Annotated in this window: 98 protein-coding genes, 4 pseudogenes and 1 riboswitch (1 of these 103 only partly in view); of the genes and pseudogenes, 37 read left to right on the top strand and 65 right to left on the bottom strand. The window is 72.2% G+C overall.

Going from position 1 to position 115,343, the window contains the following annotated elements:
- Positions 1-98: the 5' portion of a family 20 glycosylhydrolase gene (locus ASC60_RS04630; RefSeq protein ID WP_055546834.1), read on the bottom strand. 1,564 nt of this gene lie to the left of the window's left edge; 98 of the gene's 1,662 nt are visible here — the first part of the coding sequence; its start codon is at positions 96-98; the stop codon falls past the left edge of the window.
- Between the two features lie 206 nt (positions 99-304).
- On the opposite strand from ASC60_RS04630, the gene ASC60_RS04625 reads away from it, so the two are divergent.
- The 6 genes from ASC60_RS04625 (at position 305) to ASC60_RS04600 (ending at position 6,116) form a co-directional block, all read left to right on the top strand.
- Positions 305-913 (top strand): 2-oxo-4-hydroxy-4-carboxy-5-ureidoimidazoline decarboxylase, encoded by a 609-nt coding sequence (locus ASC60_RS04625; RefSeq protein ID WP_107096979.1) that lies wholly within the window; start codon positions 305-307, stop codon positions 911-913.
- Between the two features lie 157 nt (positions 914-1,070).
- Positions 1,071-1,451, top strand: coding sequence for a succinate dehydrogenase, cytochrome b556 subunit (sdhC, locus tag ASC60_RS04620; protein ID WP_079038149.1), 381 nt, complete (start codon positions 1,071-1,073; stop codon positions 1,449-1,451).
- 5 nt (positions 1,452-1,456) lie between these two features.
- Positions 1,457-1,927, top strand: a complete 471-nt coding sequence (locus tag ASC60_RS04615) for a succinate dehydrogenase hydrophobic membrane anchor subunit (RefSeq protein WP_055546828.1) — start codon at positions 1,457-1,459, stop codon at positions 1,925-1,927.
- 24 nt (positions 1,928-1,951) lie between these two features.
- Positions 1,952-3,706 carry a succinate dehydrogenase flavoprotein subunit gene (gene sdhA, locus ASC60_RS04610; RefSeq protein WP_055546826.1) on the top strand — a complete coding sequence of 585 codons (1,755 nt, stop codon included), beginning with the start codon at positions 1,952-1,954 and terminating at the stop codon, positions 3,704-3,706.
- The gene (locus ASC60_RS04605) at positions 3,706-4,479 is read left to right on the top strand and encodes a succinate dehydrogenase iron-sulfur subunit (protein ID WP_055546824.1); all 774 of its coding nucleotides are present in this window, start codon (positions 3,706-3,708) and stop codon (positions 4,477-4,479) included. Before sdhA ends, ASC60_RS04605 begins: the two co-directional genes overlap by 1 nt.
- Before the next feature lie 149 nt (positions 4,480-4,628).
- Positions 4,629-6,116, top strand: coding sequence for a protein kinase (locus ASC60_RS04600; protein ID WP_159043201.1), 1,488 nt, complete (start codon positions 4,629-4,631; stop codon positions 6,114-6,116).
- Between the two features lie 20 nt (positions 6,117-6,136).
- Here ASC60_RS04600 and ASC60_RS04595 read toward each other — a convergent pair whose 3' ends face one another.
- A complete protein-coding gene (locus tag ASC60_RS04595; protein WP_055546820.1) occupies positions 6,137-7,441 on the bottom strand; it encodes a metallophosphoesterase in 1,305 nt (434 codons plus the stop codon).
- 104 nt (positions 7,442-7,545) lie between these two features.
- Entirely contained in the window at positions 7,546-7,797 is a 252-nt protein-coding gene (locus ASC60_RS42615) for an SCO4848 family membrane protein (protein ID WP_055547269.1), read from the bottom strand.
- Here ASC60_RS42615 and ASC60_RS04585 point away from each other — a divergent pair.
- Positions 7,796-9,172, top strand: a complete 1,377-nt coding sequence (locus ASC60_RS04585; RefSeq protein ID WP_370592874.1) for a D-alanyl-D-alanine carboxypeptidase family protein — start codon at positions 7,796-7,798, stop codon at positions 9,170-9,172. The two genes, ASC60_RS42615 and ASC60_RS04585, sit on opposite strands and share 2 nt — an antisense overlap.
- A gap of 44 nt (positions 9,173-9,216) precedes the next feature.
- On the opposite strand, the gene ASC60_RS04580 is transcribed toward ASC60_RS04585, so the two are convergent.
- The 3 genes from ASC60_RS04580 to trpS form a co-directional block, all read right to left on the bottom strand.
- Positions 9,217-10,254 (bottom strand): YihY/virulence factor BrkB family protein, encoded by a 1,038-nt coding sequence (locus ASC60_RS04580; protein ID WP_079038147.1) that lies wholly within the window; start codon positions 10,252-10,254, stop codon positions 9,217-9,219.
- Positions 10,255-10,387: 133 nt separating this feature from the next.
- Positions 10,388-10,990, bottom strand: coding sequence for a 2'-5' RNA ligase family protein (locus tag ASC60_RS04575; protein WP_055546816.1), 603 nt, complete (start codon positions 10,988-10,990; stop codon positions 10,388-10,390).
- Positions 10,991-11,230: 240 nt separating this feature from the next.
- Entirely contained in the window at positions 11,231-12,244 is a 1,014-nt protein-coding gene (gene trpS / locus ASC60_RS04570) for a tryptophan--tRNA ligase (RefSeq protein ID WP_055546814.1), read from the bottom strand.
- 172 nt (positions 12,245-12,416) lie between these two features.
- Here trpS and ASC60_RS04565 point away from each other — a divergent pair.
- Positions 12,417-12,965: pseudogene (locus ASC60_RS04565) on the top strand (RNA polymerase sigma factor); the annotation flags it as partial.
- A 547-nt stretch (positions 12,966-13,512) separates the two neighbouring features.
- Complete coding sequence (rocD, locus tag ASC60_RS04560) at positions 13,513-14,739, top strand: ornithine--oxo-acid transaminase (protein WP_055546812.1); 1,227 nt, start codon at positions 13,513-13,515, stop codon at positions 14,737-14,739.
- 111 nt (positions 14,740-14,850) lie between these two features.
- On the opposite strand, the gene ASC60_RS04555 is transcribed toward rocD, so the two are convergent.
- From ASC60_RS04555 to ASC60_RS04545, 3 genes are all read right to left on the bottom strand, one after another.
- Entirely contained in the window at positions 14,851-16,038 is a 1,188-nt protein-coding gene (locus tag ASC60_RS04555) for a glutathionylspermidine synthase family protein (RefSeq protein ID WP_055546810.1), read from the bottom strand.
- A 15-nt stretch (positions 16,039-16,053) separates the two neighbouring features.
- Positions 16,054-16,407, bottom strand: coding sequence for a hypothetical protein (locus ASC60_RS04550; RefSeq protein WP_055546808.1), 354 nt, complete (start codon positions 16,405-16,407; stop codon positions 16,054-16,056).
- 84 nt (positions 16,408-16,491) lie between these two features.
- Positions 16,492-17,964 (bottom strand): PLP-dependent aminotransferase family protein, encoded by a 1,473-nt coding sequence (locus ASC60_RS04545; RefSeq protein ID WP_055546806.1) that lies wholly within the window; start codon positions 17,962-17,964, stop codon positions 16,492-16,494.
- A 47-nt stretch (positions 17,965-18,011) separates the two neighbouring features.
- Between ASC60_RS04545 and ASC60_RS04540 the strand changes: the two genes are divergently transcribed.
- Together ASC60_RS04540 and ASC60_RS04535 are read left to right on the top strand one after the other, a co-directional pair.
- Positions 18,012-18,497 carry a carboxymuconolactone decarboxylase family protein gene (locus ASC60_RS04540; RefSeq protein ID WP_055547265.1) on the top strand — a complete coding sequence of 162 codons (486 nt, stop codon included), beginning with the start codon at positions 18,012-18,014 and terminating at the stop codon, positions 18,495-18,497.
- Between the two features lie 15 nt (positions 18,498-18,512).
- Positions 18,513-19,313: an isocitrate lyase/phosphoenolpyruvate mutase family protein gene (locus tag ASC60_RS04535; protein ID WP_079038145.1), complete on the top strand. Its 801-nt coding sequence runs from the start codon at positions 18,513-18,515 to the stop codon at positions 19,311-19,313.
- 51 nt (positions 19,314-19,364) lie between these two features.
- Here ASC60_RS04535 and ASC60_RS04530 read toward each other — a convergent pair whose 3' ends face one another.
- The 15 genes and pseudogenes from ASC60_RS04530 to purN form a co-directional block, all read right to left on the bottom strand.
- Positions 19,365-20,354 carry an ABC transporter substrate-binding protein gene (locus ASC60_RS04530; protein ID WP_055546804.1) on the bottom strand — a complete coding sequence of 330 codons (990 nt, stop codon included), beginning with the start codon at positions 20,352-20,354 and terminating at the stop codon, positions 19,365-19,367.
- A gap of 1 nt (position 20,355) precedes the next feature.
- Positions 20,356-22,377, bottom strand: a complete 2,022-nt coding sequence (locus tag ASC60_RS04525) for an ABC transporter permease subunit (RefSeq protein WP_107096978.1) — start codon at positions 22,375-22,377, stop codon at positions 20,356-20,358.
- Positions 22,378-22,423: 46 nt separating this feature from the next.
- A complete protein-coding gene (locus tag ASC60_RS04520) occupies positions 22,424-23,524 on the bottom strand; it encodes a glycine betaine/L-proline ABC transporter ATP-binding protein (RefSeq protein WP_107096977.1) in 1,101 nt (366 codons plus the stop codon).
- Positions 23,524-25,110, bottom strand: a complete 1,587-nt coding sequence (locus ASC60_RS04515; protein ID WP_055546802.1) for a GMC family oxidoreductase — start codon at positions 25,108-25,110, stop codon at positions 23,524-23,526. Before ASC60_RS04515 ends, ASC60_RS04520 begins: the two co-directional genes overlap by 1 nt.
- Positions 25,111-25,313: 203 nt before the next feature.
- Positions 25,314-26,816, bottom strand: coding sequence for an aldehyde dehydrogenase family protein (locus tag ASC60_RS04510; protein WP_055546800.1), 1,503 nt, complete (start codon positions 26,814-26,816; stop codon positions 25,314-25,316).
- 136 nt (positions 26,817-26,952) lie between these two features.
- Positions 26,953-27,936, bottom strand: coding sequence for a serine/arginine repetitive matrix protein 2 (locus ASC60_RS04505; protein ID WP_234356776.1), 984 nt, complete (start codon positions 27,934-27,936; stop codon positions 26,953-26,955).
- A gap of 93 nt (positions 27,937-28,029) precedes the next feature.
- Positions 28,030-28,821 (bottom strand): hypothetical protein, encoded by a 792-nt coding sequence (locus ASC60_RS04500; RefSeq protein WP_234356775.1) that lies wholly within the window; start codon positions 28,819-28,821, stop codon positions 28,030-28,032.
- A 1-nt stretch (position 28,822) separates the two neighbouring features.
- Positions 28,823-29,266 (bottom strand): hypothetical protein, encoded by a 444-nt coding sequence (locus tag ASC60_RS04495; protein WP_055546798.1) that lies wholly within the window; start codon positions 29,264-29,266, stop codon positions 28,823-28,825.
- Positions 29,253-30,917, bottom strand: coding sequence for a hypothetical protein (locus tag ASC60_RS04490; RefSeq protein WP_234356774.1), 1,665 nt, complete (start codon positions 30,915-30,917; stop codon positions 29,253-29,255). The genes ASC60_RS04495 and ASC60_RS04490 overlap by 14 nt, the downstream gene beginning before the upstream one ends.
- 192 nt (positions 30,918-31,109) lie before the next feature.
- A complete protein-coding gene (locus tag ASC60_RS04485; protein WP_055546794.1) occupies positions 31,110-32,099 on the bottom strand; it encodes a malate dehydrogenase in 990 nt (329 codons plus the stop codon).
- 350 nt (positions 32,100-32,449) lie between these two features.
- A pseudogene (locus ASC60_RS04480) lies at positions 32,450-32,734 on the bottom strand (helix-turn-helix domain-containing protein); the annotation flags it as partial.
- Between the two features lie 436 nt (positions 32,735-33,170).
- Positions 33,171-33,752: a DUF3017 domain-containing protein gene (locus tag ASC60_RS04475; protein ID WP_234356773.1), complete on the bottom strand. Its 582-nt coding sequence runs from the start codon at positions 33,750-33,752 to the stop codon at positions 33,171-33,173.
- A complete protein-coding gene (locus ASC60_RS04470; protein ID WP_055546791.1) occupies positions 33,742-34,629 on the bottom strand; it encodes a bifunctional methylenetetrahydrofolate dehydrogenase/methenyltetrahydrofolate cyclohydrolase in 888 nt (295 codons plus the stop codon). Before ASC60_RS04470 ends, ASC60_RS04475 begins: the two co-directional genes overlap by 11 nt.
- Positions 34,630-34,766: 137 nt before the next feature.
- Complete coding sequence (gene purH, locus ASC60_RS04465; RefSeq protein ID WP_055546789.1) at positions 34,767-36,329, bottom strand: bifunctional phosphoribosylaminoimidazolecarboxamide formyltransferase/IMP cyclohydrolase; 1,563 nt, start codon at positions 36,327-36,329, stop codon at positions 34,767-34,769.
- Positions 36,326-36,973 (bottom strand): phosphoribosylglycinamide formyltransferase, encoded by a 648-nt coding sequence (gene purN, locus ASC60_RS04460; protein WP_055546787.1) that lies wholly within the window; start codon positions 36,971-36,973, stop codon positions 36,326-36,328. Before purN ends, purH begins: the two co-directional genes overlap by 4 nt.
- Positions 36,974-37,326: 353 nt before the next feature.
- Here purN and ASC60_RS04455 point away from each other — a divergent pair, with 353 nt between their 5' ends.
- Positions 37,327-38,244 (top strand): hypothetical protein, encoded by a 918-nt coding sequence (locus tag ASC60_RS04455; RefSeq protein ID WP_055546785.1) that lies wholly within the window; start codon positions 37,327-37,329, stop codon positions 38,242-38,244.
- A 92-nt stretch (positions 38,245-38,336) separates the two neighbouring features.
- Here the strand turns inward: ASC60_RS04455 and ASC60_RS04450 are convergent, their stop codons facing one another.
- The 8 genes from ASC60_RS04450 to ASC60_RS04415 all read right to left on the bottom strand — a co-directional run bounded on the left by ASC60_RS04450 (position 38,337) and on the right by ASC60_RS04415 (position 50,352).
- Positions 38,337-40,130 carry a DUF6350 family protein gene (locus tag ASC60_RS04450; protein WP_159043200.1) on the bottom strand — a complete coding sequence of 598 codons (1,794 nt, stop codon included), beginning with the start codon at positions 40,128-40,130 and terminating at the stop codon, positions 38,337-38,339.
- Positions 40,131-40,321: 191 nt separating this feature from the next.
- Positions 40,322-41,206, bottom strand: coding sequence for a succinate--CoA ligase subunit alpha (gene sucD / locus ASC60_RS04445; RefSeq protein ID WP_055546781.1), 885 nt, complete (start codon positions 41,204-41,206; stop codon positions 40,322-40,324).
- A gap of 21 nt (positions 41,207-41,227) precedes the next feature.
- A complete protein-coding gene (sucC, locus tag ASC60_RS04440) occupies positions 41,228-42,400 on the bottom strand; it encodes an ADP-forming succinate--CoA ligase subunit beta (RefSeq protein ID WP_055546779.1) in 1,173 nt (390 codons plus the stop codon).
- 334 nt (positions 42,401-42,734) lie between these two features.
- Complete coding sequence (locus ASC60_RS04435; protein WP_055546777.1) at positions 42,735-44,216, bottom strand: hypothetical protein; 1,482 nt, start codon at positions 44,214-44,216, stop codon at positions 42,735-42,737.
- A 96-nt stretch (positions 44,217-44,312) separates the two neighbouring features.
- Entirely contained in the window at positions 44,313-45,233 is a 921-nt protein-coding gene (locus tag ASC60_RS04430) for a hypothetical protein (protein WP_159043199.1), read from the bottom strand.
- A 144-nt stretch (positions 45,234-45,377) separates the two neighbouring features.
- On the bottom strand, positions 45,378-46,625 hold the full coding sequence (locus ASC60_RS04425) for a VWA domain-containing protein (protein WP_055546773.1): 1,248 nt from the start codon (positions 46,623-46,625) through the stop codon (positions 45,378-45,380).
- On the bottom strand, positions 46,622-49,204 hold the full coding sequence (locus tag ASC60_RS04420; protein ID WP_370592885.1) for a DUF5682 family protein: 2,583 nt from the start codon (positions 49,202-49,204) through the stop codon (positions 46,622-46,624). The genes ASC60_RS04425 and ASC60_RS04420 overlap by 4 nt, the downstream gene beginning before the upstream one ends.
- Positions 49,205-49,215: 11 nt before the next feature.
- Positions 49,216-50,352 carry an AAA family ATPase gene (locus tag ASC60_RS04415; RefSeq protein WP_055546770.1) on the bottom strand — a complete coding sequence of 379 codons (1,137 nt, stop codon included), beginning with the start codon at positions 50,350-50,352 and terminating at the stop codon, positions 49,216-49,218.
- A gap of 173 nt (positions 50,353-50,525) precedes the next feature.
- Here ASC60_RS04415 and ASC60_RS04410 point away from each other — a divergent pair, with 173 nt between their 5' ends.
- Together ASC60_RS04410 and ASC60_RS04405 are read left to right on the top strand one after the other, a co-directional pair.
- On the top strand, positions 50,526-51,731 hold the full coding sequence (locus ASC60_RS04410; RefSeq protein WP_234356772.1) for a hypothetical protein: 1,206 nt from the start codon (positions 50,526-50,528) through the stop codon (positions 51,729-51,731).
- Positions 51,728-53,347, top strand: coding sequence for a DUF5691 domain-containing protein (locus ASC60_RS04405; protein ID WP_107096975.1), 1,620 nt, complete (start codon positions 51,728-51,730; stop codon positions 53,345-53,347). The genes ASC60_RS04410 and ASC60_RS04405 overlap by 4 nt, the downstream gene beginning before the upstream one ends.
- 91 nt (positions 53,348-53,438) lie before the next feature.
- Here ASC60_RS04405 and ASC60_RS04400 read toward each other — a convergent pair whose 3' ends face one another.
- Complete coding sequence (locus ASC60_RS04400; protein ID WP_055546766.1) at positions 53,439-53,849, bottom strand: cobalamin B12-binding domain-containing protein; 411 nt, start codon at positions 53,847-53,849, stop codon at positions 53,439-53,441.
- A gap of 220 nt (positions 53,850-54,069) precedes the next feature.
- Between ASC60_RS04400 and ASC60_RS04395 the strand changes: the two genes are divergently transcribed.
- Positions 54,070-54,933, top strand: coding sequence for a triacylglycerol lipase (locus ASC60_RS04395; protein WP_079038189.1), 864 nt, complete (start codon positions 54,070-54,072; stop codon positions 54,931-54,933).
- 184 nt (positions 54,934-55,117) lie between these two features.
- Complete coding sequence (locus ASC60_RS04390) at positions 55,118-56,788, top strand: M23 family metallopeptidase (protein ID WP_063787073.1); 1,671 nt, start codon at positions 55,118-55,120, stop codon at positions 56,786-56,788.
- Between the two features lie 39 nt (positions 56,789-56,827).
- On the opposite strand, the gene pcrA is transcribed toward ASC60_RS04390, so the two are convergent.
- Complete coding sequence (gene pcrA, locus ASC60_RS04385) at positions 56,828-59,335, bottom strand: DNA helicase PcrA (protein WP_055546763.1); 2,508 nt, start codon at positions 59,333-59,335, stop codon at positions 56,828-56,830.
- A gap of 157 nt (positions 59,336-59,492) precedes the next feature.
- A riboswitch (cyclic di-AMP (ydaO/yuaA leader) is annotated at positions 59,493-59,686 on the top strand.
- A gap of 7 nt (positions 59,687-59,693) precedes the next feature.
- On the opposite strand from pcrA, the gene ASC60_RS04380 reads away from it, so the two are divergent.
- Positions 59,694-60,881, top strand: a complete 1,188-nt coding sequence (locus ASC60_RS04380; RefSeq protein WP_055546761.1) for a C40 family peptidase — start codon at positions 59,694-59,696, stop codon at positions 60,879-60,881.
- 108 nt (positions 60,882-60,989) lie between these two features.
- Here ASC60_RS04380 and ASC60_RS04375 read toward each other — a convergent pair whose 3' ends face one another.
- Positions 60,990-61,715 carry a L,D-transpeptidase gene (locus ASC60_RS04375; protein ID WP_055546759.1) on the bottom strand — a complete coding sequence of 242 codons (726 nt, stop codon included), beginning with the start codon at positions 61,713-61,715 and terminating at the stop codon, positions 60,990-60,992.
- 176 nt (positions 61,716-61,891) lie between these two features.
- A complete protein-coding gene (locus ASC60_RS04370) occupies positions 61,892-62,245 on the bottom strand; it encodes a hypothetical protein (protein ID WP_055546757.1) in 354 nt (117 codons plus the stop codon).
- A 225-nt stretch (positions 62,246-62,470) separates the two neighbouring features.
- Here ASC60_RS04370 and ASC60_RS04365 point away from each other — a divergent pair, with 225 nt between their 5' ends.
- The gene (locus tag ASC60_RS04365) at positions 62,471-63,535 is read left to right on the top strand and encodes a C40 family peptidase (RefSeq protein ID WP_370592884.1); all 1,065 of its coding nucleotides are present in this window, start codon (positions 62,471-62,473) and stop codon (positions 63,533-63,535) included.
- Positions 63,536-63,614: 79 nt separating this feature from the next.
- On the opposite strand, the gene ASC60_RS04360 is transcribed toward ASC60_RS04365, so the two are convergent.
- Complete coding sequence (locus ASC60_RS04360) at positions 63,615-64,427, bottom strand: MerR family transcriptional regulator (protein ID WP_055546753.1); 813 nt, start codon at positions 64,425-64,427, stop codon at positions 63,615-63,617.
- 116 nt (positions 64,428-64,543) lie between these two features.
- Here ASC60_RS04360 and ASC60_RS04355 point away from each other — a divergent pair, with 116 nt between their 5' ends.
- A complete protein-coding gene (locus tag ASC60_RS04355) occupies positions 64,544-65,548 on the top strand; it encodes a MerR family transcriptional regulator (RefSeq protein WP_055546749.1) in 1,005 nt (334 codons plus the stop codon).
- 179 nt (positions 65,549-65,727) lie between these two features.
- Here ASC60_RS04355 and ASC60_RS04350 read toward each other — a convergent pair whose 3' ends face one another.
- The 3 genes from ASC60_RS04350 to ASC60_RS04340 all read right to left on the bottom strand — a co-directional run bounded on the left by ASC60_RS04350 (position 65,728) and on the right by ASC60_RS04340 (position 67,802).
- On the bottom strand, positions 65,728-66,321 hold the full coding sequence (locus tag ASC60_RS04350; protein WP_055546747.1) for a DinB family protein: 594 nt from the start codon (positions 66,319-66,321) through the stop codon (positions 65,728-65,730).
- 280 nt (positions 66,322-66,601) lie between these two features.
- Entirely contained in the window at positions 66,602-67,180 is a 579-nt protein-coding gene (locus tag ASC60_RS04345) for a Uma2 family endonuclease (protein WP_055546745.1), read from the bottom strand.
- Positions 67,181-67,244: 64 nt separating this feature from the next.
- Positions 67,245-67,802, bottom strand: coding sequence for a hypothetical protein (locus ASC60_RS04340; protein WP_199830856.1), 558 nt, complete (start codon positions 67,800-67,802; stop codon positions 67,245-67,247).
- A gap of 226 nt (positions 67,803-68,028) precedes the next feature.
- Here ASC60_RS04340 and ASC60_RS04335 point away from each other — a divergent pair, with 226 nt between their 5' ends.
- A complete protein-coding gene (locus tag ASC60_RS04335) occupies positions 68,029-68,853 on the top strand; it encodes an SAM-dependent methyltransferase (RefSeq protein WP_234356771.1) in 825 nt (274 codons plus the stop codon).
- Here the strand turns inward: ASC60_RS04335 and ASC60_RS04330 are convergent.
- Genes ASC60_RS04330 through ASC60_RS43955 form a run of 3 tightly spaced genes read right to left on the bottom strand, consistent with a single transcriptional unit; the run spans position 68,840 to position 69,907 of the window.
- Positions 68,840-69,097: a DUF397 domain-containing protein gene (locus ASC60_RS04330; protein WP_055546741.1), complete on the bottom strand. Its 258-nt coding sequence runs from the start codon at positions 69,095-69,097 to the stop codon at positions 68,840-68,842. The two genes, ASC60_RS04335 and ASC60_RS04330, sit on opposite strands and share 14 nt — an antisense overlap.
- Positions 69,094-69,459, bottom strand: coding sequence for a Scr1 family TA system antitoxin-like transcriptional regulator (locus ASC60_RS43960; RefSeq protein WP_370592873.1), 366 nt, complete (start codon positions 69,457-69,459; stop codon positions 69,094-69,096). Before ASC60_RS43960 ends, ASC60_RS04330 begins: the two co-directional genes overlap by 4 nt.
- Positions 69,416-69,907, bottom strand: coding sequence for a Scr1 family TA system antitoxin-like transcriptional regulator (locus tag ASC60_RS43955; protein WP_370592872.1), 492 nt, complete (start codon positions 69,905-69,907; stop codon positions 69,416-69,418). The genes ASC60_RS43960 and ASC60_RS43955 overlap by 44 nt, the downstream gene beginning before the upstream one ends.
- 134 nt (positions 69,908-70,041) lie before the next feature.
- On the opposite strand from ASC60_RS43955, the gene ASC60_RS04320 reads away from it, so the two are divergent.
- Positions 70,042-70,341 (top strand): ATP-binding protein, encoded by a 300-nt coding sequence (locus ASC60_RS04320; protein ID WP_055546739.1) that lies wholly within the window; start codon positions 70,042-70,044, stop codon positions 70,339-70,341.
- On the opposite strand, the gene ASC60_RS04315 is transcribed toward ASC60_RS04320, so the two are convergent.
- Positions 70,334-70,972, bottom strand: coding sequence for a TetR/AcrR family transcriptional regulator (locus ASC60_RS04315; protein WP_370592871.1), 639 nt, complete (start codon positions 70,970-70,972; stop codon positions 70,334-70,336). The genes ASC60_RS04320 and ASC60_RS04315 overlap by 8 nt on opposite strands.
- 93 nt (positions 70,973-71,065) lie before the next feature.
- Here ASC60_RS04315 and ASC60_RS04310 point away from each other — a divergent pair, with 93 nt between their 5' ends.
- Entirely contained in the window at positions 71,066-72,565 is a 1,500-nt protein-coding gene (locus ASC60_RS04310; RefSeq protein WP_055546735.1) for an FAD-dependent oxidoreductase, read from the top strand.
- A 140-nt stretch (positions 72,566-72,705) separates the two neighbouring features.
- Here ASC60_RS04310 and ASC60_RS04305 read toward each other — a convergent pair whose 3' ends face one another.
- From ASC60_RS04305 to ASC60_RS04295, 3 genes are all read right to left on the bottom strand, one after another.
- A complete protein-coding gene (locus tag ASC60_RS04305) occupies positions 72,706-73,452 on the bottom strand; it encodes a response regulator transcription factor (RefSeq protein ID WP_055546733.1) in 747 nt (248 codons plus the stop codon).
- Entirely contained in the window at positions 73,449-74,729 is a 1,281-nt protein-coding gene (locus tag ASC60_RS04300) for an ATP-binding protein (RefSeq protein WP_055546731.1), read from the bottom strand. Before ASC60_RS04300 ends, ASC60_RS04305 begins: the two co-directional genes overlap by 4 nt.
- Before the next feature lie 95 nt (positions 74,730-74,824).
- On the bottom strand, positions 74,825-76,429 hold the full coding sequence (locus ASC60_RS04295) for a serine/threonine-protein kinase (RefSeq protein ID WP_055546729.1): 1,605 nt from the start codon (positions 76,427-76,429) through the stop codon (positions 74,825-74,827).
- A 156-nt stretch (positions 76,430-76,585) separates the two neighbouring features.
- On the opposite strand from ASC60_RS04295, the gene ASC60_RS04290 reads away from it, so the two are divergent.
- From ASC60_RS04290 to ASC60_RS04280, 3 genes are read left to right on the top strand one after another with little or no spacing between them, the layout of a single operon-like run.
- Positions 76,586-77,908 carry a PspC domain-containing protein gene (locus ASC60_RS04290; protein ID WP_234356770.1) on the top strand — a complete coding sequence of 441 codons (1,323 nt, stop codon included), beginning with the start codon at positions 76,586-76,588 and terminating at the stop codon, positions 77,906-77,908.
- The gene (locus tag ASC60_RS04285; RefSeq protein ID WP_055546725.1) at positions 77,905-78,126 is read left to right on the top strand and encodes a hypothetical protein; all 222 of its coding nucleotides are present in this window, start codon (positions 77,905-77,907) and stop codon (positions 78,124-78,126) included. The genes ASC60_RS04290 and ASC60_RS04285 overlap by 4 nt, the downstream gene beginning before the upstream one ends.
- Positions 78,127-78,159: 33 nt before the next feature.
- The gene (locus ASC60_RS04280) at positions 78,160-78,756 is read left to right on the top strand and encodes an HD domain-containing protein (RefSeq protein ID WP_055546723.1); all 597 of its coding nucleotides are present in this window, start codon (positions 78,160-78,162) and stop codon (positions 78,754-78,756) included.
- A 24-nt stretch (positions 78,757-78,780) separates the two neighbouring features.
- Here ASC60_RS04280 and ASC60_RS04275 read toward each other — a convergent pair whose 3' ends face one another.
- The 5 genes from ASC60_RS04275 to guaA all read right to left on the bottom strand — a co-directional run bounded on the left by ASC60_RS04275 (position 78,781) and on the right by guaA (position 84,049).
- Positions 78,781-79,248 (bottom strand): DoxX family protein, encoded by a 468-nt coding sequence (locus tag ASC60_RS04275; RefSeq protein ID WP_055546722.1) that lies wholly within the window; start codon positions 79,246-79,248, stop codon positions 78,781-78,783.
- 199 nt (positions 79,249-79,447) lie between these two features.
- Positions 79,448-80,752, bottom strand: coding sequence for a hypothetical protein (locus tag ASC60_RS04270; protein ID WP_055546720.1), 1,305 nt, complete (start codon positions 80,750-80,752; stop codon positions 79,448-79,450).
- A gap of 116 nt (positions 80,753-80,868) precedes the next feature.
- Positions 80,869-81,672 carry a class II aldolase/adducin family protein gene (locus ASC60_RS04265; RefSeq protein WP_370592870.1) on the bottom strand — a complete coding sequence of 268 codons (804 nt, stop codon included), beginning with the start codon at positions 81,670-81,672 and terminating at the stop codon, positions 80,869-80,871.
- Positions 81,673-81,738: 66 nt separating this feature from the next.
- Entirely contained in the window at positions 81,739-82,332 is a 594-nt protein-coding gene (locus tag ASC60_RS04260) for a Uma2 family endonuclease (RefSeq protein WP_055546717.1), read from the bottom strand.
- A 130-nt stretch (positions 82,333-82,462) separates the two neighbouring features.
- Positions 82,463-84,049: a glutamine-hydrolyzing GMP synthase gene (gene guaA / locus ASC60_RS04255; protein ID WP_055546716.1), complete on the bottom strand. Its 1,587-nt coding sequence runs from the start codon at positions 84,047-84,049 to the stop codon at positions 82,463-82,465.
- A gap of 267 nt (positions 84,050-84,316) precedes the next feature.
- Between guaA and ASC60_RS04250 the strand changes: the two genes are divergently transcribed.
- The gene (locus ASC60_RS04250; RefSeq protein WP_063787061.1) at positions 84,317-84,631 is read left to right on the top strand and encodes a chorismate mutase; all 315 of its coding nucleotides are present in this window, start codon (positions 84,317-84,319) and stop codon (positions 84,629-84,631) included.
- Between the two features lie 646 nt (positions 84,632-85,277).
- Positions 85,278-86,288, top strand: a complete 1,011-nt coding sequence (locus ASC60_RS04245; RefSeq protein ID WP_063787072.1) for a PT domain-containing protein — start codon at positions 85,278-85,280, stop codon at positions 86,286-86,288.
- A gap of 36 nt (positions 86,289-86,324) precedes the next feature.
- On the opposite strand, the gene ASC60_RS04240 is transcribed toward ASC60_RS04245, so the two are convergent.
- The 6 genes and pseudogenes from ASC60_RS04240 to ASC60_RS43950 all read right to left on the bottom strand — a co-directional run.
- The gene (locus tag ASC60_RS04240; protein WP_055546712.1) at positions 86,325-88,139 is read right to left on the bottom strand and encodes a GMC oxidoreductase; all 1,815 of its coding nucleotides are present in this window, start codon (positions 88,137-88,139) and stop codon (positions 86,325-86,327) included.
- A 28-nt stretch (positions 88,140-88,167) separates the two neighbouring features.
- On the bottom strand, positions 88,168-89,808 hold the full coding sequence (locus ASC60_RS04235; protein WP_055546710.1) for a succinic semialdehyde dehydrogenase: 1,641 nt from the start codon (positions 89,806-89,808) through the stop codon (positions 88,168-88,170).
- 88 nt (positions 89,809-89,896) lie between these two features.
- Positions 89,897-91,795 carry a serine/threonine-protein kinase gene (locus ASC60_RS04230; protein WP_055546708.1) on the bottom strand — a complete coding sequence of 633 codons (1,899 nt, stop codon included), beginning with the start codon at positions 91,793-91,795 and terminating at the stop codon, positions 89,897-89,899.
- 87 nt (positions 91,796-91,882) lie between these two features.
- A pseudogene (locus ASC60_RS04225) lies at positions 91,883-93,584 on the bottom strand (protein kinase).
- Positions 93,585-93,897: 313 nt separating this feature from the next.
- Entirely contained in the window at positions 93,898-95,259 is a 1,362-nt protein-coding gene (locus ASC60_RS04220) for a M64 family metallopeptidase (protein WP_079038142.1), read from the bottom strand.
- A gap of 187 nt (positions 95,260-95,446) precedes the next feature.
- Positions 95,447-95,595: pseudogene (locus ASC60_RS43950) on the bottom strand (alpha/beta hydrolase); the annotation flags it as partial.
- Between the two features lie 24 nt (positions 95,596-95,619).
- Between ASC60_RS43950 and ASC60_RS04215 the strand changes: the two are divergent.
- From ASC60_RS04215 to ASC60_RS04205, 3 genes are all read left to right on the top strand, one after another.
- The gene (locus tag ASC60_RS04215; protein ID WP_370592883.1) at positions 95,620-97,137 is read left to right on the top strand and encodes a tetratricopeptide repeat protein; all 1,518 of its coding nucleotides are present in this window, start codon (positions 95,620-95,622) and stop codon (positions 97,135-97,137) included.
- A gap of 481 nt (positions 97,138-97,618) precedes the next feature.
- A complete protein-coding gene (locus ASC60_RS04210) occupies positions 97,619-98,287 on the top strand; it encodes a response regulator transcription factor (protein ID WP_055546704.1) in 669 nt (222 codons plus the stop codon).
- Positions 98,284-99,459 carry a histidine kinase gene (locus tag ASC60_RS04205; RefSeq protein ID WP_107096972.1) on the top strand — a complete coding sequence of 392 codons (1,176 nt, stop codon included), beginning with the start codon at positions 98,284-98,286 and terminating at the stop codon, positions 99,457-99,459. The genes ASC60_RS04210 and ASC60_RS04205 overlap by 4 nt, the downstream gene beginning before the upstream one ends.
- Before the next feature lie 107 nt (positions 99,460-99,566).
- On the opposite strand, the gene ASC60_RS04200 is transcribed toward ASC60_RS04205, so the two are convergent.
- On the bottom strand, positions 99,567-99,944 hold the full coding sequence (locus ASC60_RS04200) for an STAS domain-containing protein (RefSeq protein ID WP_055546701.1): 378 nt from the start codon (positions 99,942-99,944) through the stop codon (positions 99,567-99,569).
- A 308-nt stretch (positions 99,945-100,252) separates the two neighbouring features.
- Between ASC60_RS04200 and ASC60_RS04195 the strand changes: the two genes are divergently transcribed.
- Together ASC60_RS04195 and ASC60_RS04190 are read left to right on the top strand one after the other, a co-directional pair.
- Positions 100,253-100,852 carry a sigma-70 family RNA polymerase sigma factor gene (locus ASC60_RS04195; RefSeq protein WP_055546699.1) on the top strand — a complete coding sequence of 200 codons (600 nt, stop codon included), beginning with the start codon at positions 100,253-100,255 and terminating at the stop codon, positions 100,850-100,852.
- Positions 100,849-102,315, top strand: a complete 1,467-nt coding sequence (locus tag ASC60_RS04190) for a maleylpyruvate isomerase N-terminal domain-containing protein (protein ID WP_107096971.1) — start codon at positions 100,849-100,851, stop codon at positions 102,313-102,315. Before ASC60_RS04195 ends, ASC60_RS04190 begins: the two co-directional genes overlap by 4 nt.
- Positions 102,316-102,353: 38 nt before the next feature.
- Here ASC60_RS04190 and purU read toward each other — a convergent pair whose 3' ends face one another.
- Positions 102,354-103,223, bottom strand: coding sequence for a formyltetrahydrofolate deformylase (purU, locus tag ASC60_RS04185; protein ID WP_055546697.1), 870 nt, complete (start codon positions 103,221-103,223; stop codon positions 102,354-102,356).
- A 44-nt stretch (positions 103,224-103,267) separates the two neighbouring features.
- Positions 103,268-103,714, bottom strand: a complete 447-nt coding sequence (locus ASC60_RS04180) for a hypothetical protein (protein ID WP_055546696.1) — start codon at positions 103,712-103,714, stop codon at positions 103,268-103,270.
- 172 nt (positions 103,715-103,886) lie between these two features.
- On the opposite strand from ASC60_RS04180, the gene ASC60_RS04175 reads away from it, so the two are divergent.
- Positions 103,887-105,206: an ABC transporter substrate-binding protein gene (locus ASC60_RS04175; RefSeq protein ID WP_055546694.1), complete on the top strand. Its 1,320-nt coding sequence runs from the start codon at positions 103,887-103,889 to the stop codon at positions 105,204-105,206.
- Between the two features lie 68 nt (positions 105,207-105,274).
- On the opposite strand, the gene ASC60_RS04170 is transcribed toward ASC60_RS04175, so the two are convergent.
- Both ASC60_RS04170 and ASC60_RS04165 read right to left on the bottom strand, forming a co-directional pair.
- Entirely contained in the window at positions 105,275-107,077 is a 1,803-nt protein-coding gene (locus tag ASC60_RS04170) for a hypothetical protein (protein ID WP_055546692.1), read from the bottom strand.
- A gap of 172 nt (positions 107,078-107,249) precedes the next feature.
- Positions 107,250-108,641 (bottom strand): hypothetical protein, encoded by a 1,392-nt coding sequence (locus tag ASC60_RS04165; RefSeq protein WP_055546690.1) that lies wholly within the window; start codon positions 108,639-108,641, stop codon positions 107,250-107,252.
- Positions 108,642-108,966: 325 nt separating this feature from the next.
- Here ASC60_RS04165 and ASC60_RS04160 point away from each other — a divergent pair, with 325 nt between their 5' ends.
- The 3 genes from ASC60_RS04160 to ASC60_RS04150 all read left to right on the top strand — a co-directional run bounded on the left by ASC60_RS04160 (position 108,967) and on the right by ASC60_RS04150 (position 112,332).
- Positions 108,967-109,659, top strand: a complete 693-nt coding sequence (locus tag ASC60_RS04160; protein ID WP_107096995.1) for a bifunctional DNA primase/polymerase — start codon at positions 108,967-108,969, stop codon at positions 109,657-109,659.
- Between the two features lie 238 nt (positions 109,660-109,897).
- Positions 109,898-110,656: an ABC transporter ATP-binding protein gene (locus ASC60_RS04155; protein WP_055546688.1), complete on the top strand. Its 759-nt coding sequence runs from the start codon at positions 109,898-109,900 to the stop codon at positions 110,654-110,656.
- A complete protein-coding gene (locus ASC60_RS04150) occupies positions 110,653-112,332 on the top strand; it encodes a hypothetical protein (protein ID WP_055546685.1) in 1,680 nt (559 codons plus the stop codon). The genes ASC60_RS04155 and ASC60_RS04150 overlap by 4 nt, the downstream gene beginning before the upstream one ends.
- Positions 112,333-112,483: 151 nt before the next feature.
- Here the strand turns inward: ASC60_RS04150 and ASC60_RS04145 are convergent, their stop codons facing one another.
- The gene (locus ASC60_RS04145; protein WP_055546683.1) at positions 112,484-112,837 is read right to left on the bottom strand and encodes an SH3 domain-containing protein; all 354 of its coding nucleotides are present in this window, start codon (positions 112,835-112,837) and stop codon (positions 112,484-112,486) included.
- Between the two features lie 356 nt (positions 112,838-113,193).
- Here ASC60_RS04145 and ASC60_RS04140 point away from each other — a divergent pair, with 356 nt between their 5' ends.
- The gene (locus tag ASC60_RS04140; RefSeq protein ID WP_055546681.1) at positions 113,194-113,826 is read left to right on the top strand and encodes a hypothetical protein; all 633 of its coding nucleotides are present in this window, start codon (positions 113,194-113,196) and stop codon (positions 113,824-113,826) included.
- A 13-nt stretch (positions 113,827-113,839) separates the two neighbouring features.
- Here the strand turns inward: ASC60_RS04140 and ASC60_RS04135 are convergent, their stop codons facing one another.
- A complete protein-coding gene (locus tag ASC60_RS04135; protein ID WP_055547235.1) occupies positions 113,840-114,730 on the bottom strand; it encodes an alpha/beta fold hydrolase in 891 nt (296 codons plus the stop codon).
- Positions 114,731-115,343: the final 613 nt, after the last annotated feature.

The following is a 115,343-nucleotide window of genomic DNA, read 5'->3' as shown; positions in this document are numbered from 1 at the left end:
TGCTGGCAGCCGAGGCCGATCAGGACGACGGTCGCGGCGGCACCGGCGACGCCGCCGCGGAGGATGGCCGCCTTGGCGGCTCTGACGGGCAACCCCATGGCGCGCACCTCCTGGGTCGGGGCGGCACTGCTGTCTCCGTCACACTCCTGCCTGTCACGCTCCTGTCTACTTCACGCCACAAAACGACCCCCTACGAGTGAATTTACGCTCTCTCCGCCACACTGGCCTCTCCACGTCGTTACCGTGTACTGCTCGTAATCCCCAGCACACCTCCCCCACGCGCCCTGTGCGTCCCGTACGCCCCGTGTGTCCCCGCGCGCCCAAGGAGTCCACGCTGTCCAGGTCCAGCCCACGGTCCAGCCCCGGGCCCAGCCCCGGATCCAGCCCCCGGTCCGGTCCCGGACCCCGTTCCAGGCCCAGCGGCACCGACGGCCTCGACCGGCTCAACCGCATGACCGCCGGCGCCGCCGAGACGGCGCTGCTCTCCTGCTGCGGCAGCCGCCGCTGGGCCCGGCTGATCGCGGACCACCGCCCGTATCCCGATCTCGGCGCGCTGCTGGCCGCCGGGGACGAGGCGAGCTACGACCTCACCCCGGCCGATCTCGCCGAGGCGCTGGCCGACGAGTCCATGACCGGCCATCCGCTGCCCGCCGAGCCCGGCGTCGGCTCACTGGCCGCGCACACCGCGTTACGCGCCGCGCACGCCGCATACGAGCAGCGCTTCGGTCACGCCTTCGTGATCTGCCTGGACGGGCTGGCCCCCGACGAGACGCTGGACCGGCTGCTGACCGGAATCCGGGACCGGCTGGGGAACGAGCCCGAGGAGCTGCGCCGCATCGCCCGCGGGCGGCTCTCCCGGCTGGCGGCACCGGGCAGCCCCATGCCGGATATCGCCCGATTCCGCCCGGCGTGAGCTGCCCACTCGTGCTTCTTTGATCACACCTGAGCCCCCGGCGCGAACCCTCCGACAGCACGTCGCTACGATGGCCAGGGCCGGTGGACCGTACCCGGCCGGGCCCGACCGACAGTCAAGCCGGCAGGCCCCAGTCCCCGCTTCCGGAGGGTTTTCCGTGCCGGCTGGAACGCTGTACCGCGGCCGGGAAGGAATGTGGTCCTGGGTGGCTCATCGAGTCACCGGCGTCCTCATCTTCTTCTTCCTGTTCGTGCATGTCCTGGACACCTCGCTCGTCCGTGTGTCCCCCGAGGCCTACGACGACGTGGTCGCGACGTACAAGACGCCCATCGTGAACGTGATGGAGTACGGCCTGGTGGCCGCCATCCTGTTCCACGCCCTCAACGGCCTGCGCGTCATCGCCGTGGACTTCTGGTCGAAGGGCCCGAAGTACCAGCGCCAGATGCTGTGGTCCGTCGTCGGTATCTGGGTCGTGCTCATGGCCGGCGCCTTCTACCCGGTCCTGCAGCACACGCTGCGCACACTGTTCGGGAGCTGACGCACATGTCCGCCGAGACCACCAACCCGTCGACCGACGCGGTCAGCGCGTACGACGTGGACCACCCGGCCCCGGTCATCGAGCCGCCGCGGGCCCGTACCCGTAAGACGCCCAAGACGACCCGTACCAACTTCGAGATGTACGGCTGGCTCTTCATGCGCCTGTCCGGCATCGTGCTGGTCGTCCTCGTCCTGGGCCATCTGCTGATCCAGCTGGTGCTGGACGGCGGCGTCACCAAGATCGGCTTCGCCTTCGTGGCCGGCCGGTGGGCCTCGCCGTTCTGGCAGGCATGGGATCTGATCATGCTGTGGCTCGCCACGCTGCACGGCGCGAACGGCCTGCGCACGATCATCAACGACTACGCGGAGCGGGACAACACCCGCCTGTGGCTGAAGGGGCTGCTCTACACGGCGGCCGGATTCACCATCGTGCTCGGCACCCTGGTGATCTTCACCTTCGACCCGAACATCCGCTAGGCCCCGGGGCTGAGGTATCCACTCATGAAGATCCACAAGTACGACACCGTCATCGTGGGCGCCGGCGGCGCCGGCATGCGCGCGGCCATCGAGTCGACCAAGCGCAGCCGTACGGCGGTGCTCACCAAGCTGTACCCCACCCGCTCCCACACCGGCGCCGCCCAGGGCGGCATGGCCGCCGCCCTCGCGAACGTCGAGGAGGACAACTGGGAGTGGCACACCTTCGACACGATCAAGGGCGGCGACTACCTGGTCGACCAGGACGCCGCCGAGATCCTGGCGAAGGAGGCCATCGACTCGGTCCTCGACCTGGAGAAGATGGGCCTGCCGTTCAACCGGACCCCGGACGGCACGATCGACCAGCGCCGCTTCGGCGGCCACAGCCGTAACCACGGCGAGGCCCCGGTCCGCCGGTCCTGCTACGCCTCGGACCGCACCGGCCACATGATCCTCCAGACGCTGTACCAGAACTGCGTCAAGGAGGGCGTGGAGTTCTACAACGAGTTCTACGTCCTGGACCTCCTGATGACCGAGGTCGACGGGGTCAAGCGCACCGCGGGTGTCGTGGCGTACGAGCTGGCCACCGGCGAACTGCACGTCTTCCAGGCGAAGGCCGTCGTCTTCGCCTCCGGCGGCTGCGGCAAGTTCTTCAAGGTGACCTCCAACGCCCACACCCTCACCGGTGACGGCCAGGCGGTCGCCTACCGGCGCGGGCTGCCGCTGGAGGACATGGAGTTCTTCCAGTTCCACCCGACCGGCATCTGGCGCATGGGCATCCTGCTGACGGAGGGCGCCCGCGGTGAGGGCGGCATCCTCCGCAACAAGGACGGCGAGCGCTTCATGGAGAAGTACGCGCCGGTCATGAAGGACCTCGCCTCCCGCGACGTGGTCTCCCGCTCCATCTACACGGAGATCCGCGAAGGCCGCGGCTGCGGTCCCGAGGGCGACCACGTCTTCCTCGACCTGACCCACCTGCCGCCGGAGCAGCTGGACGCCAAGCTGCCGGACATCACCGAGTTCGCGCGCACCTACCTGGGCATCGAGCCGTACACCGACCCGATCCCGATCCAGCCCACCGCGCACTACACGATGGGCGGCATCCCGACCAACGTCCAGGGCGAGGTGCTCTCCGACAACGACACCGTCGTGCCGGGGCTGTACGCCGCGGGCGAGGTCGCGTGCGTGTCCGTGCACGGCGCCAACCGGCTGGGCACCAACTCGCTGCTCGACATCAACGTGTTCGGCCGTCGCGCGGGCATCGCCGCCGCCGAGTACGCCGCCACGGCCGACTTCGTCGAACTCCCCGAGGACCCGGCCGGGTTCGTCCGCGACCAGGTCGAGAACCTGCGCGACGCCACCGGCACCGAGCGGGTCACCGAGGTGCGCCGGGCGCTGCAGGAGACCATGGACAAGAACGTCATGGTCTTCCGCACCGAGCAGACGCTCAAGGAGGCCGTCGAGGAGATCGGCAGCCTGCGCGAGCGCTACAAGAACTGCTCCGTCCAGGACAAGGGCAAGCGGTTCAACACCGACCTGCTGGAGGCCATCGAGCTGGGCAACCTGCTGGACCTGGCCGAGGTCATGGCCATCTCCGCGCTCGCCCGCAAGGAGTCGCGCGGCGGCCACTACCGCGAGGACTACCCGAACCGCGACGACGTCAACTTCATGCGGCACACCATGGCGTACCGAGAGGTGGGCGCGGACGGCTCCGAGTCCATCCGCCTCGACTACAAGCCGGTCGTGCAGACCCGCTACCAGCCGATGGAGCGTAAGTACTGATGAGCACCCCCACGCTTGAGAAGCAGGACCAGGCCCCGGAGCCGGCCGACGCCACCGCCGCGCACACGATCACGGTCACCTTCCGGATCCGGCGCTTCAACCCGGAGGTGGCGGCCGAGTCGTACTGGGAGGACTTCCAGCTCGACATCGATCCCAAGGAGCGCGTCCTCGACGGCCTCCACAAGATCAAGTGGGACCACGACGGCACCCTGACCTTCCGCCGTTCCTGCGCCCACGGCATCTGCGGCTCCGACGCCATGCGGATCAACGGCCGCAACCGGCTGGCCTGCAAGACGCTGATCAAGGACATCAACCCGGAGAAGCCCATCACGGTCGAGGCCATCAAGGGCCTCACGGTCCTCAAGGACCTGGTCGTGGACATGGACCCGTTCTTCCAGGCCTACCGCGATGTGATGCCCTTCCTGATCACGACGGGCAACGAGCCGACGCGGGAGCGCCTGCAGTCCGCCGAGGACCGCGAGCGCTTCGACGACACCACCAAGTGCATCCTGTGCGCCGCGTGCACCTCCTCGTGCCCGGTGTTCTGGAACGACGGCCAGTACTTCGGCCCGGCGGCGATCGTCAACGCGCACCGCTTCATCTTCGACTCGCGCGACGAGGGCGGTGAGCAGCGGCTGGAGATCCTGAACGACAAGGACGGTGTCTGGCGCTGCCGCACCACCTTCAACTGCACCGACGCGTGCCCGCGTGGCATCGAGGTCACCAAGGCCATCCAGGAGGTGAAGCGCGCGCTGATCACGCGTCGCTTCTGAGCCGCCCGCAGGTCTGCTCGTGACGGGCCCGCCCCCTTTGCCCGGGGGCGGGCCCGCCGCGTTTTCACGGCCGTTGAACGCCCGCCGCGACCCCGACGTACCTCCTGGGGAAGAGGGTGGATGGGGCACGTTCATCAAGGGGTGAAAGCGTGACCAGCACGCAGGAGCGCGGCGCTGAGGAACGAATCGGCCGACCCATGAGCGACAGCCGCCCGTTAAGTGATGAACTCGCATGGCGCGGCGGGCTGGATCCGGTCCGCGCCACCCGCATCGGGCTGCAACTCCTCGCCGTCCTCGACTCCGCCCATCGCGCCGGCATCGTGCACGGTGACATCAGCCCCGCGCGGGTCCTGCTGCGCTCGGACGGCGAGGTCGTCCTCTCCGGTTTCGGCCATGTCGGCACCGAGCCGTCGCGGCAGGTCACCGACCCCGCGTACGCCTCCCCCGAGCAGGCGCGCGGCACCGGCGCCTGCGCCGCCTCCGACCTGTGGGCGCTGGGCGCGGTCCTGTTCGCCATGGTCGAGGGCCGCCCGCCGCACCGGGGCCGGGACTCACCGGAGGAGACGCTGCGGATCATCCGGGAGGAGCCCGTACCGCCCCCGCCACACGCCGGACCGCTCGTCCCGGTGATTCACGGGCTGCTGCGCGACGATCCGCGGGAGCGGCTGACCGCACCGGTCGTACGGCACGCCCTGGAGCGCATCCTCACCGAGGGCGAGCCCGCCGCGGTCCACGCCGCGCCGCGCATGCCGTGGCTGCGCAACACCTACGAGGCGTGGTTCCCGTCGGCGCGGCGCGGCGGCGGGCGCGGCGACGGGCGCGGCGACAGACACGGCGACGGGCGCGGGGGGCGCAGGGTCGGCCCGCTCGCACTGGCCATCGCGACCCTGGTCCTCGGAACAGCGGCCTCCGTGCTGGCCCTGGTCACCACCAGCGGCCTGACCGGAGGCGACGACCGCACCTCCGACACCTCGCCCTCCGCCCCACTGCCGAGCGGGGGCGCCCCGAGCCTGCCGCGCGACGACCCTCCGCCCTCCACGCCGGGGGATTCGGCCCCGCCCGGGTCGTCCGCCCCCGGCCAGCCCCCGCCGTCCTCGTCCGCTCCCCCGCCCGCAGGCTCCGGCGGCGGCTCCTCCCCCGGCCCCGACGACCCGCCGCCGTCCGGCTACTACCGCTACACCAGCGATGCGGGCGGGTTCTCCATCGACCTCCCCAAGGGCTGGAGGCAGGTCAAGAGCGGCTCCCGCTTCCACCTCAAGTTCACCGCCGAGGGCGACGACCGCAATCTGGTGGTGACCTTCGGGAGGGGCCCCGAACAGGACCCCGTCGACGGCTGGAAGCGCCTGATCCCGACGATCGAGAAGCTCTACCCCGGCTTCCAGCGGATCGACGACATCCGCCGGGTCGACTACCGCGGCTGGAAGGCCGCCGACATGCAGTGGACCACCGCGGTCGGGAAGGACCACCTGCGCACCTTCGGCCGCGGCTTCCTGGTCGGCGACGGCCGGGGCTTCTCCATCCGGTGGACGACACCGGCGGACGACTGGAACGCCAAGGAGAACAAGCAGGCCCTCGGGATCTTCCTCGGTTCGTTCGAACAGACCAAGGGCTCGAAGGTCTCGAAGGAGGGCTCGTAGGACGCCGGGCTCGCCACTGATCAGGCGCGGGTCGAGGCCAGCTCGACGACGGTGACGTCCGGCGGCGCGCCGACCCGCACCGGCGGGCCCCAGGCGCCCGCGCCGCGGGTGACGTAGAGCTGGGTGTCGCCGTACCGCTCCAGCCCCGCCACGGTGGGGTTGGCCAGCTCCGCGACGTAGTTGCCGGGCCACAGCTGCCCGCCGTGCGTGTGGCCGGACAGCTGGAGGTCGACACCGCGCTCGACCGCGTCGTCGATCACCACCGGCTGATGGGCCAGCAGGACGGACGCCCGCGCCCGGTCGCGGCCGCCGAGCGCCCGCTCGAAGTCGGGCCCCCGCCCCTCGTCCTCGCCCGCCACGTCGTCGACCCCGGCGAGGTCGAACCAGGGCAGCTCGACGCGCTCGTTCTCCAGGGGACGGACGCCGAGTTCGCGGACGTGGTCGACCCACTGCCGGGCGCCGGAGAAGTACTCGTGGTTCCCGGTGACGAAGAAGCTCCCCAGCCGGCTGCGCAGCCCGCGCAGTGGCTCGGCGGCCAGGCCGAGGTCCGCGACGCTGCCGTCCACGAGGTCGCCGACGACGGCGATGAGGTCGGGGTTCGTGCGGTTGATCGTCTCGACGACGCGCCGGGTGTGCGAGCGGCCGAGCACCGGGCCGAGGTGGATGTCGCTGACGACGGCGATCCGGAAGCCGTGCGCGCGGCGCGGCAGCTTGGCGAGCGGCACGGTGACCCGCTTGACCCGCGGGCCGCGCAGCACGGTGTACGTCCCGTACCCGACCGTTCCGGCGGCCGCCGCGGTGGCACCCACGGCCACGGTCCGGGCGACGAACAGCCGCCGCGACGGCGTACGGACCGGTTCGGGGCTCGCAGGTGTCTCGGGCACCTCGGGCACCTCGGGCGCCTCCGCCGCCATGGCTGCCGCACCTCCCGGCGCGGCTGCGGGCACCGGGGCCGGGGCGGGCGCGGGAGGGGACGCGGGGGCGGGGGCGGTTCCGGCGGTGGCGCGGCGCTTCAGCCAGGCGCCCAGGAGGGGGCGTACCGCCTCGCCGACCAGCAGGGCCAGGGTCAGATACAGCAGCAGCGCGAGCCACAGATACCCCGGCCAGGCCAGCACCCGCTGGACCGGGAACGGCACCCCCGTACGCCCCGCGACCAGGGTCCCGACACTGATCAGCGGGAGCGCGAAGGCCGCCGCCGTGCCCGTACGGCGTGCCCGTCCGCCGGGCGCCGTGGTGTCGCGGACCAGCCGCCGCCACACGTACCAGTGCACGCCGACGAGCAGCCCGACGACGGCCAGTGCGATCAGGACGAAGAGCACGACCATCCCCGGTCCTCCCCTATGCGGCTATGCGGCTATGCGGCTGTGTGGCTATGCGGCGTGCGTGCGGCTTGCGGCTTGCGGCTTGCGGCTTGCGGCGATCTGGACGGCTACTCTTCGGCGTCATTTCGGCGCAGAGCGCGCAGTCCGCGCAACCCGATCACCCCGATGGCCGTCCCCAGGAGAAAGGACGTAATCGCGAGGAGCAGGTGCACCCAAAAGTACGCGGTGGGGTCGCCGGCGTCGTCGAAAGCGAGCCCGCTGGCGTCCTTCCACAAGTTCTTGACAAAGGTGAACCAGATGACCCAGCTCCAGACCCCGAAGGCGAGCAGGAACCAGGACACGGGGCGGCTGAGCTTCATGGTCTCCAGTATGGAGACCCCCGCCCGTACCTCCACGCGGGGGTCCACCACCCGTAAGACGGCGGTGCTTTCGCCGTCCGGCGCGGCTGCGGGTACGTTCGCAGACGTGCCGATCTCTTCGAACACCTTCCCGTCGCGAGGCGCCGCCGCGCCGCTGGCCGTCACCGCCGCCCTGTTGCTGTCCACCCTGCTGTCCCCCCTGCTGACCTCTCCCGCGCTCGCCGCCGACGACGACCCGGGCGGCGGCGCCCAGGGAGCCGAGGCAGCGCAGCCTCCCGCCCGGATGTCCACGGTGGGCGGGACGCGGCTCGGCCGCCCCGGCACCCAGGTGGATCCGAAGCAGGGCGCGCCCGCGCTGCCGAGCGACCTGAGCGGTAAGTCCTGGATGGTGGCGGACGCCGAGTCGGGCGCTGTGCTGGCCTCGCACAACGCCCACTGGCGGCTGCCTCCCGCGAGCACCCTGAAGATGCTGTTCGCGGACACCGTGCTGCCGAAGTTCCCCAAGACGCAGAAGCACACGGTGCGGACGTCCGACCTGGCCGGGATGGGCGCGGGCAGCAGCCTGGTCGGTGTGAAGGAGAACCTGAGCTACACGGTGCACGACCTGTGGCTGGGCGTCTTCCTGCGCTCGGGCAACGACGCGGTGCACGTGCTGTCCGCGATGAACGGCGGCGTCCCGGCGACCGTGCGGGACATGCAGGCACACGCCAAACAGCTGAACGCGCTGGACACGCACGTCGTCACACCGGACGGCTACGACGAGGACGGCCAGTACAGCAGCGCGTACGACCTCACGCTGTTCGCCCGGTCCGGGCTGCAGAAGGCGGACTTCCGGGAGTACTGCTCGACGGCGACCGCCCAGTTCCCCGGAGAATACAAAAAGAACAAAAAGGGCAAGAAGGTCCGCATGAGCTTCGGGATCCAGAACACCGACCGCCTGCTGACCGGCATCGACGTCAAGCCCTACAAGGGGCTGGCGGGGGTCAAGAACGGCTATACGAGCAAGGCGGGCTCCACCTTCACCGGTGTGGCCCAGCGCGGCAAGCGCGTGCTGTTGGTCACGGTCATGAACCCGCAGAAGGCGGAGCCCTACGGGGTCTACAAGGAGACGGCGAAGCTGCTCGACTGGGGATTCGAGGCGGCGGACTCGGTGAATCCGGTCGGCACCCTCGTCCGCCCCGGTCCGGCGGGCCTGGAACAGAGCAATGCCTCGGCAGGCGGCTCGAAGAAGGGGCACGAGCACGCCCAGGCGTCCGTCTCGGGCGGCGCCGCCTCCGGCGGCATGTGGACGGCGGCCGGGATCGCGGCCGGTTCGCTGGCCGTGCTGGGCGCGGTGGCGTACGCGGTGCACCGCCGCTGGCCGCGCCGGGGCTGACGGAGAGGGCGCCCGCGCCGGGGCGCCGTACGACGGACGAGCCGTTACGCCGCCGAGCGGCCGGGCCCCTCGGCCCGGCCGTTCGGCCCGAGCGTGTCCGTATCGGGTGCGGCGGTCTTCTCACCCGCCCCCTTCTCCGGCTCCTTCTCCTTCTCTTTCTCCGGCTCCTTCTCTTTCTCCGGCCCCTTGTCCTTGTCCGGCTCCTTGTCCTTCTCCTCGCCCAGCTCTTCGGCCGCCGATCCGGTGGCGGTCCAGGCGGCGCAGTAGAGCGTGAGCTTCGCGGTGAAGTTGATCCACAGCAGCAGCGCGATGGGCACGCCGAACGCCCCGTACATGCTCTTGGCCGCCACCCCTTGCAGATAGCTGCTCAGCAGCAACTTCAGCAGTTCGAAGCCGATCGCGCCGATGAGCGCCGCGACCACGACCCTCCGGCGCGACGGCTCGACCCTGGGGAGCCAGGTCAGGACGTAGCACAGCAGCAGGAAGTCGGCCGCGACGGCGATCAGGAACGCGGCGATGCGCAGCAGCCAGCCCCCCACCCCGTACTCGGGGATGTGGAGGAGTTGCGTCACCCGGTTGACGACGGTGACGGCGAACGTCGAGACGGCGAACGAGCCGACGGCGACGCCGCCCAGGCCGATGAGCACCAGCCCGTCCTTGAGCTTGCGCACCACGGGATTGCTGCCGGGGTCCTCGTCCAGCTCCCAGACGGCGCGCAGGCATTCGCGCAGCGAGCCCACCCATCCGATGCCGGTGAACAGCAGCAGGGCCCCCGCGACGATCCCGATGGTCCCGGCGTTCTGGATGAGACCGCTCAGATCGAGCTGGCCGGAGATGCCGGGGATCTGCTGGGCGAGCTTCCGCTGCAGCTGGTGCATCTGCGACTCGGTGAGCGTCGCGGCGCCGACGGCCGCTCCCACGGTGACGAGGGGGAAGAAGGCCACAAAGCTGATGAAGGTGATCGCGGCCGCCAGGCGGGTCCAGTGGACGCGTTCCAGCCGTTCGTACGAACGCCAGGCGTGGGTGCGCATCACCCGGGCGAGGGCGGGGCCGATGAGCGGCAACCGGGTCAGCCAATCCATGATCAACAACTACCCTTCCGCCGATTTTTACTCCTCGGCGGCGGGTTCCCTTTTCTCCGCTACTCCACGACTCCGTTGCTCCACTTCGCCGAGCGCCCTTCCGGGGCAGGCGTGCACCCGGAGCTACTGGGGCTCACCCGGGTGAGGGGGCGGCCGGGCGGGTGAGATCGACCTGACGGGGCACCAGAGGGGAGCCCCCCTCCGACGGTTCGCCCGAACCGAAGGGGTATTCGCGGTCGAGCCGCCACACCCCGTCCGCCCCCTGCTCGTACAGCGCGAAACCGTTGATCGTCCAGGCCGCCTCGAAGTCCTTCAGCTCCGCGAACGCCCGGTCCATCGCGTCCTCGTCGATGCCGTGCGCGACGGTGACGTGCGGGTGGTACGGGAACTGCAGCTCACGGGCGCACGGCCCGTGCGCCGCCCGGATCCGCTCCTGCAGCACCATGCACTCGTCCGCGCCTTCGACGACCTGGACGAAGACGACGGGCGAGAGCGGACGGAAGGTGCCCGTCCCCGCCAGCCGCATCGGGAACGCCCGCCCCTCGGCCGCGACCTGGGCCAGATGGTCCTCGACGGCGGGCAGCGCCGCGGCCTCGACCTCGGTCGGCGGGAGGAGGGTGACATGCGTGGGGATGCCATGAGCGGCCGGGTCCCCGAAGCCCGCGCGCCGCTCCTGGAGGAAGCTGCCGTACGGCTCCGGGACCGCGATCGAAACGCCGAGCGTTACGGTCCCCACTGCGTTCTCCCTCCTGGCCCTCACGGGCTGCTGGGCTTCAGTCCGCTGCACCGATGCCAGTGTGGCGGCTGTGCCGCCTTCGCGGCTAGATTCCTCGATTCTTCGGCGCACGGGCCGAAGAACCCCCTGGTCAGGGGCGAGAAGCGGTACACTCCGTCGGCGGCCGCCGAGGCGGCGCCCACGGTGGACGCCCACCCTTGGCGCCCCCTTCGACGCCCCGGTCGGCACCCGCCCGGACGCTCAGCGCGTCGCGGGCAGGAATCCCACCTTGTCGTAGGCGAGCGCCAGCGTCTCGGCGGCGACGGCACGAGCCTTGTCCGCCCCCTTGGCCAGGATTCCGTCCAACGTCCCCGGGTCCGCCAGGTATTCCTGGGTCCGCTCGCGGAACGGCGTCACCCACTCGACCAGCACCTCGGCCAGGTCGGTCTTGAGCGCGCCGTACCCCTTGCCCTCGTACCGGGTCTCCAACTCCGTGATGGAGCTGCCGGTGAGGGTCGAGTAGATGGTCAGCAGATTGCTGACGCCGGGCTTCTTCTCCTCGTCGAAGCGGATCTCGGTCTCCAGGTCGGTGACCGCGCTCTTGATCTTCTTCGCGGAGACCTTCGGCTCGTCGAGGAGGTTGATGATGCCCTTGGGGGTGGAGGCCGACTTGCTCATCTTGATCGTCGGATCCTGGAGATCGTAGATCTTCCCGGTCTCCTTGACGATGAACGGAGCGGGGACGGTGAAGGTCTCGCCGAAGCGGCCGTTGAAACGGTCCGCGAGGTCGCGGGTCAGCTCGATGTGCTGGCGCTGGTCCTCGCCGACCGGGACGTGGTTGGCCTGGTAGAGCAGGATGTCCGCGACCTGGAGGATCGGGTACGTGAAGAGCCCGACGGTCGACCGGTCGGCACCCTGCTTGGCCGACTTGTCCTTGAACTGGGTCATGCGGGATGCCTCGCCGAAGCCGGTGAGGCAGTTCATCACCCAGCCGAGCTGGGCGTGCTCGGGCACATGGCTCTGGATGAAGAGCGTGCAGCGGTCCGGGTCGAGACCGGAGGCGAGCAGCTGGGCTGCGGCGAGCCGGCTGTTGGCTCGCAGCTCCGCCGGATCCTGCGGAACGGTGATCGCGTGCAGGTCGACGACGGTGTAGAACGCGTCGTGGGTCTCCTGCAGCGCGACGTACTGCCGGATCGCACCGAGGTAGTTCCCGAGGTGGAACGAGCCTGCGGTGGGCTGGATACCGGAGAGCGCACGGGGACGATCAAGGGCCATGCCACCCATTCTCTCAGGTGTGGAACCAGAGTCGGTCCGCCGGTGTATCAAAGGTGTGAGGACTCGTGAGGGGGCGCGGGAGGGGGACCTCGTCGCGCAAGACGCAGCGCAAGACGCAGCGCAAGACGCAGCGCAGGACGAAGCAGCACCCGCGGCAGGGCGGGATGCGACCGTGATCGCTCGGGTGCGGGCCGGGGAGACCGAGGCCTATGCCGAGCTGGTGCGCTCCCATGCGCCGATAGCGCTGCGCACCGCCGCGCTGATGGGCGCGGGCGCCGACGCGGAGGATGTGGTGCAGGACGCCTTCGTGAAGGCGTATCTCGCGCTGGGCACCTTCCGGGGCGATGCCGCCTTCCGGCCGTGGCTGCTGCGGATCGTCGCCAATGAGACGCGGAACGCGGTGCGCTCGGCGCGTCGGCAGCAGACCGCGGTCGACCGCGAGGGGGCGATGACCGGAGCCGATCCGGCGATACCGGAGAGCGCGGATCCGGCGGCCGTGGCGCTCGCGGACGAGCGGCGGGCGCGGCTGATGGCCGCGCTGGAAGAGCTGAGCGAGCCACAGCGGTGGGTGGTCACCTACCGCTATCTGCTGGATCTGGACGAGGCGGAGACGGCGGCGGCCCTGGGCTGGCCGCGCGGCACCGTGAAGTCGCGGCTGAGCCGCGCGCTGCGGCGGCTGGAGCTGCTGCTGGAAGCGGACGAGGTGGCCCCGCCCGGTGAGCGGCCGGGGCGGGCACGGCAGGAAGGCATAGGGGATGGACGGGGAAGGGCTGCCCGGCGAGCTGCGGGCGCTCGGGCGCGCACTGGAGGGGCCACAGCCCGCCGACCCACCGGCGGGCGGCCCCCAGGGGGACGGCTCCCTGGCAAACAGCGTGCCGTCGGCGAGCGGCGAGACGATGGCCGAGCGGGTGCTGGCCCGGATCGTGGGCATGCCGGATCGGGCGGCGCCCGGTGACCGCATCCATGAGGAGCAGTGGTGGCAGGAGCTGCCCGGGCTCGAGGCCGGGCAGGGGCCCACAAGCGCCCCCGGCCGGTCGGCGGACCGGCGGCGCGACAGGCCGCCCTCGCCCCGGCCGCCGCACGCCTGACCCCGGCGGTGCGACGCTCGGCTCGCCGGTCACGGAGCACGCCCCCACCCTGGGTGGTGTCGCACCTTCTCGATGGTGTCGCACCTTCTCGATGGTGTCGCACCTTCTCGATGGTGTCGCACCTTCTCGATGGTGTCCCAAAGCCGTATCCCAGCACGGTGTCCCGGAACGGAGGACGTCTTGACCTCGACCGACCGCCCCTCGGAGCGCGCCATCGCGGCCGCCGAGGCCCACAGCGCGCACAATTACCATCCGCTTCCGGTCGTCGTCGCCTCCGCCGAGGGGGCGTGGATGACCGATGTGGCGGGCCGCCGGTATCTGGACCTGCTCGCCGGGTATTCCGCGCTCAACTTCGGGCACCGCAACCGGCGGCTGATCGACGCCGCCAAGGCGCAGCTGGAGCGGGTCACGCTCACCTCGCGCGCGTTCCACCACGACCGGTTCGCCGCCTTCTGCACGGAGCTGGCGGCGCTGTGCGGGATGGAGACGGTGCTGCCCATGAACACGGGCGCGGAGGCGATCGAAACGGCGATCAAGACCGCCCGCAAATGGGGCTACCGCGTCAAGGGCGTGCCGGACGGGCAGGCCAGGATCATCGTCGCGGACAACAACTTCCACGGCCGTACGATCACGATCATCAGCTTCTCCACCGACCCGGAGGCCCGCGCGGACCACGGCCCGTACACCCCGGGGTTCGACATCGTGCCGTACGGCGACCTGGCGGCGATGGAGGCGGCGCTCGACGCCGGGGCCGGGGAGACGGTCGCCGTGCTGCTGGAGCCCATCCAGGGCGAGGCGGGGGTGCTGGTGCCGCCGCCCGGATATCTGGCCGGGGTGCGCGAGCTGACCCGGCAGCGGGGCGTGCTGTTCATCGCCGATGAGATCCAGTCGGGCCTGGGCCGCACCGGGAAGACCTTCGCCTGTGAGTACGAGGGCGTCGTTCCGGATGTCTATGTGCTGGGCAAGGCGCTGGGCGGCGGAGTGGTGCCGGTGTCGGCGGTGGTGTCCTCCGCCGAGGTGCTGGGCGTCCACCGCCCCGGTGAGCACGGCTCGACCTTCGGCGGCAATCCGCTCGCCTGCGCGGTCGCGCTGGAAGTGATCGCCATGCTGCGGACCGGGGAGTTCCAGGGGCGCGCGGCCGAGCTGGGCGAGCATCTGCACCGGGAGCTGGCGCGGATGGCCCGCGGCGGGGCGGTGGAGGAAGTGCGGGGGCGCGGGCTGTGGGCCGGTGTGGACATCGAGCCGTCGCGCGGCACCGGGCGGCAGATCTCCGAGCGGCTGATGGACCGCGGGGTGCTGGTCAAGGACACCCATGGGTCCACCATCCGGATCGCACCGCCTCTGGTGATCGGCAAGGAGGATCTGGACTGGGGCCTGGACCAGCTCAGGGCGGTGCTGGCGCAATGAGGCGGGCTTGCGCAATGAGACGGAATGAGGCGGGCTGACGCAATGAGGCGGGCTTGCGCAATGAGGTGGGCTGACGGAGCGGCCCGATGCCGCGCATCGCTGTGGCGCCGCTTAAAGGATCACGTGTGGCACAAAGCGCGCGTACTCGTCCGTGATCAGCCCGGCCGACTCCCGGATGCCGAGCCCCGCGGGCTCGTCCTCCACCACCCACGCCCCGAGCACGACGCGGTTGCCGTCGATATCGGGCAGCGGGGCCAACTCCTGGTAGCAGCAGGCCTCGTCCCGGACGACGGGCTCAGCGCCCGGATCGTGCACGGTGACGCCCGCGCCCTCCCGGCCGAGCAGCGGCTTGGCCACGTAGCCCGTGGTGCGGGCCAGTTCGCGGGGCCCGTCGAGGTAGGCGGGCAGCAGGTTGGGGTGGCCGGGGTACAACTCCCACAGGATGGCCAGCAGCGCCTTGTTGGACAGCAGCATCTTCCAGGCGGGCTCGATCCACAGGGTGGAGCCGGTGCCGCCGCCGTTGTCGATCGTGTCCAGCACATGGGGGCCGAAGTCGTCGGTGACCAGCCACTCCCAGGGGTAGAGCTTGAAGCAGCCGCGGATGAAGCGGTGCCGCAGGTCCACGAAGCGCCCGGAGAGCCGTTCCCAGCCGATGTCCTCCATCGAGATCGCCTCGGTCCGCAGCCCCGCCTGTTCGGCCGTCTCCCGCAGATAGGCGACGGTCATCAGGTCCTCACCCAGCTCGTCCCCGGCCGAGTGGGCGAAGTACAGGGGCACGCCCGGCGGCAGCAGGGCGGCCTGGTTCCGCCAGGCGTCGACCAGCCGCTCGTGCAGCGAGTTCCACTGGTCGGCGCCGGGGAAGCGGTCCTCCATCCAGAACCACTGGGCGCTCGCGGCCTCCACCAGCGAGGTGGGCGTGTCCGCGTTGTACTCCAGCAGCTTCGCCGGGCCCGGGCCCCCGTCGTACCGCAGGTCGAACCGGCCGTAGACGCTGGGCTGTTCGGCCCTCCGGCGCCACGACTCGGCGACCAGCTTGGCCACCCGCGGATCCTCGATGCCGAGGTCGGCGAAGCGGTCGGCGTCGACGATGTGGGCGGCCGCCTCCAGACACATCCGGTGCAGCTCCTCGACGACCTCCTCCAGCGCCTCGACCTCGGGCAGCGTGAAGGCGTAGTAGGCGCTCTCGTCCCAGTAGGGGCGCAGCGAGCCGTCCGGGTAGCGGGTCAGAGGGTAGATGACCCCCTGCTCCTCGACGGTGGTCTGCCAGTCGGGGCGGGGGTCGATGGTGTGACGCTTCATCGGGTCGCGGTCCGGTCAGCCGCCGCCGGATCCCGAGCAGCCGAAGCCGCCGCGGTCGGCCGCCTGGCTCTTGCTGAAAGTGCCCTCATCGGCCCAGCGGCCGTCGACGTCCGGGTCGTAGTACCAGTCGCCGTCGGCCCGCTTGGTGGTGCCGCGGCTGCTCTTCTTCTTGCCGCCCGTGGTGCTCGAAGAGCTTTTGCAGGCGCTGGAGTCGACGATGCGGTAGCCCCTGACCGCGTCGTAGCTGTCCGGGTCGACACAGCGCTTGTCGGGCTCCGATCCGCAGGAGGTGAGGGCCGCCGCGAGCGCGCCCATACCGCCCAGGATCACCGTGCTCGACCGCAGCCGTCGTGGACCGGTCCGTTCCATCGGCTCTGCTCCCCCGTTCGTCGGTGCGCCTACCCTAGAGGGAGTTATCGCACAGGTGAACGCTGGGGGCGGGAAGCGGCCGGCTCAGGGCAGCACCCGGCACAGCGCCTCCAGGGCGCCCGCGAAGGCGTGATCGGGCGGCGTCCCATAGGCGAAGACCAGCGCGTCCGGCTCGGGTCCGCCGCCACCGGGCGCGCCCTCCTCGCGGTAGCGGTAGCGGTTCAGTCCCTCCATGGCCAGGCCCTGCCAGGCCGCGCCCTGGAGGACGGAGCGCACGGTGCCCGGCGGCAGTTCGAGCACCGCGTGCAGCCCGGCCGCGATGCCCGTGACCCGCACCTGCGGGGCGCGTTCGGCCAGCGCCGCCACCAGCTGGTCGCGGCGCCGCTGGTAGCGCAGCCGCATCCCGCGCACATGGCGGTCGTACGCGCCGGAGGCGATGAACTCCGCGAGCGTGAGCTGGTCCAGCGCGCCCGACTGCCACTCCCCCGTCCGCTTGACCGCCAGCAGCCGGTCCAGCAGATGGTCCGGCACCACCATCCAGGCCAGCCGCAGCGCGGGCGCCAGGCTCTTGCTCGCCGTGCCCAGATAGACCACCCGCTCGGGGTCCAGGCCCTGCAGCGCGCCCACCGGCTGGCGGTCGTAGCGGAATTCGCCGTCGTAGTCGTCCTCCAGCACCAGACCGTCGGTCCGGGACGCCCACTCCACCACGGCGGCCCGCCGGTCGGGGTCCAGGGCGACGCCGGTGGGAAACTGGTGCGCCGGGGTGAGCAGCGCGGCCCGTACGTCGGTGAGGGGGTCCAGTTCGCCGGTGCGGGCGCCGCGCCCGTCGACCGGCATTGGCACGGTGCGCAGTCCGCCGCGGCGCAGCACGTTCCAGTGGATGTCGAGGCCACAGGACTCGACGGCCAGCGCGCGGTGGCCGTCCCGGTGCAGCGTCCGGCTGAGCAGGGCGAGCCCCTGGATGAACCCGGCGCAGATCACGATGCGTTCGGGCGCGGCCCGCACCCCGCGGGCGCGCGCGAGATAGTCGGCCAGGACCCGGCGCAGTTCGGGCCGCCCGCTGGGGTGGCCGTAGTTGAAGGCGTCGCTGGGCGCGGCGGTCAGGGCGCGCCGGGCGGCGGACAGCCAGGCGGAGCGCGGGAAGGCGGAGACGTCGGGCGACCCGGCCCGCAGGTCGTACGCCGGGCGGGTGGCGGCCACGGCGGCGGCCGGCGGGGTGCGCGGCGGCACGGGCTCGGGCGGGACCACCCGCCGGGCGACCCGGGTGCCGGAGCCCTGCCGGGCGGTGAGCCAGCCCTCGGCGACGAGGTCGCCGTAGGCGTCGGCCACCGTGTTGCGGGCGATGCCGAGGTCGGCGGCGAGCGAGCGGGAGGAGGGCAACCGGGTGCCGGGGGCGAGCCGGCCGCTGCGTACGGCGTCGCGCAGGGAGCGGATGAGCGCGGCCCGCACCCCGCTGGTCCCGCCCCGCGGCAGGTCCAGATGCAGATCGGCGCCGAGGCCGTTCGCCGTCGCGGAGCGCGCCTCTCCGGGGTCGGGATTGGCCCACGAATCCTCCATGGAAGTGGACCATACCTCTGGGCTGGTCAGGTTCTAGCGTGGACCGCATGACGACGCATGAGAGCACCCACCAGCACGGCCCCCGGATGCGGTTCGCGCAGGCGGCCCCCGAGGTCTACAAGGCCATGATCCAGCTGGACGCGGCGGCCCGTAAGGGCCTGGAGCCCGCGCTGACGGAGCTGGTCAAGATCCGCGCCTCGCAGGTCAACCACTGTGCGTTCTGCATCGACATGCACATCAAGGACGCCCGGGCGGCGGGCGAGTCAGAGGAGCGGATCTACCTGCTCAACGCCTGGGAGGAGGCGGTCGGCGTCTACACCGAGAAGGAGCAGGCCGCGCTCGCCCTGACCGAGGCCGTCACCGTCCTGACCGACGGCTTCGTCCCGGACGAGGTGTACGAGCGGGCCGCCAAGCACTTCGAGGAGCAGGAGCTGGCCCAGCTCATCGCGCTGATCCTCACCATCAACGCCTGGAACCGGATCGGGGTGACCACCCGCCTGGTCCCGGGCTCCTACAAGCCGACCGCGGGTTGAGGACGAGGGGTCCCGATGACGATCAGTGCCACGGCCATGCCGTACGAGCGGGAGGCCAGGGCGTTCCGGGCGATGCACCACGGCCGGGAGGCGGGGGCGCCGCTCGTGCTGCCCGGCCCCTGGGACGCCGGTTCGGCCCGCGCCTTCGCGGACGCGGGCTTCCCCGCGCTGGCGACGCCGAGCGCCGGGATCGCGGCGTCACTGGGCTACCAGGACGGCCGGACACCGGCCGAGGAGATGTTCGCCGCGGTGGCCCGCATCGTCCGGGCCGTGGAGGTCCCGGTGTCGGCGGACCTGGAGAGCGGCTATGGCCTCGACGCCAAGGAGCTGGTCGAACGGCTGCTGGAGACCGGGGCGGTGGGCTGCAACCTGGAGGACTCCGACGCGCGGACCAAGCAGCTGGCCGACCCGCGGGAGCAGGCGGACCGGCTGGCGGCGGTGCGGGCCGAGGCGGGCGACGGTCTGGTGATCAACGCGAGGATCGACACCTTCGCCCGCGGGGAGTTCGCCCAGGGCGGGGCCGACGACGCCGAGCGCGCGGCCGAAGCGGCCATCGAGCGCGGGCGGGCCTATGCGGCGGCGGGCGCGGACTGCGTCTATCCGATCTTCGCGCCCCCGGAGCTGCTGCCCCGGATCGCGGCCGCCGTCGACGTGCCGGTCAACGCGTCGGCGTTCGCCCCGGACGGCCCCTCCCCCGCCGAGCTGGGCCGCCTCGGCGCCGCCCGCGTCACCTTCGGCCCCCGGCTCTTCCGCGAGACGATGGCCGCCGCCCGGGACCTCGCCCAGCGGCTGGGCCCCGCGCCGTCCACCCCATGAGGAGGGAACGAGACGGGGCCCGGGCCGGACGCGTCGTTCAGGCGGTGACCGCTAGCGCAGCCACTTCTTCCAGACGTCCGGATGCGCCGTGACCCACTTCTTGGCCGCGTCCTGCGCCGACAACCCGTCCGAGGCGATCAGCTCGGACACCTGGTTCTGGTCCTTCTTGGTCCAGTGGAACTTCTTCAGGAAGTCGGCGGCCTTGCCACCCTGCTTCGCGAAGTCCGCGTTGAGGTACTTCTGCAGCGGGGTGGTCGGGTAGGCGCAGTCGATGGAGTCGGGGTTTTTCACGCCCTCGGCGGCACACTTGTCGGTGTACTTGGGCAGCTTCACCTCGACCATCGGCACCTGGTTGAACAGCCACTGCGGCGTGTACCAGTACGTCAGGAAGGGCTTCTTCCGCTTGGCGAACTGCTTGATCTGGGTGATCTGGGCGGATTCCGAACCGGCGAAGACGATCGAATAGTTCAGCTTCAGATTCTTCACCAGCGCCTTGTCATTGGTGACATAGGACGGGGAACCGTCCAGCAGCTGGCCCTTCCCACCGCTCTCCGCGGTCTTGAAGGTCTTGGCGTACTTGTTGAGGTTCTTCCAGTTGAGGACGTCCGGATGCTTCTCGGCGAAGTACTTCGGCACCCACCAGCCGATGTGGCCGGTGACGCCGAGGCCGCCGCCCGAGGCGATCGTCTTCTTGTCCTTGACGTAGCGCTGTTCCTGCTCCGGGTGACCCCAGTCCTCCAGGATCGCGTCCACCCGGCCCTGGCTGAGCGCGTCCCACGCCGGCACCTCGTCCACCTGGACGGTGTCGACGTGGTAGCCCAGCTCGTGCTCCAGCAGATACTGGGCGACGGCCACGTTGGCCTGGGCGCCGACCCAGGACTGGACGGAGAGCGTCACACTCTTCGCGCCGCCCACATTGGCGTACGGCGAGGACTGCTTGGACATGTCCGCCGCGCCGCAGCCGGTCGCGGTGAGCAGGGCCGTGACCCCGGTGGCGGCGATCAGCAGCTGACGGCGGCGCGCGTTACGGGCCGTAGCCATCTCAGGCCCCCTTCTTCTCGCGGCGTGCGGTCGGCTGGGTCACCCGGTCGAGCATCAGGCCCAGGCAGACGATCGCCGCGCCCGCCACCAGACCGGTCGCCAGGTCGCCCTGCGCCAGGCCGAACAGCACGTCGTAGCCGAGCGCGCCCGAACCGACCAGACCGCCGATGACGACCACCGCCAGCACCAGCACCACACCCTGGTTGACGGCGAGCAGCAGCGCCGGACGGGCCAGCGGAAGCTGGACCTGGCGCAGCTGCTGCCCCTGGGTGGCGCCGAGCGAGCGCGCCGACTCCAGCGCGGACGGGTCGACGTTCCGGATCCCCTGGGTGGTGATGCGGATGACGGCGGGCAGCGCGTAGACGATGGCCGCTGCCGCCGCCGGGGCGCGGCCGACGCCGAACAGCGCGACCACGGGGATCAGGTACACGAACTGCGGCATGGTCTGGCACACGTCCAGCACCGGTCGCAGCATCCGCTCCAGCCGGGCGCTGCGCGCGGCCCAGATGCCGATCGCGAAGCCCAGCACCAGCGTGACGACGACGGCCGCCAGCACCTGGGAGAGGGTGTCCATGGACGACTGCCACACGCCGAGCACACCGATCGCGGCCATGGCGGCCGTGGCGGTCAGCGCGGTGGCCCAGGTGCCGATCAGCCAGGCCAGCGCCGCGACGATCAGCAGGATTCCGTACCACGGGATGCCCTGCAGGCCCTCACGCAGCGGGTCGAGGATCCACTTGAGGTAGTTCGCGGCCCATTCGGCGGTACCGCCGACGACCGGCACACCCGTGTAGAGGTGGTCGACCATCCACTCCTTGAACTGGTTGACCGGCCCCTCGATGGCGACGGTCCAGCCGCCCGGCCAGGTCTGGGAGCCGGCCAGCCGTCCGGCGACGGCGATGACCGCGGTGATCACCGCGACGCCCGCCCACGCGGGCCAGCCGCGCAGCCACCGGGACCCGCCCTCGGCCGGGGGCGCGCCGAGCCGCTCGCCCGCCGACCCGATGGTGCGGTCCATCACGACGGCGAGGAGCACGATCGGGAGCCCGGCGGCGAGCGCCTTGCCGACGTCGACGGTCGACAGCGCCTGGTAGACGCGGTCACCGAGACCGCCGCCGCCGATCACGGACGCGATCACGGCCATGGACAGCGCCATCATGATCGTCTGGTTGATGCCCAGCAGCAGTTCCTTGCGGGCCAGCGGCAGCCGGGCGGACAGCAGCCGCTGCCGCCAGGTCGCGCCGAGCGAGGCCACGGCCTCCAGCACCCCGGCGTCCGCACCGCGCAGGCCGAGGGCGGTGAGCCGGGCCATGGGCGGAGCCGCGTAGATCACGGTGGCCAGCACCGCGCCGGGCACACCGTTGCCGAAGATCATCACGACGGGCAGCAGATACGCGAACGCGGGCAGCACCTGCATGGTGTCGAGGATCGGCCGCAGCGCCCGGAACGCCCGTTCCGAGAGCCCGCCGGCCAGGCCCAGCAGTCCGCCGACGACGACGGAGACGGTGACGGCGACGGCCATCAGCGCGAGCGTCTGCGTCGTCGGCACCCACATGCCCAGGCCGCCGCAGACGGCCAGCGAGACGAGGGTCGTCACCGCGACCCGCGCCCCGGCCGCCCGCCAGGCGAGCAGGGTCAGCCCGGCGGTGACACCGGCCCAGCCGAGGGCGAGCAGGGCGACGTAGACGGCCCGGACGCCGATGATGATGGCCTGGCTGATGTGGCCGAAGAAGTAGAGGAAGATCCAGTGGCTGTCACGGTTGTCGAGGATCCAGTCGCTGGCCTTGCCCAGCGGCCCGGACACATCGACGGTCAGCGCGTGCGGCCAGCTCGCGCCGGCCCACTTGGCGTGGGCGAGCGGTATCAGCACGGCGGCGATCACGGCGAGCACCGCGAGCTTGCGGACGGTCCGGCTGCCGACGGCAGCGCGCAGACGCGACGGGCGCGCCTCGTCCGCGGCGGTCGTGCCCGCGGACGGCCCGGTATCGGGGTCGGTACGGGGGCGGGTGGTCGTCGCGCTCACACGCGCCTCCCGGTGCCGCCCGGCGGGAAGAAGGTCGGGGGCGTGCTCATGCGGCGGCCGCCTCCTTCCCCTCCAGGCCCGCGACGACGCTGAGCAGGCAGGCGTGGTCGACGACGCCCAGGCAGCGGCCGCCGTCGACGACGCGCGCGGGGCCGCCGGAACGGGCCACGGCCTCGATCGCGTCGGCGACGGTGGTGCCCGGGGTCAGCGCGGGCCCGTTGTCCTTCTCGTCGGACTTCGCGGGCCGCATCGCGCGGCGCACGGTCAGCACCTGCTCGCGCGGCACATCGCGGACGAAGTCCCGTACGTAGTCGTCGGCCGGGGAGCCGACGATCTCCTCCGGGGTGCCGAGCTGCACGATCTCACCGTCGCGCATCAGCATGATGCGGTCGCCGAGCCGCAGCGCCTCGCTGAGGTCATGGGTGATGAACACCATCGTCCGGCCCTCGTCGTGGTGCAGCCGGATGACCTCCTCCTGCATGTCGCGGCGGATCAGCGGGTCGAGCGCGCTGAACGGCTCGTCGAACAGCAGCACCTCGGGGTCGACGGCGAGCGCCCGGGCCAGGCCCACGCGCTGCTGCTGACCACCGGAGAGCTGGCCGGGGCGGCGGCGCTCCAGACCGGTCAGGCCGACCTTCTCCACCATCTCGGCGGCCTTGGCGCGGCGCTCGGCCCTGCCGACGCCCTGGATCTCCAGGCCGTAGGCGATGTTGTCGAGGACGGAGCGGTGCGGCAGCAGGCCGAAGTGCTGGAAGACCATGGCGGCACGGTGCCGGCGCAGATCACGCAGCCGGGACTTGTCCATGGCCATGACGTCCTCGCCGTCGATCTTCAGCGTCCCGGAGGTCGGCTCGATCAGACGGGTGAGGCAGCGCACCAGCGTGGACTTGCCGGAGCCGGACAGCCCCATCACGACGAACACCTCGCCCGGCTCGACGTCGAAGGAGACGTCCCGGACGGCGGCCGTGCAGCCGGTGCGGGCGCGCAGCTCCGCGGCGGGCAGCTCGGCCTCGGGCGAGCCGGGGACGCGCTCGGCCTTCGGGCCGAACACCTTCCACATGTCACGGACCGAGAACACCGGGGTGCGGTCGCCGGTCTCGGTGGTCTTGGGGGCGTCGGGCGTCTCGGGGACCAGGGTCGTAGCCATCACGCCTCACCTCCCGGAGCGAGCTGGGCGGCTCGTTCACGCGACCGGTACCGGACCTGATCACGCTCACCGACCAGCAGATCCGCGCATTTCTCGCCGACCATCAGCACTCCGATCATGGGGTTCACAGCGGGCATGGTCGGGAAGACCGACGCGTCGGCGATCCGGATGCCGGACAGGCCGCGGATGCGCAGATCGGGGCCGACCACGGCCAGCTCGTCGTTGGCGGCGCCCATCTTGCAGGTGCCCGCGGGGTGGTAGACGGTGTGCGCGACCTTGCGGGCGTACTCGCTGATGTCCTCGTCCGAGGTGACCTCCGGACCCGGGCACACCTCGCGCTTGAGCCAGCCGGCCAGCGGCTCGGTCTTGGCGATCTCACGGGCGAGCCGGATGCCGTCGACCAGGGTGCGGCCGTCGTAGTCCTCCTCGTCGGTGAAGTAGCGGAAGTCCAGGGCGGGCTTGACCTCGGGGTCGGCGCTCGTCAGGTACAGCCGGCCGCGGCTGCGCGGCTTGGGGATGTTGGGGGTCATCGACACGCCGTGCTCGGGCTTCTCGTAGCCCAGTCGCTCCGGATTGTCGGTGAACGGGATCTGGTAGAAGTGGAACATCAGATCCGGACCCTTGGACTCCGGGTCGCGGCGCACAAACAGGCCGGCGTCGGAGTCCATCGCGGAGTTGTCCGGGATCGGGCCGTCCGTCTCCCACACGATCACCGACTCGGGGTGGTCGAGCAGGTTCTCGCCGACGCCCGGCAGATCGGCCTTGACCGGTATGCCCAGCGCCTCCAGGTCGGCCTTGGGGCCGATGCCGGAGTGCATCAGCAGCCGCGGGGTGTCCACCGCGCCCGCGCAGACCAGCACCTCGGTCGTCGCCCGGACGAGGATCTCCTCGCCGTCCTTGGTGCGCACGTGCACGCCGGTGGCCCGGCCGTCGTCGTCCAGCTCCAGCTTGTACGCCCAGGTCTCCAGCATGATGTGGAGGTTCGTCCGGTCCAGGAAGGGGTGCAGATAGGCGACCGACGCCGAGGAGCGCTTGTTGTTCTCCGGGTGGTACGAGAGGTCGAAGAAGCCGACGCCCTCGTGGAACGGCTGCTTGTTGAAGCCCTCGACGCGCGGCACGTCGGCGGCGGCCTGGGCGGCCTCCACGAAGTCCCGGGCGATCGGGTTCCGGTCCTTCTCGTCGACCGCCACGATGTTGTTGCGCAGCTTGTGGAAGTACGGGTCCATCGAGGCGGCGTCCCAGCCCTCGGCGCCCGCCTCGGCCCACTCGTCCCAGTCGCCCGGCAGCGGTTTGAACGAGATCAGCGTGTTGTGCGAGGAGCACCCGCCGAGCACCCGGGCGCGGCTGTGCCGGATGTGCGAGTTGCCGCGCGGCTGCTCGACCGTGGGGTAGTCGTAGTCCAGGTCGCCGCCGAGCAGCCCCAGCCAGCGGCGCAGGGTGAGGACATCAGGGCGGTCGATGTCGGTGGGGCCGCCCTCGATGACGGCGACGCTGACATCGGGGTCCTCGGTGAGCCGGGAGGCGATCACCGATCCTGCGGTGCCTCCGCCGATGACGACGTAATCGTATGCGTCAGGTACAGGCATGGTGGGGGTTACTCCTCGCGGTCTTCCGGTCTTCCGGGGCGGCCCACACGGGCGCGGGCCGGAGGCCGTCCCTGGAGAGGATGGGGGTTACGGACGAAGGGGGAGAAGAGGCCGGGCCCCGTCACCGGACGCGACGTGGCCCGGGCCCGGCGGGAGGTCCGGGCCCGGCCGTGCCACCCCGGGCGGGGGCCGGCGGTGGGGCGTCAGCCGCCGAACCAGCGCACCGGGCCGGGCCGCAGGTTCTCGTAGACATGCTTGGTCTCGCGGTACTCGTCCAGGCCCGCCGGGCCCAGCTCACGTCCGACGCCGGACTTGCCGAAGCCGCCCCATTCGGCCTGCGGGAGGTAGGGGTGGAAGTCGTTGATCCATACGGTGCCGTGGCGCAGCCGCGCGGCGACCCGGCGGGCGCGCGCGGTGTCGGACGACCAGACCGCGCCGGCCAGGCCGTACTCGGTGTCATTGGCGAGGGCCACGGCCTCATCTTCGGTGCTGAACGTCTCCACCGAAAGGATCGGGCCGAACGTTTCTTCACGCACGACGCGCATCTCACGATGGCACTGGTCGAGCACGGTCGGCAGATAGAAGTAGCCGGTCGCGGGGCGGACGTCGGACGGCTCGGGCTGCTTGCCGCCGCAGCGCAGCACGGCGCCCTCCTCCAGGGCGGACGCCACATACGCCTGGGTCTTGGCGAGCTGCTGGGCCGAGACGAGCGGACCGCACTCCACGCCCTCCTCGGTGCCACGGCCCAGCTTGATCTTCTCGGCGCGGCTGACCAGCTCGGCGACGAACCGCTCGCGCACCGACTCCTCGATGATCAGCCGGGCGCCGGCCGAGCAGACCTGGCCGCTGTGGATGAAGGCGGCGTTCAGCGCCTGGTCGACGGCGGTGTCGAAGCCCTCGTCGGTGGCGCAGGCGTCGGCGAAGACGACGTTCGGGTTCTTGCCGCCCAGCTCCAGGGCGACCTTCTTCACGCTCGGCGCGGCGGCCTGGGCCACCTTGGTGCCGCTGATCAGGCCGCCGGTGAAGGACACCAGGTCCACATCCGGGTGCTCGGCCATCCGGGCGCCGACCGGGTCGCCGGCGCCGGTCACCAGGTTGGCCACACCGTTCGGCAGGCCCGCCTCGACCAGCAGCTTCACCAGATGGACGGTGGACAGCGGGGTCACTTCGCTGGGCTTGATCACGAAGGTGTTGCCCGCCGCGAGCGCCGGGGCCACCTTCCAGCTGGCCTGCAGCAGCGGGTAGTTCCAGGGCGTGATCATCGCGCAGACGCCGACCGGCTCGTGCACCACGACGCTGTGCACATCGGGGCTACCCGCGTCGACCACCCGGCCGGCGGACTCGCCCGCGACCAGCTCGGCGAAGTAGCGGAAGGCGTTGGTCACGTCGTCGACGTCGACCCGGCCCTCCTCCAGGGTCTTGCCGGTGTCGCGGCTCTCCAGGAGCGCGATCTCCTCACGGTCACGCTGGAGCAGATCGGCGACGCGCCGCAGCAGCGCCGCCCGCTCGGCGACGGGGGTGTGCGGCCAGGGACCGCTGTCGAAGGCGCGGCGCGCGGCGGCGATGGCCGCGTCGGTGTCCTCGGCGCCACCCTCGGCCACGACCGCGAGCGTCTTGGCGTCCGCGGGGTCGAGAACCTCCCGCTGCGCGCCGGATGCGGCCGTCCGCCACACCCCGTCCACATGAATGGTCTCGACTGCCGACACGTCTACCTCTGCCTTCCGGTATTGCGAACGTTCCCGCTGGCCACGCCAGCAACAAGGACCCCTTACCGGAAGTGCGAAACGTATGCGCGATTTTTCCTTGAAAGTGGCCCGGTTCACGCGCGAGGGCGCGCGGGAGCTACGAAGCGGTGCAGTAGGCGGTGGGGCAGAAGGTTTCCAGCACGGTGTCGTGGAGCGACTGCTCCTCGGCCCGGTCGCCGGCGGGGCCGATGACCAGCACCGCGTACATGGTGCCGTTCTGCGCGGCGAAGCGGCGGTCGAGTATGCGGCGGGCGCCGGACTGCTTGCTCTGGTACGTGTACTCCAGCTGGGCCGGGTCCATGGCGGCCGCGCCGAGCTGGGCGAGGGTGATCTGCTCGTAGTCGCGGCTGCGGGACGCCAGCCGCTCGGCCTCCTGCGCCGACTCGTACGGCGTGGCCTCGGGACCGTGCAGCTCGAACACCTGGATCCGGGTGGAGTCGTCGGGCGAGGTGTAGAAGACGCTCGGGCCCTCCACCGTCCGCCGCCATCCGTCGGGGACGGCGAGGTCGAAGCCCTTCGGGTCCCGCGCGGTGCTGAACCCCGAGGGCGGTGCGGAGCCCGTCAGGGACGGGAGCGCCGACGGGGAGGCGGACGCAGCCCCGGACGGGTCCGCCGAGGGCAGACCGGACGGAGCGGCGCTCGGCACTCCCGACGGCAGATCCGTGGGCGCCCCGGTCTCGGGCGCGGGATAGACATCGCTGGGCGCCGTGGCCTTCGCGGTCGCCGAGGGCACGGGGGTCCCGCGGTTCCAGGGCAGCGGTCCCGCCTGGTCGCGGGCCGTCCCGTCACCGCCGAACGCCACCCAGCCGGAGAACGCGATCCCGGCGGTCAGGAACACCGTGACCGCCACGGCCTGCAACACCCGCCGTGTCTCGGCCCCCGATCCGGCCCCCGATCCGACGCCGGACCCGGTACCGGGAGCATCGCCCGGCTGCGCCGCCGGGCCCTCACCGAGGTCCCACTGGCGGGTCTCCCACTGCTGCGTGTCCCCCGGTCCCCGATACTCCACCGACCCCCGATACTCCACCGGGCCCCACTGCTCCTCGGGCCCGCGCGGCCCCTCCGAGCCCCCGTCAGTCATGCCCGCCCCCCTAAACCGTATTCTTCTACCGATAAGAAGAGTTAACCGCGTTAGCCGACATATGGGTACCCACTACGCCCATCCCGCCCCCGCTCAGGTGGCCGGGCAGTACGTGGTGGGGCAGAAGGCGCCCAACGCGACGCGCTGCAGCTCCACCTGACGCGGCCACTCATCGGACGGGCCCGCCACCAGCACCGCGTACTGCACCCCGTCCGGCCCGGTGAACGCACGGTCGAGGACGCGGCGCGGACCGTACTTCGGGCTGCGATAGCCGTACTCCAGCTCCGCGTCCGCGCCGTCGCCCGGGCCGAGCCGCTTCAGCCCGTACCGCTTGTAGTGGGGGTTCTTCTTGAGGCTGGTCTCGGCCTGCTTCAGCGCCTCGTACGGGGTGACCTGAGGGCTGGTCAGGGCGAAGACCTGGATCAGCCGGCTCGCGTCGGACGACTCGTAGAAGACGCCCGTATCGCGCTTGACGCGCTGCCAGCCCACCGGGACGTCCAGCCTGAACCCCTCCGGATCCGTGGTGCGCTCATACCCCTGCGGTGGCCCGCTGCCCGCGGCGACCGAATCGGACGGCGAGGCGGACGGCTCCGCCGACGACGGCACGCCATCGGACGGCGACGGCGAGCCGCCGTCCCAGCCGGACGAGGTCGCGCTGGGGCCGCTGTCGCCCTGCGCCGTGTCGTCACCGCTGCCCGACAGCAGATGCCAGGTGCCGACGCCGATGCCGCCGATGAGCACGACGGCCAGCACCACGAGCAGCACCGGCCCCCGGTGCGGACTCGGCGGCCGTCTGCCCGGGGCGGGCGGCTCGGCGCCCTCCCCCACCCAGCGCTGCGCGGCCTCGTCCCAGTGCGGGCCGCGCTCGTCGCTCGGCGCGCTCATCTCAGCCGCCCAGCAGCGCGCCGACCGCCTGGCCGACGGCAACGCCCGACGCCAGCATGCCGATACCGGCCCCGGCGTCCTGCAGCAGCGCCCGGAGCCGGGCGAGCCGGCCCGCACCGGCCCGGCCGGTGCGCTGGATCTCGTCCTGGGTGCCGGCCAGTTCGTCCGACAGCGCGCTGACCTCGGGGCTGGCCACCAGTCGCTCCAGGTCGGCGGAGAGCTGCCGGACGGCGCTCAGCAACTCCTCGAACGCCGGGTCGCAGCCGGTGCCGCCCTGCGGCCCGTTCACGATGTGGTTGTGGTCGCCGATGCCGACGACCCCGCCGCGCACATTGCCGATGCGGATGTCCCCGAACCGCCGCCCGCCCGGGCCTCCGGCCGCGCCCGCGCCGCTTTCCTGGTCCCGTGCCTCGCCCTGTGCCTCGTCCCGCTCAGCCGTCGCCATGGCCGCCTCCCCCTCCGTTGCCCCTGGTATTGCTGACCGTGTTGTGGTCGCCGACGGTGATGGCGCTGTCCTGCGCGGACTCGATGAAGATGCCGCCACCGCTCACGTTGATGATCTTCTGCTCGAACTCGCCGGTCTCCCATCCGGCTTCGTCCAGCGCCTGCCGCACCCCGTTGGCCACCCGGTCCTCGACGCTCTTCAGATAGCGGCTGACGTCCATCTCCTGGAAGAGCGAGGCGCTGCCGTCGCTGCCCAGCTCGCGCACGGATCTCCAGGGCCCGTCGGGGATGGCCGCGGCATAGGCGCCCGTGTACATCCGCAGGAAGAAGGCGATCATCCGGAAGCCGTGGATCAGCACGCGGCCGGCGGCCGTGGGCGTCCGGGCCAGCGCCCACAGCACCTTGCCCGGCAGTCCGCCGCGGCGGTGGGAGTCGGTGAGCCGGTCGATCGCGCGGAAGTCCGGGCGGATCGGGCGCAGCACATGGGGTGCGAACTCCACCATCAGCATGCCGCCTTGGGTGTGCACCCGGACGAAGACGGTGGTGACGACCTCCTCCTGCCAGGCACCGACCCGGATGCGCAGGAAGTGCCGCCGGACCTCGCCGCCCTCCTCGACCGCCTCGGCCCGCTCCCGCTCGAAGTGCGCCTCGCCGTGCGGCGCGAGGGAGCGGCTGCGCAACCCGGTGGCCTTCACGAACACGCACTCGTCCAGCTCCAGACCGCGCAGCCGGTCGCGGACCTCGACCGACTGCCTCGGCACCGAGGCGCTCCGGGCGGGGTCCCGGGCCGGGGGCCGGGCGGACGGGGTGCGCAGATTCTCCACCAGCGGCCGGATCCGCTCCAGGATCACCCGGTTGTCCAGCGGCACCGCCGTGCGGCCCTCGCGCGGCCGCAGCTCGACCGCGAGTGTCCAGGTGGCGTGCGCGGTGCCCGCCCCGAGAAAGGGGTGCTGATCGTGGTAAAGGATCACGGGCGCGTGCTGCTCGCGCCGGATCAGCTCCCGCACCCGCCGCAGGCGGGCACTGCCGGAGCGCTCGGCCGGGTCGTCGTCGGGAGCGGCGAAGGTCCGCGGATCGAGGTCGGTGGACAGCACCCGTGCCACATGCTCGCGGTGCAGGGCGACCGCCGCGGCCATCGCGGCGGGGATCAGCAGCGCGGCCCAGGCGGCACCGGCGCCCGCCCCCGCCGTCAGCCCCCGCAGCACGTCGCTCTCCAGTGCGCTCGGATCCGGCTCGTCCCCGAGGACCAGCTCCAGCGCGGAGATCACATACGCGACCAGCAGCAGCACTCCGGCCACCCGCAGGACGGCGGCCAGCCGCCTCCGGGCGGGCGCGATCCCGTCGGAGCCCGGATAGTCGGCGCGGAAGGGGCCCGAGGCGCCGCCCCTGGCCCACGTCGCCAGCAGCAACAGCCCGCAGGACAGCAGGAAGACGGGGAAGAAGCCCTTGGCCAGCAGCGCGTGCAGCAGCCAGAGCCCGATCAACAGCAGGATCCAGCCCGCCTCCAGACGACGGGCGCGCAGCGCGTGGGCGAGCACCCTGGAGGCGTCGATGCCCAGCGACGGCGCCACCACGCGCTCCTCGTGGACCAACAGCTCGTCCACGACCGCGTCCCGGAAGTCGTCGTCCAGATACGCCCCCGCGCACAGCAAACGCGTGGCCTCACTGGCTGCGTGACTGGAAACGTGATCACTGCGACTGCCTGAGCCCATGCTCTCCCCCCGAGGCCGGCGTCAACCCCTCTTACGGTAGGAGAAGGTGGGGCGCAAGGACAGCGAATAGCCAAAGGGTCACTCTCCGGAGTGAATAACGGAGGGTGACCCTTCGGAAGGTGCGGTGGCGCGTCAGATGAGGCCCAGACCGCGCACGGCCTCGCGCTCCTCCTCCAGCTCCTTCACCGACGCGTCGATGCGGGTGCGGGAGAAGTCGTTGATCTCCAGTCCCTGGACGATCTCGTACTTGCCGTCCTTGGTGGTGACCGGGAACGACGAGATCAGGCCCTCCGGGACGCCGTACGAGCCGTCCGACGGGATGCCCATGGAGGTCCAGTCGCCCGCCGCGGTGCCGTTGACCCAGGTGTGGACGTGGTCGATGGCGGCGTTGGCGGCGGAGGCGGCCGAGGACGCGCCCCGGGCCTCGATGATCGCGGCGCCGCGCTTGGCGACGGTCGGGATGAAGGTGTCGGCCAGCCACTGCTCGTCGTTGACGACCTCGGCGGCGTTCTTGCCCGCGACCTCGGCGTGGAAGACGTCCGGGTACTGGGTGGCGGAGTGGTTGCCCCAGATCGTGAGCTTCTTGATCTCGCCGACCGGCACCCCGGTCTTCTGGGCGAGCTGCGACAGCGCGCGGTTGTGGTCCAGGCGCGTCATCGCGGTGAAGCGGTCGCCCGGTACGTCCGGGGCGGCGGCCTGGGCGATCAGGGCGTTGGTGTTGGCCGGGTTACCGACGACCAGGACCTTGATGTCGTCCGCCGCGTGGTCGTTGATGGCCTTGCCCTGCGGCTTGAAGATGCCGCCGTTGGCCTCCAGCAGGTCACCGCGCTCCATGCCCTTGGTGCGCGGGCGGGCGCCGACCAGCAGCGCGACGTTGGCGCCGTCGAAGGCGACGTTCGGGTCGTCGGAGATGTCCACGCCGCGCAGCAGCGGGAACGCGCAGTCGTCCAGCTCCATCGCGGTGCCCTCGGCGGCCTTCAGCCCCTGGGGAATCTCCAGAAGTCGCAGTTTGACCGGCACATCCGCGCCGAGGAGCTGACCGGAGGCGATGCGGAAGAGCAGCGCGTAGCCGATCTGGCCGGCCGCGCCGGTGACGGTGACATTGACGGGAGTGCGAGTCATGGCGGTCTCCTGCGCTGTGTTGTCCGAGATCTCTTGGTGTCGAGATACCGGCGTCAGGCTATCCGACGGCGCCGCGCTCGCATCCCCGGGCCTCTGTGTCGCAGCTCACTGGCACGCCCCGGCGGCCGCCTGTCAGGAGGGGGAGTACAGGCGGCCGCCCGGTGCCGCACCCGTGGGGGGCTCGGCCTGCGCATGCCCCGATTCCCCGGGGTCATTCCCCCCGGTCCGAAAATTCCCCCGGACGGATCCGCGGCGGGGCCGGCGCACCGGCCGCTCACCCCTGAGGGACACCCTGGGCGCGCCCTGAGCCGTGCCCGGGTCCCGTGGCCCTACGGAGCGCCCCGCGGGGTGTCCTGCCGCACCTCGGCACGGCTCCAGGCCCGCTCCGCCAGCTCCCACAGGGTGCCGAGGTGATCCGCGTCCGCCCCCGTGGCCTCGGCCAGCGCCTCCACCGCGCCCTGCGGCGGCAGGAGTCTGCCGCCGAGGTAGCGCTCCCAGGAGGTCTTGCTGTAGCCCGTGCGGTCGGCGGTGGCCACGACGCTCATCCCGCTGTGATCGACGAGTCCGCGTAATTGCCCGGTGAACTCCCGCACCTGGGGGTCGAGTTCCTCGGGCAAGTCCCTCCAACGAGGCATGTGCCTCCCCCTGTCCCCCCGTACGTACCTGGTGGTTCCCCTTGTTCCGGTCCCTCTGCCGGCGCCCCGGGCGTCGATCTGACTACCCGAAGAGATGCCTTGCCCCAGGAGGTCAGCTCCTCCGCCGGGGGCGCATCGGAGAATTTCGGGCCCGGGACCGCACCTCCGCCGCGTCCGCTCGTCGTTGCGCAGCCGATACCTCGTTGCGGAACGGTCACTTCCGAGCCACAGGCCGTCGACGTCCATTGATCCCGCACAGCTGACACACAACCCTGATCACCAGGCGGTCCGTCCTTCTTCGGGGGAGAGGGCGGACCGCCGCCGGGGCGCGGGAGGGACGCGAACAAGCCAACGGCGGCCCGTCCTCCCGCGGGGGGGGTGAGGACGGGCCGCCGTTCGGTTGGCGGCCGCGCGGAGGGCGCGCGGAGTGCGCGGACTAGCGGACCGTGAAGTGCACCACGTCCTGGAGGAACGGGAGCTTGATCCAGGGGTCCGGCTGGACCATCAGCGACAGCAGCACGATCACCGCGCCGAGCCCGCCGTACGTCAGCAGGTCGGTGAAGCGCGACCGTACGGCGAGCATCCCGACCTCCGGCAGCGCCCACCGCAGCGCCGCGCCCCCCAGCAGGGACAGCCCGATCAGCGCCGTGCCCAGCCGGAATCCGTCCAGCGCGACGATCAGCAGCCCCAGCGCGACGCCGCCCACCACCGCCAGGAACGGCCACTGCCGGGCGGTCGCCGGGGCGCTGCCGGGCGCGGCCCGGCCGCCGCCCTGCGGACGCGCGGTGTCCCGGGTGATCAGCGGGAAGCGGCGGGACTTGCGGAGCAGCAGCCCGGGCAGCTCCCCGACCGTCGGCTTGCCCGCCGGGGCCCGACCGGCCGCCGGGGCCTGATCGGCCGACTCCTGATCGGCCGTCTTCTGATCGGCCGACTCCTGATCGGCCGTCTTCTGATGAGCGGTCTCCTGACCGGACCCGGGCGTTCCGGCCGCGGGCTCTCCGCTCGCCTCAGCCGTCATGACCGGCACCGCCGTCGGCGGCCGCCTTCGCGTCCCGCTCCGCCGCCTCCACGACGTTGACCAGCAGCTGAGCGCGCGTCATCGGGCCGACACCGCCCGGGTTCGGCGAGATCCAGGCCGCGACCTCGGCCACATCGGGGTGCACATCCCCGGCGATCTTGCCGTGCTCGTCCCGGCTGACGCCCACGTCGAGCACCGCGGCGCCCGGCTTGACGTCCTCCGCCTTCACCAGGTGCCGCACCCCGGCGGCGGCCACGATGATGTCGGCCTGGCGCAGTTGCGCGGACAGGTCGCGGGTGCCGGTGTGGCACAGGGTGACCGTCGCGTTCTCGGAGCGGCGGGTGAGCAGCAACCCGATCGACCGGCCCACGGTGATGCCACGGCCGACGACCACCACATGCGCGCCATTGATCTCCACACCGTGGTGGCGCAGCAGCTGGATGATGCCCTGCGGGGTGCACGGCAGCGGCGCGGTCTCGTTCAGCACCAGCTTGCCGAGGCTCATCGGGTGCAGCCCGTCGGCGTCCTTGGCCGGGTCGATCAGCTCCAGCACCCGGTTGGTGTCGATGCCCTTGGGCAGCGGCAGCTGGACGATGTAGCCCGTGCAGGACGGGTCCTCGTTCAGCTCGCGGACCGCCGCCTCGATCTCCTCCTGGGTGGCGGTGTCGGGCAGGTCGCGGCGGATGGAGGCGATGCCCACCTGCGCGCAGTCGCGGTGCTTGCCCGCGACGTACCACTTGCTGCCCGGGTCGTCGCCGACGAGCAGGGTTCCGAGGCCGGGATGGACGCCCTTGGCCTTCAGCGCCTCCACGCGGCTGACGAGATCGGACTTGATCGCGGCGGCGGTTGCCTTGCCATCGAGAATCTGGGCGGTCATGGCTTCATCCTCCCGGATGCGGGGACATCGATTCCACTCAGGGCCCTCCGGGGGCACGGAGCGGGGGGTGGGCGGCGGAGGCCGCACCCCAGGGTCTCGGGGTGCGGCCTCCGGGTCGTCACGTCGCGTGGGGCGGCTCAGTGGAAGAAGTGCCGCGTACCGGTGAAGTACATGGTCACGCCCGCCTTCTCGGCCGCCTCGACGACCTGCTCGTCGCGGACCGAGCCGCCCGGCTGCACCACGGCCTTGACGCCCGCCTCGGCCAGCACCTCGAAGCCGTCCGGGAACGGGAAGAAGGCGTCGGAGGCGGCGTACGAACCGGCCGCCCGCTCCTCGCCCGCCCGGGCCACGGCCAGCTTCGCCGAGTCGACGCGGTTGACCTGGCCCATGCCGACGCCGACCGTGGCGTTGTCCTTGGCGAGCAGGATCGCGTTGGACTTGACCGCCCGGCAGGCACGCCAGGCGAAGGCCAGCTCGGCGAGGCCGTCGGCGTCCAGCGCCTCACCGGTCGCCAGGGTCCAGTGGGCCGGGTCGTCGCCCTCGGCCTGGAACCGGTCCTTCGCCTGGACCAGCGTGCCGCCCTCGATGGGGCGCTGCTCGGTGGCGGCCGCGGGGGCGTCGACACAGCGCAGCACGCGGATGTTCTTCTTGCGGGCCAGCACCTCGACCGCGCCGTCCTCGTACGCGGGGGCGACGATGACCTCGGTGAAGATCTCGGCGACCTGCTCCGCCATGGCGACCGTCACGGGACGGTTGACGGCGATCACGCCGCCGAACGCCGACAGCGGGTCACACGCGTGCGCCTTGCGGTGCGCTTCGGCGACGTCCGCGCCGGTCGCGATCCCGCAGGGGTTGGCGTGCTTGATGATCGCGACGCACGGGTCGGTGTGGTCGTGGGCGGCGCGCCGGGCGGCCTCGGTGTCGACGTAGTTGTTGTACGACATCTCCTTGCCGTGCAGCTGCTCCGCGTGCGCGAGGCCCGTGCCGCTGCCGTCGCTGTAGAGCGCGGCGGGCTGGTGCGGGTTCTCGCCGTAGCGCAGGACCTGCTTCCGGGTGAAGGTCGCGCCGGTGAAGTCCGGCCACTCGCCCTCGTCGGCCGCGTAGCCCTCGGCGAACCAGTTGGCCACCGCCACGTCGTACGCCGCGGTGTGCTGGAACGCCTCGGCCGCGAGGCGCTTGCGCCGCTCCAGGTCGAAGCCGCCGTCGGCGGCGGCCTTGAGGACGTCCCCGTAGGCGGCCGGGTTGACGACGACCGCCACGGAGGGGTGGTTCTTGGCGGCGGCGCGGACCATCGACGGGCCGCCGATGTCGATCTGCTCGACGCACTCGTCGGGTGAGGCGCCCGAGGCGACCGTCTCGCGGAACGGGTAGAGGTTCACGACGACCAGCTCGAACGGCTCGACGCCCAGCTCGGCGAGCTGATCGCGGTGCGCGTCGAGGCGCTGGTCGGCGAGGATGCCCGCGTGGACGCGCGGGTGCAGGGTCTTGACACGGCCGTCCAGACACTCCGGGAAGCCGGTCAGCTCCTCGACCCTGGTCACCGGAACGCCCGCCGCCGCGATCTTCGCGGCCGTCGAGCCGGTCGAGACGAGCTGGACACCCGCCGCGTGCAGCCCTTGGGCCAGCTCCTCAAGACCCGTCTTGTCGTACACGCTGACCAGCGCGCGGCGGATGGGCCGCTTCGTACCTTCGGCGGTCACGGGATCCTTACCTTTCGTCCCTCAATGCGGTAGCCGTGACGCGCCAGACGCCCCACGACCTCGACGAGCAGCGAACGCTCGACTTCCTTGATCCGCTCGTGCAGAGCGGACTCGTCGTCCTCGTCCCGTACCTCGACCACGCCCTGGGCGATGATCGGGCCGGTGTCGACGCCGTCGTCGACGAAGTGGACGGTGCACCCGGTCGCCCTCACGCCGTACGCGAGCGCGTCGCGCACCCCGTGGGCACCGGGAAAGCTGGGCAGCAGGGCCGGGTGGGTGTTGACACACCGGCCGCCGAAACGGGCCAGGAACTCCTTGCCCAGGATCTTCATGAACCCCGCCGAGACCACCAGGTCCGGTGCGTACGCGGCCGTCTCCCGCGCCAGCGCCGCGTCCCACTCGGCGCGGCTCGCGTAGTCCTTGACGCGGCAGACGAAGGTGGGGATGCCGGCGCGCTCGGCGCGCTCCAGACCGGCGATGTCGCCGCGGTCGGCGCCGACGGCCACGACCTGGGCGCCGTACGCCGCGGCGCCCTCGTCGGCGATGGCGTCGAGGAGCGCCTGCAGGTTCGTACCGGAGCCGGAGACGAGAACGACGAGGCGGGCAGGGGACCCGGAACGGGCGGGGAGGGGCGGGGAGGCCACGGCGGGGCTCTTTCTCGCGGGCGGTGCTGCCGTTTGTGTGGTCGTACAAGGTCATGGCCCGTGGAATTCGGGGAACTCTACGAAGCCGTCGACCGTCAGCAACGATACCGGCACACGAAGCGGCCCCCCGGGGACGGGGGCGGGCACGGGAGGTAGCGTCTGGACTGCGAATCCAACTGATGCCGTGGGAAAGACCGTCGCGCCCGTCCCGGCCGAGCCGTGCGGCAGGAGCCGTACCCGGACCGGGTGTGCAGGACGACGACACAAGGGGAAGACACATTCCAGATGCCGGACCGACGCCGCCGCGCGGCACCTCGCCCCACTCCGACCCCCACCCGCACCGGGGGGCGGCGATGAGGCGCGCCCGCACGTCGCGTACGACGCCGCTGCTGCGCGAGCAGCACTCACCGTCGTCCTCCTCGTCCCCCTCGTCCTCCTCCGCCTCGCCCGGGGACCACCACGACCCCGGGGACCGGCACGGCGAGGACCGGCACGAGGACAATCCGTTCGCGCCGCCGCCCGAGGGCAGGCCCGACCAGCCCTGGCAGCCCCGGCACCGGCCCGACGAGGGCAGTGAGGGCAGCGGCGGCGGAGACGGCGACGAGAACGGCGCCGGGCGGGGCTCCCAGGACGATCAGCGGCAGCAGCCCCCGGCGTGGGGCAGCCAGTGGAGCAGCCGCCAGCCCGGCCGCCAGGGCGGCGGCTTCGGCAGCGGCCCCGGCACCGGCGGCAACCGCCCGCCCGGACCCGGCGGCCAGGGCGGCGGACCGGCCGGTCCGCGCGGCTGGGACCCCACCGACCCGGCCCAGCGGCGCGCCCGGTACGCACTGCTGGCGGGCATGTGGGCCTTCTTCTTCGCCCTGTTCAGCCTGGCGCAGATCGCGCTGCTGCTCGGCGTGCTCGCCCTGTACTGGGGCATCAGCTCGCTACGGGCCAAGCCGCGCCGTACCGCGACGGCCACGTCCGCGGCGGTCAGCGGCCCGGCGAACGCGCCGCGGGACGCCCCGCCCCCGCCGCCCGGCGCCACTCCGGCCCGGCTGCCCGCGCCCGGCTCGGGCTCCGGCTCGTCGAAGCCGCAGTCGACGGCGGCGATCAGCGGTCTGGTGACGGGCGGGCTCGCGCTCGCCATCGTGGCGGCGACGTTCAGCTTCCAGATCGTCTACAAGGACTACTACACCTGCGTGAACGACGCCCTCACCCAGACCTCGCGGCACGCCTGCGAGACCGAGCTGCCCAAGGAGCTGCGGCCCCTCCTGAGCACCGGCGAATAGCCGCACCGGCTCACAGCACAGCACAAAGCGACAGCGCGCCGCGGGGCGCCGCCCCGGACTCGGTGCGGCGCCCCGGCTCACGGCGGCTCGGCCTACGAGGTCTCCTCCGGGCCGTCCGGCTTCCGGTGCGGAGGCGGCGTCAACGGGTCCACCCGGCCCATCGGGCCCAGCTGCCCCATCGATCCGGTCGCGCCCACCATGCCGCCCATGAAGTCGGCCATGGTGCCCGCCCCCATGCCGGTGCCGACCCCGGAGCCGAGGCCCGGGCTCGTCGCCGGGTCCGGGGCGCGCTCCGGCTCGCGCTTCCGCTTGCCGCCCCGGCGCGGGCCCGGCTTCAGCCACTGCCACCAGGGCTCGGCCATGGCCTTCCGCAGGTCGATCGGCTCGGCCTGCGGCTCCGGCTTCGGCTCCAGCGCGACCCGGGCCAGCGCCTCCTCGCGGACCGCCCGCTGCTTCGCCCGCGCCTCCGCCCGGGCCCGGGCCTTCGCCGCACGGGCCGCCTTCCACTCCGCCCAGGTCGCCCGGGAGGGGACGTACAGCCGCACCCAGCGCACCACCAGCGCGCCGGGCACCGCGATCGGCCCGGTCCAGGTGAGCGTGGCCATACCGGTGCGCCACCAGTCGGGGCCGAGGTCCGCGAGGATGCCCACGCCCAGCGGCCCGCCCGATAGGGCGGCCAGCAGCGCCATCACGGCCGCGCAGCCGATCGCCGCGAGCGCCGCCAGCACCGCGGTCTCACCCCAGCCCCACGCGGGCCGGGGCGCGCCCCTGCCGGGCCGCCGGGCCGCCGCGACCGCCGTCAGCCACGCCACCGACACCCCCGCCAGGACCCCGATCAGCCAGTTCAGCGGCCAGTGCGGGCCTTGTGCGGGCAGCGCCGAGACCAGGGGGAAGTGCGGCAGCTGAGGGTAGGAGGTGACGCCGAGCGGGGCGACCACATTGCCGCCGCCGGCCGTGAAACCGGCGCCGATGCCGTACGCCGCGCCCCACACGATGGCGTTCGGCAGCAGCGCCAGGCTGATCAGCAGCACCGCGAAGCGGCCCTGCCATACGTTGCTGAGCTGGAGGAACGCCAGCTGAACGGAGCCGGTGTGGCTCAGCATCGAGACCGCGGTGAGCAGGGCGCCGCTGCCGAGCAGCACCAGGAGCCCGCTGGCCCCGGCGCGGCACGCGGCGAGCAGCCGCCGCCGTCGGCACCAGCTTCCGCGCAGCCACGACGCGCGGGTGACGACGCCCGCCGCCAGCCGGGGGGCGCCGGGGATCCGGTCCAGCGCGGCCTTCGTCCGCGCGGGCAGCCGTACCGGGAACCGGCCGTCGGTCACCCATACGCCGAGGGCGGCGACGGTCGCGGCGACGAGTGGCAGATGCCACGCGGCGCTGAGCGGGTCGATGTGCAGCGGCCCGGCCGTGGCGTACACCACGGCCGCCGTGCCGACGAGCAGATAGCCGCCCGTCACCCAGCCGAAGACGATACGGGGGTCGACGACGGAGTCCTCGGGCACCCACTGGCCCTCGGCCTCCTCCGCCTGGCCCTCGTAGACCGCGTGCTGCGCGGCGCGGTAGAGCAGCCAGCAGGGCAGCGCGCTGATGAGCAGCGGGGTCAGCCCGACGGGCGCCGGATGCCCGGCCAGCGTGTCGGTCCGTACCAGGTCGGCGCCGTGCCCGAGGAGCCATAGGTCGGCGGCGATGTGCAGCGCCCCGTCGGGGCTGCTCTCAGGGGACGAGGAGGTGATCCACAGCAGCAGGACGACGACGGCGAGCGTGCCCAGCCCGAGCCCCGCGGCCACCACGCCGCCGAGGAACGCTTCCCTGGCGACGGAGGGGTGCTGGAGCCCGGCGCTGCCGCGTGAGGACACCGATGGACTGCGATCGGTCGTTTGGGTCACGGGCCCATGCTGCCAATAACAGTCGTTTCATCCGCACATCAAGCGATTAATCGCGTGTCGGACCTAATCGGCTTATGTACCTTTTGTGGAGCGGCGTCCCACGGCCAAGGAAGCGGCCCGTGAGCGCAAAAGGCGCGGGCCCGTACCACCCATCCGGGGGTACGGGCCCGCGCCTGCGTGAGGCGGTGGCGTCAGCCGGCCAGCGCGGCGCGCGCCAGACCGGCGGTCTCGGTCGGGGTCTTGCCGACCTTCACGCCCGCGGCCTCCAGGGCCTCCTTCTTCGCCTGGGCGGTGCCGGAGGAACCGGACACGATCGCACCGGCGTGGCCCATGGTCTTGCCCTCGGGCGCGGTGAAGCCCGCCACGTAGCCGACGACCGGCTTGGTGACGTTGGCCTTGATGAAGTCCGCGGCCCGCTCCTCGGCGTCGCCGCCGATCTCGCCGATCATCACGATCAGGTCGGTGTCGGGGTCGGCCTCGAAGGCGGCCAGCGCGTCGATGTGGGTGGTGCCGATGACCGGGTCACCGCCGATGCCGACGCAGGACGAGAAGCCGATGTCCCGCAGCTCGTACATCATCTGGTAGGTCAGCGTGCCGGACTTCGACACCAGACCGATCCGGCCGGGCTTGGTGATGTCGGCCGGGATGATGCCCGCGTTCGACTGACCCGGCGTGATCAGACCCGGGCAGTTCGGGCCGATGATGCGGGTCTTGTTGCCCTTCTGGCCGGCGTAGGCCCAGAAGTTCGCCGAGTCGTGCACGGCGATGCCCTCGGTGATCACCACGGCGAGCGGGATCTCGGCATCGATCGCCTCGATGACCGCGCTCTTGGTGAACTTCTCCGGGACGAAGATGACCGTGACGTCGGCGCCGGTGGCCTCGATGGCCTCCTTGACCGAGCCGAAGACCGGAACCTCGGTGCCGTCGAAGTCAACGCTGGTGCCGGCCTTGCGCGGGTTCACGCCACCGACGATGTTGGTGCCCGAGGCGAGCATCCGACGGGTGTGCTTCTGCCCCTCGGACCCGGTCATCCCCTGGACGATGACCTTGCTTTCCTTGGTGAGGAAGATAGCCATGGTTTCTGGTGACCTCGTCCCTTACTTCGCAGCCAGCTCGGCGGCGCGCTCGGCCGCGCCGTCCATGGTGTCCACCTGCTGAACGAGCGGGTGGTTGGCGTCGGTGAGGATCTTGCGACCCAGCTCCGCGTTGTTGCCGTCGAGACGCACGACGAGCGGCTTGCTGACGTCCTCGCCCTTGGACTTCAGCAGCTCCAGGGCCTGGACGATGCCATTGGCGACGGCGTCGCAGGCGGTGATCCCGCCGAAGACGTTGACGAAGACGGACTTGACGTCCGGGTCGCCCAGGATGATCTCAAGACCGTTGGCCATCACCTCGGCGGAGGCGCCACCACCGATGTCGAGGAAGTTGGCGGGCTTCACGTTGCCGTGGTTCTCACCGGCGTACGCGACGACGTCGAGGGTCGACATGACCAGACCCGCGCCGTTGCCGATGATGCCGACCTCGCCGTCGAGCTTGACGTAGTTGAGGCCCTTGGCCTTGGCGGCCGCCTCGAGGGGGTTGGCCGCGGCCTTGTCCTCGAGCGCCGCGTGCTCCGGCTGGCGGAACTCGGCGTTGGCGTCCAGCGTCACCTTGCCGTCCAGCGCGATGATCTTGCCGTCACCGGTCTTGACGAGCGGGTTGACCTCGACGAGCAGGGCGTCTTCCTTGATGAAGACGGTCCACAGCTTCTGGAGGACGTCCGCCACCTGGTCGGCGATCTCGGCCGGGAACTTCGCGGCGGCGACGATCTCGGCGGCCTTCTCGGGGGTCACACCCTCGATCGCGTCCACCGGGATCTTGGCGAGCGCGTCGGGGTTCTGCTCCGCGACGACCTCGATCTCCACGCCGCCCTCGACGGAGGCCATGGCGAGGAAGGTGCGGTTGGTGCGGTCCAGCAGGAAGGAGACGTAGTACTCCTCCTTGATGTCCGCGGTCTGGGCGAGCATCACCTTGTGGACCGTGTGGCCCTTGATGTCCATACCCAGGATCTGGGTCGCCTTCTCGACGGCGTCGGCCGGGTCGGAGGCCAGCTTGACGCCGCCCGCCTTGCCGCGACCACCGACCTTGACCTGCGCCTTGACGACCGCGCGGCCGCCCAGTCGCTCGGCCACCTCGCGCGCCGCCTCAGGCGTGTCGATGACTTCACCGGCCAGCACCGGTACACCGTGCTTGGCGAAGAGGTCCCTCGCCTGGTACTCGAACAGGTCCACGCGCGTCCGTCCCTTTTCCATGGATATCGCGGTCGTTATCAGCGCGGGCGTGCCGCGGTGGCCAGCGTGAGGACGCGATCTATAACGAGGGCGGCACACGTGCGCCGGGTACGCGGCATGTCCGCCTCGCAGGTTATAACCGCGAGACCTGTGCCCCTAAATCGCAGATCACACTGGAGCGGTGATTACGGTCACAGATCGCGACCGTACCCACCTATCTCGCAACCAAAAGCGGGCAGTCCCCTCCCCAACGAGGACTGCCCGCGATCAGATGAAGCGGCTGCGTACGGCGGAGTCGGCGCCGCCGTACGCGGCGGTTATGCGGCCCGGGTCATCAGACGGCCGGGAGGGTGCCCGCGGCGCCCGGCAGGTTGGTGGGCAGGTCGGCCGGGAGCTGCGCCGGGACGGTCGGCAGGGTGGCAGCCGGGACGGTGGGCAGGTCGGTCGGCAGGGTGGCGGCCGGGACCTGCGGCAGGTCGGTGGGCAGGGTGGCGGCCGGGACGGTGGGCAGGTCAGCCGGAACGTTCGGCACGTCGGTCGGGAGCTGGGCCGGGACCTGCGGCAGGTCGGTCGGCAGGGTGGCGGCCGGGAGCTGCGCCGGGACGGTGGGCAGGGGGGCGGCCGGGACCTGCGGCAGGGCCGGGAGCGCCGGGATGTTGGCGGCGTCGGTCAGGTCGATCGGGGCCACCGGGAGCAGGCTCTGCACACGGGCCACGGTGTTCACCGCGGTGCCCTGCGCGTTCGTGGCCACGGAGCCGGTCAGGTCCAGCGCGAACGGAACCGTGGTGGTGGCCAGGTCGGCGGCGAACGGAACCGTGTTGTTGACCGTGTTCTGGACGACCGGCACGGCGTTGGCGACGGTGCCCTGCACGAACGGCACGGCGTTGGCGACGGTGTCCTGCGCGAGCGGGAGCACGTTGCTGGCGGTGCCCAGCGTGTAGCCCTGCGCGCTGCCGACCACGTAGCCGACGTACGGAACGGTCTTGCCCGCGGCGTCACCGGTCAGCACGCCCGCGTCGTCCAGGGTGCCCTGCGCGACGGGGACGACCTGGACCACGACGCGGTTCACGACGGGCGGCAGCACGTCGTCGGCGACGCCGTTCACGACCGGCTTGGCGATGCCCACGATGCACTTGGCCTTACCGGTCAGCTCCTCCGGGCGGACGCCCGCGCCGGAGAGCGAGGCGAGCAGGTTGTCGGCGGCGCCGGGGGCGGCGGGCAGCGTCGGGGCGGTCGGGAGCTGGGCGGGCACCTCGGCCGGGAGGCCCTTGACGGACGGCACCGGGGCGGCGGCGGGCAGCGAGGAGCCGTTGACCGGCAGCGAGCCGAGGCCGGGCAGGTGCGGAACGACGCCGGGCACCTCGCCGGTGGGCAGGTCGACGTCGGCGGCCTTCTGGACGGACTTCACGGCGTGGTGCGCCTTCTTGACGACCTTGCCCGGCTTGGCGTCACGGGTCACGCCGTCGAGCGCGCCCCCGGTCACGTCGCGGGTGGTCTTGGAGAGGTCCGGCAGCTGGCCCTTGGCGGCACCGTCGACGGTGTCGTTGACGGTCCCGGTCACGCCGTCCACCGTCTTCTTCGCGGTGTCGTTCACCTTGGACGTGTCGGCCACATCGCCGGTCGCACCGTCAACCGTGTCGGTGACCTTGCCGGTCGTGTCCGTGACCTTCTGGGTGACGCCGCCCACCGTGCTGGTGACGCTGTCGGTGGAGGGGACGCTCGGGGTCTCGGCGGCGTTGGCGGCGGCGGAGCCGAGGGCCCAGATACCGGTGGCGGCGGCGGCGACGAGGATGGAGCGGCGAACGTTGTTGCGCATGGTGGAGGAAGTCCTTCGAATTCAGGAGGATGAGCGAACGGGCAGACCTGACCCGCCCCCGCGCGGCAGGTCTTGTGCAGACGGGGGTGGTCTGCCCTAGCCGGGGAATTCGAGGACTTCGTTGTACCGCTGGCGCGTCGGCGCCGAGCTGTCCGCACGGACCGCGCCGGGCGCGAGCCCGAAGTGCGCGGCGTCGGACGGCGGCAGAGCGGCGTGGGTGTTCCCGCCACGGGGAGCGCCGCTGTCGCCGGTGCACTGGGTGAGGGTCCCGAATGGGGACCGCGGGACGGGCAGCGGCGCCGGGGCGCCCTCGCCCTGGTCCGCGCCGTCGGCCGCCCGGACGACGGTGCCGTGACCGTGGTCGTGCGGGCCGGCGGTACGCGGCGCGGTGGCGGCCGAGGTCGCCGTGTCGGGCCCCAGCGGGGCCGCTGCGGGCCGGGCCGGGTGGTTCTCGTCGGTGCCGTTGGCCACCGGGCCGTGGCCCGGCGCGGCACCGAAGGCGTGGCCCAAGGCGCCGAAACTCGCGTCGCCGACCTCGGACAGCCGCACCGGAAGCTTCGTGCCCGTGGCGTCCTCGACCAGGTCATCGACGGGGTCGGTGACCTGTCGCGCCTGCCGCTCGACCGGCTCGCGCACCGGTTCCACCGTCTCGCGGACGGTGTCGGTGGCGGTGTGCACCGCCTTGCGCGCCGCGGTGTCCGCGGTCCTGACCGCCTTGGCCGGAGAGTGCTTCGCCACCGGCTTCGCGGTGGTGTCGGCCTGCCCGGCGCTGTCCTTCTCGGCGCTGTCCTTCTCGGTATTCTCCGTGGCGGAGGTCTCAGCGGCGGACGAGGAGCCGAGCAGGTCCGGTGCCTGGGCCTGGCGGCCCGCCACCGATCCCGTGAGGCCTTCCGTTTCCGCCGCGTGGGCGCTGCCACCGAAGAGGAACGCCAGTGCCAGGAAGCCCCCGAGGAACAGCGCCGCCGTCAGCGCCCGCCGCGCGGCCACGGTGCGCGGCAGGCGCACAGCGGCAGGCACAGCGAACACGGCAGACAAAAGGGGGCCTTCCCTGGTACGGACATCAGGCGGGGCGCCAAGCGGACGGGCACATTCACGTCCTGGCGACGGGAGTGATCCTTGCATGACCCACAGGGGGCCGCGCAAGCCCTGGGCCGCTGATGGTCACTGATGCATCGCCATGTCCGGTATCGGCAGTTGGCGCCGTTCGATCGCCGCCGCCATCACCTCCGGGAAGAGATCGGGGGTGCAGGCGAAGGCGGGTGCGCCGAGCGCGGCGAGCGCCGCCGCGTGCTCCCGGTCGTAACTCGGCGCCCCCTCGTCGGACAGCGCGAGCAGCGCCACGAACCGCACCCCTGACGCCTTCATCGCGGCGATCCGGCCCAGCATCTCGTCGCGTATGCCGCCCTCGTAGAGGTCGCTGATCAGCACGACGACGGTGTCCGCGGGCCGGGTGATCCGCGCCTGGCAGTACGCGAGCGCGCGGTTGATGTCGGTGCCGCCGCCGAGCCGGGTGCCGAACAGGACGTCCACCGGATCGTCCAGCTCGTCGGTCAGGTCCACGACGGCGGTGTCGAAGACGACGAGCCGGGTGGCGATCGACCGCATCGAGGCGAGCACGGCGCCGAAGACGGAGGCGTACACCACAGACGCGGCCATCGACCCCGACTGGTCGACGCACAGGATGACGTCCTTCTTCACCCCGCGCGCCGCCCGCCCGTAACCCACCAGCCGCTCGGGAACCACCGTGCGGTACTCGGGGAGGTAGTTCTTGAGGTTGGCGCGGATGGTGCGGTCCCAGTCGATGTCCCGGTGGCGGGGGCGGCCGACCCGGGCCGAGCGGTCGAGCGCGCCGGTGAGGGTCGCGCGGGTGCGGGTCGCGAGCCGCTTCTCCAGATCCTCGACGACCTTGCGGACGACGGCTCGCGCCGTGGTCCTGGTGGTCTCCGGCATCGCCTGGTTGAGCGAGAGCAGGGTGCCCACCAGGTGCACGTCCGCCTCCACGGCCTCCAGCATCTCCGGCTCCAGCAGCAGCGCCGACAGGCCGAGCCGGTCGATGGCGTCGCGCTGCATGACCTGGACGACGGAGGTCGGGAAGTACGTACGGATGTCGCCGAGCCAGCGCGCCACTTGGGGCGCGGAGCCGCCGAGCCCGGCCGAGCGTGAGGCACCGCCGCCCGCCGGGCCGCCGCTGCCTCCGCCCGGACCCGCGGGGCCGTCCCCGCCGCCGCCGGAGCCGTAGAGCGCTTCGAGCGTACGGTCCATGGCGGCGTCGGTCCCGCTCAGGGCGCGGCCGGTGCCGTCGCCGCCCTGCCCGCCGAGCACCAGCCGCCAGCGCCGCAGCCGCTCGTCCCCCGCGTCCGTGCCGGTGTCCGTGTTGATGTCCGGGGTGATCTCCGGGTCTTCCGTCATCGGGCCGCCTCCGCGGTGTCGTCGGGGCCGGGGCCAGGACCGGGGCCGGGGCCAGGACCGGGGCCGGGGCCAGGACCGGGGCCGGGGCCAGGACCGGGGCCGGGGCCGGGGCCGGGGCCAGGGCCAGGGCCAGGACCGGGGCCGGGGCCGGGGCCAGGGCCAGGGCCAGAGTCGGGGCCAGAGTCGGGGCCGGGGCCAGAGTCGGGGCCGGGGCCGGGGTCAGGACCGGGGCCGGGTTCCAGGCCGAGCAGCAGCCGCACCGTCGGTACGACGGCGGCCGCACGCTCCGCGTCGAGCCCGGGGCCGAAGCCGGGCGCCGCGGGGGCCGCCTCGCCGCCCATGGCGCCCGGCTCACCGGCCGCGGGCCCGGGGCCGCGCCGGACCAGCTCGCCCAGGGTGCGGCGGACGCCCGAGTCGTACGCGGAGAAGGTGCGCCGCAGCAGCGGCAGGACGTCCGTGAACGCCCCGGCGGGTACGGAGGTGAGCCAGCCGTCGATCAGGCCGAGCAGCCGTTCGTCGTGGACGAGCAGCAGGCCGCCGCCCGCGCCGCCGCCGATGAACCCCTCGATCCAGGAGGCCGCTTCGGGTGGTGCGGTGCCGGGCGAGAGCGCGAGCCGCATGAGCCGGGCCGCCTCGTCCTCGGCGAGCCGCCCGTCGTCCAGCAGCAGGCGCGCGGCCCGGCCGCGGAGCAGCCCCGGGGTGGCGGGGGTGCCGTCCCGCCCGGCGATGACGAGCAGCACACCCGCCCAGCGCGTCCGCAGCGAGTCATCGGCCGGCCGCCCGCTCGGGGTGGGCTCCGGCAGGAGGCCGACCGCCCGGTGCACGGCCTCCAGGTGGCCGAGCATGTCGGCGGCGCCGTCCGCGTCGAGCCCCACACAGGCGGGCGGGAGCCCCACCAGGATCCGCTCGGCCAGGCCCGCGGCGACCTCGCCGAGCGCCGCCGTGTCGGTGCCGCGCACGTCCCCGTACCGCACGGACCGCACCAGGGCGGGCAGCGCCTGCGCGAGGTGGCCCACGTCGGCGTCGAGCGCGGCGCGGTCGGCGAGCGCGCGCATCACCACGGGGAGGGCGTCGGGGAGCGCGGCCAGCAGACAGCGCTCGGCCAGCTCGGTGACCTCGGCGAGGGCCGTGGCGCCCAGCGCCTCGGACTCGGCCCTGGCGGTGGCCGCCGTCAGCACGGTGGTGCCCCACACCCCCGCCTCCGCGACCCGCACCGCCAACTCCGGCTCCCAGCGCAGCCGCCAGGTCTCGCGAAACGTGCCGGTGCTGCCGCGCGAGGCCGCCGGGGTGCCCCAGTCGATCCCCAGCAGCCGCAGCCGGTGCAGCAGCCGGCCGCGCGCCGCGTCCCTCTCCTTGCGCAGGTCCAGCTCCAGCTCCCGCTCCACGGCCTCGGGCGCCAGCCGCAGCGAGCGCTGGGTGCTCCGCAGATCCCGCTGGAGCGGTACGGCGGGGGCCGACGCGGGAACCTCGCCCAGCACGTCCCCGACCACGAGCCGGTCCCGCACGAGCGCGAGCGGCACGTCCGAGCCCTCGCACATGACGGCCCGCACGGCATCGGTGGTCTCGGCGAGCCCGGCGAGCGGGCGGCCGCGCAGCGCTGCGAGCGTTTCGGCGAGCCGCACGGCCTCGATGACATGCGCGGACGACACCGCGAAGTCCTCGTCCCGGAGCAGCCCGGCGACCTTGGTCAGCCAGCGCTCCAGGGGCCGGTCCGGGGCGTGGAAGAGATGGCTGTACCAGCCGGGCGAGGCGATCCCCGCCCCGTAGCCGCTGTGCCGTGCCAGCCTGCGGTGCGTCCAGGGCACCCAGCTGATCTCGGCCTTGACCTTCGGCAGCCCCTTGAGCAGCTGCCGGTCGGCGGTCACCGTGGGGCGGGCGGCCAGCGCCGGTACGTGCCAGGCCCCGCACACGACGGCGACCGCCTCCCCGAACTCCCGCCGCGCCGCGTGCATCCGCACCCGCATATGGGCCTCCCGGACGGCGTCGTCCTCGTGCCCGCCGTGCCCGTACGCGGACCGCAGCTCCCCCATGGCCTCGGCGACGGCGGCGAACGCCGCGGTCCCGCCGGCGCCGCGGTGCTCGACGACGTCCTCCCACCAGCGCTCCGGGTCCTCGTACCCGGCTGCCTCGGCGAGGACGGCGAGCGGATCGACGCGCACCCGCTCGGCCGGTCCGGCCGGATCGCCCGATGGACGGGCATCGTCCTTCGCCGTCATGGCCAGGGAGTGCGCGGCCGGGAGGTCGATGAACCGCACGGGCACGTCGCGGGCCAGCGCCCACTGGATGGCCGCCCACTCCGGCGAGAACCCGGCCATCGGCCAGAACCCGGCGCGCCCCGGGTCGTTCGCCACATGCGCGAGCAGCGCGACGGGCGGGCGCATGCCCTCGTCGGCGGCGAGGTGCACCAGCGCGTCCGCCTCCGGCGGGCCCTCGATGAGCACGACGCCGGGCTCGCTCTCGTCGAGCGCCGCCCGCACGGCCCGCGCCGACCCGGGGCCGTGGTGCCGCACCCCCAGCAACAGCGGCCACTCCGGCACGACGGCCCCCGCGGCCCCACCGCCTCCGGGGGCCGCCACCAGCTCCGCAGCCGTCACGCGCTCACCTCTCGGCACGCGCGGTAGAAGTCCTTCCACCCGTCCCGCTCGCGGACGACGGCCTCCAGGTACTCCTGCCAGACGACGCGGTCGGGGGCCGGGTCGCGGACCACCGCGCCCAGGATGCCCGCCGCCACGTCACCGGCCCTCAGCACACCGTCGCCGAAGTGGGCGGCGAGCGCCAGCCCGTTCGTCACCACGGAGATGGCCTCCGCCGTCGACAGGGTGCCGGAGGGCGACTTGAGCTTCGTACGGCCATCTTCGGTCACCCCTTCGCGCAGCTCGCGGAAGACCGTGACGACGCGGCGGATCTCGTCCACACCCGCCGGGGCCTCGGGGAGGTCCAGCGAGCGGCCGATCTGGGCGACGCGGCGGGCGACGATGTCGACCTCGTCCTCCGGGGTGGCGGGCAGCGGCAGCACCACCGTGTTGAAACGGCGGCGCAGCGCGCTGGACAGCTCGTTGACGCCGCGGTCGCGGTCGTTGGCGGTGGCGATGAGGTTGAAGCCGCGGACCGCCTGGACCTCCTCCCCCAGCTCGGGAATCGGAAGGATCTTCTCGGACAGAACGGTGATCAGGGTGTCCTGCACATCGGCCGGGATGCGCGTCAGCTCCTCCACGCGCGCGGTCATGCCGTCCGCCATCGCCCGCATCACGGGGCTCGGGACGAGCGCGTCGCGGCTGGGGCCGTGGGCGAGGAGCCGGGCATAGTCCCAGCCGTAGCGGATGGCTTCCTCGGGCGTCCCGGCCGTGCCCTGGACCAGCAGCGTCGAATCGCCGCTGACCGCCGCCGCCAGATGCTCCGAGACCCAGGTCTTGGCCGTGCCGGGGACGCCGAGCAGCAGCAGGGCGCGGTCGGTGGCGAGCGTGGTGACGGCGACCTCGACGATGCGGCGCGGGCCCACGTACTTGGGTGTGATCACGGTGCCGTCCGGCAGCGTGCCGCCGAGCAGATACGTGGCGACGGCCCACGGCGACAGCCGCCAGCGGGCCGGGCGCGGGCGGTCGTCGGCGGCGACCAGCGCGCTCAGCTCGTCGGCGAACGCGTCCTCGGCGTGCGGACGGAGGACCTCGGCGGCCTCGGGGGCCTCGGGGGCCTCGCCGGCTCCGTGGCCCTCGGAAATCTGGGTCATCTCAGGTGAATTGGTTCCGGACACAGTGACGGTCACAGCTCCCCCACGACTCGTTTGCTCGTTCCGCTCCCGGACGCGTCATTCACTGTGCACCACGCCACTGACAACGGACCCGGCGTCAACTGAGCCGCAGGTCACGACGGTTGTCAGTGGGTGGCCGTACCGTCGCAGACATGAATCCGCAGGGGGAACGCCGGACGGCGGAACAGGTGCTGCCACAGGGCTCGGAGCCGCCCGAGCGGACCGAGCAGCGGCTCGGCGAGCGCGCACGGAGCGCGGAGACCGCCGGGGGCGGGGGCAGCCGGTCGGGCGGCACCGGCAGCGCGGGGGCCGCAAGGGGCACGGGCGATGCGGGCACCGCGGGCGGGGTTGCCGATCCGGGGGCGGTGCGGCGGCGTGCCGAGCGGCGCGGCCGGCGCATCGCGGCGGGCGCCACGGAGCTGGAGCAGCGGCTGGCGGACCTGCTGCGCGGCGGTCTGGCCACGGCCGACCGCGCCGGATACGGGGCGTGGGACGAGACGGCCGCCCGCATGGTCGACGCCCAGGCCCCCGGCCTTGGGGCACGGGTGCGGGAGTTGGGCGCCATCCCCTCCTCCGGTCCCGGCTGGCCCGCCCGTCTGCTGGAGGAATGCGCCCTGACGCACCTCCTCAACCAGGGCTTCCTCCACCTCGACAGCCTGCCGGAGGAGCTGGCCGCCACCACGCGCTCACGGGTCGGCGTCACGACGCCGGTGGCCGAACTGCTCGCGCACGGGCAGCCGGTCCGGGACCACTGGCTCGTCCTGGGCGGTCAGGACAGCGAGGACGACAAGCTCACCACCCGGCGGATCTGGCTCCGCGGCCGGACCACGGGCCGGATGGCGCTGCTGCTGTCCTTCGGTGCGGCGGGCCGCTCGCCCGATCCGGCGCTGCCGCCCGGTCTGGTGCTCGACGCGGACCTCGTCTACTACCCGGGCACGCGTCCGCTCCGGGCCGCGCTGGGCACCAGCTGTCCGCCCGCCGCGGCCGCCGAAGCCCCGGCGGGCGCCTGGGTGCCCGACGGCGGCGGTATCGACGCGGCGCTCGCCGCCTACGGCGAGGCGCTGAGCGCCGACCCCTGGCTGGAGGGCTGGCCCGTCGTGCTCTCCGGCGTCACGCCCGTCCCCGGTGCCGACGGATGGCAGTTGGCGGACGAGACCGCCGGGACCGCGCTCCCCGTCGACCCGAGGTGCCTCGGCCGTACGAACCTGTGGCAGCTCACCGCGATATCCGGCGGCCGCCCCGTCACCGTCTTCGGCACGTGCGGGCACCGCGGCATCACACCCCTCACCACCTGGGATCCGGAACCCGTCCCGCTCGCCATCGGCAGCGGCCCCACGTCGTACGGAGGCACGCGTTGAGCAGTATCAGCACCAGCGCCGGCACCGCGCCCGCGGCGTGGGACGACCTCGTCGCCGCCGCCCTGCTCGGCACCGAGCGCCGCACCCCGCCCGTCGCCGCGCGCCCCGGGCAGGACGCGGCGGCCGCCCTGCTGGACGCCGCCGCGCTCAGCACCGTACGGCGGCGGGCCGGGCTGCGTCCCGCCCCCGCCCGCCCGGGCCCGGACCCCGCGCCCGAGGATCCGCGCCCGGCGCTCCCGCCCGCGGCCCGCAGCCGGCTGGCGATGCTGCTCGCCGACCGCTCGTCCCCCGGGCGCAGCGGGCCGCGTTCCGCCCCCGACCTGGCCGAGCTGCTGCCCCAGTGGCTCGCCCTCGCCAACCAGTACGGCTACCGCGCGCCCGACGCCCTGCTCCCCACCCTGCTCGACGCGGCCCGCGCCCGCACCGACCTGCGGCCCGAGGCGCTCACCCTCGGCGGGCCCCGGGCGCTGTGGCTCGCCCGGCTCAACCCGGACTGGAAGTTCGCCCTGCGGGGCGGGCCACCCGGGCGGGGCGCGGCGCCCGCGTCCGGGCCGGGCGGGGCCGCCGCGTCCGACGCCGAGGTGCGGCGGCAGTGGGAGGAGGGGCTGTTCGCCGAGCGGGTGTCGCTGCTGGCCCGGACCCGCCACCGCGACCCGGCGGCCGGGCTGGCCCTGCTCAGCGGCACCTGGTCCACGGAGCGGGCCGAAGACCGGCTGATGTTCCTGGACTCGCTCCGCGACGACCTCGCGCCCTCCGACGAACCCTTCCTGGAGCAGGCGCTGTCCGACCGCAGCCGCAACGTCCGGGCGACCGCCGCCGAACTGCTGGCCGCGCTGCCCGACTCCGCGTTCGCCGCGCGGATGGCGGAGCGGTCCGCGCGCTGCGTCTCCCTGCCCCCGGACACCGGCCAGATCACCGTCGACGCGCCCGCGCGGTGCGACAGCGGGATGCAGCGCGACGGCGTCGTGCCCAAGCCGCCGTCCGGTCGGGGGGAACGGTCCTGGTGGCTGAGCCAACTGGTGGAGGCCACGCCGCTGGCCCGCTGGTCCGAGTGGTTCGGGGGGCTGGGCGCGGACCGGATCGTGGCCCTGCCGGTCGCGGACGGCTGGAAGGCGGACCTGCACGCGGCCTGGTGCCGGGCCGCCGTGCGGCAGCGGAGCGCGGAGTGGTCCCGCGCGCTCCTCGGCACCCCGGGCGCGCCTCCCGCCGCCGCGGCCTGGCGGGATCCGGCGAAGCTGCTGTCCGCTCTGCCCGTGGCGGAACGGGCCCAGTGGGTCGCCGACTTCATCGCCTCCCACGGGCTGTCCGACGCGTTCCGGCTGCTGGGGGTGTGCGCGGTGCCGTGGGCCGAGCCGCTGGGCAGTGCGGTCGTGGACGCGCTGGACATCGCGCGGGACGCGGGCAGCTACCCGTGGAGCTTCAGCGGGGTCATGGGCCTGGCCGAGCGCTGCCTCGACCCGGCCCAGGCGGACCGCCTGGAGGTGCTGACCGCGCTCCCGGACGAACCGGAGGGTGCGGCCCCGGGGGCCGGTGGGTACTGGTCGGAGGCGTTCCAGCGGTTGGTGGGGACGCTGAGGTTGCGGGCGGTCATGCGGTCCGAACTGGCCGGCGGCTGATCCCCGCCCCGCCCCTTCCCGAAACCGGATCTCCGCCCCGGGCCCCAGCCGGGCGGCGCCAGGCGGCGAGGAGCCGGCCGGGCGCGGCGGGTCAGGCGGCTACGGGGCGGACGTTCTGGCGGACCCAATCGACGATCGACGTCGTCGTCGCGCCCGGGGTGAAGATCTCCGCCACGCCCTGTTCCTTCAGCGGGGGGATGTCCGCGTCGGGGATGATGCCGCCGCCGAAGACCTTGATGTCCTCCGCCTCCCGCTCCCGCAGCAGCTCCAGCACCTTGGCGAACAGGGTCATATGAGCACCGGAGAGGATCGAGAGGCCGATCGCGTCGGCGTCCTCCTGGATCGCGGTGTCGACGATCTGCTCGGGGGTCTGGTGGAGGCCGGTGTAGATGACTTCCATGCCCGCGTCGCGCAGCGCTCGCGCGATGACCTTCGCGCCGCGGTCATGGCCGTCGAGCCCCGGTTTGGCCACCACCACACGGATCGGACCGGTCACACCCATCGCAGCCTCCAAGCCCTAGTGCGCACATCCGCGTGAACGAACGTTATCTCCAGCTTCCCGCAAGCATCCCCTACCCGGCAGTTTCGCGATGCGCGGGGAGGGGGAAATCACACCCGGAACGTCTTCGACCTCGGGTCGACCACCAAGGGGAGCCGCAGCGGGGACCGTCGCACCGCGCAGCGCCGCCCGGCAGCCGCATGGACGGCGGCATGGCATGGGCATGGCGGCGCGGTGCGGCGGCGCGGTCTGCCACGGCACGGCCGCAGCCACGGCCGCCCCGACGCACGGGCACAAGGGGGCGGTCGTTGTGGGCCTCGTCTACGCACAGCACAAGCGGGCCCGGGCCCTCGCTCTCGATCTGGCGATCCTCGCCGGGCATCTCCTCCTCTACCCCACCGGCCTCCGGCAGGAGCGTCCGCCCGCCGCACCCCCGCCCGACCTCCGAGGGCACCGTCCCGTGCTGCTCCTCCACGGCTTCATCGACAACCGTTCCGTCTTCGTGCTGCTGCGCCGCTCCCTCCTCCGCCACGGCCGCCAGCATGTCGAGGCCCTCAACTACTCCCCCCTGACCTGCGACCTCCGCACCGCCGCCGCACTGCTGGCCCGCCACGTGGAGGACGTCAGCGCCCGCACCGGCCACCGTCAGGTGGACATCGTGGGCCACAGCCTGGGCGGGCTGATCGCGCGGTACTACGTCCAGCGGCTGGGCGGCGACGCACGAGTGCACTCCCTGGTCACGCTGGGCACCCCGCACTCCGGCACCCGCGTCGCGCCCTTGTTGTCCGCACATCCGCTCGTGCGCCAGATGTGCCCGGACTCCGAGGTGATAACGGAGTTGAGGCAGCCTGCCCCCGAATGCCGTACGCGTTTCGTTTCTTTCTGGAGTGATGTGGATCAGTTGATGATCCCGGCGGAAGTCGCCCGCATAGACCATCCGGATCTGACCTTTCGCAACATCAAGGTCAGCGGTGTGGGACATCTCGCCCTACCGGTCCGCTCGGCCGTCGCCACCGGGATCCGGGAGGCTCTGGACGCCGCCGATGCCACGCGGGCGGACACTTCGGGTGCCTTCTCGGTCGCTTGATACGGCCGAAAATTGCCGAACAACCGTCGAACGCCGGGCCAAGAGTGGGCGCACAGTCAACCGAAAGAGGTCCAAATGCCCTTTCCCGCGCTGCTCAAAACTTGCTGAAGATTGTCGCTTCCGCGTACCGCCGGGTACAGTCGCCGCTAATTCTCCTGCAGCCTAGGCGAAAGAGAAGTTGGTGGTGAACGACCGTCACCCGTCGGGGGCAACCCCGACCGTCCCCGCTCCAGACGCCTCGTATTCCTACGACGAGGCCTACGGCCAGCACCAGGACACAGCGCACGGTTACGCCGGGTACGACGGGTACCCCACCGGCAGCTTCGCCAACCTCGCCGCGTACGACGAGCCCGACCCTCTCTTCGGCTCCCTTCCCGGCGGCTACGGGGACGGCCAGGGCGGCGACCCCAACGGCGGGCACAGCGGCCAGTACGACGCGAACCAGTGGAGCGACGGCGGCGCGTACGACACCGGCGCCTACGACACCACCGCGATGTGGGCCGCCTCCGGTCATCAGCCGCCCTCCGACGTACCCACGCAGCGGCAGGACGACACCGGCGGCCACTGGGACGCCGACGCCTGGGGCGCGCAGTCCCAGCAGTGGGACACGGGCGCGTACGACACCACCGGGCAGTACGGCGACGCCGCCACGGGGCAGTACGACACGGGCCAGTACGACACCGGGCAGTACGACACCACGGGGCAATTCGACGCGGGCCAGTACGACACCGGGCAGTACGACACCACCGGACAGTTCGATACGGGACAGGCCGATACGGGCCACTTCGACACGGGCCAGTACGACGCCTCGGAGCAGTACGAGGTCATCAGCCAGCACGCCGCGTACGACACCTCCGGCGTCGACACCGGGCAGACCCAGTTCTGGGACACCTCGGCCTACGCCACCGTCGACGAAACGCAGTACGCCGAGCCGCAGTACGACGACGGGACGGAACCCTTCGAGCACGCCGCGCACACCGCGCACGCCGAGGACACCGCGCAGACCGCGGTCTTCGAAGCGGTGGCCGAGGCGGAACCGGAACCCCACCCCGACCCCGAACCCCCCGCCGACATCACACCGCCCCCCACCGCCACCCGCTCCGGCGGCCGCGCCCGCCGCCGCACCGCGCCCTCCCGCCCCAAGCGCTCCGCGCTCCTCACCGTCGCCGTCCCGTCCGTCTGCGCGCTCGGCGTCACCGCCGTGGCCGCCGCTTCCGTGAGCGGCATGTCCAGCGACACGAAGGACGACACGACCACACAGGCGGCCCCCGACGCGCAGCCCGTCAAGGCCTCCGTCGCCAACAGCGAGATGGACACCCGGCTCGCCGGGGTCGACGACGGCGTCAACGACTTCCGGGAGCGCGCCAGCCGCACCCAGGAGCGGATCGACCTCAAGGCGCGCCAGGCCGCCGAGAAGAAGCGCAAGGCGGAGGAGGCGGCGCGCAAGGAGGCGATGCGGCCGAAGTTCGCGCTGCCGGTCACGCAGCACGGGCTGAGCGCCGGCTTCGGCCAGGCGGGCATCAACTGGATGTCCCTGCACACCGGGATCGACTTCCCGGTCAGCCAGGGCACGCCCGTCATGGCGGCGACCGACGGCACCGTGCGCACCCAGTGGAACGACGCCTACGGCAACATGGTCATATTGACCGCTCCCGACGGCACGGAGACCTGGTACTGCCACCTCAGCAGCACCAAGATCCGCTCCGGGACGGTCAAGGCCGGGGACGTCATGGCCTACTCGGGCAATTCCGGCAACTCCACCGGCCCGCACCTGCACTTCGAGGTGCATCCGGGCGGCGGGGCGGCCGTGGACCCGCAGCCGTGGCTGCGCAGCCACGGCCTCGACCCCAACTGACCGACCGGCCCTGCCCCGGAACCGGAACCGGAACCGGAACTAGAGCTTTTCGACCGGCGCGTACCGCAGCAGCAGCCGCTTCGGCTTCTCACCGCCGAAGTCGATCGTCGCCTCCGCGTTGTCCCCGGTGCCCTTCACCGCCACCACGGTGCCGAGCCCGAACGAGTCGTGCGTCACCCGGTCCCCGATGGCCAGGGAGACCACCGGACGGTCCTTGGCCCGCCGCGTCGCGAAACCGGACGCAGAGGACGCAGAGGATCCAGCCCGCGAGCGCGACGACGAGAACCCGGACGACAGCCCCGAGCCCGCCCCGGACCCCGACATGGCGCCCATCGACGCCGACGGGGTCGCGGGCCCGGTGCGCCGCCACCGCACGTACTGGTCGGGGATCTCCTCAAGGAAGCGGGACGGCGGGTTGTACGCGGGCTGGCCCCACGCGCTGCGCATCGTCGACCGGGACAGATACAGCCGCTCGCGGGCGCGCGTGATCCCCACGTACGCGAGCCGCCGCTCCTCCTCCAGCTCCTTGGTCTGGCCGAGCGCGCGCATGTGCGGGAAGACCCCGTCCTCCATGCCGCTGAGGAAGACGACAGGGAACTCCAGCCCCTTGGCCGTGTGGAGCGTCATCAGGGTGATGACCCCGGCGCCCTCCTCGTCCTCGTCGGGGATCTGGTCGGAGTCGGCGACGAGCGCGACCTGCTCCAGGAACTCCGCGAGCGTGCCGGGGTTCTCCTCGCCCCGGTCCTGCTCGAACTCCAGGGCCACCGAGGCCAGCTCCTGGAGGTTTTCGATACGGGTCTCGTCCTGCGGATCGGTGGACGCCTGCAGCTCCGCCAGATAGCCGGTGCGCTCCAGCACGGCCTCCAGGACGGTCGCCGGGCCCGCGCCCGACTCCACGATGGTCCGCAGCTCCTCCATGAGCGCGTTGAACCGCTTGACCGCGTTCGCCGAGCGGGCCGCCATGCCGTACGCCTCGTCGACGCGGCGCAGCGCCTGCGGGAAGGTGATCTTCTCGCGCGCCGCGAGCGCGTCGATCATCGCTTCGGCGCGATCGCCGATACCGCGCTTGGGCACGTTCATGATGCGGCGCAGCGGTACGGCGTCCTCGGGGTTGGCCAGCACGCGCAGGTACGCGAGGACGTCGCGGACCTCCTTGCGCTCGTAGAAGCGGACCCCGCCGACGACCTTGTACGGCAGCCCGACCCGGATGAAGACTTCCTCGAAGACACGGGACTGGGCGTTGGTGCGGTAGAAGACCGCGACGTCCCCGGCCTTGGCGTCCCCCGCGTCCGTCAGCCGGTCGATCTCGTCGGCGACGAACTGGGCCTCGTCGTGCTCGGTGTCGGCGACGTAGCCGGTGATGGTGGCGCCGGTGCCGGCCTCGGTCCACAGGTTTTTCGGGCGGCGGTTCTCGTTGCGCTCGATGACGGCGTTGGCCGCGCTCAGGATGGTCTGGGTGGAGCGGTAGTTCTGCTCCAGCAGGATCGTCCGCGCGTCCGGATAGTCCTCCTCGAACTGGAGGATGTTACGGATCGTGGCGCCCCGGAACGCGTAGATCGACTGGTCGGCGTCGCCCACGACGCACAGCTCGCCGGCACCCTGCTCATCCGTGCCCGTGCCCACCAGCTCACGCACCAGCGTGTACTGAGCGTGGTTGGTGTCCTGGTACTCGTCGACCAGGACGTGCCGGAAGCGGCGGCGGTAGTGCTCGGCGACGTCCGGGAACGCCTGGAGCAGATTGACCGTGGTCATGATGATGTCGTCGAAGTCGAGGGCGTTGGCCTCGCGCAGCCTCGACTGGTACATCGCGTACGCCTCGGCGAGCGTCTTCTCGAAGCCGTCCGCCGCCTGCCCCGCGAAGGTCTCCTCGTCGATCAGCTCGTTCTTCAGGTTGGAGATCTTGGCGCTGAACGACTTCGGCGGGAACTTCTTCGGGTCCAGGTCGAGATCCCGGCACACCAGCGCCATCAGCCGCTTCGAGTCGGCGGCGTCGTAGATCGAGAACGATGAGGTGAAGCCCAGCTTCTTCGACTCGCGGCGCAGGATGCGCACGCACGCGCTGTGGAACGTCATCACCCACATCGCGTTCGCCCGGGGGCCGACCAGCTCCTCGACCCGCTCCTTCATCTCCCCCGCCGCCTTGTTGGTGAAGGTGATGGCGAGGATCTGCCCGGGGTGCACGTGGCGGGTGCCGAGCAGATACGCGATGCGGTGGGTGAGCACCCGGGTCTTGCCGGACCCGGCCCCCGCGACGATCAGCAGCGGCGAGCCCGTGTGCTCCACGGCGGCCCGCTGCTGCTCGTTCAGCCCCTCCAGCAGCGCCGCCGGGTCGACGGCCGGGCGGGCCGCGCCGTCCCGGTAGTACGCCTCTCTGGGCCCCCCGCTCGACACCGGTGCGTCGAACGCACCGGTGAAGAGGTGGTGCGGCACGTCCTCGCCGCCTGAACCGCCGGCGGGATCCGGGTGCGCGGAATCCTCGGGCGGCGGGGGCTCCTCGCCCGGAGGCCCGAGATCCGCCAGGAAGCTGTCGTCAAAGAGGCTGCTCATCGCTCACCGAGTTTAGGGTGCCGCACTGACAGCCTACGCATGGATGTCACGAAACGGTTTCGGGCAAAACGACCACCAGCCTTCACAGGAGCACCACGAGTTGGCTACCGTCCTCCCCCAGGCGGCCCGTACACCCGTCGGCGAACCGCGCCGGCCCGGGCGGCCTCCGCCGAGTCCGGCCACGTCGCAAGGCGCCCGGAGCCGGGGACCCACAACGCAACACCGGGGTGAATCGGCCCGAGCGGTGGTACGGCGTCACGACGCGTCGGCCGCCCGCGCACGGCCGTAGGGCAACCTTCCGAACCGCCCGAACCCGACAGCTAACCCGGTAGGCGGTCCACGGAAGGAGTCGCCTCCCTTGGCGTCGCACCGCAAGCCGCGGACCCGAATACCCACCGCCGCCTCGTCCACCGGGCGCCGTACCGCCGTCGGATTCACCACCGCCGCCCTCGCCTCCGTCACCCTCCTCTCCCAGACCGCGAACGCCGCCCCGGGCGACCCGAAACCCGGCACCACGCAGTCGATCGAGGCGGTCAAGGAGAAGGTGGACACCCTCTACCACCAGGCGGAATCCGCCACCCAGCACTACAACGCCGCCAAGGAGCGCTCCGAGACGCAGCGCACCAAGGTCAACCGGCTGCTGGCCGATGTCGCCGAGAACACCGAGAAGCTCAACGAGGCCCGCCGCACGCTCGGCACCTACGCCGCGGCCCAGTACCGCAACGGCGGCATGACCTCAAGCGCCGCGAGCCTGCTGTTCTCCAACGATCCGCAGGACCTCTTCGACCAGTCCCATCTGATGAGCCGGATGGCCGGTTCGCAGAAGAGAGCCGTCGACGACTTCCAGACGCAGGCGGCGAAGGCCGCCAAGGAGCGCGGGGAAGCCGCCAAGAGCCTGGCGTCGCTGACCGAGACCCAGAAAGAGCTGAAGACCAAGAAGAAGTCCGTCCAGGACAAGCTGTCCCAGGCCCGTCGGCTGCTGGCGAGCCTGACCGCCAAGGAGAAGGCGCGGCTGGCGGCGATCGAGAAGAAGAAGGCCGAGGAGGCGCGGCGCAAGGCGGCCGAGCTGGCCGAAAAGCAGCGGCAGGCCGCGGCCCAGCAGAAGCAGCAGCAGGAGCAGCAGTCGAGCGGAAGCTCCGCTTCCGGCGGTGGCTCCGGCACCGGCTCCAGCACCGGCTCCTCCACCTCCACGAACAGCACCAAGGCGGCCACGGCCATCGACTTCGCGGAGTCCCAGCTCGGCAAGCCCTACGTCTGGGGCGCGACCGGACCCAACTCCTATGACTGCTCAGGGCTCACCCAGGCCGCCTGGAGGGCCGCCGGTGTCTCCCTGCCGCGCACCACGTGGGACCAGGTGAAGGCCGGTACGCGCATCTCGACCTCCGACCTCATCCCCGGTGACCTCGTCTTCTTCTACGACGACATCAGCCACGTCGGGCTCTACATCGGCAACGGCATGATGATCCACGCCCCGAAGCCGGGGGATGTGGTCAAGAAGGCGCCGATCACCGAGATGCCGATCTACGGAAGCGTCCGGCCCGCATAGCGGTGACAGCGGTGGACGGAACGCCGCGGCTGCCCGATACGCGATCGGGCAGCCGCACCGCTTCCGCGTCACGTGATCACACGATCACGGGACCAGGCGATCACGCGATCACGTGCCCGGCTTACGCCCGTACACGTACACGTCGTCGCCGTTCCGCAGCAGGCTCCAGTACTTCTTCGCGTCGCCGGACCGCATGTTGACGCAGCCGTGGGAGCCGGGCGGCGACCATACGCTTCCGGCGATGGAGTGGAAGGCCTGGCCGCCGTCGAAGAACTGGCTGTACGGCATGGCCACGTGGTACAGCGTCGACCAGTGGTCGATGTCCCGCCAGTAGACCTTCTTCAGCCCCGTGCGGGTCTCGTACTTGTCCCGCCCGGTACGCACCGGCACCGGCCCGAACACCAGCCGCGATCCGTCCTGCACCCAGCTGAGCTGCCGGGTGAGGTCGACGCAGGCGATGCGGCCCTTGTTGGTGGGGCACTTGCGCGCCGCGTTGGGGTTGTGCCCCGCCGCCTGCCGCGCGTTGATCAGCTTCATGACGCCCCAGGTGACGGGCCCCGCGTAGCCGATGGTCGGGCTGATGCCGTGGTTGATCTGGAAACTCCGCGTCGCGCGGCAGTCCCCCGAGGACTGCCGGCCGTCGACGGGACGGCCGAGGAATCGCTCGACCTGCTTCTGATACGGACCGGTGCTCGCCGTACACGACGTCGCCGCCTGGGCCGGTGCCGTACCGAGTGCGACGGACAGCGGCACCACCATGCCCGCCATGCCCAAGGCGACCGCCGTACGGCGGCGCCATGCCCGCCACGCCCCGAACCCTGCCTTTACCCCCATTGCGCGCTCCCTCCGGGCTTGCCCTTGACGGGTAAGACAGTCGAAGAGCCCGTCGGGTTGCGCTTACAGGTGCGATTTCCCCCATTCCGCCCCTTCCCGCCCCCGGTTGGCCCAGCAGCAACGCGGGAGGGAAGGGAGGGGACGCGGGAGGGAGAGGGGGAGGGCCGGTGCCGGGGTCAGGTCCAGAGGACGGCGATGAAGATGTTCACCGTCGTCAGCGCGCCGACCGCGCCGAACAGCGCGGGCTCCACCTTCTCCTCGTCCCGCTTCACATACACCAGCCCCAGGATCACGACCAGCAGCGCCAGCTTGACGCCGATCTTGACCGTGTTGACGGTCTGATCGTCCGCCTGGTTCAGCCCGACCAGTGCGGCGCCCGTGACCAGCATGGTCAGGGCGCCGTGCAGCATGCCCGGCGTCATCCGCGCGCCGCCCCCGCGTATCGCCGTGAGCTGGGAGAGGAAGCCTCCCAGCAGGGCGGCGATGCCGACGATGTGCAGGCCGACGAACACATTGATGAGTACGTCCATGGCACCGGAGACTAGCCCCGCGCATATCACCGCCAGTCACCCGGGTGGGCCCTGATCGGCACATCGGTCACAGCTGCCCCGATCCCGCCCTCTCCACGCCACCCCTGTGATCAGCGGACGCCACCGGTAGGACGAATCCATCCAGCTCCGGTCATCTCAGCGCGCCGCGCCGCCGCCCGGCCTAGCTTCCCCTCACAAGACGTCCTGTCCCCGCACGGAAGGTGAATCGCCGCAGTGGCGCCGCAGCCCCCTACGAAGCCGAAGCAGTGGCACCGCTCGTCGCTCACCGGCACCACCATCCGCACCGCCGCGACCCTCGCCCTCGCGGGAGTCGCCTCGGCGACGGCCCTCCCGGGCATCGGCCACGCCGAGCCCCGCCTGACATCCGCCCAGGTGAAGGCGAAGGTCGACGCGTATCAGCGGGAGGCCGAGGAGGCGACCGAGAAATACGACGGCGCCCGGGCCGCCGCCGACCGGGCGCGGCGGTCGCTCCACCGGTTACGCGACGAGGCCGCCCGCCGCACCGCCCGCCTCAACACGGCGCGCAACGCCCTCGGCGCCTTCGCCACCGCCCAGTACCGCTCCGGCACCGTCGCCCCCACCCTTCAGCTGGCCCTCGCCTCCTCCCCCGCCCAGTACCTCCAGCGCGCCTCGCTCGCCGACCGCGCGGGCGACCGCCAGGCGGTGACGATCGCGAGCATCACCCGCGAGGAGCGGTCGCTGCGCCGCGTCCGGGGCGAGGCGGCCGACCGTCTCCACGCGCTGCGCGCCGCGCAGGCGGCCGCGTCCCGCCACAAGCACGCGGTCCAGGAGAAACTGGCCGCGGCCGACGCGCTGCTGGCCAAGCTGACCCGCGCCCAGCGCGACCGCCTCCGCGCCACCCAGGAGGCCCATGCCTCCGCCACGTCAACGCCCCGGCACCACGCCCCCGCCCGGACGGGCGGCCGGGCGGCCCGCGCCATCTCCTTCGCGTACGGGGCGATCGGCAAGCCGTACGTCTGGGGCGCGACCGGGCCGTACGGCTACGACTGCTCGGGGCTGACCCAGGCCGCCTGGCGCGCCGCCGGGGTGTCGCTGCCGCGTACCACCTACACCCAGATCAACGCGGGCCGCCGCATCTCGCGCGGCGAACTCGCCCCCGGTGACCTGGTCTTCTTCTACTCCGGCGTCAGCCATGTCGGCCTCTACATCGGCAACGGCCTGATGATCCACGCCCCGCGCCCCGGCGCCCCGGTCCGGGTGGCCCCGATCGACCAGATGCCCTTCGCGGGCGCGGCCCGCCCGGCCTGACGCCCGCCCGGCCCGAGACCCGCCCGGCCCGAGACCCGCCCGGCCTGAGGGCGACGCGGCAGTGCTGAGGAAGCCGCGCTCAGCCGGCCGTGATCGGCTCCTGGAGTTCCGTCACCCACTCATCGTGGTTCTCCGGGCACTCCAGGTAGATCTCCCGGGGGTATCCGGTCGACCGGTAGCCGTTGGCCTCGATCCAGCGGCCCAGGGTCTGGATGGTCGGCAGGACGGTCTCCATCGAACCCCGGTGGACGATCGTCGCCGCCCGCTCGACCGGCGGCAGGTCCACGACCCGCAGACCGTCGTCCTCCCCCACCGGGGCCGCGACCTCGATCCCGGCGTGGATGAGGACACCGCCCTCCGGCGCGTCCTCGTAGTAGGCGACCCCGGGCCCGGTCGGCGTGATCCCCGCCGCCGCCAGGCGCGGCAGCAGTTCGGCGTACAGCGGCTGGATGACCGGTCCGATGGCGTCGAATCCGGTCGCCACGCCGGTCAGTTCGGCGACGCGCACGCCCGGCAGGCTCTTCACCGCGACTTCGTTGGACGACATCTGTCCCTCGCTCTCGATGGACCGGAGCCTCGCCTCCACCCGCACCAGCCGGGCCGCCGCGGCCGTCATCGCGGCCTCCAGATCGGCCCGCCGCACCCGCAGCATGGTCCGCAGTTCCTCGGTGGTGACCTTCTCCTCCAGGATCTCCCGGACCTGCTGAAGGGTGAAGCCGAGGTCTTTGAGGGCGATGATGCGGTTGAGACGGGCGAGCTGGGCTGCGGTGTAGTACCGGTAGCCGGTGGCGGGGTCGACGCGGGCGGGGTGCAGCAGTCCGGTCGCGTCGTAGTGGCGCAGCATCCGGACCGACACCCGCCCGTGCCGGGCGAAATCTCCGATGGTGAACATGATGTCTCTCAGTCCACGGCCTCACACGGTGTCAGGGTCAAGCGCCCCTGACCGGCCTCGATGCGGCTTGACCTTACCCTCAGGGGCAAGGTTTAGCGTTCGTCGAGGTGAGAGACATGCGGATCGGTGAGCTGGCCCGCCGGGCGGGCGTGACGACCAAAGCGGTGCGCTACTACGAGTCGCTGGGCCTGCTGACGCCCATACGGCTGGCCAACGGCTACCGGGACTACGCCGAGCACGACGTACGACTCGTACGGGAGATCCGGACGCTCAGCGATCTCGGGCTTCCCGTGGAGCGCACCCGGCCGTTCCTGGACTGCCTGGCGGTCGGCCATCAGCACGCCGACGACTGCCCGTCGTCGCTGGCCGGATACCGGCAGGCGATCGACGAGCTGTCGCAACGCATCGCCGGGCTCACGGCCCGCCGTACGGCGCTGATCGCGCACCTTCAGCGGGCCGCCCACCGCAACAGCCGCCTCTCCCCGCCCGAAGCGCCCGACGCGCCCGACGCGCCCGACGCGCCCGACGAAGGAGTGGCCCCGATGAACGACTACCTGAGCCTGCCCGCCGACCTGCCCGTCCCCGAGGACGACGGCGCGGCCGCCCATCTGCCCGGCACACCGGTGCCGCCCCTGGAACTGCACAGCACCGCGGACACGACAGTCCGGCTCGACGCGCCGGTGCCGGGCCGTACGGTGCTCTACGTCTACCCGCTCACCGGCCGCCCGGGCACCGACCTGCCCGAGGGGTGGGACGCGATCCCCGGGGCCCGTGGCTGCACCCCCGAGGCGTGCGGATTCCGCGACCACTACCAGGAGCTGCTGGACGCCGGCGCGGTCCGCGTCTTCGGCCTGTCCAGCCAGGACACCGATTATCAGCGCGAGGTCGTCGAACGCCTCCACCTGCCGTTCGACATGCTCTCCGACCCGACGCGCAGCCTGGCCCGGGTGCTCCGTCTCCCCACGTTCGAGGTCAGTGGGCTGACCCTCTACAAACGCCTGACGCTGATCATCCGCGACGGCGTGATCGAGCACGTCTTCTACCCGGTCTTCCCGCCGAACGAGCATGCCGACCAGGTGCTGACCTGGCTGCGCTCCACCCCTCAGACGGAGCAGGAGTAGTCGATGTTCACCGGCCTGAGCGCCTTCCCCCTCACCCCGAGCACCGACGACGCCATCGACGAGAAGTCACACCGACGGAACCCCCGTCATCGTGGGCATCGGCGCCCTGCGCACCCGCCCCGTCCTGGAGGCCGCCGAGCGCGTTGGCCTGCTGCCACGCGTCGCCGAACGAACTCCGTTCAGCTCGTCTTGGCCTGTGCCTCCTTGGCAGACGCCTCCAGCTTGTTCCAGTACTCCTCGTACCAGGCCTCGTCGCCCTCACCCATGTTGCTGTTGGTCTCCCGCATGCCGACCTTGCCGTCGATCAGTTCGCGGACAATGTCGGCGTGGCCGGCGTGACGGTTCGTCTCGGCCGTCATATGCAGCATGATCCGCTGAAGCGTTACGTCGCCGTTGTCGCCCCACCACGCGACGTGGCCCATCGCGTCGAGCGGCAGCGCCTCGATCGTCGCGTCCGCGTGCGCCCAGGCACGGTGATAGAGGCCGAGGATTTCCTCGCGCGACTCGTCGGCGGAGGCCCACATGTCCGAGTTGGGCTCGGCGTCCTCCTCGTGCCAGGGGAGGGATTCGTTGTGCGGGCGGCCGAAGGTCGGGCCGAAGTACCCGAGTTCGACACTGGCGAGGTGCTTGACGAGGCCGAGAAGGTTGGTGCCAGTCGGTGTCAGGGGGCGGCGGACGTCGTACTCGGACAGTCCGTCCAGCTTCCAGACGACGGCTTCGCGGGCTGCCTTGAGGTAGCGGTGCAGGTCGTCTTCAGGGTCATTGGGCTGCATGGGCCTGAGTCTCGCACCACCCGCCGACAGCGGTCGCATGGGTTTCCCGGCCGCTCAGAAAGCATCGGCCAACGACCGGGCCGCCTATGCCGTGGACCGGCCGTCCCCGGGAACCCTGATGCAGCAGGCATGCGGCCCCCGGACGCCGCCCCGGCGCGGGCGTCATAGGTGGTGAGGTCGATCTCTCCGCCGTCGATCGCGTCGAAGAACTTCTGTCAACGCAGCCGTTTCACAGCCTGGGGATCGGCATCGACAACGTCCACGTCCGGATCTTCGCTCCTTACGAGGCGTAGTCCTTGAGTTCTTCCGTCTCCAAGGTGATGCCGACCGGGTCGGGGATCTTGATCACCGCACCGTACGGGCGCGTCGTCAGGCTCCGGTACTTCCCGTCCTCCGGTTCGCAGTGGACCGTGACCGTGCAGTCGTCCCGGTCGATCAGGAGGTACACCGGGATGCCTGCGGCCGCATAGCCGTCACGCTTGTCCAGGCGGTCGCGCTGGTCCGTGTCCGCGTCGTTCGAGGTGACCTCGACGGCCATCAGGATGCCCTCGGTGTCCGACCACTCACCATGACCCCCGAAGTGCTTGCGGGGCGCCAGCGTGCCGTCCGGACGCGCACGGCCCTTGCGGTAGCTCTCCGTCTTCAGCCCCCGCTCCCGGTACAGCCACAAATCCGGACGCTGCTGCATGCACTTCTCGACGAGCCACATGATGATGTCGTCGTGATCCCCGTCCGGCACGGGCTTGACCTCTAGCTTTCCACTGATGAATTCGAGCGTGACGGTCTCCGGCGCCGTGCGGGCGAGCTGCTCGAAGTCTTCGATGCTCATCTGCGGCCGGTCGGTGGTGCCAGGGGTCATGGATTCGCCTCCTCGCACCCATGGTGCCCCGACATCGGGCGGAGCGTCCTGCAAGGTCATCCGCTCATCCTTTCGCGTCGCGGGCGGCGGCTCGCAGCCGCTCGGCCCAGGTGTGAACGTCGATGCCAACGGGATCGTCCACCGGCATCGGCGCCGCCTCGCCTCGGCAGGGGCGGCAGAGGCCGCCGGGGAGGGCGGCGGGCGGGCCGGGACGGCCGCAGTCGACGCACTCCAGGAGGCGGCTGATGGTGATCTCCGGCCGCGCCTCAGGTACGGGCTCCGGCGGCAGCTTGGCCTCCAGCCGGGTACGGGCCAGCGCGGCCGGACTGTGCACCGGCACAGGCAGCCCGGACGTCAGCGCCTGGACGAGGCGGCCGGGGTCGGCGTCGCGCGCCAGCCAAGTCGCGGCGAGGGGTTCGAGGCGGGCGCAGTCGGCGGCCGAGAGGGTCATACGGGGGTCTGTACGGCCCAGGGACGCCAGGGCGTCGTACGCGGGGGTTCTGGTGGGAGCGGCAGCCGTGGATACGGCGGCGGGACGGGACTCCGGCACGTCGTCGCCGCGTACGAACGCCTCCCACCACTCCTCCCCTCGCGCCGTCCGGGAGAAGAACGTGCGGGTCACCCAGCGCGCCCCGTCCTCCGTGATCAGGTGCTCGCGGACGCGCCGCAGATGACCGGCCTCCGACAGCCGCCGGGTGGCTTGTGCAACCCACCCGTTCCTTAGATAAATGCGCTCAGGTCTCGGCGCCCGAAGCTCAGTGCCTCTTACGATGGCTGCTGACCGCAACTGGCAGCTGATTGCCGCAGATTGACGATCGGGGCGCTGGAAGATGTCAGGAACTGAATGGATGTCGTCGAGGTCGGAGTTCGCCCAGCCGCCTGTCGATCTCCGCACCGATGTGCCGCACTCCGCCCGCGTCTACGACTACCTCATGGGCGGCAAGACCAACTACGCGCCCGACCGCGCCGCCGGTGACGCCTCGGCGCGGGCCTGGCCCAGTCTGCCGACGTCCATGAAGCAGGCCCGCCACTTCATGCACCGGTCGGTCCGTCACCTGGTGCGGGAGCACGGCATGCGCCAGTTCCTGGACATCGGCACCGGCATCCCGACCCCGCCGAATCTGCACGAGGTCGCGCAGGAGACCGCCCCCGACGCTCGGGTCGTGTACGTCGACAACGACCCCATCGTCCTCACCCACGCCCGCCATCTCATGACGAGCACCCCCGAGGGACGCACCGAGTACATCGACGCGGACATCCGCGACCTCGACTCGATCCTCGGCGCGGACGCCCTGCGCAAGACCCTCGACCTGGAGCAGCCGGTCGCGCTGTCCCTGATCTCCATCCTGCACTTCGTCATGGACGAGGCCGATCCGCAGGGTCTGGTGCGGCGATTGATGGCGGAGCTGGCGCCGGGCAGCGCGTTGGCGATCACCGTCTTCACCGGCGACACGGCCCGCGAGGAGGTCGCGGGGGTCGGCCGCGAGTACAACGAGCGCGGTATCCCCCTACGGATCAGGGACAAGGCCGAGGCCGAGCGGTTCTTCGACGGCCTGGAACTGATCGACCCCGGCGTGACCCTGCTCCACCACTGGCGCCCGGACGCCGCCACGGAGGGGGTCCGGGACGAGGAAGTCGCGATGTACGGGGGCGTGGCGCTTAAGCCGGGCTGACGGTCGTGGTGGCGGCGAAGGCTATGAACTCCGCCCAGGCGTCCGGGGCGAGGGCCAGTTGCGGCCCGGCCCTGTGCTTCGAGTCCCGGACGTGGATGGTTTGCGGGCAGGTGGCGACCTCCACGCAGGCGCCGCCCTGGGTGTCGCTGTAGCTGGACTTGCGCCAGGAGAGGGCGACTTCGACGCATTCGCCACCCTCGCTGTTGCTGTAGCTGGACTTGAACCACACGAGCTTGTCGCTCACAGTTCCTCCAACAGGTTTCTGATGTACCGCACCGACTCCTCCGGGCTGAGGGCCTGCCGAAGGATCACGGCATGGCGCTGCGAAATCACGCTGATCTTCGTCGGGTCCGCGGACAACACGCCCGTGATCTGGCCCTCCTCGTACACGAGATGCTCATGCTCTGGGGTCTCCAGCAGAACGAACGGCCCAAAGAGCCCAGGGTGAGCGCCTTCGAACGTCAGGACCTGGATGGTCACGTTTCGCCGCTCACCTACTTCCAGCAAGCGCTGGAGCTGGCGCTTGTGAGCCTCCGCGCCCGCGATAGGGCGTAGAGCAGCCTCACCGATCACGAAGCTGAACGCTCTGGTCTGCTTGTCCAGCAACGACTGCCGTTCCAGTCGAGCCGCAACCCGCGCTTCGATGGTTTTCGTCGTCAAGCGGCGGCAGATGGTCGCCGATCAGCACATCCGCGTATTCCTTGGTCTGAAGCAGCCCCGGGATCAGCAGCGGCTGGTAAGAAGAGACGGCGATCGCCTCGGCCTCGTACCGCATGAAGTCCTGCGAGTACGACGCGAACTTATCCGGCTTCAGGTACTCCTGACCGGCCAGCAGCAGCCCTGGCGGACCGAACATCTGGTCCGCGACCTGGAGCAACCGCAGCGCGGGCTTGCGTCGGCCCTGCTCCATGGACTTCACGGTCTCGTACTCGTAGTTGGCCTCTTTGCCCAACTCCTCGCGGCTCACCCCGGCCTGCATGCGCGACAGTTCGATCTGGTTTCCGCAATACCGCCAGGACATCGGCGACTGCGAACCACCCTCCATGACGCTCATCGCGCCCTCTCTCCCATGAGGCACCTGCGGTACGCATACGCTGCGTACCGGCGTCGTTACTGCGGCACGGTACGCCTGACCAGCGGCATTCCGGACATGAATGCACCAACTCCCCCACTTCCGATGGACATCGAATGGCGGCTCCCCCGCCACCCCTGCTCAGCGAGCTGGTGACGAACGCCTGCCGTCACGCCCGCGTTTCCCCTGGTCGGGAGGTCCGGGCACGCTGCGTAGTGCGTGACGAGAAACTGCGCGTCGAGGTGTCGGACGCGAGCGAGGTGATGCCTCAGCCGCGTCAGGCGACGGCGGAGGACGAGTCGGGGCGGGGGCCGGCGCTGATCGCGGCGCTCGCGGACGCGTGGGACGCGCATCCGCGCGCCTGTGGGATCGGGAAGACGGTGTGGTTCGAGTTGAAGCTGATCGCGGCTACATAAGCCCTGCGAGGCCGTTCGCCAGCAGGCCGAAGGCGTACTCGGCGTCGCGTACGGCGCCCGGGTAACGCTCGTCGGCGGGCTCGCCGCCCGCCAGGCGCTGGAAGTTGTCCGCAGACAGCGCCCACTGGACACCGATGATCTGGACGGCGGCCAGGCGGGCGGTGAGGTCCGACGCGTCCGTGGTGTCGCGCAGGGCCTCGGCGAGGGCGCGTTCGCCGCCCGCCCTGAAGCGCTGCATGCGGTCGACCAGGGCGGGGGTGTCGTAGATCAGCCGGCTGAGCGCGCAGACGTCGGGGTGGTCGTTCATGCCGGTGATCGGGTCGCGGCGGCGCAGGCCGTCGAGGAAGTGATCGCGCAGGGCGGCCAGCGGGGTGGTGTGCGCGGGGCGGGCGCGTACCACCTGGGCGGACTCGGTCTCGTGGTCGGCCATGCGGTGCACCACGAGGTCTTCCTTGGTCGGGAAGTACGTGAACAACGTGCGCTTGGAGACCTCGGCGGCCTCGGCGATCTGGGCGACGGAGACCTCGTGGTAGCCGCATTCGAAGAAGAGGCCGATCGCGGCGTCCGAGATCGCGTCTCGGGTCCGCTGCTTCTTGCGTTCGCGCAGGCCGGGTTGACTCTCGGTCGTCACCATGCCCACGTTACCGCACCGCACTGCACTTGGAATAGTTCTGCACTTGGTGTACTTATTTACCGAGTGCAGGAACACGAAGGGGAGCGTGGGATGAACGAGATCGAGACCGATGTCGTGGTCGTGGGGGCCGGGCCGACCGGGCTGACGCTCGCGTACGAACTGGCGCTGGCCGGGGTGGGGACCCTGGTGCTGGAGAAGCTGCCCAGCCGCAACCAGCAGACGAAGGGCGGCGCGATCCATGCCCGTACCGCCGAACTGCTGGAGTCGCGCGGGCTGCTGGAAGCGATGCGGAACCGAGCATTCCCTGGTCCTCCGGTCGGCGCGAACTTCGCGCTGCTGCCGGTGCCGCTGGACACCACGGCGTGGGACACCCGGCATCCGTCCCCGGTCATGCTCCCGCAGTGGGAGATCGAAGAGGTGCTGGAGGAGCGGGCCACCGCCCTCGGGGCGCGGGTCCGGCGGGACGCCGCCGTGACGGCGGTCGAGGCGGACGACGACGGGGTGAGCGTCACGGCGGACGGCGGGCTCCGGGTGCGGGCGCGGTATGTGGTGGCGTGCGACGGGGGGCGCAGCACGGTGCGCAAGAAGCTCGGGATGCCGTTCCCGGGGCGGCCCGGGACGTATCTGGCGGTCCTCGCCGACATCCGGCTGTCGGCCGTATCGTCCCTGGTGCCGCGCGAGCGGGGGCACATCAGCACGCTGACGCGCCGGGCGAACGGCTACTGGGCCATGCTCATCCCGCTCGGCGACGACCGCTACCGGCTCACCTTCGGGCACGACGGGGGCGAAGACCAGTCGGGACCCACCCGGGACACCCCCGTCGGCGAGGACGAGATCACCGCCGCGCTGCGGGCCGTCTACGGCGAGGAGACGGTGCTCGGCGGGGTGGACAACTCCTCGCGATTCAGCGACGCGACCCGGCAGGTCGAGCGGTACCGCGAAGGCCGGGTGCTCTTCGCCGGGGACGCCGCGCACATCCACCCGGCGCTCAGCGCCCAGGGCCTGAACCTCGGCGTGCAGGACGCGTTCAACCTGGGCTGGAAGCTGGCCGCGACCGTGCAGGGCCGGGCGCCGGCCGGGCTGCTGGACAGCTACCACGCCGAACGGCACCCCGTCGCGGCCAGGGTGCTGCACCACACCGCCGCCCAGCGGGTGCTGGCGGACCCGGACCCGAGCGAGGACGTGGCGGCCCTGCGGGACATCTTCATCGACCTGATGCGGCTACCGGACACCAACCGCTATCTGACGGGGCTGGTCTCCGGCCTGGCCCTGCGCTACGACGTACCCGGTACGCACCCCCTCACCGGGCAGCGGGTCCCGGACGCCGACCTCCGCACCGACGCCGGTCCCACCCGGCTGTCGGCCCTGTTCGGCGCGGGCCACGCCGTGCTGCTGGACATGGGCGGGCTCGTCCCGGACGACGTGACGCTGCCCGAGCGCGTCGACCTCGTACGCGCCAAGTGCGCCACCGACCTGGGCGCGGGGGCGCTGCTCATCCGCCCCGACGGCTACGTCTGCTGGGCGGCGGACGACACCGAGACGTGCCGCGAGACGCTGCTCCCCGCCGTCACCGCCCAACTGACCGGCTGACCGGCTGAGTCGCGCGCGCTCACAGCGAACGGCCACGGCAACGGCCGGCAACGGCAACGGCCGGGAGCGGAAGCGGGCCGGGAGCGGCGGGGGAAAGCATCGCCGTGCCCCGGTCCGGCTCCTCGCCCCGCCGGCTCCTCTCAGACCAGGCGGCGGGCCGTCGCCCAGCGGGTGAGTTCGTGGCGATTGGAGAGCTGGAGCTTGCGCAGGACCGCCGAGACGTGGCTCTCCACCGTCTTCACCGAGATGAACAGCTGCTTGGCGATCTCCTTGTACGCGTAGCCGCGCGCGATCAGGCGCAGCACCTCACGCTCGCGCTGGGTGAGGCGGTCCATGTCCTCGTCGACGGGCGGGGCGTCGGTGGAGGCGAAGGCGTCGAGGACGAACCCGGCGAGGCGCGGGGAGAACACCGCGTCGCCCTCGGAGACGCGGAAGATCGCGTCGACCAGGTCGGTGCCGGTGATCGTCTTGGTGACGTAGCCGCGCGCGCCGCCACGGATGACGCCGATGACGTCCTCGGCGGCGTCCGATACGGACAGGGCGAGGAAGCGCACCGGGCGCTCCGTGGCCGCCATCAGCGCGGCGCTGCGGCGCAGCACCTCGACCCCGCCGCCGCCGGGGAGGTGGACGTCGAGCAGGACCACCTCGGGGCGGGTCGCGGTGATCACGGTGACGGCCTGATCGACGTCGGCCGCCTCGCCGACCACCTCGACGCCGGTACGGGCGGTCTCGCCGATCTCGGCCTGGACGCCGGTGCGGAACATGCGGTGGTCGTCGACGAGGACGACGCGGACCCGGCGCCGCTCCCCCGCCTCGTCCGCCCCGCCCGTGCCGCCCGTCTCGCCGGTACCGCCCGCCGCCCCCGCGCCGCCCGTTGCCTCGGTCATGTCGTCGCCGCCCTCTCCATCTCCAGCTCCACTACCGTGCCCCCGTCGGGCGCGGACCTCAGCCTGGCCGTGCCGCCGTTGCGCTGCATTCTGCCGATGATCGACTCGCGGACGCCCATGCGGTCGTCCGGTACCGCGTCCAGATCGAAGCCCGGGCCGTGGTCGCGTACCGATATGAAGATCGTGGCGCCCTCGACTTCGGCGAACACCTGGACCGCCCCGCCGTCGCCACCGTACTTGGCGGCGTTCACCATCGCCTCGCGCGCGGCCTGCATCTGGGCCGCCAGCCGCTCGTCCAGCGGGCAGTCGCCGACCACCACGACCTCGATCGGGACGCCGTGGTGGTCCTCGACCTCCGCCGCCGTCGCCTTGACCGCCTCAGCGAGGGTGTCCGGTTCATCCGCCTCGTCCTTGCCGGTGCCCTCCGGCTTGTACAGCCAGGCGCGCAGCTCCCGCTCCTGGGCGCGGGCCAGCCGGGCCACTTCGCGCGGATCCTCGGCGTTGCGCTGGATCAGGGTGAGGGTGTGCAGCACGGAGTCGTGGACGTGCGCCGCGACCTCGGCCCGCTCCTGGGCGCGGATGCGCATCAGGCGCTCCTCGGAGAGGTCCTGCGTCATGCGCACCACGTACGGGCCCGCCAGCAGCGCGATGCCGACGAGCACGGCGAGCGAGGCCTGGAGGACGGCGCCCAGGTGCCGGGCCGAGCCCTGCAGGACGAGGATGCCGGTCACCCCCGCGCCGACCAGCACCACGCCCGCTCCCGCCCGGGCCAGCGGCAGCACCCGCTTGCTGCGGCTCAGCTCCACCCACTGGGCGCGGCGGGCGTTGTCGGCCTGCCGCCAGAACAGGGCGACGCCCGCCCCTACGAGGAGCAGCGGCCAGATGTAGGTGTTGGCGCGGCCCAGCTGGACGCCCTGGACGAAGATGCCCATGCCGACGAAGAGCGCGACCAGGGCGATGATCTGGCCGCGCTCCGGCCTGCGGGGCAGGATCCGGCGCCGGCCGTCGGGGCCGACGGTGGTGAGCGGGCGGGTCGTCGTCTCCTGCACGCCGCCGACGCCGAGGGGGACGATGAACCAGAACAGCGCGTAGAGGAGGGTGCCGAAGCCCTCCGCCATGATCAGCGCGACGAAGCCGATGCGGACCCAGGCGACCGGCAGCCCCAGATGCCCGGCGAGCCCCCGCGCCACGCCGCCGAGCAGCCGGCCCTCGGCGCTGCGGTACAGCTTGCGCGGGGGTGGCTCGACGGGGGCGGTCGGGGGTGCGGCGGCGGTCATGCTCCGATCGTCACACGGCCCCCGCGTTCCGGACATCAGGGTCGACCCTGATCGTCCCCGGAGCGGGACTGCCGCCGCAGGCGCTTCCGGGGCGGTCAGGGGAGGTGGATGCCGTCGCGGACCTTGTCGAAGATCGGGCGGTACTGGCTCCACTGGTCTTCCGGCGCGCTCAGGTAGATCGCGTACTCCTTGTCGCCCTCGTTGCCGAAGCCCAGGTCGATCGCCCGGAACCAGCGGGCGCGGCCCTTGAACCGGAATTCCCAGATCGCCGCCGGCATGCCGCGGTAGGTGGTCTCCTGCAGGCGGGTCCGCTCGTACTCGATGACGTTGGATTTCAGTTTGGCCTCGACGTCCTCGAAGTGCTTGACCTGGTCGTTGGACGCGAAGTCCAGGACGTTGATCGACAGTTGGGCCATCTTCGCGGGGTCGAGGTAGCGGACCTCCTGGGTGCCGTCGAGCTTTCCGTCCGAGTCGGCGTCGGGCTGCCAGTCGCCGGGGACGGGGAAGGAGACCCCGAGGCCCTTGACCATGCGGTAGCCCTCGGGGACGGGGGACGGGGTGAATGACGGCGAAGGGGAGGACGAGACGCCGGCGGACGCGCCGGAGGCGGACGGGGTGCCGTCGCCCGTCTTCCACACGTAGACGCCGCCCGCCACCGCCACGACCGCCAGCGCCGTCCCGACGGCGGTCCACCGGAACGTGCGGGGGCCCTTGGGCAGCGGGGCGGGGGAAAGGACGGGGGCCGGGACGGGCGTCGGCGGGGTGGGGTCCTGCTGCCGTGGCGGCTCCGGCTCCGGCGGCGGGGCCGGGGTCCGGGCCGTCATCAGGACCATGGTCGTCGCGGTCGTCTGGTCGCCCTGCACCGGATACCCCGTCGTCGTGGGCTCCGACGCCGGGCCGCGCAGCGCCCGTTCCGTCTGCTCCGCCGACGGCCGCTGCTCCGGCTCCTTCGCCAGCAGCGCCTCGATCAGCGGGCCCAGCGCACCCGCCCGCTTCGGTGGCTCCAGGGGGTCCACGGCGATCGCGTACCCGGTCTCGATCGGCGTCGGCTTACGGAACGGGGCCCGGCCCTCGACCGCCTGATAGAGCGTCGCGCCCAGCGCCCACAGGTCGGACGCCGGGCCGGGCTTGCGGCCGCGCACCCGCTCCGGGGCGATGTAGTCGATGGAGCCGACGACCTCGCCGGTCTTGGTGAGCGTGGAGGTGCCGGTGGCCATGGCGATGCCGAAGTCCGTGAGGACGACCCGCCCGTTGGCGCCGAGCAGCACGTTGCCGGGCTTGACGTCGCGGTGCAGCACGCCCGCCTCGTGGGCGGCGCGCAGGGCGGCGATCATGCCGCGGCCGATGCGGGCGGTCTCCTCGGGGGAGAGCGTTCCGCCCTCCTTGAGCAGATCCCCCAGGGTCGTGGAGGGCACGTACTCCATGACGATGCACGGCAGCCCCCCGTCGTCCACGACGTCGTGGACCACGACCACATTGGGGTGCGTGATGCGGGCCGCGCTCCGCGCCTCGCGGCGGGTACGCTCGTGCATCGTCGTCAGTTCTTCCTCGCTGAGGTGCGGCGAGACGTGCAGCTGCTTGACGGCGACCTGACGGTCCAGCAGTTCGTCCTCGGCGCGCCAGACCGTACCCATGCCGCCGCGGCCGATCTGCTCGGCCAGCCGGTACCGTCCGGCAATCAGCCGCCCTACGTCCGACACCGCACTCCCCTCCCGCTCCACGGCGGCCTGCTTCCCCACGCATGGCGCGCATGTTCGACCCGCCACGATAGTCGCCGTGACATCGGGGATGATCTCAGGGAAGGCCCAGGGTTTCACCGGATGTCGCCGGAACGACCGTCTTGTCACGATGAACGCATGAACGATGCACCCACGGTGGCGGACGAGGGCGAGGGCGCGGCTGGTTCCGGGGAACCCCGGGGGACTCCGCCGCCGCCCTTCTTGAGCACGCCGCTGCGGCGCAGCCGTGACCAGAAGATGATCTCCGGGGTGTGCGGCGGGCTGGGCCGCTACTGCGACGTCGACCCGGTGATCTTCCGGGTGGTGCTGTCCGTGCTGGCCGTCGCGGGCGGGATCGGCCTGATCGTGTACGGCTTCTGCTGGCTGCTCGTCCCCCTCGGCGGGGAGGACGAGAACGAGGGACGCCGGCTGCTCTCCGGGCGTGTCGAGGGCCCGGCGCTGACGGCGGTGCTGTGCGCGCTGGTCGGCTGCGGACTGTTTCTCTCGATGCTGAACAACGGCGGCGTCATGTCGTTCTCGTTCATGCTGTTCCTCGCGGTGGCGGGTATCGGTTATTGGTCGCACCACCGCCGGCAGGCGGAGAGCGGCGGCGCGGTGGATCCCGCCACGGCGCAGGCCGTCGCCGACGCGCCCCCGGAGGCCAAGGCTCCGCCGACGCGGGGCGGGCCGGGTCCGTCGTGGTGGCGGGATCCCATCGTCAAGGACGGTACGACGGGACTGCCGGGCACGGGCTATCTGTGGGGGCCGGACGAGGGCCCGTACGACAGGGCCACGGCGTGGGCGCAGCGGGCCCGCCGGATCCGCGACCGGTCCTCCATCGGCGGCTGGATCTTCCTGGTCGCCCTCGCCGCCGCGGCCACCGGCGCCCGGCTGTCCTGGTACTCCCAACCGCTCGGCACCAGCCTGCAGATCGGCCTCGCGAGCGCGCTGGCGGTGTTCGGGCTCGGGATGGTGGTCAGCTGCTGGTACGGGCGCACGGGCGGCGGGACCGCCGTCCTGACCGTCCTCACCTGCGCGCTGCTGGCCGCCGCCACGGCGCTCCCCCGGTCCGTCACCACCGACTGGTCCCGCGAGACCTGGGCCCCGCCCTCCGCGGCCGCCGTGCGGCCCTCGTACGAGCTGGGCGGGGGCGTCGGGGAACTGAAACTGGACCGCCTCCGGCTGGCCGACGGCCAGACCGTCCGGACCCGGGCCGAGGTGGGCGCCGGGAAGCTGGCCGTGACCGTGCCCCGGGACGCCCGCCTCGAGATGAAGATCCGGGCGGGTCTCGGCGACATCCGCCTCCCGGGCGAGCGCACCGACGACATCGACATCGACATCGAGCCGGGACGGGAGCGGACCGTGACCCTCAACCCGAAGGGCGGGGCGGGCGCGGCCCACGGAACGCTGGTGCTGCGGCTGTCGATCGGACTGGGCAACGTGGAGGTGACGCGCTCATGAGGCGGCATCCGATGGAACCGGGCAAGCTCGTGGCGGGACTCGTCGTGCTGGGCGTGGCGGCGGTATACGGACTGGACGCGGCCGGAGAGCGCGACGTGCGGTCGCTCGTGCCGCTGATCGTGCTGGTGTGCGGCTTGTGCGCGGCGGGCGTGGTGTCCACCCTGACGTACGCCGCCCGCCGCAAGCGCGCCCGGAGCACGGACGGCTCCACGCCGTAGGGGACGGCGGGCCATGGTTGCTACGCTCCCGCCGTGATCCTGCCGACGGTCGACGACATCCGCGCGCTGCACGAGGAGTACGCCCCGACGCGCGCGGCGTTCGAACTCGTGTACACGCACTGCGAGATCGTCTGGAAGGTCGCCGAACAGCTGCTGGCCGCCGACGGCCACCAGCTCGACGCCGACCTCGTCCGCGCGGGTGCCCTCCTCCACGACATCGGCGTCTACCGGCTCTACGACACCACCGGCCGGCTCCGGGCCGCCGACTACATCCGCCACGGAGTGCTCGGGCACGCGATCCTCCGCCAGGAGGGCTTCCCCGAGCGGCTGTGCCGCTTCTGTTCCTGCCACACGGGCGTCGGGCTCACACGGCACGACATCGAACGCCAGGGGCTTCCCCTGCCGGTGGCCGACTACGTGGCGGAGACCGGCGAAGAGCAACTGGTGATGTACGCGGACAAGTTCCACACCAAGACCACCCCGCCGGCCTTCCTCTCCTTCACCGCCTACGCCGCGCACGTGGACCGCTTCGGCGCGGAGAAGACCGCCGCGTTCCACGCCCTGCGCGACCGCTTCGGCGAACCGGAACTCGCGTCGCTCAGCGCGGCGTACGGACACGCGCGGACCTGAAGCCCCCCGCCCGAAGGGGCGTGCCTACGTGAAGAGCTGTGCGTGCTGGCGGCGGCGGTGCCTGGTCCAGGCCGTGTCCAGGGACAGGTAGGGGGCGCCGGCGAGGACCAGGGGGAGCCAGGCCATCAGGTAGGCCAGGTCGTTGCCGTAGTAGTACGGCTCCGTCTGCCAGCTCACCGTCAGCCACAGGCTCAGCGAGATCAGGGCGCCGCCCAGGGCGGCCAGGCGGGAGAGGAGACCGAAAAGGGTGCCCAGGCCGACGGCCAGTTCGCCGTAGGCGATGACGTAGCCGAAGGTGGCCGGGGAGTTCAGGGCCTGGTCGACCAGCCAGGGGACGGCCGAGGTGTCGCGCACCTGGGTCATCAGCTGGCCGATCGAGCCCGCCCCGCTGTCGGCGAGGAACGCCGAATCGGTGAGCTTGTCGATCCCGGCGTACACGAAGGTGACGCCGAGGAAGATCCGCAGCGGCAGCAGCGCGTAGCGGGAGGCCATCTGCCGCACTCCGCCCGTGGGCGGGCCGCCTATGCCACTCACCACGTTCACGCTGCCCGCGTCGCCCGCGGAGCCCCCTCCGACCGTTCGATCCGCATGCCTCATGACGCCCGCCTCTCCCATTGCGCAGTCATCGAAACCATACGGATGGCAGGGGCTTTTCACTCAGCCGAGGTCAGCGCCGAAGTCAGCGCCGAAGTCAGTCCAGTACGTCGATCTGGTAGCGGTTCGTCTCCGCCCCCGACGCCGTCACCACCTGCACGTCCACCCGGCCCGGCTCCACGTCCACCGGCACCGGCACGGTCAGGGCCGTATCGGTCGGGTTGCTGAAGCCGCCCGTCACCGGGACCAGGGGTACGTGGACGTGGACGGCGCCGATGCGGACGACCATGCGGGCCAGCCGGTCGGGGTCCTGCGCGCCCGGCGGGACGAAGCCGTTGCCGCGGATCTCGATGTCGTCACCGGTGCGGATCGGGGCGTCGCGGTCGATGCCGCCCTCCTCGGGGCGGACCCGGACGACGGACAGCACGGTCGGGCGGCCGCCCTCCGCGTACTTGCCGGCCAGATACATCAGGACGGAGACGACGGCGAGCAGCACCAGCCCCCAGGGCAGCTCCGGCAGCCGCCACGGTTCACGGGCGAGGCGGACGGCGGCGAAGACGAGGGCGACCGCGTGGACGACGACGTACTGGACGTCGGCGAAGCTGCCGCGGCCCGCGTCGTCGGTGAGGAGGTCGGCGGCGCGCGGGCGGACCGCACGGATCTTCTGCAGCCGCTGCGACCGCACCCGGGCCGCGACGACGAGCCGGGCGAGCACCGCGGCGAGGCAGGTCAGCGCGGCGACCGTGAGCAGCCCGGCGGCGTGGCCGAGGGACAGGCCACCGGCGATCCGGTCCCGGTCGCCGGGGGCGACGGCCAGTTCGACGGCCAGGACGAACACCGAGAAGACGGCCAGCAGCAGCCAGGCGGCGGCGAGGGAGCGGGAGGTGGACATCCGGTTGTCCTCGCCGACCAGCGGCGCGAGCGCGCCGCCGCCCGCGTAGTGCAGCCGGGCGGTGAGGGTCAGCAGCGCGCCCGTGACGAGGGCGGCGGTGAGCCCGGCGGTGCGGGCGACCGACCAGCCGGCGCCGATCGCCGTCGCCAACTGCCCGATCAGCAGCGCCCCGACCGCGCCCCACACCACCAGCAGGGTGCGCCGCCACACCGCGTCGCGCCACACGGTGCTCTCGGCGTGACCGCTGTCGACGACCGTACGGGCCGCATGGGCCAGCTCGTCCGACACCCACTGCCGGGACGCCCCCGCGGAGTGCGCGAGGGCCGCCGGAAGGCCCTCTCCGGCCGCGAACCGCTCCCGCATGGCCACGAACGCGGCCACCGCCCGCCGGTGGCCCTCGCGGGCGCCCTGGGGGCACTCACAGCCCGCCGGGCCGTGGTCCGGGTGACCGTGGCCGTCAGGTGCGCCCGCCTTCGCCTTCGTGGCGTCTTTCGTCGTGTCCACCGCCACGAGGTCTCACCGCTCCGTCGTTCACTCGTTCTGTACGTTCAGTCGTCTGTACGGGGCGCTCGGAGCGCCCCAACTGACATGTGGTGAGAGGGGATTGTGCCGCACGGCGAGGGGTCTCAGGTGAGCAGGTCCGGCTCACCCCGGGTGATCTGGAGATACAGGGGTTGATAGTTGATCCACGCCACAAGATCGCTTCCGAGCTGCTCACGGGTCCGCACCGCGCTCCGGTGATCGATGAGCACCGGCTTCCCCGCCGCCTTCGCCGCCAGCTGCGCCTGGCACGCGCGCTCCATCGTGATGAACCACCAGGCGGCCGCGTCGACCGAGTCCCCGACGGTCAGCAGACCGCGATTGCGCAGGATGAGGGCCTTGTACGCACCGAGCGCGGACGCGATCCCTCGGCCCTCCTCCTCGTCCACGACGACGCCGGTGCTGCTGTCGTAGAGCCCGTGGTCCTCGAAGAAGGCGCACACGTCCTGGGTGATCGGCTCCAGCAGCTCACCGAGCGCGGACAGGGCCCGGCCGTGGACGGAACGGGTGTGGACGACCGCCACCACATCCGGCCGGGCTCGATGCACGGACGAGTGAACGACGAAGGCCGCCTGGTTGACGTGGTAGCGCCCGTCGACCACCTGGCCCGCCTGATTGACGAGGATCAGGTCGCTCACGGTGACATGGGCGAAGGGCATGCCGAAGGGATTCACCCAGAAGTGGTCGGTGAACTCCGGGTCGCGCACGGTGATGTGCCCGGCGACCCCTTCCTCGTACCCGTACCGCCCGAAGATCCGCAGCGCCGCCGCCAGCCGCTCCTTGCGGTACCGCCGCTCGTCGGCCGGGGAGGCGTGGGTGGGCGGCATCGTGATGTGCAGCTGGTCGGTCGGTATCGGCTCGGGATTCGACCGTGGCATCGGCATCGTCATCGGCGGCTCCGCTCCTCCGGGGGTGCTGGAGCGGAAGCTACCTCCGGGTATCGCAGGAGGCCAGAGTCACGACAGACGGTCGATCTCGGTGAGGTCGATGTCGATGGTGAAGGGGACGGTGAGCTTGAGCTGGTTGTGGTGGAGGCCGGTATGCCGGTAGGTGCGCGTATTGGTGTCGAGCTCGAAGACGTGGACCACGGGGCGAGTGTCCGTGTTCGTCATCTCGACCCGCCAGAAGTGCGGGATACCCGCGTTGGCGTACTTGTGCGGCTTGGTGTCGTGGTCACGGGACTCGGACTCGGGAGAGACGACCTCGATGGCGAGGATCACATCGCCGACCTCGAAATAGGTCTGTGCACGGCTTCGCAGGGCTTCGGCACGCAGCACCGTGATGTCCGGTTCCGGGCCGTTGCGCTTGTCGATCACCACAGTCATCTCGCGCGCGACCCGCAGTTCGGGGGGCACAGTGCGCCGTAGGCCGCTCACCAGAAGATCAATCGCGACGCTGTGGAAGAAGCGCTGCGGACTCACGAAAACCAGACTCCCGTCGATCAGCTCGGTGTGCGGCGGGAGATCAGGCAGACTCAGCAAATCGTCCACGGTGTAGCCATCCGGCGGCGGCACGGGCCACGGAGTGGTGTGCAGCGGCTCAGCGGTCATGGTTCCTCCCATGGACGGGATTCTTGGCCGTGAGGCCAGCGTACCGAGCACGAACGCCGATGCCGCCACCCAAACGAATGAGCGACGGCATCGGCGTTTGACGATCAGATGATGATCGGGAGGAGGGCGGTCACTCCCACTCGATCGTGCCGGGCGGCTTGCTGGTGATGTCCAGGACCACCCGGTTGACCTCGTCCACCTCGTTGGTGATGCGGGTCGAGATGCGCGACAGCACGTCGTACGGGAGGCGCGACCAGTCGGCCGTCATCGCGTCCTCGGAGGAGACCGGGCGCAGCACGATGGGGTGGCCGTAGGTGCGGCCGTCGCCCTGGACGCCGACCGAGCGGACGTCGGCGAGCAGCACCACCGGGCACTGCCAGATCTCGCGGTCCAGACCGGCGGCGGTCAGCTCCTCGCGGGCGATCGCGTCGGCCTCGCGGAGCAGGTCCAGGCGGTCCTTGGTGACCTCGCCGATGATGCGGATGCCGAGGCCCGGCCCCGGGAAGGGCTGGCGGTGGACGATGTCGTCCGGGAGGCCCAGCTCCTGGCCGACGTTGCGCACCTCGTCCTTGAAGAGCCGGCGCAGCGGCTCGACCAGCTTGAACTCGATGTCGTCGGGCAGTCCGCCCACGTTGTGGTGGGACTTGATGTTGGCGGTGCCGGTGCCGCCGCCGGACTCCACCACGTCCGGGTAGAGGGTGCCCTGGACCAGGAACTCCACGGCCTCACCGGCCGCGCCCGCCTCGGCCACCAGCTCGGCCTGGGCCTGCTCGAAGACCCGGATGAACTCCCGGCCGATGATCTTCCGCTTCTCCTCGGGGTCGGACACCCCGGCGAGCGCGTCGAGGAAGCGCTGCTCGGCCTCGACGACCTTCAGCTGCACGCCGGTGGCCGCCACGAAGTCCTTCTCGACCTGCTCGGACTCGCCCTTGCGCATCAGCCCGTGGTCGACGTACACGCAGGTGAGCTGGTCGCCGATGGCCTTCTGGACGAGGGCGGCGGCGACGGCGGAGTCCACTCCGCCGGACAGCCCGCAGATGGCGCGCTTGGTGCCGACCTGCTCACGGATGGCCGCGACCGACTCCTCCACCACATTGGAGGTGGTCCAGGTCGGCTCCAGGCCCGCGCCCCGGTACAGGAAGTGCTCCAGGACCTGCTGGCCGTGGGTGGAGTGCATCACCTCGGGGTGGTGCTGTACGCCGTACAGCTTGCGCTCGTCGCATTCGAACGCCGCGACCGGCACCTGCGCGGTGGAGGCGGTGACGGTGAAGCCCTCGGGCGCGGCCGAGCAGGCGTCGCCGTGCGACATCCACACCTGCTGCTGCCCGGGGGTGCCCGCGAAAAGCGTCGAGCCCGGCTTGCTCACGGTCAGGTCGGTACGCCCGTACTCGCGCGCCCCGGTGTTGTCGACGGTGCCGCCGAGCGTGATGGCCATCAGCTGGAAGCCGTAGCACATGCCGAAGACGGGGATCCCGGCCTCGAAGAGCGCGCGGTCGAGCCTGGGGGCTCCCTCGGCGTAGACCGACGACGGCCCGCCGGAGAGGATGATCGCCTTCGGGTTCTTGGCGAGCATCTCCGCCACCGGCATGGTGGACGGGACGATCTCGCTGTAGACCCGGGCCTCGCGGACCCGTCGGGCGATGAGCTGGGCGTACTGCGCGCCGAAGTCGACGACCAGGACGGTGTCGGGGGCGGCAGCAGGGGACGCTGATGGCACTTCGGCGGCCTTCCGGCGGTGGAACTGGAGGGTTGGACTTTCGATTCTAACCAGCCCATAATCGACGCCATGTCCACGCGCATGACCTTCGTCTTTACCTATGGCACCGGCCCGTCCGGCTGCCATGGTCGTGCTGCTTGAACTACTGACAAGCGACTTCCCAGGCGCCCCGGGCCGGTCAAGGCCCGGGGCGCTGGTGCGTATGTCTTCGGGTCTCTCCCGGCCCCGGTCCCGCTCGGCGACAGACAGAGACCAGGAGATACGGATATGAGCACCACCTCTGATGTGACCACCCCTGACGTGACCACCTCTGATGTGACCACCCCTGATGTGACCGACACCGCCGCCGTGATCGGTTCCGCGCGCGAGCACATCGACGCCCTCGACGAACGGATCCTCGACCTCGTCCGGGAACGGATGGCGGTCTCGGCCTCCATCCAGGAGGCGCGGATCGCGTCGGGCGGGCGGCGGGTGAACCTCTCCCGCGAGATGGAGATCCTCGACCGCTACCGCCGGACGCTCGGCAAGCCGGGCACGGCCCTCGCCATGACGCTGCTGGAGCTGTGCCGCGGCCGGGCGTGACGCCCCTTCCGTCACCCGTACGGCGCGTGACCGGCCCGCGAACGGGCTCGTTGAGCCCGGTGCCGCGTCGGCGAGGTGACCGGTCGGCAGGGGACAGCAGCCCGGTCACCATCCATAGGGCGGTCGGTCCCGGGGACGCCCGGGACCGACCGTATCCAGTCGAAACGGTTGCGCCCGGAGCGTCGTATCGAGCACGATGCAGTGAGGGAAAACACCCCGGGCCAGCACCCGTCATTGGTCCGACCACGGTCTGATCACGAGTCCGGCCGCGCGGGCGTACGCCCCTGACGCACCCTTCTTCTTCTCCCCGCCGATTCCCACCCGGAGCCCGCGGCGCACCCCCCGGCGCCGCCCCTTCAGCACCGGCGCTGCCCTGACGCCGGTGCTGACCGCCTAGGGCCCCGGGACGTCCGACCCGTTCGGACGCCCCGGGGCCCTTCGCCTGCCCGGGTCACGCCTGTGGTCCCCGCGTGCCGCTCGTGTCCCTCGTGCCTCCCGCGCCCTCTGATGCGTCTGCGGATTCTGTGACCATTCTGTGAGCAACCGTGAGGGCAACCTTTCGGCCATCGGGATGGTCATGTACGTGCAAACCGAACGCACGGCCATTCCGCGCCCCCACCGCGACGGCCTTCCAGAAGAGGTCTTCATGGAGATTCGCCGCACACTGGTCGCCGCCGTAGCCACGGCCGCCCTGGCCCCCGCCGCGCTGCTCGCCGCGCCCGCCGCCTTCGCCGACAGCGAGCCGTCGGCCAGCCCGACGGTCGTCGAGCCGAGCGACGGGCCGTCGGAGCCGCCGTCGGACGAGCCGACCGACGAGCCGAGCGACGAGCCGACGGCCGGGCCGACCGACGAGCCGAGCGACGAGCCGTCGGACGAGCCCACCGACGAGCCGACGGCCGGGCCGACCGACGAGCCGACCGATGAGCCCACGGACGAGCCGACGGTCGGACCCACCGATCTGCCCACCGATGAGCCGACCGACCCCACCTGCGAGGAGGAGTCCGACGAGGCGGCCGTCACCACCGAGCTGCGCGGGCTGCCCAGCAAGGTCGTGGCCGGTTCCGGGTGGGTGCCGTTCACCTTCCGCACCACCAACACCTCCGACAAGGCGATGACGTCGGTGGACGCGTACGTGCAGATGTACGCCATCAGCAAGGACAAGCTCGACGACGTCTCGAAGCTCCTCACCGTGCAGTGGTACGACGAGGACTCCGGCACCTGGAAGGCCATCAGCGACGAGGCGGGCTACTTCGCCTCGATCGGCGAGCTGAAGCCCGGTGAGTACGCCGACGCCACGTTGCGGCTGAAGGTCGACGCCAAGACCCCCGGCAGCTACGGCTTCGGCTTCGCGATCGGCGCGTACCACAACGAGGACGACGTCTGCGGCTTCTCCGAGGCCATGGAGTACGACTTCGACGTCCTGGTCGCGGGCAGCAAGCCGGGGCCGATCGACGACGCCAAGCCCAAGCCGGGCGACAAGGGCAACCGGCCCGTGCCGCAGGGTGGCGGCAAGGAACTGAGCGAGCTGCCGGTGTCCGGGAAGCTCGCCGAGACCGGATCCTCCTCCGCGCTGCCGATGATCGGGCTCATCGGTGGCGTCGCGATGGCCGTGGGCGGCGGGGCCGTGTTCGTTGTGCGGCGGCGTCGCGCGGCGTGAGCTTGAGTCGTAGGGTCACCCTCCTGCGGGGTGGCCCTACGGTGCTTCCCCTGGGGGTTCGTCGTCGGATGCGGGCCGGTGGGCGGGCACAACCTTGAGGGCGGCGAACGCCGTCCTCGGGACCGCGGGGGTGTCCGGGGCCACCGGGGAGACACGGACGTACGGCTCGCCCTGGGGCGGGCGGGGGTCCGGGTCGCCCTTGTTGGGCCACAGGGACATCGCCCGCTCGGCCTGGGCCGTGATCGTCAGCGAGGGGTTCACGCCCAGGTTGGCCGAGACGGCGGCGCCGTCCACCACGGCGATCCCGGGATGTCCGTACAGCCGGTGGTACGGGTCGATCACGCCCTCCTCCGCCGACGCGCCGATCGGGCAGCCGCCCAGGAAGTGTGCGGTCAGCGGGGTGCCCATCAGCTCACCGACGTTGCTGCCCGGGAAGCCGTTGATCGACTCGGCGAGGTGGCGGGCCGCCGCCGCGCCCTCGGGGATGTGGTCCGGGTTGGGCGTGCCGTGGCCCTGGCGGGCGGTGAGCAGGCCCTTGCCCGGGCCCTTCGGCTTGCGGTAGGTGGTCAGCGAGTTGTCGTGGGTCTGCATGACCAGGCCGATGATGGTGCGCTCCGACCAGCGCCGGTTGGACAGGGAGCGCGCGGCGAGCGTCGGATGGCGCAGGTTGGCCGCCAGGAAGCGCAGCCATCCCGGGCCACGGCCCTGCGGGATCTGCAGGATGGACATCATGCCCATCGCGTTCGATCCCTTGCCGTAGCGGACGGGCTCGATGTGGGTGTTCTCGTCCGGGTGGATGGACGAGGTGATCGCGACGCCACGGCTGAAGTCGGGCCGCTCCCCGCGCCGGGCGCGGTAGCGGAGGTCGGTGGTCTGGGCGCCGACCAGGGCCTCGGAGTTGGTGCGGGTGAGCATCCCGAGCCGGCCGGACAGCCGTGGCAGCAGGCCCCGGTCGCGCATGGTGTGCAGCAGGGTCTGGGTGCCGTACGTACCGGCTGCGAGGACGACGTACCGGGCGCGCAGCCGCTTCGGCCTGCCTCTGCGGCGCTTGGCGGTGGGCACGGTGGTGACGTGGTAGCCGCCGTCCGGGGCGTCGCGCACGGCGACCACGGTCGTCATGGGGTGGATGACGGCACCGGCCCGCTCGGCGAGGTGGAGGTAGTTCTCGTTGAGGGTGTTCTTGGCGCCGCGGCGGCAGCCGGTCATGCACTCCCCGCACTGGGTGCACGCCCGGCGGGCCGGGCCCGCGCCGCCGAAGTACGGGTCGGGGACCTCCTCCCCCGGCGCGGCCTTCGCCGTGCCGTCGGAGTCCTCGCCGTCGCCGAAGAAGACGCCGACGGGCGCCATGTGGAACGTGTCGCCCACGCCCATCTTCTCGGCGGCCGCCTTGAGGTGGACGTCGGAGGGGGTCATGGTCCGGTTGAGCCGGGCGCCGAGCATGCGCCGCGCCTGGTCGTAGTACGGCTCCAGCTCCTGCTGCCAGTCGGTGATGCCGCCCCACTGCGGGTCGCGGAAGAACGGCTCGGGCGGTACGTACAGCGTGTTGGCGTAGTTGAGCGAACCGCCCCCGACCCCGGCGCCCGCCAGCACCATCACCTTGCCCAGGAGATGGATGCGCTGGATGCCGAAGAGGCCCAGGGCCGGGGCCCAGAGGTAGTTGCGCAGGTCCCAGGAGTTCTTGGGCAGCGTCTCGGGCGTGAAGCGGCGGCCCGCCTCCAGGACGCCGACCCGGTAGCCCTTCTCGGTCAGCCGGAGGGCCGAGACGGCTCCCCCGAAGCCCGACCCGACGACGATGACGTCATAGTCGTACGTGTCGTCAGCAGCCTCTTCGGCACGCCTGTCGTCTGACACTGGCACCCTCCCGTTCGCTCCGTACCGGTCAGCGCAGCCGCAGGGCCTTCATCGCGCGCAGGCTGCGGCTCATGAACTCCGCGTACTTCTCGTCCGTGAGGCCGAAGGACGGGCCGAGCGGCATCATGCGCTGCTGGGCGACCGTCTGCGCCTCGGTGTACTTGAGGATGCCCTCGGAGCCGTGGCGGCGGCCGAGACCGGAGTCGCCCATGCCGCCCATCGGGGACGCGACGCTGCCGTACGCGGCGGCGTACGCCTCGTTGACGTTGACGGTGCCCGCGCGCAGCCGGGCGGCGACCGCGCGGCCGCGCCGGCCGTCCTTGGACCAGACGCTGGCATTCAGGCCGTACGGGGTGGCGTTGGCGCGCTCGATCGCCTCGTCCTCGCCCGAGAAGCGGTAGACGGACACCACCGGGCCGAAGGTCTCCTCGGTGCACACCGCCATCGGCGCCTCCACGCCGTCCAGGATCGTCGGTTCGTAGAAGTACGGGCCGATGTCCGGGCGGGGGCGGCCGCCGGCGACGACCGTGGCGCCCTTGGAGACGGCCTCCTCCACATGGCGGGTGACGGTCTCCAGCTGCCGTTCGGAGACCAGGGAGCCCATCTCGGCGCCGTAGGCGAGGGCCGAGCCGAGCCGCATGGCCTTCGTACGCGCCGCGAACCGCTCCACGAAGTCGTCCGCGACCGACTCGTGGACGTACAGCCGCTCGATGGAGATGCACAACTGTCCCGCGGAGGCGAAGCACGCGCGGACCGCGCCCTCGGCCGCCCGGTCGAGGTCGGCGTCGCGCAGCACCAGCATGGCGTTCTTGCCGCCGAGTTCGAGCGAACAGCCCACCAGGCGGGCGGCGGCGGCCTGGGCCACGCCGCGGCCGGTGCGGGTGGAGCCGGTGAACGAGACGTAGTCGGCGTGCTCGACGACGGCCGGGCCGACGACCGGGCCGTCCCCGACGACGATCTGCCACACCCCGGGAGGCATACCGGCCTCCAGCATCAGTTCACGCGCCCACAGGGCGGTCAGCACGGTCTCGGTGTCCGGCTTCATGACGACCGCGTTGCCCGCGACGAAGGCGGGTATCGCGTCCCCGACCGACAGCTCCAGCGGGTAGTTCCACGGCACGATCTGGCCGACGACGCCGCGCGGCTGGCGCAGTTCGGTGACCTTGGTGAGCGTGGGGACGACGCCCAGGTGGGACTTGGGACGCAGATAGGCGTGCGCCTTGCGGCCGTAGTGGCGGGCGGCGAGGACGACGCCCTGGATCTCCTCGTGGGCGTGCAGCCGGGTCTTGCCGGTCTCCAGCTGGATCAGGTCCAGGACCTCCGGCTGGCGGCGCAGCAGCAGGTCGTGGAAGCGCAGGAGGACGGCGGCGCGGGCGCGCACGGGGGTCGCGGCCCAGGCCCGCTGGGCCGCGCGGGCCTGCTCGAAGGCGGTGGCGACGTCCTCGGGGGTGGACTCGGGCAGCCCGGAGGCCAGGACCTCCCCGGTGAACGGGGTGTGGTTGACGGTACTGCCGCTGCCCACGACGCCCCGGGCGAGCCGGGCGACCAGCTCGGGGGTGATGACGTCGGCGGCGGTCCGGGTGCCCTTCGCGGCGACCGGATTTCCGTCGGCGGGGGCCTCCGCCGCGGATGCGGCCTGGTCCTGTGCGCTGTCCTGCGAGTCGGTCATGGGGGCGAGGGTAGGCCCCGGCCGGGCGGTTTGGGTACCCGGCGGTAACAATTCATGGCCGCGGAACAACGGCCCATGGAAGCGACGTTCAGATGCCCTCTATCGTCAGGTTCTTCACCACGTCCTCGTACAGCGCGTCCCCGGTCCCCCGGGCGTCGCCCCTGGCGGGCATCGTCACGGTCAGCTGCCAGGCGATGTGATCGTCGCTGACGTAGACATGATCGCGGTTCAGGTAGAGGACGCGGTTCTCGTCGCTGGTGGTGCCGGGCTCGTAGAAGGTGGTGTTCAGGTCCTTCGCCGCTTCGCCCTGCTGTCGCGTGTCCTTGGCCTTCTCGCTGCGCGCCTCGTCCATCGTCGACAGGGCGCCGCTCTTGTAGTACGCGGCGATCTGCCCGGTCACGCCCGCGGCGTTCGTGATCTTCCGTTCCGGGCCGGGCACCAGCTTGGTCAGGGTGATGGTGTAGACGCCGCTGGGGTCGTCGAAGGTGACGCTCGGCGCGCGCTCGTCGCTGTCGTCCTGCACCCGTTTGTACGCGCTCGGCACCGCCAGCGAGGCGGCCACCACATCGCGCTCCTCGCGCACGGTCCAGCCGGACGGCAGGGGGTCCTCGGTCGCGAACGGCTTGGTGAGGACCAGCACCAGCACGGACGCGATCACCACGAGGGCGGCGCCCAGGCCGACCTGAGCCGTGCGGTTCTCGTGCAGGACGGGCGGGACGAAACGGCTGCCGCCGCTCCGGGCCGCCTCACCGCCGTACGCGCCCGCGGGGAGGGCGGTGGGAAGCGGCCGCGGCGCCGGCCGTACGACCGACTCCAGCGCCTCGCGCGTCTCGGCCGCCGACGGGCGCATGGCCGGGTCCTTGAGCAGCAGTCGCATGGTGATGGAGCCGAGGACGTCGGGGCCCCGGGCGGGCCGCTGCGGTTCGGCCGACAGCACGGCCTGCAGGGTCGCGGGGGTGTGCGAGCGGCGGAACGGGGACATGCCCTCGACCGCCGCGTACAGCACGACACCCAGCGACCACAGGTCCGACGCCGGGCCAGGCCGCTGCCCGAGCACCCGCTCGGGCGCGATGAATTCGGGCGAGCCGACGAAGCCGCCGGTCTCGGTCAGCCCCTGTTCGCCCTCGACCTGCGCGATACCGAAATCGGTGAGGACCACCCGGCCGCCCCGGCCGAGCAGCACATTGTCCGGCTTGACGTCACGGTGCAGCACACCCGCCTCGTGCGCGGCCGACAGGGCGCCCAGCACGGCGAGCCCGATCCGGGCCGCCTCACGCGGATCGAGCGTGCCCTCCGCCAGCCGGTCGGCCAGCGAGTCGCCGCGCACCAGCTCCATCACGATCCAGGGGCGGCCGTCCTCGACCACCACGTCGTGGACGGTGACGACGGAGGGGTGGTCGATCCGGGCCGCGGCGCGCGCCTCGCGCTCCATCCGCTGGTGGACGGTCTGCCGCTCGCGGTCCGGCAGATGGGCCGGGACGCGCGGCTCCTTGACCGCCACCTCGCGGTCCACGATCTGGTCGTGCGCCTTCCAGACGGTGCCCATACCGCCGTGGCCGAGCCGCGCGAGGAGCCGGTAGCGGCCGCCGAGGAGCCGCCCCGGGCCGGGGCTCTGCCGCACGCCGTGGGCGGCCGCGCGCGGGTCGCGCGGGTCGTGCCGGTCGTGCCGGTCGCGCCGGTCGCGCCGGTCGCGCCGGTCGCGCCGGTCGCGCGGATCGTACGGTGCGGCGGCGGGGCCCTGCCCCGGTCGCGGGTCCGGCTGCGCGTCCGGCTGCCGGTCCGGGCCAGCGTCCGAACGCGGCCGAGGAGCAGCCGGGGCGCCGTGGTCGTGAGCGGGTTCGGCGCGCTGCCCGGATGCCTGCGTGGGCTCGTACGCACCGGCACCGGGTCCCGCCTGCCGTCGTGGCGGCGCGGGCGGCACCGCTTGCTGCGGCGGCCGCAGATCGTAGCTGCTGGGCTCGTTCGCCCGTCCCCCGTCGTTCGTCATGCGCAAATCATTACCTCGTGGGCGGTGAACACCGCCACCCGCCGATGGGCCGCGCGGACGGCTCGTGACAAACCCGTTGCGGCCAGGTCAGCCCGGCGCCCCGGATCGGGCGAACGTGGCGACAGCCGTATCGAAGTGACGTTTCCCCTCGGACTTCTTCTCCACCGGGGCAGAAATCCACAGATCGTACATCTTGCCGCCCTCGTTCCAGCTCAGGTCGAAGGTCTGCCGGGAGCCGCCGTCATCGGCCGAACCGTCCCAGACGAACGCCCCACAGCGCCGCCGGGTGCCCGTTGTGCGTGGTCCGGATGACCTGCCCGTTGCGGTACCCCTCGTAGCTGCTCGGCCCCTTGGCGTCCGCCGCCCGGCTCACGGAGAGGGGGCCCCTCGGGTCCGGCTCCTGGGGGTGGACGCCGATACGGAACTCCAGGCCGGGCGAGTTGTAGTAGACCCGGGGCGACTTGTCCTGGCGGGCGAAGCCGTCCGGTACGGCGAGCGAGAACCCGGCCGGGTCGTGGACCAGCTCATACCCCTCGGGCACACCGCCGGGGGACGCCTCGGGGGATGTCGGCGCCTCCGGGTCGGTGGACGCCTTCGGGTCCGGGGACGTCTTCGGTTCCGGGGACGTCTTCGGGGAGGCCGTCCGGTCCGGGGCCCGCGCGGCCGGTTCCGCGTCGCCGCCCGCGCTCGCGTCCTGGCCGGTGCCCTCCTCCGCGACCCGGGCCGCGCCACGGTCACCGGCCGTCGTGCCCTTGCCGCCGTCGTCCAGCAGCGCCATCGTGCCCGCGCCCAGCCCGGCGAGGGCGACGACCGCGGCGACGGCCATCAGCACCGTACGGCGCCCGGGGACACGGCGCGGCCGCGATGCGGGGGTGGTCGAGGCGAGCGGGGTGGCAGCCGGGGGCGCGAGCGGCGCGCCGGACCGCGTCGGGGTGCCCTCCGCGGAGAACCCCGAGGTGTCCCCCGAGTCCAGGTACGTGCGCAGCATCCGCGTCGCCTCGTCCGCGCTCAGCCGCTTGCGCGTATCGCGCCGCAACAGCCCCTCGATGAGCGGCCGCAGCGGCCCGGCGGCCTCCGGCACGCGCACCTCGTCGTGGACGACGGCGTGCAGCACCGCCGCCACGGACTCCCGGTGGAACGGCGACACGCCGCTCACCAGCGTGCACAGCAGCACGCCGAGCGACCACAGATCCGACTCGGGCCCGGTACGGCGACCCGACATCCGCTCCGGCGCCGTGTACTCGGGCGAGCCCACGAACGCCCCGGTCTCGGTCAGCGTCGTCGCCCCGTCGACCTGCGCGATCCCGAAGTCCGTCAGCACGACGCGGCCGGTGCCCGCCTCGACCAGGACGTTCGCCGGTTTGATGTCCCGGTGCAGGACGCCGCGCGCATGCGCCACCCGCAGCGCGTCCAGCAGCGCCGCCGCCACCCGGCCCGCCTCGCGCGGCCCGAGCGGGCCCTGCGCGCCCAGCCGGTCGGCGAGCGAGGACCCGTCGACCAGTTCCATGACGATCCACGGATGACCGTCCTGCTCCACCACATCGTGCAGGACGATCACATGGGGATGCTTGATCTGCGCGACCGTACGGGCCTCCCGCAGCGCGCGCTCGCCGCGCAGCCGGTCGTCGGGGCCGGAGCCCTCGTCCACGTGCAGTTCCTTGAGCGCGACATCGCGGCCCAGCAGTTCGTCGACGGCCCGCCAGACCGTGCCCATGCCACCGCGGCCGAGCCGTGAGACCAGCCGATAACGCCCGGCCAGCAGGCCGGTATTGCCCCCGTTGTCAGCCATGGGCTCATCGTGCCCCACGGCTCCGGAGGCGCTGCCTGCGGTGGGCGGCCCCGGCGCCTTGTGGGATGAGCCGCGCGCCGGGGGAACGCGAGCGCGCGCGCTCGCCCTCGGGGGCGATTGAGCGGACGGGCCGGGTCGGGGATCGTAGAGCGTGCCGATGTTACAGGGGCGGACCGCGGCCGCCCCGCATCGACGAGCGAGCCTCAGAACCGACCTCAGAACCGACCTCAGAACCGAGCCTCAGAACCGAGCCTCAAAAGAAAGACAAGCCGCCCCGCGGCGGGGGTCCACGGGGCGGCGGCTGGGGGGTGCGTCAGCTGGCGACGGGGACCTTCCAGGTGCGGGAGGCGGTCAGCAGCTTGCGCAGCGCGGGGTCTTTCACCGCGCGAGTGTGGTCCACGGCCTTGGCGGTGACGGTGTGGGGCTTGCCGTCGGACGGTACGCCGAGCGACGCGGGGGTGACGGTCTTCCTGCCGCGGGCCGCGGTGACTTCGGCACCGTCCACGTACCAGGTGAGCGAGGCGGTCTTCGGCACGTTCACCTTGAGGCTCGCCGCCCGGGCGAGGAGGGTTCCGGTGCCGGTGCGGCTGCTGAGCACGCCGGCGTGGCGGTAGAAGCCCGCGATCATCGCTTCGCGGCCGGGGAGGCTGTACTCACGGCCGAGCGTGCGCATGATCGAGTTCTGGGTGGGGCGGTTGAGGCCCTTGGGGTAGTAGCGGCCGCCCTCGTACGCGCCGACCGTGCCGCCGTCCGGTGAGGTGTGGCCGATCCAGCGGTACCACTTCCGCTTCTGCTCGGTGAGCTGGGCGGCGGTCAGCTTGGTGACGTTGGGCTCGCCGGGTTCGGCTCCGGTGTAGCTGCCGTTCTTGGCGTACACGTACTCGTCGGCGAGGCCGCCGACGGAGTGGCCGGTCTCGTGGACGGCGATCTGGTCGGAGTCCGGGTGGTCGGAGGAGGCGGTGGCGATGCCGTCGTAGCCGGCGCCGGAGCTGATCGTGTAGCCCGCGCCGCCGTACTTGGCGGAGTTGGACAGCACGATCACCAGGTCGGCCTGCGGCGCCTTCGCGGCGTACGACCCGACCTTGCCGGTGTCGACGCACAGCAGCCGCTCGGTGCCGTCGCACCAGAAGTAGGAGTCGAGGGCGGTGTCCTTGACGACGCCCTTGGACGGGTCGCCGGAGACGCCGGACTGGTTGGAGACGGCGTCCACGGACCAGACGTTGAAGAGGTTCCGGTAGGCGGCGTACGGCTCGATCGCGGAGATCTGCGCCCATGTGGAGCGTACGTCGGCGTGGAAGTCGCCCTGCTGGGCGGCGGTGTAGCCGTCGCCGACGAAGACGACGTCGACCTTGTCTGCCGGTGGGCCGTTCTCGATGACGGGCGCCACCTCGCCGTCGGCGGCGGTCTCGGCGGGGGAGAGCGTGCGGTCGCCCCGGGTGAGCCGGGCGGGAGTGGTGGCCGGGACCTCGGCGTGCCGGGGGTGGGCGCCGGGGCCGGTGAAGTACTCCACCTCATGGGTGCGCCGGACCCGCTCGGCGGCGGCGGAGGCGGCGGACGCCGAAGGGGCGGCGGGGGCGCTCACGGTCGCGGCGAGCGCCGCCGTCAGCGCCGCACCTCCGGCGACGACAGCGGAGCGTAAGGGCGTGTGGCGGCGTCGCCATCTCCCTCTGCGCACGGGGGCTCCCGAGGTTTACTCCGTAAGCGGCCTGTTAAACATGATTAATTCGCCGCTCAACCTAAGGCCAAAGGAAGGTCCGAGCAACGGGAACTAGGGAAATCGCTAAACAAATCGACCATCAGGCCCTATAGCCCAGGCTCGCGCCCCCGCCCGAAAGTGACACTCCGTACCCACGGCGGCCAACCTGTCGTCCGCAAAGCCGGATCCGCAACCCGCCGGGAGCCTTATGGTCGAGCGGTACGTCGAAACGGCGGTCGGTGAGGAGCGGTCCCGGCTGACGGACGGTCGCCTGGCGCCCGGCCCGTCCGGTACTGCTCCCCTCACCTGCCGCATCTTATGCATCCTCCTGTAGATGGACTGAGCCCGGCGCCGAGTTACCGCCGGGGAGAAGAGGGCACGGTGGCCGAAAAGCGCGCCGGAGACGGTCGGGCGGCGGGGGCGGAGGGTACGGCGGAGATCGGGCGCCGGGTGTTACGGCTGCGCACGGAACGCGGGTTCACCCAGCGGCAGCTGGCCGAACCGGCGTACACCGCGGCGTATGTCTCCACGCTGGAGGCCGGAAAGGTCCGCCCCTCCGAGGTCGCCCTGCGCCACCTCGCCGAACGCCTCGGCGTCACGTACGAGGAGCTGGTCACCGGCCGTTCGCCGCAGGACGCGACCCGGCTGCGCGCCGGGCTCACCGATGCCCGGCGGACGCTGGCCACCGGCGACACCGAGGACGCGGCCGCCCGCTTCGCGGCGCTGGGCGCCGAGGCCGACCTGCTCGGCTTCACCGACGAGCGGGCGGCGGCCCTGCTGGGGCTCGGCGACTGCGCCATGGAGACCGGCGAACTGACCGCCGCCCGCGACCACTTCGAGGCCGCCGAGAAGCTGCTTGCCGACGAGCCGCTGCCGCGTCGCGTCCCGGCGATCCGCGGCCGCGCCGTGGCCCATCTGCTCGCGGGCGAGCTGCGCTACTCCTGCTATCTGCTGGAGAGCGCCATCGACGAGCTGAACGCCTCCGGGTTGCACGACCCGAACGCCCTGCTGCTGCTCTACACCGCCGCGATCGCCCCGTACATGGACATGGGAGCGCACGCCCGTGCGGTCCGCGCCGCCGAACTCTCCCTCGCGCTGGCGCCCAGCGTCGACAACCCGGAACTGGTCGCCCAGATGCACCGCGGGGTGGCCCGCACCCTGATAGCCGAGGGCCGCACCGCGGAGGCCGACGCCTCGCTGGCCAAGGCGCAGGAGCTGTACGAACAACTGCGGCTGCGCACCGATCTGGCGCACTGCCACTGGATGCGCGGCTACGTCCACGCACAGGACGGCGACCTGGAGCGGGCGGAGAGCGAACTGCGCATCGCCCGCGACATGCTGGCGTCCAAGCGGGCGGCGCTGTTCATGGTGCAGGTGGAGGTGGAGCTGGCCGACGTGCTGCGGCGGCGAGGCCGCACCGCCGCGGCGGAAGCGCTGCTCCGGCCCCTGCTGGCGAGATCCGGCGGCTCCAGGGACTCCGGCGACTCCGGCAGCTCCGGCAGCTCCGGCGACTCCGGCAGTTCCAGGGACGGGCAGGAGGCGGTCGAACTCACCGCGGAGCGCGGCGCGGTGCACGCGGGCGGCGCCCACCGGCTGCTCGGGCTGATAGCCGACGAGCGCGGCGACGCGGAGGAGGCGGAGGAGCACTACTGCGCGGCGCTGTCGCTGCTGGAACGCACCGGCGCCGCCGGTGACCTGGCCGACCTGTGCCGGCTGCTGGGCGATCTGCTGCGGCGCGAGGGGCGGTTGGAGGCCGCGATGGACGCGTACCGGACGGGGCTGGGGCACCGGGCCGCCCCGGGCACCACCACGCTGGGCCCGGCCCCGGCCGAACCGCCCCTCCAGGGCGCGCGCTGACACCGGCCACCGGGCCGCGGGGCGGTTGGTGCGCCCGCCGGGCCGGGGGCCACTCGGGGTTGGTCAGCCCCCGCTGGGCCGGTCCTCCCCCGGCAAGGGCCGGTCGGCACGGCACGGCGGGCGGGTCAAAGGGTGAACAGGCCGCCGCGTGTGGGGGTCGCGGCGGCCTGTCCTGCGCCGTAACGCCCCGCTGCCGGCCCCGCACCGCGACCATTTTCGGCCACGGCGGTCACGGCGCGCCGAGAGGCCGTACGGCACGCTGCTGGGGCGGGGGTTCGGGTCGACCCCGCGGAGTGGTGCGGCATGTGATCCACTCTGCCCGGCCCCGGCGGGGCGCACATCCGCCCCAGGTCTTCCCTCGCACCCCGCCGATCGGCGGGGTGATCCCCCCAACAGGGCGGAGGAGACCACTCCATATTGGCGCCTCGATGCGGCAGGCTGTGCGGACAATGCACATGACAGCTGAGGGAGGGAGCGGCCGGTGATCCGTGTTGCGGTGGTCGACGACGAGGCGCTCGTACGATCCGGCCTGCGGCTGATCCTGGGCACGGCCCCGGACATCGACGTGGTCGCCGAGTGCTCCGGCGGAACAGCGGTCGAAACCGTGCTCGGCAGCGACGCCGACGTGGTGCTCCTCGACATCCGGATGCCCGACGCCGACGGCCTCACCGTGCTCGGGCAGCTGCGCGCCGCGCCCCGCTCCCCCACCGTCGCCATGCTGACCACCTTCGACGCCCAGGAGTACCTGACCGCCGCACTGCGCGCCGGGGCGGCCGGTTTCCTCCTCAAGGACACCGACCCGGAACAACTCGTCCGCGCGGTACGCACCCTCGCCCAGGGCGGCAGCGTCCTCGACCCCGGCGTCACCGGGGCCGTCATCGGCGGCTATCTCGCCGCCGAGGCCGAGGTGACCGCCGCCACCGCCGTCGACGCCCTCACCCCGCGCGAACGCGAAGTGCTCGCGCTGCTGGGCGAGGGTCTGGCCAACTCGCAGATCGCCGAGCGCATGGGGCTCGCGCCCAGCACCGTCAAGGACCATGTGCGGGCGGTGCTCGGCAAGCTGGGCGGGCTCAACCGGGTGCAGGCCGCCATCGTCGCCGACCGGGCCGGGCTGGTCACCAGCCGCCCGGGGGCGGGTTGGCCCCGGTGACCGTCACCCCGCCCGCGTCCGCACCACGGTGGCGGCGGAGGCTGCCGGGGTGGGCGCGGCAGTGGGGGCCGCTGCTGGTCCCCGTCGTGTTCGCCGTGGCCGACGCGCTGCTCGTCAACGGCGTCACCCCCGGCCTGGAGCTGAACGTCTCCCTGGTCGCGGCGGCCGCCCTGCTGCTGCGCCGCCGCTTCCCGGCGCCGGTCTTCCTGGCCACCCTGCCCGGCATCCTCATCGGCTACATCTGGTTCGCGCCGATGATCGCGCTCTATACGGTGGCCGAACGCCGCCCAGGCCCCCGGCTGCTCGGCGTCTCGGCGCTGCTGCTGGCCGCCGCGCACTTCGTCCCGTGGCCGGTGTCCGACTTCGAGCCGACCGCGTACCGGGAGAACACGCTCACCCTGATCGACGCGTGCGTCACCTCCGTCGGGCCCATCGCGCTGGGCCTGCTGGTGCGCACCCGGGGCGAACTCGCCGCCCGCCTGGACGATCTGACCCGCAGCCGCCGCCGCGCCGACGAGCTGATCGCCGAGCAGGTGCTGAGCACCGAACGCGCGCGGCTCGCCCGCGAGATGCACGACGTCGTCGCCCATCAGGTCAGCCTGATCAGCCTGCAGGCCGGGGCGGTGCAGATCAGCGCGGCGGACGCGCAGGCGCGGGAGGGGGCGCGGACGATCCGCGAGCTGTCCGTACGGACGCTGGACGAGCTGCGCCACATGGTCGGCATCCTGCGGGCGGCGGGCGGCGACCTGGAACAGCTCACCCCGCAGCCCCGGCTGGCCGATCTGCCGCGGCTGATCGAGCTGAGCGCGCTGGACGTGGCGTACGAGGAGGCCGACGACGCACGGCTCGCGGGGCGGCCGGAGGCGGTGGAACGGGCGGCGTTCCGCATCGTGCAGGAGGCGTTGACCAATGTGCGCAAGCACGCACCGGGCGCGCGGGTGACGGTACGGCTCGCGGAGGCGGCCGCCGAGGGGCGCGGGCTGCGGGTGGAGGTCCGGAACGGGCCGCCGGACGCCTCCGCGGTGGCGCCGGGGCTGCCGGGCGGCGGCCATGGGCTGGTGGGGTTGCGGGAGCGGGCGGCGCTGCTGGGCGGCACGCTCACGGCGGAGCCCACGGAGGAGGGGGGCTTCGTGGTGCTGGCGGACTTCCCGAAGGCGCCGCCACGGTCGTAGGGCGCGGGGGTCTGCACCCCGCCCAGCCCCGTTCCGAACCGAGCGCCGGCCGGGCCGATTTCGGCTGACAGACCGGAAGGGCCGTACGGGCCGTAACGTCAGGAAGGCTAGGCGGAGAGGGAGTCGGCGGCGCCCTGTTCGTCGTCGTCGGGGTCCGTCGCCACCATCAGATTGGGATAGACGTCGAACAGGCGGCGGACCCCCAGGGCCGCGAGGACGCGGTGCACATGGGAGCCGTGGGCGGCGTCCTGGGGCGGGAGGATCAACCGGAGCCGGCCCGAGCACGACCGCATCAGCCGTCGCGCGGCGATCAGGACGCCGACGCCGCTGGAGTCGCAGAAGCGGACATCGGACAGGTCGAGGACCAGAGAGTGGCGGCCTTCGGCGACCGCGTCGTGCACGTGCTGCCGGACCGCGGGCGAGGTCACGAGGTCCATCTCGCCGGAGACCTGCAGGACGACCCACTCCCCCCGTCCGTCCTCCATCACCTTCAACGTCACGCGCTCGAAGCCCTTCGCTCGCAGCTAACCGGAATTTGCTGTTCCAGGGCGGCTGCCCGCCCGGCCCCGCATAAAACTCCCCCCGTCTCACACCGCAGGAACGACCCTAAGCCCCGCTGAAGCGTTTCGTCTCACCGGTCCTGCGCACCGTGACCGACCCAATACCATCCGCAGCCGTGTTGTGCGGCACTTTGCCGCATGGAGGCGCGTTGTGTCAGCCCCCGGCACTACATTCGATATGAAGGTGGGCATAGTGCCAGGAGACCCGGCCGACGAACAGGGATGGGGGCCGCATGGCGAACGACGCACCGCCCCGCTGGGACCGCAGGATGCAGCAGCGGCTGGCGCGCGGCGAGGCCGCCGCGCTCGGCGAGTTGTACGACCGCTTCGCCTCCCTGGTCCACCATCTCGCGCATCGCGTCATGGAGGACGAGGACGCGGCCGACCGCATCACCCGCGAGGTCTTCACCTACGTCTGGGAGAACCCGGACGCGTACGACCCCAAACAGGGCTCCCTGCGCTCCTGGATCGCCACCCTCGCCCACCGCCAGGCGGTGCACCGGCTGCGGTCGCGGACCGCCGAGGAGGCCGAGGACGGTGGCGGTGGCGGTGGCGGTGGCGGCTGCGATGAGGCCGCCATCGAGGAGCGCATCCGCGACGCCTCCGTAGCGGCTCGCGCCGACTACATCGTCACGTCCATGCCCGCCCCGCTGCGCGCCGCCCTGGAGCTGGCCTACTTCGACCGCCGCGACTACCGCCAGGCCGCCGCCGCCCTGGGAGTGACCGAGGACGAGGCCAGGCGCCGCCTGCGGCTCGGGCTCCAACTGCTCTCCACCGCCTACGTCCCGCCGCCGCGCACCATGGCGCCTCCCGGTTACGGGCGGTCGCTGTGAGCGGCGCGGGCGGCCCGGAGCGGTACGACCCCGGCGACGGATTCGGTGACGGTTTCGGCGGCGGATTCGGCGACGACAGAGACGGTCCCGGCGACTTGCCGGGCATTCCGCCCGAACCGGCCGGGCCGCCCCGCATCCCGACCCCGCGGTCCGCCCCCGAGGACACCAGCGGCTGGCCGGGGCCCCTGCCGTTGGCGCCCGAACCCGAGGACCCGGAAGAAGCGGAAAGCCCGGAAGGCCCGGAAAAGCCGAAAGCACCCAACAATCCGGAAAGCACGATACATCCGGAAAGCCCACCCGAGGCGTCCCCGGCGCCCCGGCGAACCGGCACCCACACCGATCCACCGCAGCCGCCCTCGCACGATGTGCTGCGGTCGTTCCTCGGCGCCTGGGCGCTCGCCGCGTGCTCCCCGGACGAGACCGCCGCCGTCGAGAAACACCTCAACCACTGCACCTCCTGCGCCGAGGAAGCGCTGCGGCTGCGCCAGGCCGTGGGGCTGCTGCACGCCGAGCACAGCCTCGACCTCGACCCGCTGCTCCGCTCCCGGGTGCTGGCCGGGTGCCTCGGCCGCCGCCCGGCGCGGATACCGGTGCCGGGCTGGGCCGCCGCGTACGACGCGGAGGCCGCCCGGCTGGACGCGCTGCTGCGGGACATGGGCGAGGCCGAATGGCGCGCTCCGGTGCGGCTCAAGTGGTTCGACGGGCAGCGGCTCACCGGGCGGGACACCACCGTCGCCGGGGTGATCGGGCATCTGATGGCGGTGGACGGCATCGTGGCCGCCGCCCTCGGGCTGCCCGATCCGCTCGGCGAGGACGCCCCCGGCTCACCCGCGGCCCGTACGGACGCGTACTGGCACGCGGAGCCCGACGCCGCGGGCGGAACCGGCCCGTCCGCCCTGCTGCGCGAGTTGTGGCGCGAGCAGGGGCATTCCCTGGTCCGTACGGTGTCGTTCGCCGGGCGCGGGGCCTCGGACCTCTCCGTCCCGTTCGGGGACTTCACGCTGCCGGTCCGCGACGCGTTCCTGGACCGCGCCTTCGAGTGCTGGGTGCACGCCGGGGACATCGCCGAGGCCGTCGACTACCCCTATGAACTTCCCTCGTCCGCCCACCTCAAGGCCATGATCGACCTGTGTGCCCGGCTGCTGCCCGACGCGCTGGCCGAGCGGCGCCGCGCCGGGCTCGCCGCCCCGCCGCGCCGCCTGGTGGAGGCGGGCGCCCCGGGCCGTACGCTCCATCTGGAGGTCGAGGGCACCGGCGGAGGCGACTGGTACATCCCGCTGGACTCACCGGCCGCCGTGGGCACGGCGGAGGAGACGGTGGCCCACATCGCGCTGGACCCGGAGGCGTTCTACCAGCTGGCGGCCGGGCATGTGCCGCCGCAGGAGGCGGCGGTGGGGCAGCTGGGGGACGTGGAGGCGATCCGCGACGTGCTGTTCGCGGCGGCCTCGCTGTCGCGGCTGTGACCGCGACCGCGAGAGGTCGACCGAAGATCAGCCGAAGATCAGCCGAAGACGACCGTACGGTGGCCGTTCAGCAGCACGCGGCGCTCGCTGTGCCACTTCACCGCGCGCGCCAGCGCCTGGCACTCCACGTCGCGGCCGACCGCGACCAGCTGGTCCGGGGTGACCTCGTGACCGACGCGCTCGACCTCCTGCTCGATGATCGGGCCCTCGTCCAGGTCGGCCGTCACATAGTGCGCCGTCGCACCGATCAGCTTCACCCCGCGCGCATGGGCCTGGTGGTACGGCTTGGCGCCCTTGAAGCTCGGGAGGAAGGAGTGGTGGATGTTGATGATGCGGCCGGACAGCTCCTTGCACAGGTCATCGGAGAGCACCTGCATGTAGCGGGCCAGCACCACCAGCTCGACGTTCTCCGCCCGCACCAGCTCCAGCAGCTCCGCCTCGGCCTGCTGCTTGGTCTCCTTGGTGACCGGGATGTGCCGGAACGGAATCCCGTACGAGCCCACCAGCTCACGGAAGTCGGTGTGGTTGGAGACCACGGCCGCGATCTCCACCGGGAGCGCGCCGATCCGGGAGCGGAAGAGCAGATCGTTCAGGCAGTGCCCGAACTTGCTGACCATCAGCACGATGCGCATCTTCTGGTCCGCCCGGTGGATCTGCCAGTCCATCCCGAAGGAGTCCCCGACCGCCGCGAAGCTCGCCCGCAGGTCCTCCACCTTCACCGGGGAGACGGCACGGAAGTGCACCCGCATGAAGAAGAGCCCCGTGTCCCGGTCCCCGAACTGCTGGCTGTCCTCGATGTTGCAGCCGGTCATGAAGAGGTAACTCGACACGGCGTGCACGATGCCCTGCTTGTCCGGGCAGGACAGCGTGAGGATGTACTGGTCGGGAACGGAATGCGACTCGCTCATGACTCCATAGCGTCGCACACCCGCGACACTCCTCGGGACCGTCACTAACCCGCCTGCGTCATGATCGCCAGCACCTCGAGGGTGCGCGGCGGCACGTCCGGGTCCTCGCCGTCGTTGGTGGCCAGCCGCACATGGGCGTCGCGGGCCGCCCGCACCGCCTCCGGCCAGCCGTGGTGCTGGATGTACGCCGAGACCGGGGCGTCCGCGCCGACCTGGTGGAGGATCCTCAGCACCCGCAGCACGGCGACGTCGACGAGCGCCGCCTCCTGGGAGTCACGGAAGATCGTGCCGACGTACTTCTCGGCGGACCAGTTGTCCAGCCAGGTGTCCTCGACCAGGCGGTAGACGGCGTCGGTGACATCGCCGTATCCGGGTTGCCCGGCCAGCCAGCACTCCTGCTGGAAGACCGGGTCAGAGAGCATGTGCAGCGCCGAGCGCACATGGGTACGCCAGCGCCACCACGGCATGTCGTTGACAGGCATACCGCCCATGGTGGTCGAGCGATGGCCGCGACGGGAAGACTTCTCCGAACCTTGCACAGTGATCGATCGTACGTTCTTCACACAGAGGGACGCATAACCCCCCGGGTGTTCACCTTTCCGATACCCGCGCGTTCCCCGCCATAACGGAGGTGTTCCGTCCGGAGCACCAGGCTCCCATGGCATGACCGGACGGCGACGCCCCTCCCCCCGCACCCTACGAGCAGCCGCCGTCGCCGCACTGTGCACCGCAGCCGGCGCCTCCTCGCTGACCAGCTGCGGCTCGCTGCCGGGCCTGGCGAAGGGGGCCGACAACAAGCCCATCACCGTGATGACATGGGCTCCCGAGGGCACCAAGGCGACCAATATGCCGGGAATGCCCGCCATGGCGCAGGCGTACGCGCGCTGGGTCAACGCCGGCGGCGGCATCCACGGCCGCAAGCTCAAGGTGATCACCTGCAACGAGCGCAACGACTCGGTCCGGGCCGCGCGCTGCGCGCAGGAGGCGGGCAAGGCGAAGGCCGTCGCGGTCGTCGGCTCGTACAGCCAGCACGGCCGCTCGTTCACCTCCCCGCTGGAGGTCGCCGGAATCCCGTACATCGGGGGCTACGGGGTGTCCCAGGAGGAGTTCAACAGCCCGTACTCCTACCCCGTCAACGGCGGCCAGGCCACCCTGCTCGCGGGCAACGGCCGCCAGCTCGGCTCCCGCTGCGAACACGTCTCACTGGTACGCCCCGACACCATCGCGGGCGACGAACTCCCCGAACTGCTCGACGCCGGGCTCAAGGCGGCGGGCCGCAAGCCCGCCCATGACATACGCGCCCCCGAGGGCGCGGGCGACTACAGCTCGCAGGCCACCACCGCCCTGGAGGACGTCGGCGCCGACAGCTCCCTGGGCTCCGCCGCCGCGGGCGCCAAGCTGGAGAACTCCTGCGTCACCGCCGCGCTCGGCAACCGCACGGGCACCTTCTTCGACTCCTTCCGGCGCGTCCAGGAGGATCACCCGAAGGTGCGGATCGCCTCCATCATGGGCAGCGTCCGGCAGTCCCTGGTCGACAGCACGGGCGGCAGCAAGAGCCCGCTGGAGGGGACGTACGCCACGGGCTGGTACCCGCCCCCGGACGATCCGCGCTGGGGTCCGATGAAGAAGGTCATCAACAAGTACGCCTTCGACGACAACCGCATCGACCCCGACGACGCGGGCACCCAGACCACCTGGATCGCCTACACCGCGCTGCGCTCCGTCCTGATGTCCCTGAAACCCGGCGACATCAGCGCGCGCACCGTGCGCAACGCGCTGGACCACGGCCACAAGGTCGACACCGGCGGCCTGACGCCCCCGCTGCGCTGGGGATACGACGACCCGCTGAACGTGCCGGACTATCCGCGGATCGTGAACGCCGACGTCACCTACCAGGTGGTGCGCGACGGGCGGCTGGTCGGGGTGCGCAAGGGGTTCGTCAACGTGGCGAAGACGCTGGAGCGGTACGGCCCCCGGGACTGAGCCGGCTCCTCCACCGGGCCGCCGGGTTCATCCGGACCCGGCGGCTTCGTCGGCTCATGTGCCGCTGGTCACAGCTGGGTGGCCTCGTGCTTGGTGAGGTTGTACTTCCCGGCGAGCGGGTTCCACAGCTCGGCCGCCTTCCGCTTGGCCGCGGTCGCCTCGCCGCTGGCCCGCTCGGCCGCCCCGACCCGCCCGGTCCGGCGGGCCTGGCCCTTGTGGCAGCCCTTCTTGCCGCGCGCCTGGTCGGCCCACGCCGCGTACTGGCTGTCGGCCTGCGCGGAGGACTTCCACGCCTTGGTCAGGGACGCGGTCAGCTCGGTGTGGTTCGGCAGCTTGTCGATGGTCAGCTTGCCCAGCCGGGTCACCAGGTCGTTGCGCTGACGAGCGGCCGTGCGCAGGTCCGAGGCGGCCTTGGGCAGGGCCTTGCAGGACTTGATGTTGTTCACGGCGTTGATCACCGCCGAGCGGCTGTTGTTGCTGTCCTTGAGAAGCGCGTCCAGCGACTTCGCCTGCGGCTCCGCGGGGTCGGCCGACTTGCTCGGCTCGCTCTGACCATCGCTCGGCTCCGAGCTGCCCAGCGTCGTGTTGTCGTCCCTCTTCCCGTCGTCACCGCCCGCGCTGAGCGCCGCTCCGGCGGCGAGCCCGGCGATCCCGCAGCCCGCGACCACGATGCCGACGAGCACGGCGGGCGACATCGGGCGACGGCGCCCGACACGACCACCACGGCCGCCGTGCCCGCCGCCCGCGTCCCCGGGGGCCGGGGCGGGGGCGCTGAACTGCGGCAGCTGCTGCGTCTCGCCGGGAGAGCCGGCACCGGCGCCCGGGGCGGCGGCGCCGTCGGCCCGGAACAGCCCGTCGAACTCGGAGGGCGGCGGCCGGTCGCCCGGACGGCCGGGGCGGATCGCGAAGGGGGAACCGGTGGGCTTCGGCGGCTGCTGCTGTTGCTGCTGCCGGGCGCGCCGGGACGGGGCGGGCTTCGGCGGCGCGGCTGCCGGGACCGGGGCCGGGAGTACGGCGGTCTCCTCCGCCGCCCCGGCCGGAGCGGCGGGCGCGGACTGCTGCGGGCGGCCACGGTGCGCGCCGCGGCCGGGGCGCACGGTGCGCAGCTGGGTGGTGGACTCGCCGGGCGCCTCGGCCTTGGCGGGCCGGTTCTCGGGCGGCAGCGGCGCGCTGGCGGAGGGCTGCTGCGGGGGCTGCGGCCGCGCGGCGTGGCCGGCCCCGGCACCGGGCACGGGGGGCAGGTACTGGGTCGCCTCGGCGTCGCCCGCGGGCTGCGGCGGCAGCACCTGCGTCTCGTCGGCGGCACCGGTGTAGGGCTCGGGCTGCGGCTGTCTGCCCGGCTGCGGCTGTGCGTACGCGGGCGGCTGGGGCTGTTCCGGCTGCTGGTACGCGAGAGGCTGCTGCGGCGGCTGCGGCTGCTGGTACGCGGGAGGCTGGTGGTGCTGCGGCGACTGCTGCTGCGGCAGGGGCTGTTGCGGCGCCCAGCCCTGCGGCGCCCCGTACGACTGGTCAGCCCCCGACGGCGGGCCGAACGACTGCCCGGGGGCCTGCGGCGGCGGCCCGTACGGCTGGTCCGCCCCCGACGGCAGCCCGTACGACTGCCCGGGCCCCGGCTGCGGCGCCCCGTACGCCTGCCCCGAGGGACCGTACGGCGCGCCCTCGGGCGGCAGCGGGCCCGCGCCCTGCGGTGCGTCCTGGGGTCCCCAGGGCTGGCCCCAGGCCTGCCCACCGGCCGGGGCGCCGTGCTGGTGCCCCGTACGGTCCGAGTGGTCCGAGGGCTCCGGGGGCCAGGGGTCACCCTGAGCGGGCAGCACAACGCCCTCACGGACCGCAGGCAGCTGCGGCTCGTCCCCCTGTCCGCTCTGCGTCACCGGGTCTCCTTGAATAAGCGATTACCGAATCGTCGGCTCACGCTACCGGTTACCCGCGAGGGTCGGCGCCCGCCGGAGGGAGAGACTGGTCACCGGCGAAAGCCCGGAACAGGCCCGGAACAGGCCCGGCGAGGACGCCCCGCGGGCCCGGTGACGAGGGCACACGCCCCGCTCAGGCCGCCTGCACCTCCAGCCTCGCCCCGAACTCCCGCACCACCGGTTCGTCCCGGTACGGCTCCAGGCGCTGCTGGAAGTCGTCCAGATACTCCACGCCCCGGTTGGAGCGCAGCGTCTGGAGCAGATCCACCGCCTGGCCGCCGACGTGGCACGCCTGCTCCACCTCGCGCCCCTGGACATGCGCCGTGGCCAGCAGCAGGAGCCCGATGGCGCGGCGCCGCACCCGGCCCTCCGGGTGGCCTGCCAGGGCCTCTTCGGCGCGCCGCCGGGCGGGCTCGGCCTGGCCCAGGTCGCGGTGGCAGTGGGCCAGTTCATCGGCCAGATACGCGTGGTCGAAGTGCTGGATCCACGGCGGCTCGTCCCCCGACGGCCCGCCGCTGCCCACCGCCCGCTCCATCGCGTCCAGGGCTCGCCCGGCCGCGTGCTGGCAGGCCGGGGCGTCCCCCATCAGCGCGTGCCCGCGCGCCTCGGCGGCCAGGAACATCGACTCGGCGCGCGGCGGCACCTGACCCCGCGAGCCTTCCTGCGCGGCCTTGGCCAGCTGCGCGATCTCCCGGGGGTTGCCCAGCTGGGCGGCGAGGTGGCTCATGCTGGCGGCCAGCACGTATCCGCCGTAGCCCCGGTCACCGGCGGCCTGGGCGAGCCGCAGCGCCTGGATGTAGTAGCGCTGGGCGAGACCGGATTGGCCGGTGTCGATCGCCATGTACCCGGCCAGCTCGGTCAAGCGGGCGACCGCCGCGAACAGTTCGCGGCCGACGGACTCCCGGTAGGACCCGGCGAGCAGCCCGGAGACCACGCTGTTGAGGTAGTGGACGACGACCGGGCGCACATGGCCGCTGCCGTAGCGGTGGTCCAGCTCGACCAGCGCGTCCGTGGTGGCCCGCACCGCGGCGACGTCGGAGCGGCCGACCCGGGCCCCGGCGGTGCGCGCGACCTGCGCGTCCGCGCCGGTGATCAGCCAGTCGCGGCTGGGCTCGACGAGCGCCGATGCGGCGACGGTCGAGCCGGTCAGGAAGTCGCGGCGGCCGACGTCGCTGCGCCACAACTCGCAGACCTGCTCTATCGCGCCGAGCACGGTCGGCGAGAACTGCAGCCCCACACCCGACGCCAGGTTCTTGCCGTTGGCCATGCCGATCTCGTCGATCGTGACCGTACGGCCGAGCTTGCGGCCCAGCGCCTCGGCGATGATGCCCGGGGCGCGGCCCCGGGGCTGCTGTCCGCGCAGCCACCGGGCGACCGAGGTCTTGTCGTAGCGCAGATCGAGACCGTGCTCGGCACCGCACATGTTGACCCTGCGGGCCAAACCGGCATTGGAGCACGCGGCTTCCTGAATGAGCGCCTGCAGCCGTTCGTTCGGCTGTCGCGCCACAAGCGGCCTAGCGGCCATGGTTTTACCCCCAGTGACTGCTGTGCGTTCTCGGCGGATGCCGTCCCTGTTGATCAGTTCCCCGCAGCTATCGCAGGTATACGGCGAATGCGGAACTTGCCCGTATTGACCACATAGACCGCTTGGTTCACGTACGTGCGTACGGCCACGCCACAACGCCCTCGTACGCCTGTCACGCATGGTGGCTACCCGCTCACACAGCCGGAACCTCATGCGCGCCCCCGGCCATGCACCCATGCGCCCCGGCATGCCGTCCCCGCGCCCGGCCGGGGCGCGGCCGTAACCCTTGTTGACGGCGGAAGTTGTCTTGGTCGTGGAAGAGACCATGGACGTGACAGGAACACCACATATCCCGAAGCAGCGCGGGGAACGGCTGCTCGACGCCGCGGTGCGCTACGCCGAGGAACGGCACTGGGACGTGCTCGCCGGCGCCTGGCTGGACACCGTGAAAGGCCTCCAGCGCTGCTCCTGCGGACAGGCCGACTGCCCGGCCCCCGGCGCCCATCCGACCGCCCCGGACTGGGTGAACCAGGCCACCGGCAGCCCGGTCGTGGTGCGCCGGATGTGGGCCCGTGCCCCGGGCGCGTCGATCCTGCTGCCGACCGGCCGCACCTTCGACGCCCTGGACGTACCGGAGTCGGCGGGCTGCCTGGCGCTGGCCCGGATGGAGCGCCGCAACGTCGACCTCGGCCCGGTCACTTCCACCCCGGACCGCAGGATGCTCTTCTTCGTTCTCCCCGGCGCCGCCGCGAAGATCCCGGACCTGCTGCGGAACCTGGGCTGGCCGCCGTCATCGGTCGACCTGGCGGCCCGCGGCGACGGGGACTACGTGGTCGCGCCCCCGACCCGGGTCGGGCGGCACGGCCCGGCCCAGTGGGCCCGTCGGCCGACCGCCGCCAACCGCTGGCTGCCGGACGCCGAGGAACTGGTGAGCACGCTCGCCTACGCGTGCGGACGCGAAACCCGCGGCCGCGAAACCCGGTCCGCCCCCGGCGCTGACACGCCCCGGCGTCCCTGACGCGCCCGGGCGCACCCCCCGTATCGTGGGCGCGGACGGGGACATGACCAGTCCGCGGACCAGCCTCATGGTGGAAGACGGGATTTCCGTGCCGGACGCACACGCAGACGCCCACGCAGACGCCCACACAGACGCACACACAAGCACAGGCCCAGAAGTAGACACAGAAGTAGACACAGACGCGGACGCACCCGCCGGGGCGGCGACCGAGCCCGCCGCCGCACAGCGGCGGCCCGCCGTGCAGGTGCGCGGTCTGTGGAAGCGGTACGGGGAGCAGATCGCGGTCCACGGCATCGATCTCGAACTGCCCGCCGGGCAGTTCATCGGGCTCGTCGGCCCCAACGGCGCGGGCAAGACCACGACCCTGTCGATGATCACCGGGCTGCTGCGCCCCGACTCCGGCACGGTCGAGATCGGCGGGCACGACGTCTGGCAGGACCCGGCCGAGGTCAAGGCGCGGATCGGCGTGCTGCCGGAAGGGCTGCGGCTGTTCGAGCGGCTTTCGGGGCGCGAGATCCTCGCGTACACCGGGCGGCTGCGCGGCCTGCCCGGCGACGAGGTCGACAAGCGCGCGACCCAGCTGCTGGACGTCCTGGACCTGGCCGGTGCGCAGAACAAGCTGGTCGTGGACTACTCGACCGGCATGCGGAAGAAGATCGGCCTGGCCGCCGCGCTGCTCCACAACCCGGAAGTCCTCTTCCTCGACGAGCCCTTCGAGGGCGTCGACCCGGTCTCCGCGCAGACCATCCGCGGCGTGCTGGAGCGCTACACCCGCTCCGGTGCGACGGTCGTCTTCTCCAGCCATGTGATGGAGCTGGTGGAGTCGCTGTGCGACTGGGTCGCGGTGATGGCGCGCGGCAGGATCCGCGCACAGGGCGCGCTGGCCGACGTACGGGGCGACGCGCCGTCCCTGCAGGACGCCTTCCTGGAGCTGGTGGGCGCCCGCGCCCAGGACTCCGGGGACAGCCTCGACTGGCTCGGCGGCGGCGCCCGATGACGCTCGCCGATCCGCTCGACGCCAAGGGCCCGCTCGACACCGCGGCGCCCGCTCCCCCGGCGGCCCCCACCGGCTCGCCGCTGCCCGTCTTCGTCCGGCTGAAGCTGTCGCTGCTGCGCAACGGGCTGCGGCAGTCCGCGGGCCGCCGCGCCGCGTACATCACCTCGCTCGTCATCACCGTCCTCTTCGCCCTCCTCCAGCTGCTCGTCCTGGTGCTGCTGCGCGGCCACGACGACGCGGACGCGCTGGTGACCGTGCTCGCCGCGGTCCTCGCGCTCGGCTGGGCGGTGATGCCGCTCTTCTTCCCCAGCGGTGACGAGACCCTGGACCCCACCCGGCTGGTGATGCTGCCGCTGCGGCCCCGGCCGCTGATCGGCGCGATGCTGGTGTCCTCCCTGATCGGCATCGGCCCGCTGTTCACGCTGACCCTGGTGGTGGGCTCGCTCATCGCCATCGCGCACGGGGCGGCGGCCGCGGGGGCCGCCGTCCTGGCGGGCGTGCTGACCGTGCTGACGTGCGTGGCGCTGGCGCGGGCCGTCGCGACCGCCAACACCCGGCTGCTGAGCAGCCGCAAGGGCCGCGATCTGGCGCTGCTGAGCGGTCTGTTCATCGCGATCGGCACGCAGTTCGTGAACATGGGCGTGCAGAAGCTGTCCGGCGAGGGCGGACTCGGCGTGCTGCGGCCCGCCGCGGACATCCTGCGCTGGGTGCCGCCCGCGACGGCGATCGACGCCGTGCAGGGCGTGAGCGAGGGCGCGTACGGGCTCGCCGCCGCCCAGTTCGCCCTGAGCGCGGCCGCGCTGGGGCTGCTGATGTGGTGGTGGTCGCGCAGCCTCACGCATCTGATGACCACGCCGGACAGCTCCACCATCCAGCCGGAGAAGCCGCGGCGGGGCGCCGAGGGGGCGGGCTCGTCCGCCGGCGCGCCCGGCCCGCTCGGGCGGCTGGTGCCCGCGGGGCGCAGCGGCACGGTCATGCTGCGCACCCTGCGGTACGCGGTGCGGGACCCCAAGGTCAAGGCCAGCTGGGTCAGCTCGCTGGGCGTCGGCCTGCTGCTGCCCATCATCACCTCCATCCAGGGCAACGGCAGCATCTACTGGGCGTGCTGGGCCACCGGGATGCTGGGCATGCAGATGTACAACCAGTTCGGGCAGGACTCCTCCGCCTTCTGGATGGTCGCCCAGACCATCTCCTCCCCGCGTGACGCCTATCTGGAGCTGCGCGGGCGGGCGTTCGCGATCGCGCTGGTCGGACTGCCGTACGCGCTCCTGGCGGTGGTGGCTTCGGCCCTCTTCATGCACGACCTGCCCGCCGTCCCCGAAGCGCTCGGGCTCGCGTTCGGCCTGCTCGGCGGTTTGATGGCGACCGGCGCGCTGGCGTCGGCGCTGCTGCCGTACTCCATCCCGCAGGACAGCGCCAAGAACGTGGCCCCGGGGCAGGGCGGGCTCGCCTGGATGGGCCTCATCGGCGGGATGGTCGCGGGCGCCGTGCTGTGCGCGCCGCTGCTGGCCCTGACGATCTGGCTGCACACCAGCGGGGCGCACAGCCTGCTGTGGGTGCTGCTGCCGCTGGGTGTGGTGTACGGCGCGGCCATCGCGGAGGCCGGGCTGCGGCTGGCCGCGCCGCGGGCGGCGGGGCGGCTGCCGGAGATTCTGGCGGCGGTGAGCAAGGGCTGAGCCCTCGGCCATGACGTGCGGCGTGCGGCGCGGGAGCGGGACTGGTCGGTCCCGCTCCCGCGCCGCCCTTCTGGTGCCGTGTCCCGTACGGCGCCGTGTCCCGTACGGCGCTGTGTCCCGTACGGCCCCCGGGCGAAACGTATCTGCGCGTCTAGTCCAGGTACTTGCTGTACACCCAGCCCCTGGTCCCGGGCTTGATGCCGGAGGCGGTCCGCTTGAGGATCTTCCCGTAGGACCAGCTCTTCGTGAATCCCCCCAGACCGCCGGTACGGCAGAAATACCGGAAGGAGTCTCCCCGGTACAGCGTCCCTATCGCGCGGTACTTGCTTCCCGGTCCGGTGCGGAATCGGGCGCCACTCGTCGCCACCTTGAAATTGACATCCGGTGAATTGAACCGGCATGCCGAGGAGCCCACGGCGGACGCCGTGGGTGCCATCGCGACCGAGCCGCCCAGCATGAGCACCGCCGAGAGCACGACCATCGAGGCTTGATGTTTCAATTTCACGCGATCCCCCCCGAGATCAGTGATTTCCTTACGTCCTGGCGTTAAAGCGTGATGACGCGTGACTGAGCGTAGCAGCAGCCAATGCGCAAGCGCCGTAGTGGTAGACGCCATTGGTGCCGCGAAGGTTGAATTCCGGATGGGAATACCTTCACCCGCACCGGCGCACGACCCGGAACCGGCCATCCACCGCCTTCACCGCGGGATCCACCGGGCACACCCCCACCCTCCCCCATCGCCCCGCTACTTCCACACACTCGCGCCCAGGCCGTCACAGTAAGCACACAGTTGACGACCCGGATGCGGAATTCCAGCCCCTAGGATCGTCGATCAGGGAAGGATCGGGCAGGGAGATCGACTTGCTGAACAAGACAACGTGGCTGCGCGTCGCTACGCCCGTTGCCGTACTGGCCCTGGCCCTCACGGCCTGCGGATCCGATGGGGAAAAGAGTCATACGTCCACCTCCCATAAGGACAAGGCCCATTCCCGCTTCAACGGGGCGCACAAGAACGGCGCGCGCGGTGCGAGTGCCGCGGCGAAGGCCGTACTGAAACCGGGGCAGTCCGCGTGGCGGGCATTCAAGGAGGACACCGGCGTCAAGCCGTATTACTCGATCATCGCACGGCGGATCGACGTCGGAACCGCCGCCGACGCCAAGACCCTGGTCTCCGATCCGAAGGACGCCAAGGGCAAGGTCCCCGCGACCGGCTATGTGACGTACCGGCATCTGACCGGTGGCGTCGTCAAGGAATGGCCGCGGGTCGGCGACTACGCGGATGTGTACGCGGACGGGCGGCGCGGCACGAAGGTCATCGGGGGTGGCACTCCGAAGGGGTGCGCCGATTCGGACACCATCAAGAACTGGAAGAACGGCCAGAGCTACACCTTCTGCACCACGTTCCTCATCCCGGCGGACGCGAAGCGGCTGGAGATCTCCTGGACCGAGATCGGCGGCAAGCCGTTCGTCTGGAAATTCCCCTCGCGCCGCTGACGGCGGCCCTTGGTTAAGACTCAGGGGGTCCGGGCTGCGCGGGGAGGTTGGCGGCGAGGAACGGCTCCACCACGCGGCGCCAGGCTTCCGGCTGGTCGTAGTGGACGAGGTGGCCCGCGTCGGCCACCTCCGCGTACTCACCGCGGGGCAGGACGCGGACCATCTCCTGGGCCTCGGCGCGGCCCAGCTCGCCGTCCAGGCCACGGACGACCAGGGTGGGGCACTCCACCAGGGCCAGCTCCTCCCAGTGGGCGTCATGGGCCCAGCCCGCCCGCGCCTTCAGCATCTGGCGGCGGGAGAAGACCGGCCGCCAGCCGTCCGAACGCTCGGCCATGACCTCGGCGAAGAAGTCGCCCCGGGCGGGGTTCGGACGCTCCAGCAGCGGATCGTCCTCGCCGAACCACTTGCGGACGTCCGCGAGGGTCGCGAAGGGCACCGGCCAGGACCGGAACCAGTCGGTCCATTCGCGCTGTGAGGCGCCGCCGAGGGCCGAGGCCCGCATATCGCAGATGACCAGGGCCCGGACCAAGTCGGGCCGCCGGGCGGCGAGCTGCCAGGCCGTCAGGGCGCCCATGGAGTGGCCGATGAGGGCCACCGGCCCCAACCCGAGCTGCTCGACGGCCGCCTCGGCGTCGTCCACGTACGTGCCGCGGTCGAACGGCCCGCCGGCGGGCTTCTCGCTGCGGCCGTGCCCGCGCTGGTCGAGGGCGACGGCCCGGTGCCGGGTGGCGAGCCAGCGGGCGGTCCGCGCCCAGTGCGCGGCGCGGCCCATCAGCCCGTGGAGCAGCAGCACTCCGGGGCCGCCGCGCGCCCCCGCGCGGCCTCCGGCCTTGGGCGGGTCCGTGAACTCCCAAGCCGCGAGCCGCACCCCACCGGCTCCGGTCACGTCGATGCGTCGCACCATGTCGTCTGGCACCTCCATCCCTCTCCCGACCACCCCCGACCACCCCACAGTATCGAACTTGTATTCGAACGCGCGGCAAGTGCCAGGCAACACCCCTCATTCGAGTGACCACGCTCAAGGATTGGTCGCCTCCGCCGAGGGGAGACAGCTAGCGGGAGGCGGACTACTCGGGGAAGGAAGTCCGCGGGGGCCGACCCTGGGAGCTCGGGGCTCCGGGTCGCTACGGCCCCGGGTCGTAACGGCCGCGTTCGCGCGGCCCGCACGATCCGGGGCCCGCCGGGGGGACATGGGGAAGCGGGGCCCCGGCGCCTCACGGCACCGGGGCCCTCGCGTTCGAACGCCCGCTCGGCATCGCTGCCGCTCGCCGGGCCCATAGGAGCCCCCTCCCCTGACTGCGAGCACGCTTGTGCATATGCGTCAGCGACAGGGTTGCACGGGTCGCCCGCGATCGCTCGATTTCCCCGAACTCCGGTGCCACCAAAACCCGTCACCGCAGGTAGCGACGTCGAACGACGGGTGGCCTATGCCGGGGGCCTCTGCGCCGCGCGGCGGGCCGGGCGGGCGCGGCAGCGGCGTGCGGGCATGGGGAGGGGAAGGGGGAGGGGGAGGGGGA

The sequence above is a fragment of the Streptomyces sp. NBRC 110028 genome, assembly GCF_001417735.1.
Classification (GTDB): domain Bacteria; phylum Actinomycetota; class Actinomycetes; order Streptomycetales; family Streptomycetaceae; genus Streptomyces.
Note: the sequence above shows the minus strand (reverse complement) of the source record. Positions and strands in the feature narration are given on the sequence as shown.

Excerpts from the sequence above, each read along its gene's own strand:
- ASC60_RS04615 (WP_055546828.1), top strand. The coding sequence starts at position 1,457 with ATGTCCGCCGAGACCACCAACCCGTCGACCGACGCGGTCAGCGCGTAC.
- sdhA (WP_055546826.1), top strand. The coding sequence starts at position 1,952 with ATGAAGATCCACAAGTACGACACCGTCATCGTGGGCGCCGGCGGCGCC.
- ASC60_RS04605 (WP_055546824.1), top strand. The coding sequence starts at position 3,706 with ATGAGCACCCCCACGCTTGAGAAGCAGGACCAGGCCCCGGAGCCGGCC.
- ASC60_RS04595 (WP_055546820.1), bottom strand. The coding sequence starts at position 7,441 with ATGGTCGTGCTCTTCGTCCTGATCGCACTGGCCGTCGTCGGGCTGCTC.
- ASC60_RS04585 (WP_370592874.1), top strand. The coding sequence starts at position 7,796 with ATGGTCTCCAGTATGGAGACCCCCGCCCGTACCTCCACGCGGGGGTCC.
- ASC60_RS42615 (WP_055547269.1), bottom strand. The coding sequence starts at position 7,797 with ATGAAGCTCAGCCGCCCCGTGTCCTGGTTCCTGCTCGCCTTCGGGGTC.
- ASC60_RS04580 (WP_079038147.1), bottom strand. The coding sequence starts at position 10,254 with ATGGATTGGCTGACCCGGTTGCCGCTCATCGGCCCCGCCCTCGCCCGG.
- trpS (WP_055546814.1), bottom strand. The coding sequence starts at position 12,244 with ATGGCCCTTGATCGTCCCCGTGCGCTCTCCGGTATCCAGCCCACCGCA.
- ASC60_RS04555 (WP_055546810.1), bottom strand. The coding sequence starts at position 16,038 with ATGAAGCGTCACACCATCGACCCCCGCCCCGACTGGCAGACCACCGTC.
- ASC60_RS04550 (WP_055546808.1), bottom strand. The coding sequence starts at position 16,407 with ATGGAACGGACCGGTCCACGACGGCTGCGGTCGAGCACGGTGATCCTG.
- ASC60_RS04545 (WP_055546806.1), bottom strand. The coding sequence starts at position 17,964 with ATGGAGGATTCGTGGGCCAATCCCGACCCCGGAGAGGCGCGCTCCGCG.
- ASC60_RS04540 (WP_055547265.1), top strand. The coding sequence starts at position 18,012 with ATGACGACGCATGAGAGCACCCACCAGCACGGCCCCCGGATGCGGTTC.
- ASC60_RS04535 (WP_079038145.1), top strand. The coding sequence starts at position 18,513 with ATGACGATCAGTGCCACGGCCATGCCGTACGAGCGGGAGGCCAGGGCG.
- ASC60_RS04530 (WP_055546804.1), bottom strand. The coding sequence starts at position 20,354 with ATGGCTACGGCCCGTAACGCGCGCCGCCGTCAGCTGCTGATCGCCGCC.
- ASC60_RS04520 (WP_107096977.1), bottom strand. The coding sequence starts at position 23,524 with ATGGCTACGACCCTGGTCCCCGAGACGCCCGACGCCCCCAAGACCACC.
- ASC60_RS04515 (WP_055546802.1), bottom strand. The coding sequence starts at position 25,110 with ATGCCTGTACCTGACGCATACGATTACGTCGTCATCGGCGGAGGCACC.
- ASC60_RS04505 (WP_234356776.1), bottom strand. The coding sequence starts at position 27,936 with ATGACTGACGGGGGCTCGGAGGGGCCGCGCGGGCCCGAGGAGCAGTGG.
- ASC60_RS04500 (WP_234356775.1), bottom strand. The coding sequence starts at position 28,821 with ATGAGCGCGCCGAGCGACGAGCGCGGCCCGCACTGGGACGAGGCCGCG.
- ASC60_RS04495 (WP_055546798.1), bottom strand. The coding sequence starts at position 29,266 with ATGGCGACGGCTGAGCGGGACGAGGCACAGGGCGAGGCACGGGACCAG.
- ASC60_RS04485 (WP_055546794.1), bottom strand. The coding sequence starts at position 32,099 with ATGACTCGCACTCCCGTCAATGTCACCGTCACCGGCGCGGCCGGCCAG.
- ASC60_RS04475 (WP_234356773.1), bottom strand. The coding sequence starts at position 33,752 with ATGACGGCTGAGGCGAGCGGAGAGCCCGCGGCCGGAACGCCCGGGTCC.
- ASC60_RS04470 (WP_055546791.1), bottom strand. The coding sequence starts at position 34,629 with ATGACCGCCCAGATTCTCGATGGCAAGGCAACCGCCGCCGCGATCAAG.
- ASC60_RS04455 (WP_055546785.1), top strand. The coding sequence starts at position 37,327 with ATGAGGCGCGCCCGCACGTCGCGTACGACGCCGCTGCTGCGCGAGCAG.
- sucD (WP_055546781.1), bottom strand. The coding sequence starts at position 41,206 with ATGGCTATCTTCCTCACCAAGGAAAGCAAGGTCATCGTCCAGGGGATG.
- ASC60_RS04435 (WP_055546777.1), bottom strand. The coding sequence starts at position 44,216 with ATGCGCAACAACGTTCGCCGCTCCATCCTCGTCGCCGCCGCCGCCACC.
- ASC60_RS04425 (WP_055546773.1), bottom strand. The coding sequence starts at position 46,625 with ATGACGGAAGACCCGGAGATCACCCCGGACATCAACACGGACACCGGC.
- ASC60_RS04415 (WP_055546770.1), bottom strand. The coding sequence starts at position 50,352 with ATGACCCAGATTTCCGAGGGCCACGGAGCCGGCGAGGCCCCCGAGGCC.
- ASC60_RS04410 (WP_234356772.1), top strand. The coding sequence starts at position 50,526 with ATGAATCCGCAGGGGGAACGCCGGACGGCGGAACAGGTGCTGCCACAG.
- ASC60_RS04400 (WP_055546766.1), bottom strand. The coding sequence starts at position 53,849 with ATGGGTGTGACCGGTCCGATCCGTGTGGTGGTGGCCAAACCGGGGCTC.
- ASC60_RS04395 (WP_079038189.1), top strand. The coding sequence starts at position 54,070 with ATGGCGGCGCGGTGCGGCGGCGCGGTCTGCCACGGCACGGCCGCAGCC.
- pcrA (WP_055546763.1), bottom strand. The coding sequence starts at position 59,335 with ATGAGCAGCCTCTTTGACGACAGCTTCCTGGCGGATCTCGGGCCTCCG.
- ASC60_RS04375 (WP_055546759.1), bottom strand. The coding sequence starts at position 61,715 with ATGGGGGTAAAGGCAGGGTTCGGGGCGTGGCGGGCATGGCGCCGCCGT.
- ASC60_RS04370 (WP_055546757.1), bottom strand. The coding sequence starts at position 62,245 with ATGGACGTACTCATCAATGTGTTCGTCGGCCTGCACATCGTCGGCATC.
- ASC60_RS04360 (WP_055546753.1), bottom strand. The coding sequence starts at position 64,427 with ATGTTCACCATCGGAGATTTCGCCCGGCACGGGCGGGTGTCGGTCCGG.
- ASC60_RS04355 (WP_055546749.1), top strand. The coding sequence starts at position 64,544 with ATGCGGATCGGTGAGCTGGCCCGCCGGGCGGGCGTGACGACCAAAGCG.
- ASC60_RS04350 (WP_055546747.1), bottom strand. The coding sequence starts at position 66,321 with ATGCAGCCCAATGACCCTGAAGACGACCTGCACCGCTACCTCAAGGCA.
- ASC60_RS04345 (WP_055546745.1), bottom strand. The coding sequence starts at position 67,180 with ATGACCCCTGGCACCACCGACCGGCCGCAGATGAGCATCGAAGACTTC.
- ASC60_RS04335 (WP_234356771.1), top strand. The coding sequence starts at position 68,029 with ATGTCGTCGAGGTCGGAGTTCGCCCAGCCGCCTGTCGATCTCCGCACC.
- ASC60_RS43955 (WP_370592872.1), bottom strand. The coding sequence starts at position 69,907 with ATGAGCGTCATGGAGGGTGGTTCGCAGTCGCCGATGTCCTGGCGGTAT.
- ASC60_RS04320 (WP_055546739.1), top strand. The coding sequence starts at position 70,042 with ATGGCGGCTCCCCCGCCACCCCTGCTCAGCGAGCTGGTGACGAACGCC.
- ASC60_RS04310 (WP_055546735.1), top strand. The coding sequence starts at position 71,066 with ATGAACGAGATCGAGACCGATGTCGTGGTCGTGGGGGCCGGGCCGACC.
- ASC60_RS04305 (WP_055546733.1), bottom strand. The coding sequence starts at position 73,452 with ATGACCGAGGCAACGGGCGGCGCGGGGGCGGCGGGCGGTACCGGCGAG.
- ASC60_RS04300 (WP_055546731.1), bottom strand. The coding sequence starts at position 74,729 with ATGACCGCCGCCGCACCCCCGACCGCCCCCGTCGAGCCACCCCCGCGC.
- ASC60_RS04290 (WP_234356770.1), top strand. The coding sequence starts at position 76,586 with ATGAACGATGCACCCACGGTGGCGGACGAGGGCGAGGGCGCGGCTGGT.
- ASC60_RS04285 (WP_055546725.1), top strand. The coding sequence starts at position 77,905 with ATGAGGCGGCATCCGATGGAACCGGGCAAGCTCGTGGCGGGACTCGTC.
- ASC60_RS04275 (WP_055546722.1), bottom strand. The coding sequence starts at position 79,248 with ATGGCCTCCCGCTACGCGCTGCTGCCGCTGCGGATCTTCCTCGGCGTC.
- ASC60_RS04265 (WP_370592870.1), bottom strand. The coding sequence starts at position 81,672 with ATGACGATGCCGATGCCACGGTCGAATCCCGAGCCGATACCGACCGAC.
- ASC60_RS04260 (WP_055546717.1), bottom strand. The coding sequence starts at position 82,332 with ATGACCGCTGAGCCGCTGCACACCACTCCGTGGCCCGTGCCGCCGCCG.
- ASC60_RS04250 (WP_063787061.1), top strand. The coding sequence starts at position 84,317 with ATGAGCACCACCTCTGATGTGACCACCCCTGACGTGACCACCTCTGAT.
- ASC60_RS04245 (WP_063787072.1), top strand. The coding sequence starts at position 85,278 with ATGGAGATTCGCCGCACACTGGTCGCCGCCGTAGCCACGGCCGCCCTG.
- ASC60_RS04235 (WP_055546710.1), bottom strand. The coding sequence starts at position 89,808 with ATGACCGACTCGCAGGACAGCGCACAGGACCAGGCCGCATCCGCGGCG.
- ASC60_RS04230 (WP_055546708.1), bottom strand. The coding sequence starts at position 91,795 with ATGACGAACGACGGGGGACGGGCGAACGAGCCCAGCAGCTACGATCTG.
- ASC60_RS04200 (WP_055546701.1), bottom strand. The coding sequence starts at position 99,944 with ATGGAGGACGGACGGGGGGAGTGGGTCGTCCTGCAGGTCTCCGGCGAG.
- ASC60_RS04195 (WP_055546699.1), top strand. The coding sequence starts at position 100,253 with ATGGCGAACGACGCACCGCCCCGCTGGGACCGCAGGATGCAGCAGCGG.
- purU (WP_055546697.1), bottom strand. The coding sequence starts at position 103,223 with ATGAGCGAGTCGCATTCCGTTCCCGACCAGTACATCCTCACGCTGTCC.
- ASC60_RS04180 (WP_055546696.1), bottom strand. The coding sequence starts at position 103,714 with ATGGGCGGTATGCCTGTCAACGACATGCCGTGGTGGCGCTGGCGTACC.
- ASC60_RS04175 (WP_055546694.1), top strand. The coding sequence starts at position 103,887 with ATGACCGGACGGCGACGCCCCTCCCCCCGCACCCTACGAGCAGCCGCC.
- ASC60_RS04165 (WP_055546690.1), bottom strand. The coding sequence starts at position 108,641 with ATGGCCGCTAGGCCGCTTGTGGCGCGACAGCCGAACGAACGGCTGCAG.
- ASC60_RS04160 (WP_107096995.1), top strand. The coding sequence starts at position 108,967 with ATGGACGTGACAGGAACACCACATATCCCGAAGCAGCGCGGGGAACGG.
- ASC60_RS04150 (WP_055546685.1), top strand. The coding sequence starts at position 110,653 with ATGACGCTCGCCGATCCGCTCGACGCCAAGGGCCCGCTCGACACCGCG.
- ASC60_RS04135 (WP_055547235.1), bottom strand. The coding sequence starts at position 114,730 with ATGGTGCGACGCATCGACGTGACCGGAGCCGGTGGGGTGCGGCTCGCG.